Source organism: Trueperella bernardiae (assembly GCF_030246965.1).
GTDB classification, from domain to species: domain Bacteria; phylum Actinomycetota; class Actinomycetes; order Actinomycetales; family Actinomycetaceae; genus Trueperella; species Trueperella bernardiae.
Genome location: NZ_CP127099.1, coordinates 857,334 through 972,676 on the forward strand (window position 1 = coordinate 857,334; position 115,343 = coordinate 972,676).

101 protein-coding genes, 5 tRNA genes and 1 riboswitch (2 of these 107 cut by a window edge) are annotated in these 115,343 nt (G+C 66.5%); of the genes, 71 read left to right on the forward strand and 35 right to left on the reverse strand.

Features of this window, described 5'->3' with window-relative positions; all coding sequences use genetic code 11:
* From treY to QPC17_RS03980, 3 genes are all read right to left on the reverse strand, one after another.
* Positions 1-1,045: the start of a malto-oligosyltrehalose synthase gene (gene treY, locus QPC17_RS03970; RefSeq protein WP_285347496.1), read on the reverse strand. Its footprint begins 1,463 nt before the window's first position; 1,045 of the gene's 2,508 nt are visible here — the first part of the coding sequence; it begins with the start codon at positions 1,043-1,045; its stop codon lies beyond the left edge, outside the window.
* Between the two features lie 68 nt (positions 1,046-1,113).
* The gene (gene glgX, locus QPC17_RS03975) at positions 1,114-3,351 is read right to left on the reverse strand and encodes a glycogen debranching protein GlgX (protein WP_285347497.1); all 2,238 of its coding nucleotides are present in this window, start codon (positions 3,349-3,351) and stop codon (positions 1,114-1,116) included.
* Positions 3,352-3,507: 156 nt separating this feature from the next.
* Positions 3,508-3,582, reverse strand: a tRNA-Val gene (locus tag QPC17_RS03980).
* Between the two features lie 158 nt (positions 3,583-3,740).
* Here QPC17_RS03980 and QPC17_RS03985 point away from each other — a divergent pair.
* The 3 genes from QPC17_RS03985 to QPC17_RS03995 all read left to right on the forward strand — a co-directional run bounded on the left by QPC17_RS03985 (position 3,741) and on the right by QPC17_RS03995 (position 4,004).
* Positions 3,741-3,813, forward strand: a tRNA-Gly gene (locus tag QPC17_RS03985).
* Between the two features lie 35 nt (positions 3,814-3,848).
* Positions 3,849-3,919 (forward strand) — tRNA-Cys (locus QPC17_RS03990).
* Between the two features lie 8 nt (positions 3,920-3,927).
* A tRNA-Val gene (locus QPC17_RS03995) sits at positions 3,928-4,004 on the forward strand.
* A 292-nt stretch (positions 4,005-4,296) separates the two neighbouring features.
* Here the strand turns inward: QPC17_RS03995 and QPC17_RS04000 are convergent.
* Together QPC17_RS04000 and QPC17_RS04005 are read right to left on the reverse strand one after the other, a co-directional pair.
* Positions 4,297-4,473 carry a hypothetical protein gene (locus tag QPC17_RS04000; RefSeq protein ID WP_160326856.1) on the reverse strand — a complete coding sequence of 59 codons (177 nt, stop codon included), beginning with the start codon at positions 4,471-4,473 and terminating at the stop codon, positions 4,297-4,299.
* Positions 4,474-5,724 carry a PspC domain-containing protein gene (locus QPC17_RS04005; RefSeq protein ID WP_070447499.1) on the reverse strand — a complete coding sequence of 417 codons (1,251 nt, stop codon included), beginning with the start codon at positions 5,722-5,724 and terminating at the stop codon, positions 4,474-4,476. It abuts the gene before it with no gap.
* A gap of 134 nt (positions 5,725-5,858) precedes the next feature.
* On the opposite strand from QPC17_RS04005, the gene QPC17_RS04010 reads away from it, so the two are divergent.
* Complete coding sequence (locus QPC17_RS04010; protein ID WP_070445104.1) at positions 5,859-7,022, forward strand: ATP-binding protein; 1,164 nt, start codon at positions 5,859-5,861, stop codon at positions 7,020-7,022.
* Entirely contained in the window at positions 7,019-7,660 is a 642-nt protein-coding gene (locus QPC17_RS04015) for a response regulator (protein WP_062612365.1), read from the forward strand. The genes QPC17_RS04010 and QPC17_RS04015 overlap by 4 nt, the downstream gene beginning before the upstream one ends.
* A gap of 7 nt (positions 7,661-7,667) precedes the next feature.
* On the opposite strand, the gene QPC17_RS04020 is transcribed toward QPC17_RS04015, so the two are convergent.
* Positions 7,668-9,035: an L-serine ammonia-lyase gene (locus QPC17_RS04020; protein ID WP_285347498.1), complete on the reverse strand. Its 1,368-nt coding sequence runs from the start codon at positions 9,033-9,035 to the stop codon at positions 7,668-7,670.
* Positions 9,036-9,154: 119 nt separating this feature from the next.
* Between QPC17_RS04020 and thrS the strand changes: the two genes are divergently transcribed.
* The 15 genes from thrS to QPC17_RS04095 all read left to right on the forward strand — a co-directional run bounded on the left by thrS (position 9,155) and on the right by QPC17_RS04095 (position 24,427).
* A complete protein-coding gene (thrS, locus tag QPC17_RS04025) occupies positions 9,155-11,170 on the forward strand; it encodes a threonine--tRNA ligase (RefSeq protein WP_371258049.1) in 2,016 nt (671 codons plus the stop codon).
* Between the two features lie 9 nt (positions 11,171-11,179).
* Positions 11,180-11,806 carry a phosphatidylinositol phosphate synthase gene (gene pgsA, locus QPC17_RS04030; RefSeq protein WP_068538334.1) on the forward strand — a complete coding sequence of 209 codons (627 nt, stop codon included), beginning with the start codon at positions 11,180-11,182 and terminating at the stop codon, positions 11,804-11,806.
* Positions 11,803-12,762, forward strand: coding sequence for a phosphatidylinositol mannoside acyltransferase (locus QPC17_RS04035; RefSeq protein ID WP_285347499.1), 960 nt, complete (start codon positions 11,803-11,805; stop codon positions 12,760-12,762). Before pgsA ends, QPC17_RS04035 begins: the two co-directional genes overlap by 4 nt.
* Positions 12,759-13,883 (forward strand): glycosyltransferase family 4 protein, encoded by a 1,125-nt coding sequence (locus tag QPC17_RS04040; RefSeq protein WP_068538332.1) that lies wholly within the window; start codon positions 12,759-12,761, stop codon positions 13,881-13,883. The genes QPC17_RS04035 and QPC17_RS04040 overlap by 4 nt, the downstream gene beginning before the upstream one ends.
* Positions 13,880-14,464 carry a hypothetical protein gene (locus QPC17_RS04045; protein WP_068538331.1) on the forward strand — a complete coding sequence of 195 codons (585 nt, stop codon included), beginning with the start codon at positions 13,880-13,882 and terminating at the stop codon, positions 14,462-14,464. The genes QPC17_RS04040 and QPC17_RS04045 overlap by 4 nt, the downstream gene beginning before the upstream one ends.
* 4 nt (positions 14,465-14,468) lie before the next feature.
* Positions 14,469-15,005: an NUDIX hydrolase gene (locus QPC17_RS04050; RefSeq protein ID WP_244899202.1), complete on the forward strand. Its 537-nt coding sequence runs from the start codon at positions 14,469-14,471 to the stop codon at positions 15,003-15,005.
* 52 nt (positions 15,006-15,057) lie between these two features.
* Positions 15,058-15,816 (forward strand): YebC/PmpR family DNA-binding transcriptional regulator, encoded by a 759-nt coding sequence (locus QPC17_RS04055; RefSeq protein ID WP_062612380.1) that lies wholly within the window; start codon positions 15,058-15,060, stop codon positions 15,814-15,816.
* Positions 15,817-15,818: 2 nt separating this feature from the next.
* Positions 15,819-16,427 carry a crossover junction endodeoxyribonuclease RuvC gene (ruvC, locus tag QPC17_RS04060; RefSeq protein ID WP_070445113.1) on the forward strand — a complete coding sequence of 203 codons (609 nt, stop codon included), beginning with the start codon at positions 15,819-15,821 and terminating at the stop codon, positions 16,425-16,427.
* A gap of 79 nt (positions 16,428-16,506) precedes the next feature.
* Positions 16,507-17,097 carry a Holliday junction branch migration protein RuvA gene (gene ruvA, locus QPC17_RS04065; protein ID WP_285347500.1) on the forward strand — a complete coding sequence of 197 codons (591 nt, stop codon included), beginning with the start codon at positions 16,507-16,509 and terminating at the stop codon, positions 17,095-17,097.
* A 2-nt stretch (positions 17,098-17,099) separates the two neighbouring features.
* Positions 17,100-18,110: a Holliday junction branch migration DNA helicase RuvB gene (ruvB, locus tag QPC17_RS04070; RefSeq protein ID WP_070447485.1), complete on the forward strand. Its 1,011-nt coding sequence runs from the start codon at positions 17,100-17,102 to the stop codon at positions 18,108-18,110.
* 99 nt (positions 18,111-18,209) lie between these two features.
* Positions 18,210-18,578 (forward strand): preprotein translocase subunit YajC, encoded by a 369-nt coding sequence (yajC, locus tag QPC17_RS04075; RefSeq protein ID WP_062612392.1) that lies wholly within the window; start codon positions 18,210-18,212, stop codon positions 18,576-18,578.
* 23 nt (positions 18,579-18,601) lie between these two features.
* Positions 18,602-20,434: a protein translocase subunit SecD gene (gene secD / locus QPC17_RS04080; RefSeq protein WP_285347501.1), complete on the forward strand. Its 1,833-nt coding sequence runs from the start codon at positions 18,602-18,604 to the stop codon at positions 20,432-20,434.
* A complete protein-coding gene (secF, locus tag QPC17_RS04085) occupies positions 20,434-21,522 on the forward strand; it encodes a protein translocase subunit SecF (protein WP_062612394.1) in 1,089 nt (362 codons plus the stop codon). The genes secD and secF overlap by 1 nt, the downstream gene beginning before the upstream one ends.
* Positions 21,519-22,073 (forward strand): adenine phosphoribosyltransferase, encoded by a 555-nt coding sequence (locus QPC17_RS04090; RefSeq protein WP_062612397.1) that lies wholly within the window; start codon positions 21,519-21,521, stop codon positions 22,071-22,073. The genes secF and QPC17_RS04090 overlap by 4 nt, the downstream gene beginning before the upstream one ends.
* Positions 22,074-22,129: 56 nt before the next feature.
* Positions 22,130-24,427, forward strand: a complete 2,298-nt coding sequence (locus QPC17_RS04095) for a RelA/SpoT family protein (RefSeq protein WP_068538327.1) — start codon at positions 22,130-22,132, stop codon at positions 24,425-24,427.
* Here QPC17_RS04095 and QPC17_RS04100 read toward each other — a convergent pair.
* Both QPC17_RS04100 and QPC17_RS04105 read right to left on the reverse strand, forming a co-directional pair.
* Positions 24,378-24,887 carry a hypothetical protein gene (locus QPC17_RS04100; RefSeq protein ID WP_062612401.1) on the reverse strand — a complete coding sequence of 170 codons (510 nt, stop codon included), beginning with the start codon at positions 24,885-24,887 and terminating at the stop codon, positions 24,378-24,380. The genes QPC17_RS04095 and QPC17_RS04100 overlap by 50 nt on opposite strands.
* Positions 24,888-24,993: 106 nt before the next feature.
* A complete protein-coding gene (locus QPC17_RS04105; RefSeq protein ID WP_236698631.1) occupies positions 24,994-26,355 on the reverse strand; it encodes a DUF349 domain-containing protein in 1,362 nt (453 codons plus the stop codon).
* Between the two features lie 141 nt (positions 26,356-26,496).
* Here QPC17_RS04105 and QPC17_RS04110 point away from each other — a divergent pair, with 141 nt between their 5' ends.
* From QPC17_RS04110 to QPC17_RS04125, 4 genes are all read left to right on the forward strand, one after another.
* On the forward strand, positions 26,497-27,216 hold the full coding sequence (locus QPC17_RS04110) for an MBL fold metallo-hydrolase (RefSeq protein WP_068538326.1): 720 nt from the start codon (positions 26,497-26,499) through the stop codon (positions 27,214-27,216).
* Positions 27,217-27,286: 70 nt separating this feature from the next.
* Complete coding sequence (hisS, locus tag QPC17_RS04115; protein ID WP_068538325.1) at positions 27,287-28,606, forward strand: histidine--tRNA ligase; 1,320 nt, start codon at positions 27,287-27,289, stop codon at positions 28,604-28,606.
* Positions 28,599-30,335: a dynamin family protein gene (locus QPC17_RS04120; protein ID WP_062612406.1), complete on the forward strand. Its 1,737-nt coding sequence runs from the start codon at positions 28,599-28,601 to the stop codon at positions 30,333-30,335. The genes hisS and QPC17_RS04120 overlap by 8 nt, the downstream gene beginning before the upstream one ends.
* Positions 30,332-31,891: a dynamin family protein gene (locus QPC17_RS04125; RefSeq protein ID WP_062612408.1), complete on the forward strand. Its 1,560-nt coding sequence runs from the start codon at positions 30,332-30,334 to the stop codon at positions 31,889-31,891. The genes QPC17_RS04120 and QPC17_RS04125 overlap by 4 nt, the downstream gene beginning before the upstream one ends.
* Here QPC17_RS04125 and QPC17_RS04130 read toward each other — a convergent pair.
* Positions 31,888-33,618, reverse strand: coding sequence for a DEAD/DEAH box helicase (locus tag QPC17_RS04130; protein ID WP_082661070.1), 1,731 nt, complete (start codon positions 33,616-33,618; stop codon positions 31,888-31,890). The two genes, QPC17_RS04125 and QPC17_RS04130, sit on opposite strands and share 4 nt — an antisense overlap.
* Before the next feature lie 70 nt (positions 33,619-33,688).
* Positions 33,689-35,089, reverse strand: coding sequence for an MFS transporter (locus QPC17_RS04135; protein ID WP_068538323.1), 1,401 nt, complete (start codon positions 35,087-35,089; stop codon positions 33,689-33,691).
* A 157-nt stretch (positions 35,090-35,246) separates the two neighbouring features.
* On the opposite strand from QPC17_RS04135, the gene aspS reads away from it, so the two are divergent.
* From aspS to QPC17_RS04150, 3 genes are read left to right on the forward strand one after another with little or no spacing between them, the layout of a single operon-like run.
* Complete coding sequence (gene aspS, locus QPC17_RS04140) at positions 35,247-37,061, forward strand: aspartate--tRNA ligase (RefSeq protein WP_062612412.1); 1,815 nt, start codon at positions 35,247-35,249, stop codon at positions 37,059-37,061.
* Positions 37,062-37,805: a GNAT family N-acetyltransferase gene (locus tag QPC17_RS04145; RefSeq protein ID WP_062612413.1), complete on the forward strand. Its 744-nt coding sequence runs from the start codon at positions 37,062-37,064 to the stop codon at positions 37,803-37,805.
* On the forward strand, positions 37,802-38,932 hold the full coding sequence (locus QPC17_RS04150; RefSeq protein WP_143601926.1) for a hypothetical protein: 1,131 nt from the start codon (positions 37,802-37,804) through the stop codon (positions 38,930-38,932). The genes QPC17_RS04145 and QPC17_RS04150 overlap by 4 nt, the downstream gene beginning before the upstream one ends.
* Here the strand turns inward: QPC17_RS04150 and QPC17_RS04155 are convergent.
* Positions 38,916-41,405, reverse strand: a complete 2,490-nt coding sequence (locus tag QPC17_RS04155; protein WP_062612417.1) for an MMPL family transporter — start codon at positions 41,403-41,405, stop codon at positions 38,916-38,918. The two genes, QPC17_RS04150 and QPC17_RS04155, sit on opposite strands and share 17 nt — an antisense overlap.
* Before the next feature lie 118 nt (positions 41,406-41,523).
* Here QPC17_RS04155 and QPC17_RS04160 point away from each other — a divergent pair, with 118 nt between their 5' ends.
* The 29 genes from QPC17_RS04160 (at position 41,524) to hisG (ending at position 72,083) form a co-directional block, all read left to right on the forward strand.
* Entirely contained in the window at positions 41,524-42,858 is a 1,335-nt protein-coding gene (locus QPC17_RS04160) for a replication-associated recombination protein A (protein ID WP_285347502.1), read from the forward strand.
* Between the two features lie 122 nt (positions 42,859-42,980).
* Positions 42,981-43,601, forward strand: a complete 621-nt coding sequence (rpsD, locus tag QPC17_RS04165; RefSeq protein ID WP_062612421.1) for a 30S ribosomal protein S4 — start codon at positions 42,981-42,983, stop codon at positions 43,599-43,601.
* Between the two features lie 63 nt (positions 43,602-43,664).
* Positions 43,665-44,024 (forward strand): DUF948 domain-containing protein, encoded by a 360-nt coding sequence (locus tag QPC17_RS04170; protein WP_062612422.1) that lies wholly within the window; start codon positions 43,665-43,667, stop codon positions 44,022-44,024.
* A gap of 57 nt (positions 44,025-44,081) precedes the next feature.
* Positions 44,082-46,748: an alanine--tRNA ligase gene (alaS, locus tag QPC17_RS04175; RefSeq protein WP_285347503.1), complete on the forward strand. Its 2,667-nt coding sequence runs from the start codon at positions 44,082-44,084 to the stop codon at positions 46,746-46,748.
* 3 nt (positions 46,749-46,751) lie between these two features.
* Complete coding sequence (gene ruvX, locus QPC17_RS04180) at positions 46,752-47,210, forward strand: Holliday junction resolvase RuvX (protein ID WP_062612426.1); 459 nt, start codon at positions 46,752-46,754, stop codon at positions 47,208-47,210.
* A gap of 1 nt (position 47,211) precedes the next feature.
* The gene (mltG, locus tag QPC17_RS04185) at positions 47,212-48,363 is read left to right on the forward strand and encodes an endolytic transglycosylase MltG (protein WP_101923461.1); all 1,152 of its coding nucleotides are present in this window, start codon (positions 47,212-47,214) and stop codon (positions 48,361-48,363) included.
* On the forward strand, positions 48,360-49,028 hold the full coding sequence (locus QPC17_RS04190; protein ID WP_068538317.1) for a hypothetical protein: 669 nt from the start codon (positions 48,360-48,362) through the stop codon (positions 49,026-49,028). Before mltG ends, QPC17_RS04190 begins: the two co-directional genes overlap by 4 nt.
* 77 nt (positions 49,029-49,105) lie before the next feature.
* On the forward strand, positions 49,106-49,660 hold the full coding sequence (locus QPC17_RS04195; protein ID WP_062612430.1) for a prepilin peptidase: 555 nt from the start codon (positions 49,106-49,108) through the stop codon (positions 49,658-49,660).
* Between the two features lie 43 nt (positions 49,661-49,703).
* A complete protein-coding gene (aroC, locus tag QPC17_RS04200) occupies positions 49,704-50,915 on the forward strand; it encodes a chorismate synthase (protein ID WP_068538315.1) in 1,212 nt (403 codons plus the stop codon).
* A complete protein-coding gene (gene aroB, locus QPC17_RS04205; RefSeq protein ID WP_062612434.1) occupies positions 50,915-52,465 on the forward strand; it encodes a 3-dehydroquinate synthase in 1,551 nt (516 codons plus the stop codon). The genes aroC and aroB overlap by 1 nt, the downstream gene beginning before the upstream one ends.
* A complete protein-coding gene (locus QPC17_RS04210; RefSeq protein ID WP_101923463.1) occupies positions 52,462-52,992 on the forward strand; it encodes a nucleoside/nucleotide kinase family protein in 531 nt (176 codons plus the stop codon). Before aroB ends, QPC17_RS04210 begins: the two co-directional genes overlap by 4 nt.
* An 81-nt stretch (positions 52,993-53,073) precedes the next feature.
* Positions 53,074-54,966: a heavy metal translocating P-type ATPase gene (locus QPC17_RS04215; RefSeq protein WP_101923464.1), complete on the forward strand. Its 1,893-nt coding sequence runs from the start codon at positions 53,074-53,076 to the stop codon at positions 54,964-54,966.
* A gap of 89 nt (positions 54,967-55,055) precedes the next feature.
* Positions 55,056-55,613, forward strand: coding sequence for an elongation factor P (efp, locus tag QPC17_RS04220; protein ID WP_062612438.1), 558 nt, complete (start codon positions 55,056-55,058; stop codon positions 55,611-55,613).
* Positions 55,613-56,110 (forward strand): transcription antitermination protein NusB, encoded by a 498-nt coding sequence (locus QPC17_RS04225; protein WP_068538311.1) that lies wholly within the window; start codon positions 55,613-55,615, stop codon positions 56,108-56,110. The genes efp and QPC17_RS04225 overlap by 1 nt, the downstream gene beginning before the upstream one ends.
* 55 nt (positions 56,111-56,165) lie before the next feature.
* On the forward strand, positions 56,166-56,555 hold the full coding sequence (locus tag QPC17_RS04230; RefSeq protein WP_062612442.1) for a carbamoyl-phosphate synthase domain-containing protein: 390 nt from the start codon (positions 56,166-56,168) through the stop codon (positions 56,553-56,555).
* Positions 56,555-59,821: a carbamoyl-phosphate synthase large subunit gene (carB, locus tag QPC17_RS04235; RefSeq protein ID WP_285347504.1), complete on the forward strand. Its 3,267-nt coding sequence runs from the start codon at positions 56,555-56,557 to the stop codon at positions 59,819-59,821. The genes QPC17_RS04230 and carB overlap by 1 nt, the downstream gene beginning before the upstream one ends.
* A gap of 173 nt (positions 59,822-59,994) precedes the next feature.
* Positions 59,995-60,306, forward strand: a complete 312-nt coding sequence (gene mihF, locus QPC17_RS04240; protein WP_062612445.1) for an integration host factor, actinobacterial type — start codon at positions 59,995-59,997, stop codon at positions 60,304-60,306.
* Positions 60,307-60,368: 62 nt separating this feature from the next.
* Positions 60,369-60,920, forward strand: a complete 552-nt coding sequence (gmk, locus tag QPC17_RS04245) for a guanylate kinase (protein WP_062612447.1) — start codon at positions 60,369-60,371, stop codon at positions 60,918-60,920.
* A gap of 51 nt (positions 60,921-60,971) precedes the next feature.
* Positions 60,972-61,238, forward strand: coding sequence for a DNA-directed RNA polymerase subunit omega (gene rpoZ, locus QPC17_RS04250; protein WP_062612449.1), 267 nt, complete (start codon positions 60,972-60,974; stop codon positions 61,236-61,238).
* Positions 61,228-62,493 carry a bifunctional phosphopantothenoylcysteine decarboxylase/phosphopantothenate--cysteine ligase CoaBC gene (gene coaBC, locus QPC17_RS04255; protein WP_246783045.1) on the forward strand — a complete coding sequence of 422 codons (1,266 nt, stop codon included), beginning with the start codon at positions 61,228-61,230 and terminating at the stop codon, positions 62,491-62,493. The genes rpoZ and coaBC overlap by 11 nt, the downstream gene beginning before the upstream one ends.
* Positions 62,490-63,674, forward strand: a complete 1,185-nt coding sequence (metK, locus tag QPC17_RS04260; RefSeq protein ID WP_285347505.1) for a methionine adenosyltransferase — start codon at positions 62,490-62,492, stop codon at positions 63,672-63,674. Before coaBC ends, metK begins: the two co-directional genes overlap by 4 nt.
* Positions 63,675-63,704: 30 nt before the next feature.
* The gene (locus tag QPC17_RS04265) at positions 63,705-65,795 is read left to right on the forward strand and encodes a primosomal protein N' family DNA-binding protein (protein ID WP_285347506.1); all 2,091 of its coding nucleotides are present in this window, start codon (positions 63,705-63,707) and stop codon (positions 65,793-65,795) included.
* A gap of 143 nt (positions 65,796-65,938) precedes the next feature.
* Complete coding sequence (fmt, locus tag QPC17_RS04270; protein ID WP_062612455.1) at positions 65,939-66,850, forward strand: methionyl-tRNA formyltransferase; 912 nt, start codon at positions 65,939-65,941, stop codon at positions 66,848-66,850.
* Positions 66,847-68,256, forward strand: coding sequence for a transcription antitermination factor NusB (locus tag QPC17_RS04275; RefSeq protein WP_062612457.1), 1,410 nt, complete (start codon positions 66,847-66,849; stop codon positions 68,254-68,256). Before fmt ends, QPC17_RS04275 begins: the two co-directional genes overlap by 4 nt.
* A gap of 20 nt (positions 68,257-68,276) precedes the next feature.
* Positions 68,277-68,939: a ribulose-phosphate 3-epimerase gene (gene rpe / locus QPC17_RS04280; RefSeq protein ID WP_062612460.1), complete on the forward strand. Its 663-nt coding sequence runs from the start codon at positions 68,277-68,279 to the stop codon at positions 68,937-68,939.
* Between the two features lie 21 nt (positions 68,940-68,960).
* Positions 68,961-69,085: riboswitch (FMN riboswitch) on the forward strand.
* A gap of 67 nt (positions 69,086-69,152) precedes the next feature.
* Positions 69,153-69,923, forward strand: a complete 771-nt coding sequence (locus QPC17_RS04285) for an ABC transporter permease (protein ID WP_062612461.1) — start codon at positions 69,153-69,155, stop codon at positions 69,921-69,923.
* A complete protein-coding gene (locus QPC17_RS04290) occupies positions 69,920-70,933 on the forward strand; it encodes an ABC transporter substrate-binding protein (protein WP_285347507.1) in 1,014 nt (337 codons plus the stop codon). The genes QPC17_RS04285 and QPC17_RS04290 overlap by 4 nt, the downstream gene beginning before the upstream one ends.
* Positions 70,934-70,966: 33 nt before the next feature.
* Positions 70,967-71,230, forward strand: coding sequence for a phosphoribosyl-ATP diphosphatase (locus QPC17_RS04295; RefSeq protein ID WP_062612465.1), 264 nt, complete (start codon positions 70,967-70,969; stop codon positions 71,228-71,230).
* Between the two features lie 7 nt (positions 71,231-71,237).
* Entirely contained in the window at positions 71,238-72,083 is an 846-nt protein-coding gene (gene hisG / locus QPC17_RS04300) for an ATP phosphoribosyltransferase (RefSeq protein WP_068538305.1), read from the forward strand.
* A gap of 17 nt (positions 72,084-72,100) precedes the next feature.
* Here the strand turns inward: hisG and QPC17_RS04305 are convergent, their stop codons facing one another.
* A complete protein-coding gene (locus QPC17_RS04305) occupies positions 72,101-73,198 on the reverse strand; it encodes a DUF3866 family protein (RefSeq protein ID WP_062612469.1) in 1,098 nt (365 codons plus the stop codon).
* 32 nt (positions 73,199-73,230) lie between these two features.
* Here QPC17_RS04305 and QPC17_RS04310 point away from each other — a divergent pair, with 32 nt between their 5' ends.
* The 7 genes from QPC17_RS04310 (at position 73,231) to QPC17_RS04340 (ending at position 81,353) form a co-directional block, all read left to right on the forward strand.
* Positions 73,231-74,139, forward strand: coding sequence for a helix-turn-helix transcriptional regulator (locus QPC17_RS04310; RefSeq protein ID WP_068538304.1), 909 nt, complete (start codon positions 73,231-73,233; stop codon positions 74,137-74,139).
* Positions 74,132-75,091 (forward strand): helix-turn-helix transcriptional regulator, encoded by a 960-nt coding sequence (locus QPC17_RS04315; protein ID WP_062612472.1) that lies wholly within the window; start codon positions 74,132-74,134, stop codon positions 75,089-75,091. The genes QPC17_RS04310 and QPC17_RS04315 overlap by 8 nt, the downstream gene beginning before the upstream one ends.
* On the forward strand, positions 75,070-75,435 hold the full coding sequence (locus QPC17_RS04320; RefSeq protein WP_068538303.1) for a hypothetical protein: 366 nt from the start codon (positions 75,070-75,072) through the stop codon (positions 75,433-75,435). Before QPC17_RS04315 ends, QPC17_RS04320 begins: the two co-directional genes overlap by 22 nt.
* Positions 75,432-76,331 (forward strand): diacylglycerol/lipid kinase family protein, encoded by a 900-nt coding sequence (locus QPC17_RS04325; protein WP_062612476.1) that lies wholly within the window; start codon positions 75,432-75,434, stop codon positions 76,329-76,331. Before QPC17_RS04320 ends, QPC17_RS04325 begins: the two co-directional genes overlap by 4 nt.
* On the forward strand, positions 76,328-78,928 hold the full coding sequence (locus tag QPC17_RS04330) for a DEAD/DEAH box helicase (RefSeq protein WP_285347508.1): 2,601 nt from the start codon (positions 76,328-76,330) through the stop codon (positions 78,926-78,928). The genes QPC17_RS04325 and QPC17_RS04330 overlap by 4 nt, the downstream gene beginning before the upstream one ends.
* A 218-nt stretch (positions 78,929-79,146) precedes the next feature.
* Entirely contained in the window at positions 79,147-80,613 is a 1,467-nt protein-coding gene (gene lnt / locus QPC17_RS04335) for an apolipoprotein N-acyltransferase (RefSeq protein WP_285347509.1), read from the forward strand.
* On the forward strand, positions 80,610-81,353 hold the full coding sequence (locus tag QPC17_RS04340) for a polyprenol monophosphomannose synthase (protein ID WP_285347510.1): 744 nt from the start codon (positions 80,610-80,612) through the stop codon (positions 81,351-81,353). Before lnt ends, QPC17_RS04340 begins: the two co-directional genes overlap by 4 nt.
* A 20-nt stretch (positions 81,354-81,373) precedes the next feature.
* Here QPC17_RS04340 and QPC17_RS04345 read toward each other — a convergent pair whose 3' ends face one another.
* From QPC17_RS04345 to pepN, 5 genes are all read right to left on the reverse strand, one after another.
* On the reverse strand, positions 81,374-81,727 hold the full coding sequence (locus tag QPC17_RS04345) for an RNA polymerase-binding protein RbpA (RefSeq protein WP_062612484.1): 354 nt from the start codon (positions 81,725-81,727) through the stop codon (positions 81,374-81,376).
* Between the two features lie 311 nt (positions 81,728-82,038).
* Positions 82,039-82,551 carry a MerR family transcriptional regulator gene (locus QPC17_RS04350; protein ID WP_062612486.1) on the reverse strand — a complete coding sequence of 171 codons (513 nt, stop codon included), beginning with the start codon at positions 82,549-82,551 and terminating at the stop codon, positions 82,039-82,041.
* A gap of 175 nt (positions 82,552-82,726) precedes the next feature.
* Positions 82,727-83,476: a transcriptional regulator FtsR gene (ftsR, locus tag QPC17_RS04355; RefSeq protein ID WP_068538299.1), complete on the reverse strand. Its 750-nt coding sequence runs from the start codon at positions 83,474-83,476 to the stop codon at positions 82,727-82,729.
* Positions 83,473-83,919, reverse strand: a complete 447-nt coding sequence (locus tag QPC17_RS04360; RefSeq protein WP_062612701.1) for an FHA domain-containing protein — start codon at positions 83,917-83,919, stop codon at positions 83,473-83,475. The genes ftsR and QPC17_RS04360 overlap by 4 nt, the downstream gene beginning before the upstream one ends.
* Before the next feature lie 79 nt (positions 83,920-83,998).
* Positions 83,999-86,512 (reverse strand): aminopeptidase N, encoded by a 2,514-nt coding sequence (gene pepN / locus QPC17_RS04365; protein WP_285347511.1) that lies wholly within the window; start codon positions 86,510-86,512, stop codon positions 83,999-84,001.
* A 70-nt stretch (positions 86,513-86,582) separates the two neighbouring features.
* Here pepN and QPC17_RS04370 point away from each other — a divergent pair, with 70 nt between their 5' ends.
* Positions 86,583-87,344, forward strand: coding sequence for a dimethylarginine dimethylaminohydrolase family protein (locus QPC17_RS04370; RefSeq protein WP_070445170.1), 762 nt, complete (start codon positions 86,583-86,585; stop codon positions 87,342-87,344).
* Positions 87,345-87,432: 88 nt separating this feature from the next.
* Positions 87,433-87,509: transfer RNA gene (locus tag QPC17_RS04375), tRNA-Pro, on the forward strand.
* Positions 87,510-87,759: 250 nt separating this feature from the next.
* Here QPC17_RS04375 and QPC17_RS04380 read toward each other — a convergent pair.
* From QPC17_RS04380 to xerD, 8 genes are all read right to left on the reverse strand, one after another.
* Entirely contained in the window at positions 87,760-88,881 is a 1,122-nt protein-coding gene (locus QPC17_RS04380) for a 6-phosphofructokinase (RefSeq protein ID WP_068538297.1), read from the reverse strand.
* A gap of 76 nt (positions 88,882-88,957) precedes the next feature.
* A complete protein-coding gene (gene der / locus QPC17_RS04385) occupies positions 88,958-90,370 on the reverse strand; it encodes a ribosome biogenesis GTPase Der (RefSeq protein WP_068538513.1) in 1,413 nt (470 codons plus the stop codon).
* A 19-nt stretch (positions 90,371-90,389) separates the two neighbouring features.
* Positions 90,390-92,171, reverse strand: coding sequence for a prephenate dehydrogenase (locus QPC17_RS09575; protein ID WP_068538296.1), 1,782 nt, complete (start codon positions 92,169-92,171; stop codon positions 90,390-90,392).
* Positions 92,168-92,917, reverse strand: coding sequence for a pseudouridine synthase (locus QPC17_RS04400; RefSeq protein ID WP_062612495.1), 750 nt, complete (start codon positions 92,915-92,917; stop codon positions 92,168-92,170). The genes QPC17_RS09575 and QPC17_RS04400 overlap by 4 nt, the downstream gene beginning before the upstream one ends.
* Entirely contained in the window at positions 92,914-93,465 is a 552-nt protein-coding gene (gene scpB, locus QPC17_RS04405; protein WP_062612497.1) for an SMC-Scp complex subunit ScpB, read from the reverse strand. Before scpB ends, QPC17_RS04400 begins: the two co-directional genes overlap by 4 nt.
* A complete protein-coding gene (locus QPC17_RS04410) occupies positions 93,458-94,303 on the reverse strand; it encodes a segregation and condensation protein A (protein WP_062612499.1) in 846 nt (281 codons plus the stop codon). Before QPC17_RS04410 ends, scpB begins: the two co-directional genes overlap by 8 nt.
* Positions 94,303-95,160 (reverse strand): ParA family protein, encoded by an 858-nt coding sequence (locus tag QPC17_RS04415; RefSeq protein ID WP_070445176.1) that lies wholly within the window; start codon positions 95,158-95,160, stop codon positions 94,303-94,305. The genes QPC17_RS04410 and QPC17_RS04415 overlap by 1 nt, the downstream gene beginning before the upstream one ends.
* A gap of 30 nt (positions 95,161-95,190) precedes the next feature.
* Complete coding sequence (gene xerD, locus QPC17_RS04420) at positions 95,191-96,117, reverse strand: site-specific tyrosine recombinase XerD (protein ID WP_083200491.1); 927 nt, start codon at positions 96,115-96,117, stop codon at positions 95,191-95,193.
* Between the two features lie 97 nt (positions 96,118-96,214).
* On the opposite strand from xerD, the gene tkt reads away from it, so the two are divergent.
* The 4 genes from tkt to QPC17_RS04440 all read left to right on the forward strand — a co-directional run bounded on the left by tkt (position 96,215) and on the right by QPC17_RS04440 (position 101,908).
* The gene (gene tkt, locus QPC17_RS04425; RefSeq protein ID WP_068538294.1) at positions 96,215-98,290 is read left to right on the forward strand and encodes a transketolase; all 2,076 of its coding nucleotides are present in this window, start codon (positions 96,215-96,217) and stop codon (positions 98,288-98,290) included.
* A gap of 8 nt (positions 98,291-98,298) precedes the next feature.
* Positions 98,299-99,399 (forward strand): transaldolase, encoded by a 1,101-nt coding sequence (gene tal / locus QPC17_RS04430; RefSeq protein WP_101923474.1) that lies wholly within the window; start codon positions 98,299-98,301, stop codon positions 99,397-99,399.
* A 65-nt stretch (positions 99,400-99,464) separates the two neighbouring features.
* Entirely contained in the window at positions 99,465-100,991 is a 1,527-nt protein-coding gene (zwf, locus tag QPC17_RS04435) for a glucose-6-phosphate dehydrogenase (RefSeq protein ID WP_062612507.1), read from the forward strand.
* A gap of 5 nt (positions 100,992-100,996) precedes the next feature.
* A complete protein-coding gene (locus QPC17_RS04440) occupies positions 100,997-101,908 on the forward strand; it encodes a glucose-6-phosphate dehydrogenase assembly protein OpcA (RefSeq protein WP_068538292.1) in 912 nt (303 codons plus the stop codon).
* 195 nt (positions 101,909-102,103) lie between these two features.
* On the opposite strand, the gene secG is transcribed toward QPC17_RS04440, so the two are convergent.
* The 9 genes from secG to uvrA form a co-directional block, all read right to left on the reverse strand.
* On the reverse strand, positions 102,104-102,349 hold the full coding sequence (gene secG, locus QPC17_RS04445) for a preprotein translocase subunit SecG (protein ID WP_062612511.1): 246 nt from the start codon (positions 102,347-102,349) through the stop codon (positions 102,104-102,106).
* A 112-nt stretch (positions 102,350-102,461) separates the two neighbouring features.
* Positions 102,462-103,238, reverse strand: coding sequence for a triose-phosphate isomerase (tpiA, locus tag QPC17_RS04450; RefSeq protein ID WP_285347512.1), 777 nt, complete (start codon positions 103,236-103,238; stop codon positions 102,462-102,464).
* Entirely contained in the window at positions 103,239-104,432 is a 1,194-nt protein-coding gene (locus QPC17_RS04455) for a phosphoglycerate kinase (protein ID WP_068538290.1), read from the reverse strand.
* Between the two features lie 124 nt (positions 104,433-104,556).
* Complete coding sequence (gene gap, locus QPC17_RS04460) at positions 104,557-105,561, reverse strand: type I glyceraldehyde-3-phosphate dehydrogenase (protein ID WP_062612517.1); 1,005 nt, start codon at positions 105,559-105,561, stop codon at positions 104,557-104,559.
* A gap of 209 nt (positions 105,562-105,770) precedes the next feature.
* Positions 105,771-106,751 (reverse strand): DNA-binding protein WhiA, encoded by a 981-nt coding sequence (whiA, locus tag QPC17_RS04465; RefSeq protein WP_062612519.1) that lies wholly within the window; start codon positions 106,749-106,751, stop codon positions 105,771-105,773.
* A 47-nt stretch (positions 106,752-106,798) separates the two neighbouring features.
* Positions 106,799-107,746, reverse strand: coding sequence for a gluconeogenesis factor YvcK family protein (locus QPC17_RS04470; protein WP_068538289.1), 948 nt, complete (start codon positions 107,744-107,746; stop codon positions 106,799-106,801).
* The gene (rapZ, locus tag QPC17_RS04475; RefSeq protein WP_062612523.1) at positions 107,743-108,696 is read right to left on the reverse strand and encodes an RNase adapter RapZ; all 954 of its coding nucleotides are present in this window, start codon (positions 108,694-108,696) and stop codon (positions 107,743-107,745) included. The genes QPC17_RS04470 and rapZ overlap by 4 nt, the downstream gene beginning before the upstream one ends.
* 19 nt (positions 108,697-108,715) lie before the next feature.
* Positions 108,716-110,698: an excinuclease ABC subunit UvrC gene (uvrC, locus tag QPC17_RS04480; RefSeq protein WP_285347513.1), complete on the reverse strand. Its 1,983-nt coding sequence runs from the start codon at positions 110,696-110,698 to the stop codon at positions 108,716-108,718.
* Positions 110,699-113,563 (reverse strand): excinuclease ABC subunit UvrA, encoded by a 2,865-nt coding sequence (gene uvrA, locus QPC17_RS04485; protein ID WP_062612528.1) that lies wholly within the window; start codon positions 113,561-113,563, stop codon positions 110,699-110,701. It lies immediately after the preceding gene.
* 94 nt (positions 113,564-113,657) lie between these two features.
* On the opposite strand from uvrA, the gene QPC17_RS04490 reads away from it, so the two are divergent.
* Both QPC17_RS04490 and QPC17_RS04495 read left to right on the forward strand, forming a co-directional pair.
* Entirely contained in the window at positions 113,658-113,933 is a 276-nt protein-coding gene (locus QPC17_RS04490; RefSeq protein WP_068538287.1) for a YciI family protein, read from the forward strand.
* The gene (locus tag QPC17_RS04495) at positions 113,917-114,909 is read left to right on the forward strand and encodes a bile acid:sodium symporter family protein (RefSeq protein ID WP_062612535.1); all 993 of its coding nucleotides are present in this window, start codon (positions 113,917-113,919) and stop codon (positions 114,907-114,909) included. The genes QPC17_RS04490 and QPC17_RS04495 overlap by 17 nt, the downstream gene beginning before the upstream one ends.
* Positions 114,910-114,914: 5 nt before the next feature.
* Here QPC17_RS04495 and QPC17_RS04500 read toward each other — a convergent pair whose 3' ends face one another.
* Positions 114,915-115,343: the 3' portion of a TerC family protein gene (locus tag QPC17_RS04500; protein ID WP_082661085.1), read on the reverse strand. 651 nt of this gene lie beyond the right edge of the window; only the last 429 of its 1,080 coding nucleotides appear in the window; its start codon lies off the right edge, out of view; its stop codon occupies positions 114,915-114,917.

Below are 115,343 nucleotides of genomic sequence, written 5' to 3' on the forward strand. Positions count from 1 at the left end.
CTGTGGAGCCCGACATCTCGCCGTACAGCTGGGTGAGGGCCGGAAGGCCCTCCGGGGCGGTGAAAAGGCCTTGCAGGCGCTGCAGCGTGTCGTAGCCCGTGGTGCCGGCCGCCGGCCAATCGGTGGGCAGGGTCTCCTCGCCCTCCAAGATCTTCTCCGCCACCGACCAGGCACCGCCCGAGGCCTCGTGCAAGTTGCGGAAATAGCCGCGGGGGTCCGCCAGCCCGTCGGGGTGGTCGATGCGGAAGGCATCGATCAAGCCCTCCTCGAACAACTCGATGAGCAGCGCGTGGGACTGGCGGAAAACTCCCTCGTCCTCCACGCGGATCGCCGCGAGTGTGTCCACGTCGAAGAAGCGCCGGTAGTTGATCTCTTCGTTCGCCACCCGCCAGTGAGCAAGCCGGTAGTACTGGGCGTCGAGCAACTCCGCGAGCGGCAATGCCTCCGTGCCCCGGCGCACGGGGAACACGTGGTCGTAGTAGCACACCACCTGGGTGGGCCCATCCTCCTCGAAGCCGGGTACCACCATCTTCTCGATCGTGATCTCGCCGGTGGCGAGCACCTTGCCGATCCTGTCACCCAGCACCGGCATGAGTAGCCCGTCCCCCGAATCGGACAGCGAAATGTCAAACCACGCGCGGTAGGGCGAATCCTCCCCATCCCGCAGGGCCGACCACAGCGCCCGGTTGCGATACAGGGGCGTGGGCACCGCCATGTGGTTCGGCACGATGTCGACGATGAGGTGCATGCCAGCGTCGTGAATCGCCCTCGACACGCTCCGGAACGCCTCGATGCCGCCGAGGTCGGCGGAGATACGCTCGTGGTCGACGACGTCGTAGCCGTGCATCGAACCCGGCGCCGCCTGAAGGATGGGGGAGAAGAACACGTCCGTGATCCCGAGGCTGGCAAGGTAGGGCACGATGGCCTCAACCGCGGCGAAATCGAAGTCGGGGCTGACCTGGATGCGGTAGCTCGTCACCGGCTGGTGGCGGCCCTTGGACGGGACATGAGAATGGTGGCGGACGACGACATCTTCAACAGGCATAAAACTCCTTGGTGGCGAAATATTGGGCAAGCCCCCGCAGCGCCGCTGACATCCGGCGGGGGCTCGCATCACTTATGCGGTGCCAACACGTGCTCACGCACGGCGGTATCGGACACGGTTCCCACCGCCGGGCAGGCCTCCGAGCTGGCGGCGTTGAGGGAGGTGCGCAGGTCGCTATCCATGAGCCCGCGCTCGGTGGCATTGTGGCGCACGAGGATCGTGATCGACCTCGCTGTCACAGGGAAGACATCCCCGCCACCCAAGACGGCGCCGAGCGTGGCGTCGTCGTCGGTAGACAAAATCACCGTCCACGTGGTGTCCGTGTCGGTGCCGGGGATCGTGAAGTCCAGATCTTCTTCGGAGGCGTTGTAGGCCAGCAGGAAATCGTCGTCGATCACGCGCTCGCCGCGCGCGTTCGGCTCCGCGATACGCTCGCCGTTCAGGTACACCATGACCGAGCGCGCAAACCACGTGTCCCAGTCCTCGTCCTCCATGAGCTCGCCATTGTTCGCGAACCACATGATGTCCCCGCGCTCCGACTCGCCGCCGCGGCCGGCGTCGCCCATAAAGAAACGACGCCGCCTGAACACCGGGTGGTCGTGGCGCAACCTGATGACCTGTTGTACAAAGGCGTGCATGTCGAGTTGGGCCTCGTCCAGGTCCCAGTTCACCCACGCCAGCTCGTTGTCCTGGCAGTACGTGTTGTTGTTGCCCTCCTGCGTGCGGCACAGCTCATCGCCGTGGGAGATCATCGGCACGCCCTGGGAGGTGAGCAGGGTGGTGAAGAAGTTCTTCATCTGCCGTGTGCGCAGCTTGAGGACCTCCGGGTCGTCCGTGGGGCCCTCGGCTCCCATGTTCCACGACTTATTGTTTGACGAGCCGTCCGCCCCGCCCTCGCCGTTTGCCTCATTGTGCTTCTCGTTATAGGAGACGAGGTCGGCAAGCGTGAAGCCGTCGTGGGCCGTGATGAAGTTGATCGAGGCGAACGGGCGGCGCCCCGAATGTTCGTACAGGTCCGACGAACCCGTCAGGCGCGAGGCGAACTCGGACAGCACGGAGGGCTCCCCGCGCCAAAAATCGCGCATCGTGTCACGATAATCGCCATTCCACTCGGTCCACAGCGGCGGGAACTCGCCCACGTTGTACCCGCCCTCGCCCACGTCCCACGGCTCGGCAATGAGCTTGACCTGGGAGATGATCGGGTCTTGCTGGATAATGTCAAAGAAGGCCGACAGTTTGTCCACCGCGTGCAACTCACGGGCAAGCGTGGAGGCCAAGTCGAAACGGAAGCCGTCCACATGCATGTCCACCACCCAGTAGCGCAGCGAATCCATGATGAGCTGCAACGAGTGCGGGGAGGACATGTTGAGTGAATTGCCCGTGCCCGTGGTGTCGAAGTAGTGGGCCAGGTCGCCGTCGACCAACCGGTAGTAGGCGCGGTTGTCAATGCCGCGGAAGGACAGGGTGGGGCCCATGTGGTTGCCCTCGGCCGTGTGGTTGTAGACCACGTCGAGGATCACCTCGATGTCGGCGTCATGGTAGGCCTTGACCATCGCCTTAAACTCCTCCACCTGCGAGCCCACCTCGCCCGAGGAGGAGTAGGTGTTTTGTGGGGCGAAGAAGCCGATCGTGTTGTATCCCCAGTAGTTGGACAGGCCCTTGTCCTGCAACGAGGTGTCATTGACGAACTGGTGGACCGGCATGAGCTCAACCGCGGTCACCCCCAGCTCCTTGAGGTACTGGACCATCGCCGGGTGAGCCATACCCATGTACGTGCCGCGCAGCTCTTCGGGGATATCCGGGTGGATCGCCGTCATGCCCTTGAGGTGGGCCTCGTAAATCACCGTGTTGTGGTACTCGTGCTTAGGCGGGCGGTCATGGCCCCAGTCGAAGAAGGGGTTGACCACCACCGACAGCATCGTGTGCCCGAGGGAGTCCACCTCGGCACGCTTATCTGGATCATTGAAGTCGTAGGAGAAGTTTGCCTGGTGGTTATCCACTTGGCCCTCGATCGCCTTCGCGTACGGGTCGAGGAGGATCTTCGACGGATCGCAACGGTGGCCGTTTTCCGGCTCGAAGGGGCCGTGGACCCGGAACCCGTAGCGCTGGCCGGGCCGGATGCCGGGCAGGTAGCAGTGCCAGACGTGGGCGTCGACCTCGCGTAGCTCCACGCGCGATTCGCCCCCCGAATCGTCGATGAGGCACAGCTCGATCTTGTCTGCCACGGAGGAGAAGATCGCGAAGTTCGTTCCGGTGCCATCGAAAGTGGCGCCGAGCGGATAGGGTTTTCCAGGCCAAATTTCCATAACATATAGACTCTCACGTCTGGCACTGCTTTGGGTAAAGATGAGGCCAGAGGCGAAAAAGCGCAAGTCGTTCGCGCGATGGTGCAGGTGCGCACGGCTTGACGCCATGGGGTTTTATACAGGGAAGATGCGGCACGTATGGCCGCTGAGGATAGATGGTGGGCGATACTGGGATCGAACCAGTGACCCCTTCCGTGTGAAGGAAGTGCGCTACCGCTGCGCTAATCGCCCTAGGATCAGGTGATCTCTGCTCAAAGACAGTAGCTGACAATCGAGGGTAGAAGCAAACGCAATCGGCGTAGCGCACGTCACGTTATCCGGATTAGACACCGGTCGAAGATTATGGCTATATTAATCAGGCAGTCAGCGAGACGCGATCGAGCTGATATGCGGATGTAGCTCAGCTGGTAGAGCACCACCTTGCCAAGGTGGGGGTCGCGGGTTCGAATCCCGTCATCCGCTCGAAGGCCAAGTAATGTAGGATTACTTAACCACTTGGTGGGTTGGCCGAGAGGCGAGGCAGCGGCCTGCAAAGCCGTATACACGGGTTCGAATCCCGTACCCACCTCTCAATCAGGGCGATTGGCGCAGTTGGTTAGCGCGCTTCCTCGACACGGAAGAGGTCACTGGTTCGAATCCAGTATCGCCCACCACGTCCCCAGCACGCTGGGGATTTTTTCATGCCCGCTGCACGTTGGCGGCGAGGAGCACCTGGCTTTCCCACGGCGTTGTGGCTGGCCCGGCCGTCGTCGTGAGGAAGCCCGGCCGTCGTCGCGGGGCCGCTCGCAAACGCGACACTAAACCGCAAGATGCGGCACTAATTTACCGTGAATTAGTGCCGCATCTTGCGGTTTTGTATAGCATCTGCGCGGAGGAGGGCAGGGCGCAGGTGCGCCCGGCGGGCAGGGCGGGGCGCGGGTGCGCCCGCCGCGGTGCGTGTGGGTGCTAGTCTTCGGCGGGCTCCACTCGCCGGAAGGCGCTCATAGCAAGCAGCGCGGAGACCGTGAAGAGCATGATGACGACGACGATCCGGACGTCAACCACCGCGCCCGCGGCGCGCGCGATGCCGGTCGAGGCGAGGATGAGGGAAAGTGAGCCGAAGATGGCGGTGCTGATACGCATTTAATTTCCTTTCGGGAGTGAGCTGAGATAGAGGGATCCGTAGGAGAAGTTGATGGTGGCCGTAGTGACGGCATCGGGGTTGGTGATGGCGGCGGGGGAGTAGATGCGCACGCTCTCCCCGGCCCCGAGGTGGACGTTGCTCCACCATCTCTCGTCCGGGTTGTCGCCCGTGTCGTAGACGGGTTCGGTCCAGGTTTCGCCGGCGACGTCGACCCGCCAGGGTTCCCAACCGTTGAGGGCGACGTCGGCCACGCCGTAGACGTCTTCGTTGCGGGTGACTTCGATAATGATTGGGTCTGATTCTCTGAAGAGGTAGGGGGCGTCGGCGAGGATGAAGGCGTCGACGTTGTAGTCGCGCAGCTGGCCGGGATCGCTGTTGACCCCGGAGTGGGACACGGACAGCAGTGAGGGCCGCTCGCTCGAGCCGAAGGAGACGAGCTCGAGGTTCGGCGCGGTCACCATGGAGGTGGGCATGATGAGGGCGATCGCGAGCGCGGCCGACGCCGGCAGGGCCAGGAACCAGGCGAGCGCGGTGAGCCAGGTGGCTCGCAGGCCGCGCACTCCGGCGTACATGACGCCGATGGCGACGATACCAAGGCCCACGCTGAGCGTCATGAGGATCGCGGCGACCTTGCCCGGCACGGCGAGCAGGGCGATCGCGCTGCCGATAAAGGCGATGGCGACGACGACCGAGATGGCCTGTCCGCCAAGTGCCGGCTTTTTGGGCTTGGGCTCCTTGAGCGGCCGCACCGGGTGAGCGGGCGCGGGGAATTCTGAGCCCGGCCCGTACGGCGCGGACCCGAACTGGGCGGCATCGTACACGCCACGCGGCGTGCTTCGCCGCCCGTTGCGCCAGAGCACGAAGAGCACAGAGACGAGGATCACCAGTACGCCCATCAACGCCAGGCCGGGGGCCCGGTTGAGCGCGAAGTCGGCCCAGACGGCGACGAATGGCACGAAGACCACCGCGCCCACCAGGATGAGGATGATGGAGGCCGCAAACGCGGAGTCAGGATTGCGCAGCGCGCCTTCGGCCACGATCTCCTCCGTGGCGTAGGAGGGAATGAGGAGCCAGCCGAGCCCATAGAGGAGGAAGCCGATTCCGCCGACGATGGCGAGCGCAACGAAGGCCAGGCGGACCAGCACGGCGGAGATGCCCCAGCGGTGGGCGAGGCCGGCACAGACGCCGCCAGCGAGTGCGTCAGGCGTGCGGCGCAGGGGCCGGGAGCGAAGGGAGTCGTAAAGTTTCATGTCTTCATTCTTCGCTATCGACGGGCCCGAATCGGCCCTGAACACCCCTGAAAGAACCCTGATCCTTCCCCGAAAACCCCTGATTTCGGCCGTTCGTGGTTGGGTTCGGGGCCGCGGGGTGAGACGATCGAGGCATGGAAGACTATGCAGATCTCTTGGCGCCGTGGGCCACCGCGCGCCCGGCCCTTGAGCGGCGGGAGCCCAAGATCCTGGCCGGCGTGTGCCAGGGACTCGCCCAGCACCTTGGCGGGTCGGTGCGCATGTGGCGGTTGGCCTTCCTTCTGCTGTGCTGGACCGTGGTGCCCGTGGTTGTCTACGCGGTGCTCGCGCTCACGCTGTCGCGCGAGGGGGCCGACGTCTCCACGCGCCGGCTCGTCAAGCCGCTCGCGTCCGGCGAGGACTCCCGGCCCACCACCGCCGTGGCACTCGGCGCGATGGGCGTCATCATCCTGCTCGTGATCGTCGGATACTTCCCGGGCGCGCTCGCCGTGCTTCCGCTCGCACTCATCCTCGCCGGCGGCGCGATCGCCTGGTCCGTCCAGGGCCGTTGGGCCAGCCTCGCGCTCGGAGTCGGCCTGCTGGTTGCAACTATGGGCGCGGTCGTCGTCGTGGAGAACGTGGTCGACAGCGCCGACGCCACCACCGCATTCCTTACGGGCTTCGCCGCGCTCGCCGTGGGCGCCTTCGTCCTCTACCCCTCCCAGATGCGCTCGCGCATGCACGCCCGCGAGCAAGACGCCCAGCTCGTCCGGGAGGAAACCCGCGCCGACATCGCTGCCCACCTGCACGACTCCGTCCTCCAGACCCTCGCCCTCATCCGCTCGCGTGCCGACGACGCCGACGCCGTCCGTGTCCTCGCTCGCCAGCAGGAGGCTGAGTTGCGCGACTACCTCTATTCAGACCGGCGTGATGACACGTCGGTAGCCACTGTCCTCACCCGGCGTGCGCGGGAGGTGGAGGCGACGTACGGCGCGCAGGTCGACGTCGTGATTACGGGGGATATGGAGGTGACGGCGCGGACGCAGGCCCTCATCGACGCCGCCGGGGAGGCCCTGACGAACGCGTGCAAGCACGGAGGTAGCCCCATCTCGATGTACGCCGAGCTGGGGGACGGCGGGGATGTGTGGGTGCGCGACCGCGGTGAGGGCTTCGACGTGGGTAGCATTGGTGAGGACCGGCGCGGGGTGCGCCACTCGATCTACGGGCGCATGGAACGCGCGGGCGGGCGCGCGAACATCCGCTCCCCGCTACCGACGGGCGGCACCGAGGTCCACATGAGCGTGGAGGAGGAACAATGAAAGTCATCGTGGTCGACGATCACGCCCTGGTCCGCGCGGGCATCATCGCCCAGATCGACGGGCAGGGCGTTCAGGTGGTAGGCCAGGCGGCGAGCGTGGACGAGGCGATCGATGTGATCCGGGCCGTGGACTGTGACGTCGTCCTGCTCGACGTCCACCTGCCCGGCGGCGCGGGCGGAGGCGGCGCGGAAGTCATCCGGGCTTTCGCCGGCGAAGGCGGCCCGCGCTTCCTTGCCCTTTCGGTGTCGGACGCGGCTGAAGACGTTGTGTCCGTCGTGCGCTCGGGTGCGCGCGGCTACGTCACCAAGTCCATCAACAGGGACGAGCTCATCGAGGCGCTCGAACGGGTGGTAGCCGGCGACGCCGCCTTCTCACCCAAGCTTGCGGGCTTCGTCCTTGACGCCTTCGGCACGTCGCGCAGCGCCGTGGCCGAGCGTGACGAGGAGCTCGACCGGCTCTCGGCGCGCGAGCAGGACGTCATGCGGCTCATCGCCCGCGGCTACACCTACAAGGAGACCGCCTCCGAGCTGTTCATCTCGGTCAAGACCGTGGAGACCCACGTGTCGGCCTGCCTGCGCAAGCTTCAGCTTTCCAACCGCAAGGAACTCTCGCGCTGGGCGGCGGCCCGGGGTATCTAGTCGCCCGTCAGCACTCGATGACGTTGACGCCCACGTGCACTGCGAGCCCGCCGAGTGCCGTCTCCTTATATTTGGCCTGCATGTCCTTGCCCGTCTCGCGCATGGTGGCGATGACGGAGTCGAGGGAGACGAGGTGCGAGCCGTCTCCGCGCAGGGCGGTGCGGGCGGCGGCCACGGCCTTGATTGCGGCGATGGCGTTGCGCTCGATGCAGGGGATTTGCACCAGGCCACCCACCGGGTCGCAGGTGAGACCGAGGTTGTGTTCCATCGCGATCTCGGCGGCGTTTTCCACCTGGCGGGGACTGCCACCGAGCACGGCGGCGAGGCCCGCGGCGGCCATCGAGCACGCCGATCCGACCTCACCCTGGCAGCCGACTTCGGCGCCCGAGATGGAGGCGGTGGTCTTGAAGATCATGCCGATCGCGCCGGCGGTGAGGAGGAAGGTCTCCACCGCATCGGCGTCGAGCCCGATGAAGTCACGGCAGTAGTGCATGACGGCCGGGATGATCCCGGCGGCGCCGTTCGTGGGCGCGGTGACCACACGGCCGCCCCCGGCGTTCTCCTCGTTGACTGCCAGCGCGTAGAGCCCGATCCAATCCATGGCCCGAAGCGGGTCGAGGGCGTCGGATTCGGCGAGGAGGGCGGTGTGGAGCTTCGGGGCGCGGCGCAACACCTGGAGGCCACCGGGGAGCACACCTTCGTGACCGAGCCCGGTGGCAACGCACCCCTGCATGACCTCCCAGATGGCGGCCAGCCCGCTCGCGATCTCCGCCGTGGTGTGCAAAGCGAGTTCGTTGGTGCGCGCAACTTCGGCGATCGACATGCCGGTGCGATCGCAGATGAGGAGCAGCTCGTCGGCCGTGCGGAAGGGGTGGGGGAGGTCGGCGGTGGGGATGATGGCCATGTCGGCGTCCTCCTCGCACACCACGAAGCCGCCGCCCACGGAATAATAGGTGCGCTCAAACACGAGCTCCTCGCCGCTCCATGCGCTCATCGTCATAGCGTTGGGGTGCCCGGGAAGCTCGGTACGGCCGATGAGCTCGATGTCGGTGGCCGGGTCAAAGTCGATGGTTACCTGCCCGTCCGCCGTGGTGAGCGGAAGGCGACGATCGGTGCGGACCTTCCCCACGGCGTCGCCGACCCGCTCAGGCTGCACGCGCGCCGGTTCAAAGCCCATGAGGCCGAGGATGACAGCCTTGTCGGTGCCATGCCCGATCCCGGTGGCGCCCAGCGAGCCGTAGAGCCGCACCCGCACGCGGTGAACCGTGCCGGGCAGGTGGCCGGCAAACATGTGGGCGGCCGTCATCGGCCCCGACGTATGCGAGGACGACGGGCCGATCCCGATCTTGAACAGGTCAAACACGCTTAAGCTCATGGGACGATAGTAACGGTATGCAGGGCTTCACATGAAGGTGAGAAAAGGGCCGCTCACGTGGCGGGGTATGATGGCGACGTGCGTACCTTGTCTGTGCGTACCGGATGAGAGGAGCCAGGGTGCCCAACCTAGTAATTGACGGCGACTCGCTGCAGATCAGCGAGTCCGTGAGCGGCATTGACCACTTCAAGGACAGCAAGGAGATCGTCGCGCTTCGCGTGGACGGCGAGCTGAAGGACCTGGCCACGGACCTGGCCACGTTGCCCGACGGCGCCACTGTCGAAGGAGTCACGATCCACGAGCAGGACGGCCTGAACATCCTGCGCCACTCGGCCACCCACGTGCTCGCCCAGGCGGTCCAGAACAAGTTCCCGTCCGTCAACCTCGGCATCGGCCCGTTCATCACCGACGGCTTCTACTACGACTTTGGCAACATCCCCGCCGTCACCCCCGAGCTCCTCAAAGAGCTGGAGAAGGACATGGCGCGGATCGTGAAGGAGGGCCAGCGTTTCGTGCGTCGCCCGATTTCCGACGACGCCGCCGCGGCCGAGCTCGCCGACCAGCCCTACAAGCTCGAGCTCATCTCCCTCAAGGGCGGCTCCGACGCCGATAACGACCAGGCGGCCGAGGGGGCCTCGGTGGAGGTCGGCGGGGGAGAGCTGACGATGTACGACAACGTCAACCGCCGTGGGGAGACCGTCTGGACCGACCTGTGCCGCGGCCCGCACCTGCCGAACACGAAGCTCATCGGCAACGGGTTTTCCCTCACCCGCTCCTCGGCCGCCTACTGGCGCGGGGACCAGGCCAAAGACTCCCTCCAGCGCATCTACGGTACCGCGTGGCCGAGCAAGGACGAGCTGCTCGCCTACAAGACACGGATCGAGGAGGCGCAAAAGCGCGACCACCGCAAGCTCGGCAACGAGCTCGACCTCTTCTCTTTCCCTGACGAGATCGGCTCCGGCCTGGCAGTCTTCCACCCCAAGGGCGGCATCATCCGCATGGTGATGGAGGAATACTCCCGCAAGCGCCACCTGGAGGCCGGCTACTCCTTCGTTAACACCCCGCACATCACCAAGGGCAACCTCTTCCAGATCTCGGGCCACCTGGATTTCTACCGCGACGGCATGTACCCGCCCATGCACATGGACGAGGTGGTCGACGCCGAGGGCAATGTGGTCAAGGAAGGCCAGGACTACTACCTCAAGCCGATGAACTGCCCGATGCACAACTTGATCTTCCGCTCTCGCGGGCGCTCCTACCGCGAGCTGCCGCTGCGCCTGTTCGAGTTCGGCACGGTCTACCGTAACGAGGCCTCCGGCGTCATCCACGGCCTGACCCGCGCTCGCGGCTTCACCCAGGACGATGCCCACATCTACTGCACCCGGGAGCAGATGAAGGAGGAGCTGACCGCGCTGCTCGACTTCGTGCTGTCGCTACTCAAGGACTACGGCCTGGACGACTTCTACCTCGAGCTGTCTACCAAGGATCCGAAGAAGTACGTAGGTGATGACGAGGTGTGGGAGGAATCCACGCGCGTGCTCGAGGAGGTGGCCACCGCCTCCGGCCTGGAGCTGGTGCCGGATCCGGAGGGCGCCGCCTTCTACGGGCCGAAGATCTCGGTTCAGGCCAAGGACGCACTCGGGCGCACCTGGCAGATGTCCACCATCCAGCTCGACTTCAACCTGCCCGAGCGCTTCGAGCTCGAATACACCGCACCCGACGGCTCGCGCCAGCGCCCGGTGATGATCCACCGCGCGCTCTTCGGCTCGATCGAGCGCTTCTTCGGCGTGCTGACTGAGCACTACGCGGGGGCCTTCCCGGCGTGGCTCGCGCCGGTGCAGGTGCGCTGCGTGCCGGTGGCCGAGGCCTTCGACAACTACCTGTTCGAGGTGGCGGACAAGCTGCGGGCGCGGGGCGTGCGCGTGGAGGTCGACACCTCCGATGACCGCTTCGGCAAGAAGATCCGCAACGCCTCGAAGGACAAGATCCCCTTCACGCTTATCGCTGGTGGCGACGACGCGGCGGCCGGCGCGGTCTCCTTCCGCATGCGCGACGGCTCGCAGGACAACGGCATTGCCGTGGACGAGGCGATCGAGCGCATCTGCGCGGCCATCGACAACCATGAGAACCAGTAGGGAGTAGCCATGCTGTCTCGCAGCGGCCGGCCGCTGGCCAAGGTCATCTTCGGCCCTATCGCCAAGGCCCTGGTCCGGATGGGGGTCACCCCCAACGCCGTCACGATTGTGGGCGGGGTGGCCTCCTCGGCCGCCGCGCTGGTCCTCTTCCCGCTTGGCTACCTGCTGGTGGGTGCGCTTGTGGTGACCATTCTCGTCATCTTCGACAACCTCGATGGTCAGATGGCGCGCATGACGAGCAAGAGTACGAAGTTCGGGGCCTTCCTCGATTCGACCATGGACCGCTTCGCGGACGGGGCGATCTTCGCCGCGCTCGCCATGTGGGGCTACCTCCAAGCCGACGAGCCGACGAAGGCCTGGGTGGTGTCGGGAGCGATCGCGGCCGCCGTCGTCGGCGGAATCGTTCCGTATGCCCGGGCGCGCGCCGAGGGCGTGGGCTATTCGGCGTCGGTGGGGCTGGCCGAGCGGGCCGACCGCCTGGTGTTCGCCCTCATCCTCGTGCTCGCCACCGGGTTTGGAGCCACGCACTGGGTGATGGCGATCGGTCTGTGGGTGCTCGCGGTGCTTGCCCTGTTCACGGTGGGGCAGCGGATCGTCTACGTCTACAAGCAGATGGCACAGGCTGGTGACGCGTGAATATCCTGCGCGTATTTGCGGCCGCCTCGTGGCTGGTGAAGACGCTGCCTGAGCCGGTGGGCCGGGCGATCTTCCGGGCCGTTGGTACAGTCACGGGCGCGTCGAACATGCGCGGGGCCGTCCAGCTGCGGGCGAACCTTGAACGGATTGTGCCCGCGGCCGGCTCGTGGCGGGCGCGGCGGCGCAGCGCGAAGGCCATGCGCTCGTACATGGACTACTACTATGAGATGTTCCGGCTGAGCTCGCTCACCCCCGACCAGATCGACGCACGCGTGAGCTGTGAGAACGTCGAGGCGTTCCGGGAGCACCTGGCGGCGGGGAGGTCCGCGTCGGCGGCGCTGTTGCACACCGGCAACTGGGACCTGGCAGGGGCCTGGGCCACGAAGCACCTCGCGCCGGTGCACTCGATTGCAGAGAAGCTCAATCCGCCCGAACTCGCGGACCAGTTCCTCGATTTCCGCCGCTCGATCGGGTTGACCATCTACCAGACCGGCGGCGGGGCGATTGCGAGCCTCGAGCGCTCGATGCGCGAGGAGTCGGTGATCGTCACGCTCCTGTGCGACCGCGACCTGTCGGCCTCCGGTGTTCAGGTGAATCTGACGGGCAAGCCGGTGCGCGTGGCGGTCGGCTCGGCCCTGCTTGCCCAGCGCACGGGAGAGCCCATGTGGCCGATCACCATCGTCACCGACGATTTCGGCCACGACGCCGAACGGGTGCGCCGCTCCGGGAGCCGCTACGGTATCAAGATCATCTTCGGCGAGCCGATCAGCGCCGGCGTCGGCCCGGAGGCGAGCGCGGAGGAGCGCGAGGCCGACATCTTGCGGATGAACCAGGAGTGGCTGGACCAGGTGGGGCCGTTGCTTGCCAGGCACGTGACGGATTGGCATATGCTTCAAAAGGTATTCGTCGAGGACCTGGACCCCGAGCGGCTGGCCAGGGCGAAGGAAACCACATGAAGATAGGAATTGCCTGCGGGTATTCGTGGGACGTGCACGGGGGCGTGCAATATCACATCCGCGATCTTGCCAAGGAGCTCATCGTGCGCGGACACGAGGTGTCGGTCATTGCACCGGCGGAGAACACGCCTGCGGAGGAGTTCGTGTGCCCCGTCGGCGCGGCGATCCCGGTCCGCTACAACGGCTCGGTGGCCCGCCTCAGCTTCGGGCCGCGGGTGAACCGCGAGGTGCGTAAGTGGCTCAAGCAGGGCGACTTCGACGTGCTCCACGTGCACGAGCCCTTCACCCCGTCGGTATCGATGCTGGCGCTCATGAGCGCCGAGTGTCCGGTGGTCTCCACCTTCCACACGGCGATGGACCACTCGCGCATGCTGACGCTCGCTTCCCCGTTCCTCGTGCCAATCCTGGATAAGATCCAGGCGCGCATCGCGGTGTCAGAGGAGGCCCGGCGCACGGCCGTCCAGCATCTGGGCGGGGACGCCTGGGTGATCCCCAACGGCGTGTTCGTCTCCGACCTGCAGATCGACGGTCCTGACCCGCGCTTCACCGGCACGCCCGAGGCGCCCACGCTGGCCTTCCTTGGCCGGCTGGACGAGCCGCGCAAGGGCCTGCCCGTGGTCGCCGAGGCCTTTGACCAGATCCGCGCGGCGCATCCCGGCGTGCGGATGCTCGTGGCGGGCAAGGGCGATGAGGATGAGGCCCGGCGCATGTTCGGCGCCGACGCGCAGGCCGTGGAATTCTTGGGCCCGGTCTCCGATGAGGACAAGGCGCTCTTGCTCGGCAGCGCGGATGCCTATCTTGCGCCCAACACGGGCGGGGAGTCGTTCGGCATCATCCTAGTGGAGGCGATGAGCGCGGGCGCGTTCGTCGTCGCCTCCGACATCCCGGCCTTCCGCGCGGTGTTATCGGATGGGGAGTTTGGCGTGCACTTCCGCAACGAGGATCCGGGCGACCTGGCACGCGTGGTCAACGGGGCGCTCGCCGATCGGCCGATGCGCGAGCGGGTGGCCACGCTCGCCTCCGAGGCCGCCTGGCGCTACGACTGGGGGACCGTGGCCTCCCACATTCTGTCCGTCTACGAGACAGCGATCCGCACGGCAAGGATCGAGGTGGAGCCGTGATCTGGAAGACCGTCCTCCTCGTGATCCTTGGCCTCCTTATCCTCTCCGTCATCGCGGCGACCCTCTATGCCCGCTCGCTCGACCGCGTCCACAAGAACGTCATGAAGTCGCGCGTGGCCCTCGAGCGCGCGTTGGCCGACCGGGCCCAGGCCGCCCTTCGCGTGGCGCGCTCGGGCGTACTCGACGTGGCAAGCTCGATCGTACTGGCCGACCTCGCCACCGAGGCGATCGAGGCCGCCGCCTACCCGATTGTCGACGACGGCCTGGACGCCATCGACATCGACGACGAGGGGCGCGCGCTCACCGGGCGCGCGGGCGAGGCGCCGGACCGCCTCAGCCTCGAATCGGAGCTCAGCCGTGCACTGCGCCACTCGGTGGACCAGTTGGATTCCGCCCCGCCGGAGCTGGAGGGCCTGGAGCGCGCCCGGATCGCGGTGCAGATGACGCGCCGCTTCCACAACAACCACGTTGCCCAGGCGCGCCGGGTGCGGCGTAACGCCTTCGTGCGCCTGCTCCACCTGCACGGCCGGGCGCCCGAGCCGCAGATGGTCAACCTTGACGACCGGCTCGACCGTGAGTGAGACCGTGAGCGAGTGGCCACTCGACGCCGACGGCTTCCCGCACCGCAGCGCGGGCCGCTGCGTCGTGTTCAACACGCGCGGCCAGATCCTCATGATCCTCGGCCACGACATCGACCGGCCCGACTACCGCTGGTGGTTCACGCCCGGGGGTGGGCTGATGGAAGGTGAGTCGCCGGCTGAGGGCGCGGCGCGCGAGCTCACGGAGGAAACCGGGCTGAGCGTGGAGCCGGGGCGGCTGGAAGGGCCCGTGCTCGACCGTCGTTCGACCTTCCGCTTCTACTACGTCACGCGCAAACAGGACGAGCTCTTTTTCCTCCTGCACGTGAACGAAGCCGAGGAGGCGCGGATCGACTCTCGGGCCGGCGCGCGCCTGACCGAGCAGGAGTTGGAACTATTGGACGACATGCGCTGGTGGGACCTCGATGAGCTCGCCGCGGCGGAGGAGTCCGGGGAGCTTGTTTTCCCCGTCGGGCTCGTCCAGATGGCCCGACGGTGGCGCTCGGGCTGGGACGGCGAGCTCATCCACGCCGTTGAAGAATAGACGCGCGGGCGTTGTACAATGACCTGCGTACGTGAGTCGAAAGGAAGAATACGTGTCAGGACATTCCAAGTGGGCAACCACGAAGCACAAGAAGGCCGCGATCGATGCTAAACGCGGCAAGCTGTTCGCACGCCTCGTGAAGAACATCGAAGTCGCGGCGCGCTCGGGCGGCGGCGACCCCGATGGTAACCCCACCCTGTACGACGCCATTCAAAAGGCCAAGAAGAACTCCGTGCCGGCCGATAACATCAACCGCGCCGTCAAGCGCGGCTCGGGCGAGGGCGGGGACGCCGTCAACTACGAGTCGATCATGTACGAAGGCTACGGCCCCGGCGGTGTGGCGATCCTGCTTGAGTGCCTCACAGATAACCGCAACCGTGCGGCGTCCGACGTGCGCGTGGCGCTGACCCGCAACGGCGGCACGCTGGCCGACCCGGGCTCGGTTGCCTACATGTTCTCCCGCAAGGGTGTTGTTGAGGTGCCGGCCGAGGGCAACGACGAGGACGAGCTGCTCATGGCCGTTCTCGACGCGGGCGCCGAGGAAATCACCAACTACGGGGAAACCTTCGAGATCCTGTCCGAACCGAACGACGTGGTTGAGGTGCGCAAGGCCCTGCAGGGCGCGGGCGTGGACTACAACTCGGCCGAAGTGCAGTTCGTGCCCTCGATGAAGGTGGGCGTGGACCTGGACACGGCGCGCAAGGTCATGAAGCTCATTGACGCGATCGATGACCTCGACGACATCCAGAACGTCTACTCCAACGTCGACATCTCGCCCGAGATCGCGGCGCAGCTGGAGGAAGAGGACTAAGAGTGCGTGTCCTGGGCGTTGATCCCGGCATGACGCGCTGCGGGATCGGCGTGGTCGATGCGCGGGGGAGGCAGGTGACAATCGTCGCTGTCGACGTCGCCCACACCAAGCCCGAAATAGCGCCCCACCAGCGCCTGCTCATGATCTCGAATGCTATCGAGGAGGCAATCCGGCTCTACCGGCCGGAGGTGGTGGCGATCGAGCGGGTCTTCGCCCAGGAGAACGTGCGCTCCGTGACCGGCACGGCCCAGGTGGCAGGGATCGCGATGCTAGCGGCGGCGAAGGCATCGTTGCCGCTCGGAATGCACACCCCGTCGGAGGTTAAGGCCGCCGTGACGGGCAACGGCCGGGCCGAGAAGGCCCAGGTCCAGCTCATGGTCCAGCGGATCCTGCGCCTCGATGCCCCGCCGCGCCCGAAGGACGCCGCGGATGCGCTCGCCGTGGCGATTTGTCATGCCTGGCGTGGAGGAGCCACCCACCCGGACCGCTCCCAGCACGGCGGCGCCGGCATGTTGCCGCGCGTCGAGGGCAAAGACCTCACTCCGGCTCAGCGGATGTGGGCCAACGCCGAACGACTATCGCGTAGGCACGGCGCCGTCGAGCCCAAGTAGCTGACCTGCCACGGCGCCCCTGTCGACACGGCCAATCACGAACGGCTATAATCAAACATATGTTCGAATCGGAGGGTACATGATTGTTTCCTTGCGCGGTCCGGTCCTGCGCGCGTCGGCCACGGAGGCCGTCATCGAGGCAAGCGGCGTCGGTTACGTTTTTTCTGCCACCCCCGACACGCTCGCCCAGCTACGCGTGGGAGAGGAGGCCTTCGTCCATATCGCGATGGTCACCTCGCGCGAGGGGGAGTCGTCCCTTTTCGGTTTTCACGACGACGACGCGCGGGTCACGTTCGACGTGCTGCGGTCCGTCACGGGGATCGGCCCCCGGTCGGCGCTGACGATCCTGGCCACGTTGCCGCCCGATGAGCTTCTCCGCGCGATCGAAAGCAAGGACGAGGCGAGCCTCGTGCGCATTCCGGGGGTGGGGAAGAAGTCAGCCCAGCGGATGGTGCTGGAGCTGGCTGGAAAGCTTGGCCCGGCCGTCGGGGCGGAGCCGGCGGAGTCGGCATCGTCGCATGAGGAAGACGTGATCGCGGCGCTCGTGGGCATGGGCTGGAAGGAGCGCGACGCGGCGGCGGCACTGGCCCAGGCGCTGAAGGTCACGCCCACGGGCACGCTCGCCCAGCTGCTGCGCGCGTCCCTGCAGGTCCTCGGGCAGCGGAGGTAGCGGTGAACGAGTACACGGATCCGGACGCCACCGATATCGAACGTGCCCAAGAGGCGGCACTACGCCCGAAGGTCCTCGAGGAGTTCGTGGGCCAGGAGGTCGTGCGTGACCAGCTCTCGCTCGTGCTCGAGGCGGCCGTGCAGCGCAACAAGTCGGCCGACCACGTGTTGCTCGCCGGGCCGCCGGGCCTGGGCAAGACCACGCTGGCGATGATCATTGCCGCGGAGGTCAACGGCGCGTTGCGGTTGACCTCCGGGCCGGCAATCCAGCACGCAGGTGACCTCGCCGCCGTCCTGTCCTCCCTCAACGAGGGGGACGTGCTCTTTATTGACGAAATCCACCGCCTTGCCCGCACGGCCGAGGAGATGCTGTACCTGGCGATGGAGGATTTCCGTGTAGACGTGATGATTGGCAAGGGGCCGGGCGCCACGTCGATCCCGTTGCCGCTGCCGCCGTTCACGGTGGTCGGAGCCACCACCCGATCGGGCCTGTTGCCGGCCCCGCTACGTGACCGCTTCGGGTTCACCGCGCACCTCGATTTTTACTCCGTGCCCGAGCTCGCCCTCATCGTGGAGCGCAACGCGCGCAAGCTCGCCGTCGAGCTCACTGCGGACGCGGCCCATGAGATCGCCTCGCGCTCGCGCGGCACGCCCCGCATCGCCAATCGGCTGCTGCGCCGGGTGCAGGATTGGGCGCAGGTGCGCGGCAGCGGGGTGCTGGATCTCGACGCGGCGCGCGCCGCCCTCGAGGTGTTCGAGGTGGACAAGAAAGGACTCGACCGGCTGGACCGCGCCGTGCTCGACGTACTGTGCATTCGCTTCCGCGGCCAGCCCGTGGGCCTGTCCACGCTCGCCGTGTCGGTGGGCGAGGAGCCAGAGACCGTGGAGACCGTGGCCGAACCCTACCTGGTGCGCCAGGGTTTCATGATCCGCACCCCGCGCGGGCGGCAGGCCACCTCGCTCGCTTTCCAGCACCTGGGCCTTGCGGCGCCGGAGGAGACGCTGTTTTCGTGACTCGCTCCACGGCGGGAGAACATCGACCGTCTGGGTGAATGCGGGTAGACTTGTACGGTTGTCACAAAGCAACAAACGCTTTGGTCGATTGGAGAAAAGATGCCCGGTATTCCCGTTGAGTTGGTGATCCTCACGGTCGTCATGCTCGGTTTTTTCTGGCTGATGAACCGTGGCGCGAAGAAGGCGCAGAAGGCTCAACTCGCCAAGCGCGAAGAAGCCCTCGTGGTGGGCAATAACGTCATGACGCAGGCCGGCTTTTTCGGCCGTATCGTTGACATTGATGGTGACGCTGTAACCCTCGAATCCCCCTCGGGAGATGAGACGGTGTGGCTGCGCACGGCCATCGTGGCCCAGATGGACATCCCACTCGGCAACAGTGAAGAGGATGAGACGGAGGACGTCGAGGCATTCCTCGACTCCCAGGAGGCCGACCCGGACCTTTCCGACGATTCCAACACCGACAAGTAAAGACGAGGCTCAAAGGAACTAACGTGTCGTCAAGCCACCTGGAGGATCCGACGCCGAAGCCGTGGCGCCGCTTGACCGTCCTCTTTATCCTTGTTCTCGCACTCGTGGGCTCCCTCATCGCAGGGAGCCTGAGTGGCGACAAGACCAGATTCACTCCGGATCTCGCACTCGACCTCGAGGGCGGTACCCAGATTATCCTTACCCCGGTCACAACCGACGGCTCGGAGGTGACTGCCTCCGATATCCGCGAGGCAATCAACGTCATCCGCCAGCGTGTGGACGCCACGGGCGTGGCTGAAGCCGAGATCACGGCCCAGGGCGGTTCGAACATCATCGTCGCTCTGCCGGGCACGCCGTCGAAGGAGACGCTCGACCTGGTGCGCACGTCGGCCGTGCTGCGCATGCGCCCGGTGCTGTCGATCCTGAACCCCGCGCCGATGGATGCCCAGTCGGTCGTCGCCGCGCTGGGGGAGAATGCGGGCGATCTTGACCCGGCCACGATGGACGCGGCCGCGGTCGATGAGGCGATCCGAAAGCTCGCCGACGTCGACGGCGATGGGGAGCTGTCGGCCGAGCCGGCGCAGACGCCGGAAAACGCCTCGGATACGAACTGGATCACCGAGCAGGTGATGTACGACGCGTACACGCTCGATTGCACGGTTCCCGATTCGCGCCCGGCGGAAAAGACGGATAGCCCGGACACCGCGATCGTTGCCTGCGAGCCGGATACGACCACCAAGTACATCCTTGGCCCCTCGGAGCTGGACGGCACGCAGCTTGACAGCGCGTCGTCGTCGCCGGCCACGAACCAGCAGGGCCAGCCCACGGGCGGCTGGGCAGTCAACATGTCCTTCAATTCCGAGGGCGGGAAGATCTTTGGCGATGTCACCACGCGCCTGTCTGAGCTCAAGGAGCCGCGCAATTCGTTCGCGTCCGTACTCGATGGCCGCGTCATTTCCTCGGCCCGCGTGTCCTACCCGATCACGGGCGGCCAGGCGCAGATTACCGGCCGCTTCACGGCGGACGAGGCCGGGGCGCTGGCGAACCAGCTGAAGTTCGGCTCGCTGCCGTTGCAGTTCAACGTCCAGTCCGAGGAACAGATCTCCGCGACCCTTGGCGCCGAGCAGCTGAGCTCGGGCCTCATCGCCGGCCTGGTGGGCCTGGTCCTCATCGTCATCTACATGATCTGGCAGTACCATGCCCTGGGCGTGGTGGCGATTGGCTCGATCCTCACCTCCACGGGCCTGTCCTACCTCATCATCAGCCTGCTGTCGTGGACGATGGGTTATCGCCTGTCGATGGCGGGAGTGCTCGGTATCATCATTTCGATCGGCGTGACGGCGGATTCGTTCATCGTCTATTTCGAGCGCATCCGTGACGAGATCCGTGACGGCCGATCCGTGGCCAGCGCGGTTCAGCACGGCTGGAACCGTGCCCAGCGTACGATCATCATCTCTGACCTGGTCAACCTCACCGCTTCGGTGGTGCTCTTCCTTCTCACGGTTGGTTCGGTGCGCGGCTTCGCCTTCACACTCGGCGTGACCACGGTGCTTGACCTCGTGGTGGTCATGATGTTCACCTACCCGATCATGACCCTGATTTCGCGCACCGCGTTCTTCGGGAAAGGCAAGCGCGGCTCGGGCATGGACACGAAGAAGCTTGAGTCAACTCCGCGCTACCGTGGGCGCACGGTGCCCGAGCGCAAGCAGAACAAGCCCAAGGATGCGATGGTGGCCGCCGACGGCGCCGTCATCCACGACTACGAGATACCCGACGCCCGTTTCACCGGCGAATCGCTTGCCCAGCAGCGAGCTCGCCAGAGGCGAGAGGCGCGCCGGAAGGAAGGAGACCAGTAATGTCGATGTACTCCTTTGGTAACGGCCTGTACACGGGCAAGCGTTCCTACAACATCGTGGGGCAGCGCAAGCTGTGGTTTAGCATCGCGATCGTCGCCGTCCTTCTCTCGCTGGCGTCGTTTGCGATCCGCGAGCCGAACCTCGGTATCGAGTTCCGCGGGGGCTCCCAGTTCACGGTCTCGGGCACGGCCACCCTCGATCACCAGCCGGCGTACGACGTCGTCGGCAAGGTGTCGACGTCGGTGCCGCGCGTGTCCGATGTTGGCCAGGAGGCCATCCGTGTCCAGACTGAGTCGCTGGACGACACGAAAACCCAGGAGGTGCGCGCCGGCCTGGCCGAAGCCTACGACGTGCCGGAAGCGGACGTGACGTCTACGTACATCGGCCCTTCGTGGGGCCAGGACATCCTGGCCCAGGCGATCCGAGCCATGGTGATCTTCATGGTGCTGATCTCGGTGGTCCTCATCATCTACTTCAAGTCTTGGACCATCGCGGTCGGCGCGATCGGCGCGCTCTTGCACGACTTCGTAGTCACGCTCGGGATCTACTGGATCTTAGGCTTCGAAATCGCGCCCGCCACGATCATCGGCTTGCTGACGATCATGGGCTACTCGCTCTACGATACCGTGGTGGTGTTCGACAAGGTGCGTGAGAACACGGCCGAGCTCGAGCACCAGACGCAGATGACGTACGCGGAGGAAGCGAATCTGGCGATCAACCAGACCCTCATCCGTTCGCTCAACACCTCGGTCACCGGCTGGCTGCCTGTCATCTCGGTGCTGATCGTCGGTGTGTGGTGGCTGGGCGCGGAGACGCTGCGCGACCTGGCGCTGGTCATGTTCGTGGGCATGGTGCTCTCGGCCCTGTCCTCGGTGTTCCTGGCGGCTCCGCTGGCGGTGTGGCTGGCTGAGCGTGATCCGAAGATCAAGGCACACACCGCCCGCGTCACTGCGCGGCGCGAGGAGATTGGCGTCGAGAGAACTGACAATGAGAAGGAAAGTGCGGGTACCGTGGTAACCGAGCGTGTTTCCGGCGGCCATAAGGGCCAGCGGTCCCAGCCGAAGCGAAAGAAAAGGAATAAGCGATGAGCACTGAGGCTATCTTCCCTCAAGACTCCGTAGCACTTGTCAAGTCCCACGTGCGCGAGGTGGAGGACTTCCCGGCGCGTGGTGTCCTCTTCCGTGACATCACGCCCCTGATTGCCGACGGCGAAGCGTTCGCCTCCCTCATCAAGATCCTGGCCGATCGTTACCGCGGCAAGTGCGACGCGGTGGCGGGCCTCGAATCGCGTGGCTTCATCCTCGGCGCCCCGCTCGCTCACGAGCTCGGGATCGGCATGCTGACCGTGCGTAAGGCCGGGCGTCTGCCGGGCCCCGTCGTCGGCGTGAATTACGACCTGGAGTATGGGTCGGCTCGCATGGAACTGCAGCCCTTCACGGTGAAGGACGGCATGCGCGTGCTCGTTATCGACGACGTGCTCGCCACCGGTGGCACGGCGGGCGCGGCCTTCCACCTCATCGAGAAGGCGGGCGGCAAGCCTGCTGGCCTGTGCGTGCTGCTCGAGCTGGCTGACCTCGGCGGGCGTGAGTACCTGGCCGAGCGCTACGACTACCCGGTGGAGTCGGTCATCAGCTACTAGGCCTGCGCCCATGTGGGGCTTCGTCATTGCTGATCACGGTGACGTATAATCCCCACATGGATGCAAAGGTCAACGAAGAGGAACCGCGGGTACGCTCGCGGCTTTCCTGGCTCGGGCGCAAGAGCGATACGCCCACCCTGCTCGAGCCACTCATGCGCGCTATCGGCAACCGCAAGCTGGATAAGGCGCGCATTATTCGTGCCTTTGAAACCGCCGAGCGCGCTCACGCTGGCCAGATGCGAAAGTCGGGTGAACCTTACATCACCCACCCGGTGGCAGTGTCCACGATCTTGGCCGAGCTAGGGATGGATGAGGACACGCTGGTGGCCGCGCTCCTGCATGACACGGTGGAGGACACGAGCTACTCGCTCAAGCAGCTCACGCGCGACTTCGGCTGCACGGTGGCGTTGCTGGTGGACGGGGTCACGAAACTCGACAAGGTCGAATACGGCGAGGCCGCCCAGGCGGAGACCGTGCGCAAGATGGTCATCGCGATGGCGAAGGACATCCGCGTGCTGCTTATCAAGCTGGGCGATCGGCTCCACAACGCGCGCACGTGGAAGTATGTGAGCCCGGGCTCGGCGCAGAAGAAGGCGCGTGAGACCTTGGAGATCTACGCCCCGCTTGCCCACCGTCTGGGTATGAACTCGATCAAGTGGGAGCTGGAGGACCGCTCGTTTAAGGAGCTCTACCCGGCTGTCTACTCCGAGATCGAGCGAATGGTCCAGGACCGGGCGCCGGAGCGCGAACGCTACATCTCGCAAATGAAGGCCGAGTTGGAGCGGGAGCTGGGCAAGGCCAAGCTCCGCTGCACGATCTCGGGCCGGCCCAAGCACTACTACTCGATCTATCAGAAGATGATCCTGCGCGGGCGCGATTTCGAGGACATCTACGACCTCATCGGCGTGCGCGTGCTGGTGGAGGAGATCCAGGACTGCTACACGGCCCTCGGCATCGCCAACTCGCTCTACGTCCCCGTCCAGGGGCGCATCAAGGACTACATCGCTTCCCCGAAGTTCAACCTCTACCAGTCGATCCACACCACCGTGATCGGGCCGGGCGGCAAGACGGTGGAGATCCAGATCCGCACGTATGAGATGCACAAGCGCGCCGAGTTCGGTGTCGCCGCTCATTGGCGTTACAAGGAGAACCCGAACGCGGAGAAGGCGGATACGAGCGCGCAGGCGGACACGCAGCTGGAGTGGCTGCGCCAGCTGGTGGATTGGCAGCGCGAGACGGCGGACCCGAAGGAGTTCCTCGACTCGCTGCGCTTCGAGATGTCGGGCAGCCAGGTCTACGTCTTCACCCCGATGGGCGAGGTCATGGAGTTGCCCACGGGTTCGACTCCGGTAGACTTTGCCTACGCCGTCCACACCGAGGTCGGTCACCGCACGGTGGGGGCGAAGGTTAATGACAAGCTGGTCACCCTCGATCACCGGCTCGAATCTGGCGACACGGTAGAGATCATTACCTCTCGCTCAGAGGACTACGGGCCGTCCCAGGACTGGCAGGAGTTCGTGGCCACCCCGCGGGCGCGGTCGAAGATCAAGGCGTGGTTTACGAAGTCGCGCCGCGAGGAGACCGTGGAGCAGGGCAAGGACAAGCTGGCCCGCGCGATCCGCCGCAAGAACGAGCCGGTCCAGCGCCTCATGTCACACGAGACGCTCAAGGCCGTGGCGCAGGACCTGTCCAAGCGAGACGTCACCGAGCTGTATGCCAGCATCGGGGAGGGTACGATCTCTCCGGAGACCGTGGTGCGTCGCCTCATTTCTTCCCAGGGCGGCACCGCCGGCGTGGAGGAGACGATGGCCGAGGCGGTCACTCCCACGCGCATCCAGCACCAGCAGATCGGGTCGGCGTCGTCGGCGGTCATCGTCTCAGATATCGAGGACACGGACGTGCTGGTCAAGCTCGCCAAGTGTTGTATGCCGGTGCCGCCTGACGAGATCGTCGGCTTCATCACGCGCGGCAGTGGCATCTCGGTGCATCGCAAGGACTGCACGAACATGCGTTCGCTCAAGCGTGAGCCGGAGCGTTTCATTGACATCGCGTGGGCCGACGACGCCGACTCGAACGTCTTCCTCGTCCAGGTCCAGATCGAGGCGCTCGACCGCAAGGGCCTGCTGGCGGACGTCACGCGTGCGCTATCAGAGCACGACATCAACATGCTCACCGGCTCGATGAACACCTCCAACGAGCGAGTGGCCCGGCTCAACTTCACCTTCGAGATGGCGGACCCGCGCCACCTGCAGCAGGTGCTGACCGAGCTACGCAAGATCGAGGGCGTGCACGCCGCCTACCGCCTTACGGGCTCGGCGAGAGAGGCTGTCCGAGCTCACGGGGGAGCTGAGTAAGGATCTCGCGCACGCGCGTGATGCCGTGAGTGGAGAGCTGGTAGGCCCGCTGTTCGATGGCCGCCACACTGGTGCCGGCGCGCACGAGCAGGCACAGGAGTTCGACGGAGTCTTCGCGGTTGGCCATGAGGTCGATCGCGGTGCGCTCGAGTGTGGTGACGAACTTGCCGCCCACTTCGGTCAGGTCCGTGCCCGGGATCGACGACGCCGGCACGGCGTCCACCTGCTCTTGGAGCTGGGGCGTGTGCCAGCCGGTGTGGATGAAGAGGGCTGATTCGCGCACGAAGGCCTTGCCCGGCTTGCGCATGGCAAGGAGCTGGGCGCGTGATTCGGGCGTCTTGCACAGGTCGACCCCGACGTAGCCGATGTCGCCGATGTCGATCATGAGGCCGGCGCCGGCGAGGGTGCGCGCCTCGTGGTGCTCGGCGAGTGACTGAGGTTGATAGATGTGGAGCGTCATGGGGTGATTCCATCACGTCGCGCGAGGGACGCTGCGCGTCTTCCCACACCTGTGGACAAAGAAAACGCCGCCGGAAAAACCGGCGGCGCCTTCCACGTCATTCGGCCTAGTCGCCTTGGACCGCGCTCAGCCATGCCTTGCGGGCGGCGAGGGCGTCCTCGTACTCCTTGACCTTCTTCTCATCCCCTGCCTCGCGGGCCTGGGCGATCTGGGTCTCGAGCTCGTCGATGAGGTGCTGGAGCTGTTCAGCCATGCCGGCGGAGCGCTCGTCCTTCTCCGGGTCGGAGTTCTTCCACTGCTCGGATTCGGCGTCGCGGATCTGGGTCTCGATGTCACGCATGCGGCCCTCAGTGCGCTGCATGTCAGCACGCGGCACGCGGCCGATGGCGTCCCAGCGCTCGCCGATCGCGCGGATCTGCGCCTTGGCGTAGTCGATGTCGGTCACCGGCAGGAGCTTCTCGGCCTCGGCCAGTAGCTCGAGCTTGCGGTCGCGGTTGGCGGCGAACTCCTCGTCGATCTCGGCGTTGTAGGCGTTGCGGGCCTCGTAGAAGCGGTTCTGGGCGGCGCTGAAGCGCTCCCACAGCGCGTCGTCTTCACGCTTGTTCATGCGGCCTGCGCGCTTCCACTCGTTCATGAGCTCGCGGAACTGGCCCGAGGTAGGGCCCCAATCGGTGGAGTCCGCGATCGCCTCGGCGCGTGCGATGAGGGCCTCCTTGCGCGCGGTGATCTCCTTACGCTCCGAATCGCGTTGCGAGAAGAACTGGCGGCGGTGGCGGTCAAAGGTGGTGCGTGCCGAGGAGAAGCGCTTCCACAGCTCTTCTTCCGTGGTGCGGTCAATGCGCGGGGAGTGGCGCTGGGCGTACTTCCACTGCTCGAGCAGGTTGGTCAGCTCCGCGCGCGAATTCTTCCAGTGCGTGTTCGCCGGGTCCTGCGCGGCGACCGCCTCGGCCGCCTCGACGATCGCGGTGCGCTCGGCAACGGAGGCCTTCTTCGCCTCTTCGCGCTCGGCCTTGACCTGGGCGCGGCGCTCTTCGGCGGCGCCCTCAAGGCTTTCCACGCGCTTGCGGAGCGCTTCGACGTCGCCGACGACGGCGGGCTCGCGCAGCTGCTCGGTCAGCGCCTTGATGGAAGCTGAAATTTCCTCGGGGGAAATGTTGGCCAGGCGGGCCTCGAGCAGGCTTACCTCGTTTTCCAGGTCGAGGTAGCGGCGCACGTACAGGCCGAGGGCGTCCTTATCGGAGCCATCGATCGTGTACTGGCCGACGATGCGTTCGGCGTCGTTACCGGAGGAGCGCAGCCACACGTTGCCTTCGTCATCCACGCGGCCCCACTTGGCGGCCGCCGCTGCCGCCGCGTCGTCGACCTCGGGAACCGGGGCTGCCACCTGCGGCTTCGGGCGGGGCGCCGGGATCGGCGTTTCCTGCGGTGCCTCGGTTGTGTTCATGGACTCGTTCGTGGACTCGGTCATGAGATTCTCCTCAGTAGACGGGGTTGGCGGTGCCACACCGTTCGCGTATGTCGTGGAACAGTCTACGCGGTTTATAGTCCATTTTTCGCATTCTGGTTATCTTAGATGCGCTCAAAGTTGGCTTAACGGTAGCGTGAAGACATGTACTTCCTTCGTAACAGTGACACGTTCCTTCAGGCCAACACCTACATCCTCGCCGCGCAGTCCTCCGCGCTCGTGGTCGACCCGGGCGCCGGCTCGCACGCCTGGGTGCCCGGCGCGCTCGAGAAGCGCGGGCTGAGCCTGGGTGCCGTTCTGCTCACTCACGGCCACCCGGATCACGTGTGGGACGTGGCGACGGTCGCGGGATCGGCTCCGGTCTACATCCCGGGCCCGGACATGTACCGGATGGACGACCCGGCCGCCTACCTGCCGGTCGATCCGTCCCGCGCCCTGGCCCTTTCGCGCATGGGCGCCCAGCCCTGGGTCAAGCCCGAGGGCCTGCGTGTGCTACCGGCCGAGGCGTTTTCGGGGCCCTTCGAGATCGTGCCGGGAATCTCGATCCGCGCGCTGCCGGCGCCCGGCCACTCCGAGGGCTCCACGGTCTTCCTCCTCGAAGGCAATCCCGCCCCGGACCGCGAGGGCGCGATGATGTCCACCGGCCAGGTCGAGCCGATCATGCTGGCCGGTGACGTGCTGTTCAACGGGGGAGTGGGTCGCACGGACCTGCCGGGCGGTGACGAGCAGAAGATGGCCGCCAGCCTGCGCCTGCTGGTCCAGGTGATCAAGCCCGAGACCGCCGTCTTCCCCGGCCACGGCCCGTCCACCACGATGTTCCACGAGGTGCGCCACAACCCCTACCTGCACGCGGCGATGAGCTAGATTAGCGCTGATTCGGTGTTGGGGCGCGGCTGATTCTTAGTTCGGGGCCGAAAGATGGAAGAATAGGCCCATGGCTAAAATTGCACCTCTGTCTGGTTTTCCCGAATGGCTCCCCTCCGGTCGCATCGTCGAACAGCACATGATCGACGTCCTGCGCTCCACGTTTGAGCTGCACGGGTTCTCCGGCATGGAGACCCGCGCGGTGGAGCCGGTGGAGCGCCTGCTGTCGAAGGGCGAGACGTCGAAGGAGATCTACCTCCTGCGCCGCCTGCAGGATCAGGGCGCGGACTCCGAGCTCGGGTTGCACTTTGACCTCACGGTCCCGCTGTCGCGCTACGTGCTGGAAAACGCCGGGCACCTTGACTTCCCCTTCCGCCGCTACCAGATCCAGAAGGTCTGGCGTGGCGAGCGCCCCCAGGACGGGCGTTTCCGCGAGTTTTTACAGGCCGACGTCGACGTGGTTGGGCAGGACACGCTGGCCTTCCACCACGAAATCGAGCTGCCGCTCGTCATGGTAGACGCCCTGTCCAAGCTCCCGATCCCGCGGGTGAAGATCCTCGCCTCGAACCGCAAGGTCGCCCAGGGCTTCTACCAGGCGATCGGGCTGGAAGACGTGGAGGAGACCCTGCGCATCCTTGACAAACTCGACAAGGTGGGGCCGAAGGTCGTGGCTGAGATGCTGGGCGAGATTGGCGCGAGCGAGGACCAGGCGCGCCTGGCGCTCGAACTCGCGGGCATTCGTGGCGACGACGCCGGCGTGGCCGATCGCGTCCTCGCCCTCGGCTGCCGATCCGAGCTACTGGACGAGGGTCTCGAAGAGCTGGTGGCCTTGCTCGAGGGAGCGAATGACCTGATCCCGGGCTCGGTGAGCGCGGACCTGAAGATCGCCCGCGGCCTGGACTACTACACGGGCTCGGTCTACGAATCGGTGCTCGAGGGGCACGAGGACCTGGGCTCGGTATGCTCGGGTGGCCGCTACGATTCGCTGGTCTCGGACGGCAAGAAGACCTACCCGGGGGTGGGCCTGTCGATCGGCGTCTCGCGCATCCTCGCCCGCGTCATCGGCCGGGAACTGGTCACGCCCACGCGCAAGGTGCCCACCGCCGTGCTCGTGGCGGTCAACGACGAGGGCGAGCGCCGCCACGCCGAAAAGACGGCTCAGCAGCTTCGGGGGCGCGGGGTCGCGGCCGAGGTCTCGCCGAACTCGGCGAAGTTCGGCAAGCAGATTCGCTACGCCGATCGACGCGGCATCCCCTTCGTGTGGTTCTCCACCGACGACGGCGAGCAGGTCAAGGACATCCGCTCCGGCGAGCAGGTGGTTGCTGACGCCGCGCAGTGGGTCCCGCCGGCCAGCGACCTTACTCCCGAGCTTCGGGGGAGCGATGAATGACTTTCCCCAGCTGCCCTCGCGGGTAGCGGCCGAAGTGCGTCCGTTCCGCGAGAGCCTCGACGCACTCGTTTTTCCGTTGGCAATGGCGGGGAGCGAGGATAGCCTGTCGCTGTATGCGGATGCGATCAACCAGCTCGATGACTACGTCATCCCGCGCTACGAGACGCTCGAGGCCCCGCTGCTGGCCGTCTTCGGAGGTTCCACGGGCGCCGGAAAGTCCACCCTCATCAATTCGATGCTGGGTGAAGAGGTGGCACTGGCCTCCGCGATCCGGCCCACGACGCGCCGGCCGCTCCTGTTGCATCACCCCGAAGACGCACACTGGTTTACGGATCAGCGCATCTTCCCCCACCTGGCCCGCGTCATCTCGCACGGCCCCGCGGACCTCGATTCTGCGGGCGAGAAGGGCGACGAGCTCGAGATCCGTGCCACTGACCTGATCCCGCGCGGGATGGCGCTCCTTGATTCGCCGGATATTGACTCGGTGGTGGTGGAAAACCGCCACCTCGCGGCGCAGTTCCTGGCCGCCGCCGACCTGTGGGTTTTCGTCACCACCGCCGCCCGATATGCGGATGCGATCCCGTGGGCGATGCTCGATGAGGCGGCCGAGCGCAACGTCGTCGTCGGTATCGTGCTCAACCGCGTGCCACCGGGGACGGGGGCGCAGGTGCGCCCGGACCTGGACCGGATGCTCGGCGAGCGCGGGCTCGACCACGCGCCGCTTTTCGTCCTGTCCGAACAGAAGCTGCAGGACGGGATGGTTGCCGCCGCCGACGTCGCTCCGATCCGTGGGTGGCTCGAGGGCCTGGCCTCCGATGCGCAGGTGCGGGCCTCGGTGGCGCGTCAGACCCTGACGGGCACGGTGGACAAGCTCCTTCACACCGCCTCTGACATCCTGGCCGGCTACGACGAGCAGCTCGCGGGCGCGGATTCCCTGCGCTGGGACATCAACGCGGCCTTTGACCGCGCGGAGGACGCGCTGCGCCGCCAGGCCTCGGACGGCTCGTTGCTGCGCGGCGAGGTGCTCTCGCGCTGGCAGGACGTGGTGGGCACCGGCGAATGGGCCCGAAAGCTTGAGAAGGGCGTGTCCTCGCTGCGCGACCGCATCACGGGCTTCTTCAAGGCGAGCGTGGATACCTCCACCGTGGAGGAGGCGCTCGAGGACAACGTGCTGGCACTGCTCCTTGCCGAGGCCGACGCTGCTAACGCCCACATCAGGGACGCGTGGCGCGCCGGGATCGCCGGGCCGCTGGTGGAACGCGCGAAGGAGCGCCTACGCGGGGAGGCGGAGCGGCGGGAGGCCGCCGAGCGGCTCGTGCGCGAATGGCAGGCCGCCCTCATCGCGCTCATCCGTAATGAGGGCGAGTCCAAGCGGCTGACGGCCCGGGCGCTCGCCTTCTCAATCAACGCCGTGGGGGTTGCCCTCATCATCGTCGTCTTCGCCTCCACCGGGGGGCTGATCGGCGGGGAGATCGCTGTGGCGGGCGGCACCGCTGTCGTGGCACAGCGCGTGCTCGAAGCTGTTTTCGGCGACGAGGCCGTGCGCCGGATGGCAAAGGAGGCGCGCGAGGACCTGGACGCGCGCGTGCGGGAGTTCCTCGGGGCGGACCGAGCGGCATGGCAGGGTGTCATCGACGAGCTGGGCCTCAGCCGCCAGATCCGCGACGACTACGCGCGCCAGCTTCGGGCTTTAACCGAGGCGAAGATTGCCGACGGGAGGAACCTATGAGCCTGACTGAGTCGATCGGAGACCTCCACGCGGCTGTCGAGATCGCGCAGGCGAAGGTCCCTGGCGCGGTGGGCGAGGCCGCGCTGGTGCTCGACCGCGCAGTTCAACGCCGGTCGTTGACCACCGACGCCACCGTCATCTCGGTTGCCGGCCCCACGGGGGCGGGCAAGTCCTCGCTGGTCAACGCGATCGTGGGGCGCCCGGTGACGCGCGCGAGCGCGATCCGGCCCACCACCGCCCAGCCCGTGGCCGTCACGAATACGCCGGCCGCCGAGATCCTCGACTGGCTCGGCATCACCGAGCGCCACGAAGCCCCGCTTACCGACGCGGGCGCGGCCGTGCTCATCGATCTTCCCGACGTCGATTCCACAAACTTCGATCACCGCGAAGCGGCCCACCGGCTGACCGAGCTGGTCGACGTCGTCGTGTGGGTGCTCGACCCGCAAAAGTACGCCGACGCCGTGGTCCACGAAGACTACCTGGCCGAGCTCGCCGAGCACGCGGCCACAACGATTGTGGTGCTCAACCAGGTCGATAGGCTGGACGAGGCCACGCTCGCCGACGTCCTGGCCGACACTCGCCGCCTCCTGCGCGCCGACGGGCTCGAGGTCCCGGTGCTCCCGGTGTCCGCGACGACGGGCCGGGGCGTGGACGCGCTACGGGCAAGGATTGACGACATCGTGGCCGAGCGCGCGGCGGCGGAGAAAAAGCTCGCGGCGGACATCCGCACCGAGTCGCGCAACATGCTCGGGCGCATTCATGCCGACGGCGGGCGGCCCGCGACAACGGCCGCCGACGTCCCCTTCGAACCTGTTGCCTCGGCGCTCGCCGTGGCGGCGGGCTCGCGCGTGGTGGCGAAGGCATCAGCTGACTCCTACGAGCGGCGGGCGAGGCAGGCCACCGGCTGGCCCGTCACGCGCTGGCTGGCCCGGCGCGGGATCGATCCGCTCAAGCGCCTGCGCCTCGACACGGGCGGGGTCTTGGACGTGGTAGCGTACGTTTCGCCGTCGCAGGCGGCGGTGGCCCGCGGCAAAATCCGCGAATATGTGGAAGCCTCGACAGCACACATGCCCGCCGCGTGGGCACACCAGACCCGCGAGGAGTTGGGCGAGCGCGCCGAGCGGCTCATCGGCGGACTCGACACCGCGCTCTCCGGGGTGGACGTCGAAGCCCGCCGTCGGCCCGCGTGGTGGCTGCTCATGAATCTGTTGCAGTGGCTGGCGCTGGCGGCCGCGATCGCCGGCGGCGTGTGGCTGCTCGGGCTCGCGTTCGCTGATTCGCTCCAGCTGCGCCTCAGCGAGCCGCCCGGGTGGGGGATCTTCCCGCTACCCACGCTCATGCTCGCCGGCGGGCTTCTTGCCGGCTGGCTCCTGGCCGCAATCGGGCGGGTGCTCGCCGGGCACGGAGCTCGCCGCATGCGCCAGCGCGTAGGTGCGCGCATCGACGTCGCCTTCGCAGACAAGGCCCGCGCCGAGCTTGCCGTGCTGGACGAGGAGCGCTCGGCCTACGCCCATCTCCAGGAACTCCTGGGCGGGCTGACGAAGTCGAGCGCCTAGCGGAAGTGGCGCGGCCGGCGCTGAGCGCGGTCCCGGCCGCGCATACCCGGGCCGGAGTCCTTGGAGATGTTGAGGTCACGCCCGGACACGCGCGCCTTGGCGATACGGCGCTGGGTGTCGCGGTCGATCTCGCGGTCGATCTGGACGAGCGAGAACGTGGGGTAGATGTCGATTCGGCCCAGCTGGGATCCGTTGAGGCCGCCCTCGTTCGTGAGCGCACCCACGATCGCGCCGGGGGAGACGCCGTCGCGGCGCCCAACCTCCACGCGGTACATCGTGCCTTCGCCCTCGAAGGTCTTCGGCTTGTTCTTCCGGCCCTCGCGACCCTGGCGTGCCGGGCGCTCTTTGCGATCCTTGCGCCCCTTCCGGTCCTCGCCTTCGAAGCGGGCGGTGAGGCGCTCGGGCTCGTCGTCGGACTGCGGGCCCGGGTCGCGCACTCCGATTGCCAGCAGCGCGGCGATGAGGTCCTCCGGAGAAAGCGGGTGCTCGGCGTCTACCTGCTCGGCACGGAACTCGGCAATGACGTCGCGGTAGACCGACAGGCGGCCCACTTCGTAGCGATCCTTGGCCTCGGCCATGAGCCGGCGGGCGCGCAGACCGGACACCTCGGCCGGGGTGGGCAGCTCTACCTGCTCCATGTGAGCGCCGGTGATGTGCTCGATGCGACGCAGGCGGCTACGCTCCTTGGGCGTGACGAAGGTCAGCGACGTGCCCTCGCGCCCGGCGCGCCCAGTGCGGCCGATGCGGTGGACGTAGGTGTCGACCTCGCGCGGCACGTCGAAGTTGACCACCAACCCGATGCGCTCCACGTCGAGCCCGCGGGCGGCGACGTCGGTGGCTACCAGCACGTCGAGCGTGCCGGTGCGCAGGCGATCGACAAGCTTCTCCCGGTCGCGCTGCTGCACGTCACCGGAGAGGGTTGCGGCTTGCACGCCGCGGGTGGATAGCTCGATGGCGAGTTCCTCGGCAGTGGCGCGGGTGCGGACGAAGACGAGGGCGGCGTCGGCCGGCGTCGTGGCAAGCACGCGGGCAAGAGCGCCGATCTTGTGGCGCGAGGGCACCACCGCATAGGTCTGGTGGATCGTCTCGATCGTGGATGCCGGGGGAGCCACCGTGACCTCCACTGGGTCAGTCATGTGTGTCTCGGCCACGCGGCGGATCGGCGTGGGCATCGTGGCCGAGAACAGCGCCGTGATGCGCTCCTCGGGCAGCCCGGAGGCGATCTTCTCCACGTCCTCGGCAAAGCCCATGCGCAGCATCTCATCGGCCTCGTCGAGAACGAAGTAGCGAACGGAATCGAGCTTGAGCGCGCCCTTGTCAATGAGGTCCATAACGCGCCCCGGCGTGCCGACCACCACCTGCGCTCCGTCCTTCAGCGCGCCGATCTGTGGCACGTAGGACGAGCCGCCATAGACGGCCACGACGTCCAGGCCCGTGGTAGTGGAGGCAAACTTGTCTATCGCGTCGGCGCCTTGCATGGCGAGCTCGCGCGTGGGGGCGAGCACGAGGGCCTGGACCTTGGGTAGGTCAGGATCGACATGGGTGAGCATCGGCAGGGCGAAGGCCGCCGTCTTGCCGGTGCCCGTCTGGGCCACGCCGACGACGTCGCGCCCCTTGAGGAGGGGTGGAATGGCCTCGGCCTGGATCGGGGTGGGCTGGACGTAGCCCATGTCGGAGATGGCGGACAGGATGTGTGCGGGCAGGTTGAGCCCAGAAAATGACGTCATAAGTACCTAAGAGTGCGAAAGCCAGGCCGGATAAAACGCGGCGGCGCGGCGCGAGTGCGCCGCCATCAGTCTAGTGTTCGGAGGTGGTGGCCGACAGCGACGCAGGGGTGACATCTAGCACCCGAGAGCCCACCCACACGCCCACCGCCAAGATCGCGGTCATCGTGCCGATCACCCACACGAAGGCCGCGTGGCCCTGGGGGAGGGTGAGGGCGTAGATGATGCCGCACCAGGCCACGAACAGTGCTGAGCCGAGCGTGTCGGCGATCGACAGGGAGGCCGATGTGCGCCCGTGCCGCTCGGGCGGGGTCAGTGCAAGGGCGTGGACCGTGAGAGCGGGGTAGACCAGCCCAATGCCGAAGCCGGCCACGAGCCAGCCGATGAGGGCCGTAGCTCCGGGCACCGATGCGGATGCGGCCGTGATGGTGGCCGCCGTGCCGAAGGCCTGGACGAGCGTGCCGACGACGGGCGCCGCCGCCCGGTAGCGTTCGTCCGTCACGCGCCCGCTCACCCACGAGCCGATCGCCCAGGTCACCGAGCCGAAGGTCATGATCATGCCGGCCTGGGTTGCGGACCAGCCATGGACCTCCTTAAGCATGAGCGGGAGGAAGACCTCCACCGCGATGTAGGTGCCGTTGATCGCCAGGCGCAGCAGGACGGTGGCGGGCAGGCCGCGCCGAGCACGGAACGTGGCCCGCGGCAGGAGCGGGCGGGCGAGGAACAGCACGAGGGCCGACAGACCGATGACCATCGCGATCGCCTTTGCGTCGAATTCCTCGGCGCTGAGTCCGGAGAGTAGCTGGATGCCGAGGATCACCACGCCGGCCGTGGAGGAGAAAGCCACGGTGCGCTTGTAGCCGGAGACCGGCTGGTGTTCGTGCAGGTCCGGGAACCGGCCGAACTGCTTGAGGATGACCGGCGCGCTGAGGATGAGGAGCACGGGCACGATGCCGAAGACGAGGCGCCAGTTGAGGTGTTCGACAAAGAAGCCGGCCACCAGCGGGCCCACCAGGGAGGGCAAGACCCACGCGGCGGCGAAGGAGGAAAAGATGCGCGGCTGGCGCGCAGGCTCCACATAGTTGCCGACGAAGACGTAGAGCGGAACCACGATGAGGCCTCCGCCCAATCCCTGAATCGCACGCCCGAGCACGATGATTTCCACCGACGGCGCGAGCGTGGCCACGATCAGCCCGCCGGTGAAGAGGGCCAGGCCCGTGTACAGGGAAACTTTCGGTCCCTTCGCGTCACACCACGGCCCGGCGAAGGCGGTGGTGATGAGCTGGGTGGCGAGCGTGACGCCCGAGGCGAGAGCGTAGAGGTTGCGCCCATCAAGGATGTCGACCACGTAGGGCATGGCAGTTGCCACGGCGAGGGCCTCGAAGGCGACCAGGCTGATGAGACTCACTGCGAGGATCACCAGCCACTGCTCAAGGCTCCGACTAATTCGCTGCTTCTTTCGTGCTTGTCTCACACCACGATCGTAAGATCCAATGTTGGAAACGGCACGCCTCGCCAGGTGTGATCTTAGCCCGCTTCGGCGTAGAGTTTTCCACGTGTTCCCCGCCCGTCTCGCGGGAGGACATCACCCGCCCGTCTCGCGGGTGAGACCACAATTGAAAGAGGTATACGTGATTCGTACCCGGATGGCAGGATCCCTGCGAAAAGAAGACATCGGCAGCACCGTCACTCTGGCGGGCTGGATCGATCGGCGTCGTGACCACGGAGGGATCGCCTTCCTTGATCTGCGTGACGCCTCTGGAATCGCCCAGGTCACGGTCCGCGAGGAGGTCGCACACGAGCTGCGCTCCGAGTTCGTGGTCAAGGTGACCGGCACCGTCATGGAGCGCCCCGAGGGCAACGCGAACGCGAACCTCGCCACGGGTGACGTCGAGGTGGAGGCCATCGAGGTCGAGATCCTCAACCCCTCCGCGCCGCTCCCGTTCCAGATCTCGGATCACGCCGAGGACGCGGGCTCTGTTAACGAGGAGACCCGCCTGAAGTTCCGCTACCTCGACCTGCGCCGCTCGTATGAGCAGAAGGCCATCCGTCTGCGCGCGAAGGTCTCCCAGGCTGCCCGCCGCGTGCTGGACGGCCACGACTTCGTGGAGATCGAGACCCCGACCCTGACGCGCTCCACGCCCGAGGGCGCGCGCGACTTCATCGTGCCGGCCCGCCTCGCGCCGGGCTCGTGGTACGCCCTGCCGCAGTCGCCCCAGCTGTTCAAGCAGCTGCTCATGGTGGCCGGCATGGAGCGCTACTACCAGATCGCCCGCTGCTACCGTGACGAAGACTTCCGCGCTGACCGCCAGCCCGAGTTCACCCAGCTCGACGTCGAGATGTCGTTCGTCAACCAGGACGACGTCATCGCGGTGGCTGAGGACGTGCTCAAGGAGATCTGGGCGCTGATTGGCTACGATCTCACGACGCCGATCCCGCGCATGCCGTACAAGGAGGCCATGGAACGCTTCGGTTCTGACAAGCCGGACTTGCGCTTTGGCCAGGAGCTCGTGGACCTCACCGAGTACTTCAAGGACACCCCGTTCCGCGTATTCCAAAACGAATACGTGGGCGCAGTCGTCATGCCCGGTGGCGCCTCCCAGCCGCGCCGCACGTTCGACAAGTGGCAGGAGTGGGCGAAGGCGCGCGGCGCCAAGGGCCTGGCCTACGTCACCATCTCCGAGGACGGGACCCTGGGCGGTCCGGTGTCGAAGAACATTTCCGACGCCGAGCGCGAGGGCCTGGCCGAGGCCACCGGCGCCAAGCCAGGCGATTGCATCTTCTTCGCCGCCGGCAAGCCGGCCGCCTCGCGCGACCTGCTCGGGGCCGCCCGCCTCGAGATCGGCAAGCGCTGCGGCCTCATCGACGACAACGCCTGGGCGTTCGTGTGGGTGGTCGACGCGCCGCTGTTCAAGCCCACCGCCGACGCCGAGGCGGAGGGCGACGTCGCTGTTGGTGGCGGCAAGTGGACGGCGGTCCACCACGCCTTCACCTCGCCCAAGCCCGAGTGGCTCGACTCCTTCGACCAGGACCCGGGCAATGCCCTGGCCTACGCCTACGACATCGTGTGCAATGGCAACGAAATCGGCGGCGGCTCGATCCGTATCCACCGCGCCGACGTCCAGGAGCGCGTGTTCAACGTCATGGGCATCGACGAGGAGACCGCGAACAAGCAGTTCGGCTTCCTGCTCGAAGCCTTCAAGTACGGTGCCCCGCCGCACGGCGGCATCGCCTTCGGCTGGGACCGCATCGTCTCTCTGCTCGTGGGCGCGAAGTCGATTCGCGACGTCATTGCCTTCCCCAAGATCGGCAACGGCTGGGACCCGCTCACGGATGCCCCGGCGCCGATCACCGTGCAGCAGCGCAAGGAGGCCGGTGTGGACGCCAAGCCCAAGGCCAAGAAGGACGCCGACAAGGGCGAGGCCGAGAAGGCCGACGCCGAGTAGATGCTCGGAGCGTCAGCGGCTTTTTGGCGCCTGAACGCTTGGGGCGGGGAGGTCCTCGAACGCGAGGAATCTCCCGGCCTCGGCCTGGTGCTACTTGGCGGGGAGGCCGGCCCCACGCTCATCGCGTACGGTGAGCCCGGGTCGGCCATCCCGGCCCTGACCGACCTCGCAGGCCGCGGGGTTATTCCTGCGCGCACAATGATCAACCGCGAGGTCTACGGCGCGCTCGACGAGCCCCTGCGCGAGCACTTCGGCCCGAACTGGGGGCACGCCTGGGACTTCTTCTGGGCCGACCGCCCCCTCGCGCCGGTGGAGCACTGCGATCGCGTGGAGTTTTGTGCTGCGGGCAGCGCCCAGATGGACGGCGTGCGCGAGGAGATTCGCGCCGCCCTGCTTGCCTCCAACCCGATTTCCGACGCCGTGGGCGAGCTTGACCACCTCGACTGGTTCTTCCTGCGCGCCCCCGATGGCAATATCGCCACCGTCATGGGCGCAGAGAAGGTCGGGGAGGGGATAGGTTTCCACGGGCTTGGCACCGTCCCCGACTACCGGGGTAACGGGTATGGGGGAGCGACGATGGTGGGAGCCGTCAATGCCGCCCTCGAACGCGGTGCGTTCATTCGGTTTGGCGTGTGGGCCTGGAACGAGGGCGCGATGCGGCTCTATACCCGGCTCGGCATCACCCACGACGGTGCGATTATCTCCGGGCGCGCCGAGCCGTTTGAAGAACTGAGGGGCACGTGAGCGCTCGGCTGATGCGCAGCCCCCTCGGGCTCGCGGTGGTCCTCGCGCTTGCCGGCTGCTCGGTCGGCGGCGCGGACGCCCTGTGGTCGATCCCCGTGGGCGGGCTGTACAACGTGCAGTTCGCCGACCTGGGCGACGTCGTCGTCATCCCCCGCGGGCAGGCCATTGAGGGCTACGACACCTCCGGCACGCAGCTGTGGAGCGTGACGCTCGCCGACGAGGCCGAATCGTGCGTTGCTGCCGGCGCGGGCGCGATGTGCGTGGCCGGCACCCAGATCTTCGTAGGCCGCGACGGGCAGGCGGTCGCCCGGCCCGACCTAGCCTTCATCGCCCAGGCGGGGGACAAGGCCTACTACGCGCGCGGCGACGCGGACGGCGTCGTGCTCATCGAGGCCGACGCCGACGCCCCGATCGACCAGCTCGGCGGGGAAGTGCTCGCTCGCTACGAGGGGCGTACTTCTTATTTGCCGGACGGCACGCCTGTCGAGCGCGCCGATTCCTATCCCGAGCCCCTCCAGCGCCTCCTCGACGTGGGCGTGCTCGACGCCGACTCCCCGTGGCTCAACCCCGCTGGAATCGCCTCGATCGCACGACCGCTGGCCGACGGCTTCGTCGTCGTCGAGGCCGGGCAGATCACCGTCAGCGACGTCGAGCCGACCGTGCTCACGCTTTTCGACTTGGACGGCAACGAGACCGCGCGCCTCGAGGCCACGCCCGCGCTGACGATGAACCTCAGCCCGCGGTGGACGCTCGCCACGCTCGAGCAGATCGTGGAGGAGGCCAACGCACTCGATACCTCCCGCGCCTTTGTGTTCGACGACGCCCGAGTGGTCGGTTTCGAGCAGGCCCTTACCGACTCCGTGGCCCCCGGCTACGCCGACGTCGAGGCGCTGATCGTGGGCGGGCAGATGCTCCGCTTCGATGCGATCCGGCCCGAAACCCTCCAGCTCTCCGTGCTCGACTACCCCTACGTGTCCGTGGCGGGCACCGGCTCGGGATCGGTGGTGGCGACATTCGACATCGTTACCGGCGAGCGCGTGATCGAGGCCAGCTGCTGGCAAAACGGCGCCGTCTACTGCGCCACGCCCACGGAGCTGTCCAAGATCGACCTCAGTGGACGATCTTGAACTTCTCGTAGACCTTCTTCAGCGGCGCGGGCGCCCACCAGTTCCACTTGCCGAGTAGCGTCATGGTGGCCGGCACGAGGAGCATGCGCACGAGGGAGGCGTCGATGATGACAATCATTGCCAGCGCCACGCCCACCTGTTTGATCGCCAGCATGTCGCCGAAGATAAAGCCGACAAACACGGCCACGATGATCGCGGCAGCCGAGGTGATGATGCGCCCGGAGCGCTGCAGGCCCATCTCAACCGCCGTGTCGTTGTCGTGACCCGCGTCCCAGTATTCCTTGATACGGGCGATGAGGAAGACCTCGTAATCCATGGCCAGGCCCAGGCCGAAGGCGATGGAGGCGGCGACCACGAAGGTCTCCAGGCCCACCGACTGCGGCAGGCCCAGCAGGCCGTGCTCGAAGACGAAGACCGTGGCGCCCATGCCGGCAAACAGTGAGAGCGTGTTGATGACAAGGGCCTTGATCGGTGCGATGACCGAGCCGGTCATGAGGAAGAGCAAGATGAGCACCGCGATCGCCACGATCGTCACCGCGATGGGCGCGCCGTCCTTGATCGAGTTCGTGAAGTCGAGCTGGAGGGCGGCCGCGCCTCCGACGTACGTGTCGTAGCCGGCGTCGTAGGCGCGCAGCTCCTTGACCGCGTTGGTGACCTCGGGGCCCACCTGGTCGGGAGCGTCCATATGGAACTTGATGAGGGTTTCGCCATCGTTCATCGCTTCGGCGGGGGCCACCCAGTCCACCCCGTCGATCTGCTCGATGCGATCGATAAGGTTGGCGGCGTCGTCCGGGCTCGTGTCGGCGATGACGGTGATGGAGGGGGCGGCGAGGATCTCGTAGTCCTGCATGCCGTCGTAGGCGCGGGCGGCGCTCGTGTGCTCGGGGATATATTCCATGAAGTTCGAGCGCATCGTGAGGTCGCGAACCGGCATCACCATGAGCACGAGGATTGCGGTGACCGTGATGAGGATCGGCCACGGACGGCGGTGGACCCACTTCGCCAGGCGCGAGAAGGTGCCCTCGTCGGAGGCCGTGTCGCCCACCTTCTTCACGATCGTGCGGAAGACGGGCACGCCCGAGAGCCACGAGGGGCGCACGAGCCGGCGGCCGAGCAACGTAATCATGGCTGGCACCATGAGCACGGCCGTGGAGACCGCGAGGATGGTGACGATGATGCCTCCGATCGCGATCATCTTCAGCATAGGCGCCTCCATGACGGCCAGGCCGGAGATCGCGAAGGCGATGGTGAGGGCGGAGAAGGAGACGGTGCGGCCGGCCGTGGCCACCGTGGCGGCGACGGCGTCCGTGACCACTCCCGAGACATCGTCGGGAAGCGCGTGCGGGTCAAGCCCGCGCCGCTCGAGCTGCTCGGTGACCTCCTCGCGGTAGCGGGAGACGATGAGCAGGCCGTAGTCGATCGAGAGGGCCATGCCGATCACGGAGATGATGTTGAGTACGAAAGAATCGACGTTCGTGACGTGGGTCAGCACCCACAGCAACCCCATGCCCGTGGCGATCGAGGTCAGTGCGCCGATGAGTGGCATGCCGGCGGCGATCAGGCCGCCGAAGACGACCACGAGGAGGAAGAGCGCGATCGGCAGGCCCACCGCCTCGCCGGTGATGAGGTCAGACTTGACCACCTCCATGATCGCGCTCTCGAAAACGGCCGAGGAGCTGACGTCGGCGTGCGCGTCCGGGTTGACCTTCTGGATCTCTTTTTCGAAGGTGGCGGTGGCGGCGAGCACGTCGTCGGTGGGGGAGGAATCCTCCGCGGCCTCCACGCTCACCACGAAGCCGCCGTCCTTGCGCAGGGCGTCGGCCGGGTTGTCCTGCTTCGCCATCTCCTCGGCCACGGCCTGCCGCGCACCTTGCTCTATCTGGGCGGTGGCGGTCTCCCTGGCCTGTTGCTCCACCTGGGCGCTCGCCTGCGCGCGGGTCTGGGCGGCCACCTCGTCGGTGGGCGCGCCTGGGTACTGCTGGGAGAACTGGGCCACCGCCCCGTCCACGGCCTGCTGGATCTGCGGCTCGGCCTGGGCAAGGGCCTGCTGAACCGCGCGGTCGATCGTGGCCTGGTTCTGCTCGAGGGCCTGGGCGACGGCGTCGTCGGTGGCCCTCTGGATGCCCTCGGTGAACTGTTCCTCAACCGAGAGGGGGTCGACGACGTCGGTGACACCGGAAATGGAGGTCAGCTGCTCGCGGAAGTCGGCGATCTGCGTGGAGACGTCGGCGGCGTCGACGCCCTGGACCACGATAACGGAGGAATCGGGGGCCGTGTCCGCGTTCGTTTTCTGAATGACGATGTCGGATTCGGTATTCGGCACCATTGACTCCGACGACTGCATCCGCGCGAACAGGTTGCCCTGGCCGAATCCCCACAGCGCCGAGGTGGCGCCGAGGACCAGGAGAAGGACCCAACCGAGGACGAAGAAGTGTGGTCTGCGCGCGATGGCGTGGCCGATCCGATCAAACATAATCTCACCTTCCCATGTGCCTCTATTATGCCAATCTTCGCCCGCGCCAGTCACTCGAGTTCGCCGTCCGCGCTCGGGCGTGCGCAAGTTTGTCGGAGGCGGGAGATATGCTGAAGGAATGGATCTGTTTGACTCCCAATCGATGAGCGAGGACGGTACTCCGGCCGATACCTCCGCGCCGCTTGCCGTGCGCATGCGTCCGCGCACGATCGATGAGGTGGTGGGCCAAAGCCACCTGCTCGGGCCGGGCCAGCCGTTGCGTCGGCTGATCGAACCGGACCGCGGGGGCGCGCCCAGCTCGGTGTTCTTGTGGGGCCCTCCCGGAATCGGCAAGACCACCTTGGCCTACCTCGTGGCGCGCCAGGGCAATCGTCGTTTCGTGGAGATCTCGGCCGTCTCGGCCGGCGTGAAGGAAGTGCGCGCCGTCATCGCCGAGGCGCGCGACCACCTGGTCACCGACGGCACCGACACGGTCCTGTTTGTGGACGAGGTCCACCGCTTTTCCAAGACCCAGCAGGACGCGCTGCTGCCGGCGGTGGAAAACGGCTGGGTGATCCTTATCGGCGCCACCACCGAAAACCCCTCGTTTTCCGTCATCTCCCCGCTGCTCTCGCGTTCACTCCTGCTTACCCTCCACCCGCTTACCGACGCCGACATCGAGACCCTCGTGCGCCGCGCGCTGACCGACGAGCGCGGGTACGGTGGCAAGGTACGGGCTGAGGATGAGGCGGTGGCCGAGATCGTCCGGCTCGCCGGCAACGACGGGCGGCGCTCGCTCACCATCCTCGAGGCCGCCGTGGTGGGGGACCACCTCACGCTTGCCGACGTCGAAGCGGCGGTTGACGTCTACGCCGTGCGTTACGATCGCGGCGGCGACCAGCACTATGATGTGATCTCGGCCTTCATCAAGTCGATCCGCGGATCGGACGTGGACGCGGCCATCCACTACCTGGCGCGCATGCTCGAGGCGGGGGAGGACCCGCGCTTCGTGGCCCGACGCCTCATGATCTCCGCGGCTGAGGACGTGGGGATGGCAGACCCGTCGGCGTTGCAGACGGCCACGGCCGCGGCGCAGTCCGTGGCGCTCGTGGGCATGCCGGAAGCACGCATCATCCTGGCCGAGGCGGTGGTCCACCTCGCCACCGCACCGAAATCCAACCGCGCCTACCTGGCGATCAACAAGGCGATCGCTGACGTGCGGGCGGGCAAGATCGGCGCGGTGCCCGTCCACCTGCGCGACCAGTCGGTCAAGGCCTCGAAGGTTGCGGCGCAGTCCACGGGCCGCAACATCCCCTACGTTTACCCGCACGACGTGCCGGACGGCGTGGCCGCCCAGCAGTACCTGCCCGACGAGCTGGTGGGCACCGTTTACTACGAGCCCCTGAATCGTGGTTACGAGGCCAATATCACGTCCCGGCTGGAGCGGATCCAGGCGATTTTGCGGGGTAAGTAGTGCTACCATGTCACGGTTGCTTCCGTTGAAGTAACACTCCCACGCGGAGTCCATCCTGGGGCCTTAGCCGTTTGTTGTTGGTCCCGTGCATTGCACGCCATGAGTAGACAGGAGAGATATTTATGGCTGGAAACCGTTCCCGTAAGTCGGTGCGTCAGTCGCGCGCCCTTGGTATTGCCCTCACCCCGAAGGCGGAGCGCCTCATGCAGCGCCGCCCGTACCGTCCGGGCGAGCACGGCCGCGGCCGCGTCAAGGAATCCGACTACTCGATTCGTCTGAAGGAGAAGCAGCGCCTGCGCGCACAGTACGGCATCCGCGAGGCCCAGCTTCGTAAGATCTGGGATGAGGCCCGCCGCATGGAGGGCATGGCCGGTGAGAACCTGGTCGAGCTCCTCGAGATGCGCCTCGACGCCCTCGTGCTACGCGCCGGCTTCGCCCGCACGATCGCCCAGGCCCGCCAGGTGGTCGTCCACCGCCACGTCCTCGTGGACGGCAAGCTCGTGGACCGCCCGTCGTTCCGCGTCAAGCCCGGCCAGGTCATCCAGATCAAGCCGCGCTCGCAGGCCTCCCCGCAGTTCATGGTGGCGGCCCAGGGCCAGCATGCCGACGTCCTGCCCGCCGTCCCCGAGTACCTCTCGGTTGACCTGACCAAGCTCCGTGCCGAGCTGGTGCGCCGCCCGAAGCGTGCCGAGGTTCCGGTCACGTGTGACGTGCAGATGGTCGTCGAGCACTACTCGCGATAAGCTATCTGGACAACGCGCCGCGGTCAGCCGTGGCGCGTTGTCATTTCCAGATAAGCTAGCCCCATGGCAGACATTACTCTTGGACAGATCGCCGGCGTGCTGGCGGCCCTCGGTTTCCTCGTACTCGTGTATTTCTCGATTAAGCCGTTGCGCAAGCTGTGCGATGTGCTCGATCGGATGACCGAATCGCTGCGGGAGCTCACTGAGCACACCCTCCCGGCGATTGATGAGGCGGCCCAGACCGTGGCCGAAACCAACCTGCAGGTGAAGAAGCTTGACGCGATCACCGAGGCGGCCGCCCGCACCTCCGAGGACATCTCGGCGATGACCACCTTGGTCACCTCCACCGTTGGCGCGCCCTTCCTCGCCGCGCGCAAGGGGGCGGAGAAGGTGCGCGACGCCTTCGGTCCCAAGAAGCTTTAGATTTTTCTGTTGTTGTAACGCTACCAATGTGCTCACGCGCTTTGAGATGGGAGTTCAATGCGTACTTCTGAGATTCGTCGCCGCTGGCTCGACTACTTCGCCAAGCACGACCACGAGATCGCCGAGTCGGTTCCACTCGTGTCCCCGGATCCGTCCATCCTCTTCACGATCGCCGGCATGGTGCCGTTTATCCCGTACATCGTTGGCACGGAGGAGGCACCCTTCCCGCGCGTGGCCTCGGTCCAGAAGTGCATCCGCACGAATGACATCGACAACGTGGGCCGCACCACCCGCCACGGCACGTTCTTCCAGATGTGCGGCAACTTTTCCTTCGGCGATTACTTTAAGGAAGGCGCGATCGACCTCGCCTTCGGTTTGCTGACCACGCCTGTCGACGACGGCGGCTATGGCCTGGAGAAGGACCGCCTGTGGGTGACGATCTGGGAGGAGGACGAGGTGTCCTACAACCACCTGACGCAGGTGGTGGGCCTCGATCCTAAGCACGTGGTGCGCCTCCCGCGTGAGGAGATCTTCTGGTCCACGGGCCAGCCTGGCCCGGCGGGTGGATGCGCCGAGATCCATTACGACCGCGGCCCGGACTTCGGCCCGGAGGCCGTGGGCGGCAACGTTGACCCGGGCGGCGACCGCTACCTGGAGATCTGGAACCTCGTGTTCGACGAGTTCATGCGCGGTGAGGGCACGGGCAACGACTACCCGCTGCTCGGCAAGCTCGACCAGACCGCGATCGACACGGGCGCGGGCCTGGAGCGCATCGCCTACCTGCTCCAGGGCAAGAAGAACATGTACGAGATCGACGAGGTCTACCCCGTCATCGCCGCCACCGAGGAGCTGACGGGTAAGAAGTACGGCGCGGATGAGGAAGATGACGTGCGGATGCGCATCGTGGCCGACCACGTCCGTTCCGCGCTCATGCTGATCGGCGACGGCGTCCGCCCAGGTAACGACGGGCGCGGCTACGTGCTTCGCCGCCTCATCCGCCGCGCGGTGCGCTCGGTGCGTCTGCTCGGGTTCGAGGGGATGGCGCTGCCCACCCTCCTGCCGGCGTCGATGAACGTGATGAAGGAGTCCTACCCGGAGCTGGAGCGTGACTTCGCGCGCATCTCCCAGATCGCCTACGGTGAGGAGGAGGCCTTCCGCCGCACGCTCGAATCGGGCACCCAGATTTTCAATGAGGCGGTGCGCCAGGCGAAGGCCGACAGCGCTGAGCTTCCGGGCCAGACGGCCTTTACTCTCCACGACACCTACGGCTTCCCGATCGACCTCACGCTCGAGATGGCCCACGAGGCCGGGGTCGAGGTCAACGAGGAGGGCTTCCGCGCCCTCATGCAGGAGCAGAAGGACCGCGCCCGCGCTGACGCGCTGGCGAAGAAGACCGGCCACGTGGACGCCTCGGTTTACCACAAGATCGAGGAGGAGTCCGGGGGTGCAACCCGCTTCCTCGGCTACACGGACTACGCCGCCGAGGCGAAGGTAGTGGCCATTCTCAAGGACGGCCAGCCTGTGCCGTTTGCCGAGGCGCCGGCCCAGGTCGATGTCGTGCTCGACCAGACCCCGTTCTGGGCCGAGCAGGGCGGCCAGCTGGCTGACCACGGCACGATCTCGGTGGCGGGCGGCGGACTGCTCGAAGTGGGCGACGTGCAGATGCCGATCAAGGGCTTGTTCGTCCACCGCGCCAGCCTCACCGAGGGCTCGGTGGCGCTTGACGACGCCGTCTACTGTCAGATCGACGTCGACCGCCGCGAGCAGATCGCCCGCGCTCACACCTCCACGCACATGGTGCACGAGGTGCTGCGCGAGGTGCTCGGCCCGGAGGCCACCCAGGCTGGTTCGGAGAACGCGCCCTCGCGGATGCGTTTCGACTTCCGTCACGGCTCGCAGGTTTCGGCTTCCGACCTGTCGGCGATTGAGGCCGAGGTCAACAGCAAGCTGCAGGACAACCTCGCGGTCACAGACCAGATCATGAGCCTGGATGAGGCCAAGACGCTCGGCGCGATGGCGCTCTTCGGGGAGAAGTACGGCAAGGAGGTCCGGGTCGTCTCGATCGGGGGAGACTGGTCGCGCGAGCTGTGCGCCGGCACCCACGTGGGCGACACGGGCGAGATCGGCCTGGTCTCCATCCTGGGCGAGTCCTCGATCGGTTCGGGCGTGCGCCGCGTGGAGGCGCTGGTAGGTCGCGGGGCCTACGCCGAGGGCGCCAAGGAACGCGCGCTCGTGAGCCAGCTCAGCTCGATGACGCGCGTGCGCCCCGAGGAGTTGCCCGAGCACATCGAGTCGCTCATGGCCAAGCTACGCAAGGCGGAGAAGGACCTGGAGACTCTGCGCACCGAGAAGCTGACCGCCGGCCTCGCCGCGCTCATCGAACAGCGCCGGCAGGCGAATGGTGTCAACGCCGTCATCCACGATTTCGGCACGGACGCCGATCCAAACCAGGTGCGCCAGCTCGCCGCCCAGATCCGCGAGCGCCTGGGCGAGGCGCCCGCCGTCGTCGCGCTGACCTCGGTGTCGAAGGGCCGCCCGTCGGTGGTCATCGCCACGAACCAGGCCGCGCGCGAGCACGGCATCAAGGCCGGCAAGCTCGTGTCGGTTGCCGCGAAGATCCTCGGAGGAGGAGGCGGCGGAAAGGACGACATGGCGCAGGGCGGCGGCCAGGATCCGGCCAAGATCAAGGAAGCGCTCAGCGCCATCTTCGGTCAGATCGGCTAGGCCGTGAGGGTAGGTGTTCGATTCGGGGTCGACGTCGGTGCCGCGCGCATCGGCGTCGCCCGAAGCGACTCGGCGGGCATCCTCGCCACGCCCGTGACCACGCTGCGTAGCGGCAAGGGCGACGTCGACGCGGTGGCGAAGATGGTCCGCGAGGCCGACGCGCTCGAAGTGATCGTGGGCCTGCCGCTCAACATGGACGGTACGGAGGGTGCATCGGCGAAGAAGGCGCGCTCGTGGGCGCGCCGGCTCTCGCGGCGGATCGCGCCGGTGGCGGTGCGGATGCTGGACGAGCGGCTGAGCACGGTGCAGGCGCACCGCCAGTTGCACGAGGCCGGGCGTAAGGAGATCACCCATCGGCGTGTTGTGGATCAGGCGGCAGCGGTTATCATTTTGGAAAACGCGCTGGAACAGGAACGCATGAGCGGTCGTGTACCGGAGCTGGTGCAGACTGCGGAGGAATAACGTGTCACAGCTTTTTGAGAAACTCCCTGATTCGCAGGGTAAGAATAAGGCGGGTTTGCGCGCCACGCAGCGGCGCAAGCGGGGCCTGCGCACGGCCGTGGTCACGTTCGTCGCGGTTGTTCTGCTTGTCATGTCGGCCGTTGTGGCTCTGCCGCACGTGCAGTCGCTGCTATCGCTTGATCGGCCGAGCGCCCAAGACTACGAGGGCGAGGGGAGTGGTGAGGTCATCGTGACCATTCCCGAGGGCTCGACCGGCCGGGATATTGCCGCGATCCTCGTGGAGGCCGACGTCGTCGCCTCCGAGCGCGCGTTTGTAGACGCGTTCCAGGCCGATCGCCGTGCGTCGTCGATCCAGGCTGGCTCGTACCGGATGAAGTCGAAGATGTCGGCGGTGGCGGCGCTTGCCAGCCTGCTCGACCCGGGTTCGCGGGCCGAGCTGAACGTGACGATCCCGGAGGGCTTTACCCTCCAGCAGGTGACGGACCGCCTGGTCAACGTCATGGGCTACGACGCGGCGGAGATCGAGGCCGCGCTGGCCGACCCCGAGGGGCTGGGTCTGACCGCGGAGGCGAACGGCAACGTGGAGGGCTGGCTCTCGCCAGTCACCTACTCGTTCGCCCCGGATACGACGGCGAAGGAAGCGCTGTCCACGATGGTGTCCAAGCGCGTGAGTGAGTTGCGCTCCTCGGGGATCCCGCAGGAGAAGTGGGCGCGTACGATCATCGTGGCCTCGATCGTGGAGCGCGAGGTCAATTGGCCGGACTACTACGCCCAGGTGGCCCGCGTCATCGAGAACCGCTTGAACGATTCGGGCCAGGTGAATGGCAGGCTCCAGATGGATTCGACCGTGCTGTATGGCGTGGGCAAGTCCGGCGGCGTGCCCAGCCGCGAGGACCTTGCGCACGACAACCCGTACAACACCTACCTCCACGCGGGCCTTCCGCCCACCGCGATCTCCAACCCGTCCATCGAGGTCATCGAGGCCTCGGCGAACCCGCCGGCGGGGGATTGGCTCTACTTCGTGACCGTCAACCTGGATACGGGCGAGACGAAGTTCGCCTCCAGCCTCGATGAGCACAACGCCAATGTCGAAGAGCTCCGCCAGTGGGTATCCGATCACCCGGATGCCGCCCAGTCCGAGAGCGACAATTGATCGGGGTAATCGGGCTCGACCCGGCACCGTTTCGGCTTGCCGGTGAGGTGGCCGAGCTCGGCGCCGTCAACCTCGACTTTCCCGGCGCCGGCTTCGCCTTCGAGATCGACGCCGCCCCTGACTTGAGGGAGGAGTGCGACGTCGTGGACGGACTCGCGTCCCGCGTGGGCGCGATCGACACGCTCGCCTTCCAGCCGATGGGCGCCTCCCGGATGGCGGTGGGCTTCGCCGCGCTGCCGGGCGCGCTCGGGCGGACGCTCGATGCCCATCTCGGAGTGCATTCCGGCGGCGGCACGCGCCGGGCAGTCATCGTGGGCTCGGGCGCGGCGGCGGCATGCTCGGTGGCGGCCCTCGTCCAGCACCGCTACCAGGTCCTCATCGCGGCGGATGCCCCTGGAGTGGCAGTGAGCGCCGCGCACAAGATGAACGTCGACGTCGAGCTCGTGCGGCCCGCAGCGCTTGCGGACGAGATCGACCTGCTGGTCCAGACAGTGGCTGAGCGGCCCGAGGTGGCTCCGCGCGTGGTGGTGGACCTGGCCGGTGTGTGGGCGGAAGCAGACTGCCGGGTGATCGGTGCAGCGGAGGTCACAGCGCGCCAGCGACAGGACCAAATCCGGGTGCTGACGGGCAAGAACGTTGAGCAGGCCGAGATCCTCGCCCTGTAATCAAGGGCGGGATACCAGCGGCGCCGGGCCTGTGGAGAACTTCGCGGCTGAAGTGCGCGAATCGCTAGCCTGAGGGCATGCATCCGCTCCTTTACGATTCCATGACGAACCGCCAGGCCGCGCTCGTGGTGGTGGCGAGCGCGCTCGCCTCCGCCTGGACGGCAGGGCTTGCCTGGGCCTGGCAGGGGCAGTGGTGGCTGCCGGCCGTCTGCGCCGCGCTGTTCTACCCGCCGCTGGCCATCAACGCTGTGATCGACGCCCGTCACCACGTGTTGCTGAAGAACTGGACGCACCTGGCGGGCGCGATCGCCGTCCTAGCCTTCGTGGCGGCGGGAGCGCCGTGGCGGGGCCTGGCGGTCGGCGCGGCGGTGGCGGTGCCGATGTTCGCGGTGTCGGTCTTTTCGCGCGGGCGGCTCATGGGCATGGGGGACGCGCGGCTCATCGTGGCGCTCAGCCTGTTCAATTCGATCTGGAACCCGCTCGGCGCCTTGTACATGATCTGCGCCAGCTTCGTTCTGCACGTGCTCTACGTGCTCGCCCGCTCGCTGTTTGCTCGCGTGACGCTGCGCTCCCGCCACGCGCTCGGACCTTGGCTCGTGGCTGGGTCCTTCCTTACGTTTGCCATCGCGTGAGCGCCCCGGGCACCGGGCGGCGCAAGATGGCACAATAGGGGGCATGATTCGGTGGAGTACGGCAGGTGAGTCCCATGGCCCGGCACTGGTGGCCCTCTTCGAGGGTATGCCGGCGGGCGTGCGCGTGACCAGTGAGGACATCAAGCACGCGCTGTGGCGGCGACGGCTCGGCTACGGGCGTGGCAGCAGGCAGAAATTCGAGCAGGATGAGCTGACGATCCTGTCCGGGATCCGCCACGGCGAGGCGCTTGGCTCGCCCATCGCGCTTGAGATCGGCAACTCGGAGTGGCTCAAGTGGTCCACGGTGATGAGCGCCGACCCGGTCCCGCCTGAGGCCCTCCTTATCGACGCCGGTACGGGCGACGAACGGGAGGTCTCCCGGAACAAGCCGCTCACCCGGCCGCGCCCGGGGCACGCTGACCTCGTGGGGATGAACAAGTACGGCTTCGACTCGGCACGCCCCGTTCTCGAGCGGGCCTCGGCCCGCGAGACGGCGGCCCGGGTGGCGCTCGGCGAGCTGGCAAAGCAGCTGCTGCGCCAGGCGGCGGGCGTTGAGATCGTCTCTCATGTGGTGGAGGTCGGCTCCGTGCGCGGTTCGGACCTCACGCTCCCCACGCCGGAGGATACCGCCACGCTCGACGAGTGCGACGTGCGCCAGCTGGATCCCGAACTGGCCGCCGCCTTCCGTGCCGAGGTGGACGCGGCGAAGAAGGACGCGGACACGCTGGGCGGCGTCGTCGAAGTGGTGGGCTGGGGCGTGCCTCAAGGGCTGGGCACGCACGTGCGCGGGCAGGATCGCCTGGACGCGCGGCTGGCCGGCGCGCTCATGTCGATCCAGGCGGTGAAGGGCGTGGAGATCGGCGACGGCTTTGAGACGGCCCGCCGGCGCGGGTCGGCCGCGCATGACGAGATTGTCCGCGAGGCCGGGCACCTGGCGCGGCTGACAAACCGGGCCGGCGGCATTGAGGGCGGCATGTCGAACGGCGAGCCGATCGTGGCCCGCGTGGCCTACAAGCCGATCTCGACAGTGCCGCGCGCGCTGCGCACGATCGACACCGCCACGGGCGAGGTGGCCACGGCCCTCCACCAGCGCTCCGACACCACGGCCGTGGTGCCCGGGGCCGTGATTGCGGAGGCGATGGTGGCGCTCGTGCTCGCCGAGGCGCTCGTGGAGAAGTTCGGCGGGGACTCGCTGGCCGAGATCCGGCGCAACCTGGATTCGTGGTGGACCTCGATCGACGAGGTTCGAAGGTAATGGGACCTCGCGCGATCTTCATCGGGATGCCCGGGGCGGGCAAGTCGACTGTAGGCAGGCGGGTCGCCGCCGCGCTCGGCCTCGAATTTCGCGATTCGGACGAGCTCATCGCCGAGCGCACCGGTCGCTCCGTGCCCTCGATCTTTGAGTCCGAGGGGGAGGCCGCGTTCCGCGAGATCGAGGCCGACGCGATTGAGTGGGCCAGCCACGAGTTCGAGGGCATCCTCGCGCTCGGCGGCGGGGCCGTGCTCCACGAGCGTACGCGCCGCTTGCTGGCCGACCAGCACGTCGTCCTCATCGAGGCCACCGACGAGGAGCTGACCCGGCGGGTGAGCCGTTCGCGGACCGTGCGCCCGCTGCTGCGCAAGGATCCGGCGGGCCAGATCAAGAACCTGCGCCGCCATCGCTCGACGCTCTACCATAGCGTCGCCAATTACGTTGTTTTGTCTGACGCGCGCCCGGTGGCCCGCGTCGTTGATGAGGTGGTGAATTACTTGGAGGCTCCCCACAGGCGCATTGCCGTTGCGGGTCAGGACTACGAGGTGGTGATCGGGCACGCGCTCGCCTCGGACGTGGTCAAGCTTGCGACCACGAAGTCGCGGGCGCTGGTCGTTTACGGCGAGGACGTGTCGCGGTATGCCGAGCCGATCATCACCGAGCTGACGATCTCCGACATCCCGTCCTCGGCTTTCATCATTCCGCGAGGCGAGGAGGCGAAGACGGCCGAGGTCCTCGAGCGCGGCTGGCACGCCGCCGGGGATGCCCACCTTGGGCGCGACGGCGTGGTCATCGCGGTGGGCGGGGGAGCGACCACCGACCTGGGAGGCTTCCTCGCCGCCACGTGGCTGCGGGGCGTGGCCGTCATCCAGGTGCCCACCACGCTGCTGGGCATGGTGGACGCCGCCGTGGGCGGCAAGACGGGTATCAACTCCGCCCACGGCAAGAACCTGGTGGGCGCGTTCCACCCGCCGCTCGGCGTCTTTTGCGATGTTGATACGCTCGCCACGCTCGACGCCGGTGAACTGCGCGCTGGCATGGGTGAGGTGGCCAAGTGTGGCATGATCGCCGACACCGAGATCCTCAGCATTATTGAGGCCGGCGACGCCGAGGCGAAGCTTTTCGAGCTCATCGCCCGCAGTGTCCAGGTCAAGGCCGACATCGTCTCGGACGACCTGCGCGAGTCCGGCCAGCGCGAGTTCCTTAATTACGGCCACACGCTGGCCCACGCGATCGAGGCCTCCTCCGATTACCGGGTGCGTCACGGCGAGGCGGTGGCAATCGGTTGCGTGTTTGCCGCAGCCCTTGCCGAGGCCGCCGGGGTGGGGCCCGCGGGCCTGGCCGAGCATCACCGCAAGATCCTCGCCGCACTCAAGTTGCCCACCACGTACGCGGGCGCGAGCCGCGAGGAGTTGCTCGCGATAATGTCCTCGGACAAGAAGGTGCGCGGCGGCCAGCTCCGCTTCGTCGTCCTGCGCGAACTTGGCGTGCCCGAGATCCTCACCCCCACGCCCGAGCAGCTGGACGTCGCCTTTGCGGAGGTGGGCCTGTGAGTGCGATCTTCCTCATCGGTGCCCCGGGCACGGGCAAGTCCGCCGTCGTGGGCGAGCTCGCCAAGCTCGGCTTCACGGCCGCCGACGTCGACGCCGCGGTCGCGGCCGCGCACGGCTACTCGCTCGAGGACTTCTACGTACTGCTCGCCCCGGAGCAGCGCAAGGTGCTCGTTGCCGAGGCGCTGTCCGACTTCCTTGACGACGTCGACTCCGACCCGGCCGGCCGCTGGGCGCTGGCTATCCCCTCGGACGCGCTGGGGGACTCGCTGGATGACCCCGAGCACGTGCCTGTCCGCGAGCGCCTGCGTGTGGGCACGGTGGTCAAGCTGACGGCCGACCTGTCCACGCTCGTCACTCGCAACGGGCTCATCGGCCAGCGCTCGGCCACTCTGGTCATGCCGCGCAAGGAGTTCCGGCTTATGCTGGGCGCTCGGGACGAGGTCTACGATGCCGTCGCGGACCGCATGTATGATACAACACGGCGAGATGTGGCCGAGCTGGCGAAGGAGCTCGTGGGGCTCGTTTAGCAGGGCTTCGTTTAGGTTTACCTACACTAGGGCCGCCTTACCTTCGTTGTTACTGGAGTCGTTCCAGAATACGATAGGGGTATGGCCAAGAAGTTTGTCTCCCAGTATCCGCTCGTGGCAGTTATCGCCGTGGTCGCGGCTGTCGGCGTTGTGCTCACCGCGATGGGCAACGAGCCTGCCGCCAAGGTGATCGTCTCCGCGGTGGCGCTCCTCATCGCCGCTCTGCAGTTCAAGGGCATGATCGACACCCTGAGGGAGCACAGCTTTGGCATCGACATCCTCGCGGTCACGGCGATCGTCTCCACCGTGGCGGTGGGCGAGTACTGGGCCGCGCTCGTCGTGTGCCTCATGCTCACCGGCGGCGAGGCGCTCGAGGACTATGCCGAGGGCCGGGCGAGCGCGGAGCTGACGGCCCTGCTCGAAGGCGCGCCGACCGTGGCCTACCGCAAGGCGGACGGCGGGATCGAACAGATCGACGTCGATGAGGTGGCGGTGGGCGACGAGCTGGTGGTCCGCCCGCACGAGGCGGTGCCGGTGGACGCCGTGCTCCTGTCGGAGTCGGCGCTGCTGGATGAGAGTCAGCTGACGGGCGAGTCCATGCCGGTCAGACGCCGCGCGGGTGACACGCTGCTCGCGGGCTCGATGAACGACGCAGACGCGATCGAGGTCCGGGCCCGAGCTGTCGCGGCCGATTCCCAGTACCAGCGCATCGTCTCGCTCGTTACCGAGGCGCGCGAGTCCAAGGCGCCGTTCGTGCGGCTGGCCGACCGAGTGGCCCTTCCCTTCACCATCATCGCCTTCATCATCGCGGGGGCTGCGTGGGCGGCCACGGGCGACCCGATGCGTTTTGCCCAGGTGCTCGTGGTGGCCACCCCGTGCCCGCTCATCATTGCGGCGCCGGTGGCCTTCATGGCCGGCATGTCACGCGCGGCCCGCGGCGGCATGATCATCAAGAACGCCGGCACGATCGAGCAGATTGCCAAGGTCTCCTCTGTCGCCTTCGACAAGACCGGCACACTGACCAAGGGTGAGCCGGAGATCACGAACGTGGTGAGCGAGGATCCAGAACGCATGCTCCGCCTCGCCGCGAGCGCCGAGTTCTACTCCTCCCACCCGCTCGCGCAGGCGATCGTGGCGGCCGCGGATGACGTGGCCGAGCCCGAGCAGGCGCGCGATGTCCCCGCCCAGGGCGTCATTGCCCAGGTCGAGGGGCGCCAGGTCAAGGTGGGCAAGTACGGTTTCGTCATGGACACCGACGCGTCCGCGCCGGTCGAGGTCCGCCCCGGATTTACGGCGATCTTCGTCTCCGTCGACGGCGGCCTGGCCGGTCACGTCGAGCTGTCCGACCCGATCCGACCCGAGACTCCGGGCGCGCTCGAGGCGATCGGCGCCGTGGGCGTGCAGCGCACGGTCATGCTGACCGGGGACGCGGAGGACACAGCCCGGCGCGTAGCGGGCGAGCTCGCCATCGACGACGTACGGGCCGGCCTCCTGCCCGAAGACAAGGTCCGCGCGGTGACCGAAATGGGCCCCAAGCCCGTGCTCATGGTGGGCGACGGCGTCAACGACGCCCCCGTGCTCGCGGCGGCGGACGTGGGCGTGGCGATGGGCGCGCGCGGATCGGCGGCCGCGGTGGAGAGCGCCGACGTCGTCATCATGCTCGACGACCTCTCGCGGCTCGCCCGCCTCCTCCTGGTTGGTAAGCGCACGATGCGGGTGGCCTGGCAGGCCATCGCGATTGGTGTGGCCTTCTCCGTGGTCCTCATGCTTATCGGCGCCACCGGTGTCATGCCCGCCTTCGTGGGCGCCTGGATGCAGGAGCTCGTGGACCTGGCCTGCATCCTGTGGGCACTGCTGGCCGCGCGCCCGTCGCGGGCGGAACGCAAGCTAAACGGGTGCGAGTCGGCGGGCGTCGTCGTCGAGAAAAAACGGGAGGCCGCTCACGGCGCCAGACGGCCCGCCCCGGTAGCATAGCGCGCAATGCCACACGATACGGGTGCGGAAATGCGGGGCATGCACGCTAAACTTGTGTCGAGATACGGCCAAACAAAGATTGGATAAACGTGGCAACGACGAACGACCTCAAGAATGGCATGGTCCTGAAGATCGACAACCAGCTGTGGCAGGTGGTGGAGTTCCAGCACGTCAAGCCGGGCAAGGGCCCCGCCTTCGTGCGCACCAAGCTACGCAACGTCCTGTCGGGTAAGAATGTCGACAAGACGATGAACGCCGGGGTCAAGGTCGAAACGGCCACGGTTGACCGCCGCGACATGCAATACCTGTACAACGACGGGGAAGACTTCATCTTCATGGATCTCGAGACCTACGAGCAGCTGCCCGTGTCGGCGGCCGTGGTGGGGGACGCCAAGAACTACATGCTCGAGAACCAGAACGTCATCATCGCGATGCACGACGGCCAGGTCCTCTTCATCGAGCTGCCCTCCTCGGTGGTCCTCGAGATCACGTTCACCGAGCCGGGCCTGCAGGGCGACCGCTCGAACGCGGGCACCAAGCCGGCCACCCTCGAGACGGGCTACGAGATCCAGGTGCCGCTCTTCATCGAGCAGGGCACCAAGGTCAAGGTTGATACCCGCACCGGCGAGTACCTGAACCGCGCCTAATGGACAACAACTCTCGCCCCAATCCCAAGCGGAAGGGTAGGTCCCTTCAGCGGCAGATGGCACTCGACGTGCTGTTTGAGTCCGATCTTCGCGGCACGGACCTGCGCGCGCTCCTCGAGGAGCGCCGGGTCGTGTCCACCCACATGGTCCCCATCGGGGACTACGGGGTCACGATCGTCTCCACGTACGCCGATAACGCCGCCGACGTCGATTCGATGATCGAGGCGGCATCACCGAAGTGGTCGATCGAGCGCATGTCGATCGTGGATCGCTGTCTGCTCCGCGTGGGGGCCACCGAGCTCATGTTCTTAGGGGTGGACCTGCCCGTGGTGGCCTCCGAGGTCAAGTCTCTGGCCCGGGACATCTCCACGGATCGGGCGGTCCCGTTCCTCATGGGCGTGATCAATAGGATTGGCGAGATCCGCGCCGGTGAAACCGCCGGCTTGAATGACGACATCGAACAGTTGCCGGTCACGGGACATCATCCCGAACCGTAAAGGCGTTAGGACGCCGGTCATGTGGCCGGCGTCCTTTTTTATGAATGGAGGATGCATGAGCACGGCGAGGATCATCTTCGAAGATGGGACGGAGGCGCGCGGACTGGCCTACGGCGCGCGTGGGACGGTGAGTGGGCGCGTGGTCGTCTGTTCCTCGGCCACGGGCTACGAGCAGGCACTGCGTGACAGTGCGGGAGCGATCGTGCTGGTCACCACCCCGCACGTGGGCAACACGGGCCTGACGGGGGAGGGGCCGCTCACGGCGGCCGGACTCATCGCGCGAGATCCCGTCCCGCGCTCGTCGTCCGCCTTCGCGGTGGCCGAGCTGGAGGAGCGGCTGCGCGCGGACGGCGTCGTCGGCATCCGTGAGGTCGACACCCGGGCCATCATGCGCCGCGTCCGCGGCGGCACCACCACGCTCACCATCGTTTCAGAGGAGAACTAATGCCACGTCGCACCGACATCGAATCGATCCTCGTCATCGGCTCGGGCCCGATCGTCATCGGCCAGGCCTGCGAGTTTGACTACTCGGGCACGCAGGCCTGCCGCGTGCTTAAGGACGAGGGCTACCGGGTGGTGCTAGTCAACTCCAACCCGGCCACCATCATGACCGACCCGGACATGGCGGATGCCACCTACGTCGAGCCGATCACGCCCGATGTGGTGGCCCAGATCATCGCCAAGGAACGTCCCGATGCCGTGCTCGCCACCCTCGGCGGGCAGACAGCGCTCAACACCGCGATGGTGCTGGCTGACGACGGCACGTTTGCCAAGTACGGCGTGGAGTTCCTGGGCGCAGACGCGGACGCGATCCGCAAGGGCGAGGACCGCCAGGCCTTCAAGGACGTGGTGGAAGCCTGCGGCGGGGAGAGCGCCCGGTCCTATATCGCCCACACCCTCGAGGAGTGCCACGAGGCGGCCGAGAAGCTGGGCTACCCGCTCGTCGTCCGGCCGTCCTTCACCATGGGCGGGCTCGGGTCTGGCTTGGCCCACAACCAGACCGAGCTCGACCGGATCGTGGGCGGCGGCCTGCGCTATTCAGCCACCGCCGAGGTGCTGCTTGAGGAGTCGATCCTGGGCTGGAAGGAGATCGAGCTCGAGGTTATCCGCGATGCCAACGACGTGGCGATTCTCGTGTGCTCGATCGAGAACTTCGACCCGGTGGGTGTTCACACCGGCGACTCGATCACCATGGCCCCGGCGCTCACGTTGACCGACGCCGAGTACCAGGCGGTGCGCGAACTCGGCATGTCGATCATCCGCGAGGTGGGCCTGGCGGCCGGAGGCTGTAACATCCAGGTGGCGATCGAGCCGGACACCGGGCGCATGGTGATCATTGAGATGAATCCGCGCGTCTCGCGCTCCTCGGCGCTGGCCTCCAAGGCAACTGGCGTGCCGATCGCGAAGATCACCACGAAGCTTGCGGTGGGCTATACGCTTGATGAGATCACGAACGACATGACCGGCGAACCGCTCTCGGCTGGCGACCCGGCGGTGGACTACGTGGTGGCCAAGGTGCCGCGCTTCGCATTCGAAAAATTCCCGGCGGCGGACGACACACTGACCACCACGATGAAGTCGGTGGGCGAGGCGATGGCGCTCGGGCGAAACTTCACTGAGGCGCTGCAAAAGGCGATGCGCTCGATCGACAAGAAGGGCGCCGTCTTCCACTGGGAGGGCGAGGTAGACGTGCCCGCGCTCCTTGAGGCGATTAAGCGCCCCACCCAGGACCGCATCATCCAGATCCAACAGGCGCTGCGCGGCGGGGCGAGCGTGGAGCAGATCAACGAGGCCACGGCGATCGACCCGCTCTTCCTCGACCAGATCGTGCTCATCAACGACGTCGCCCGCGAGATCACGCAGGCCGAGGCCCTCACCGCCGATGTCCTGACGAAGGCCAAGCGGCACGGTTTTTCTGACCAGCAGATCGGGGCGATCCGCGGGATCTCAGAGGCGACCGTTCGCGAAGTGCGCTGGGCCTACAACCTTCACCCGGTGTACAAGATGGTGGACACGTGCGCGGGCACGGCCGAGGCGTCGACCCCGTACATGTACTCCACTTACGAGCAGGAGTGCGAGGTCATGCCGCGCGAGAGGCCGGCCGTTATGATCCTGGGCTCGGGGCCGAACCGGATCGGCCAGGGCCTGGAGTTCGACTACTCGTGCGTGCAGGCTACGTTTGCGCTCAAAGATTACGAGACGATCATCGTCAACTGCAACCCGGAGACCGTCTCCACCGACTACGACATCTCCGATCGCCTCTACTTCGAGCCGCTCACCCTGGAGGATGTGCTCGAGGCCTACCACGCAGAGCTCAAGGCAGGCCCCATCGCCGGCGTCATCGTGCAGCTCGGTGGGCAGACCCCGCTGTCGCTGGCGCAGGACCTCAAAGCCGCGGGCCTACCGATCGTCGGCACCACGCCCGACGCGATCGACATGGCCGAGGACCGCAAGCTGTTCGGCACGGTGCTCGAATCGGGTGGCCTGCAGGCACCCGGGTACGGCACGGCGATGTCGGACCAGCAGGCGGTGGAGGTCGCCGAGGCGGTGGGCTTCCCGGTGCTCGTGCGCCCCTCCTACGTGCTGGGCGGGCGCGGCATGCAGATCGTGTACTCACGCGAGGAACTGGACGAATACCTGGCCAGGCACGAGTCGGAGAAGACCGACGCTTCGCGCGCGTCCTCCCCGCTCCTTATCGACCGCTTCCTCGACGACGCCACCGAGATCGACGTCGACGCCCTCTATGACGGCGACGAGCTTTTCCTCGGCGGGATCATGCAGCACATCGAGGAGGCCGGCATCCACTCCGGAGACTCGGCCTGCGTGCTGCCCACCCTCACCCTGTCCCAGGCGATGATTGACCGGATCTTCGCGGCCACGGAGGCGATTGCCCGCGGGGTCGGCGTGGTGGGCCTGGTCAACATTCAGTTTGCCATCCAGTCCGGGGTGCTCTACGTCATCGAGGCCAACCCGCGCGCCTCGCGCACGGTTCCCTTCGTCTCGAAGGCCACCGGCGTAGCGCTTGCGCCCGCGGCAACCCGTGTCATGATGGGCGAGAAAATCGCCGACCTCAAGACCGAGGGTGCGCTTCCCGACGTCGACGCCCGCGTTCTCGACCTGGTCAGCCCGATCTCGGTCAAGGAGGCCGTGCTGCCGTTCAAGCGCTTCATGACGAAGGAGGGCACGGTGGTCGACACGGTGCTCGGGCCCGAGATGCGCTCGACGGGCGAGGTCATGGGCATCGCCTCGACCTTCCCGGCGGCCTTCGCCAAGTCCCAGAGCGCGGCCTACGGCGGGCTTCCCACCGAGGGCGGGGTGTTCGTGTCGGTGTCGAACAGGGACAAGGCCACGATGATCTTCCCCGTCCTCCAGTTGGTGGACATGGGCTTTACGATCTACGCCACCAAGGGCACGTCCCACGTTCTCGACCGCTATGGGATCCCCACCAAGCCGGTGGCCAAGCTGTCGGAGGCGGGCGAGGTCAACGTCGTCGACCTCATTACCTCCGGCGCCATCGACATGGTGGTTAACACCCCCAACACGCAGGGGGCGCGTGCGGACGGCTATTCCATCCGTGCGGCGACCACGGCGGCGAACCTGCCGATCATGACCACGATCTCAGAATTCTCCGCGGCCGTGCAGGCGATCAAGAACATGCGCAGCCAGAATCTCGGGATCATGTCCTTGCAGGAACACCATGCGTCCAAATAGCGGACCCCACACGTGGCCGACATGTCCGATTTCCAACATATGGGCGGATGCGTGACGCGCTGACCTGCGGGAACGCAATTGTTATGAAACAGCTATGAAAAATACTGGAAAATCCGCCCAATTTAGCGCCGTGAACGCTATATTGGCGGTAAACCAGCACACAGGGAGGCATCATGGCGTTACCACATCTCACGGCGGAAGAGCGTCAGGCGGCTCTTGAGAAGGCGGCTGTTGCGCGCAAGAGGCGCGCGGAAATCAAGGCGCAGCTCAAGAGCGGTGAGCGGAAGCTGTCCGAGGTACTTGAGCTCGCCAAGGAGGACGCCGTGCTTGCCAAGCTCAAGGTGACGTCCTTGCTGCAGTCGCTTCCTGGGGTGGGCCCGGCTAAGTGTGAGGCCGTGATGGAGGACGCGAAGATTTCGCCGTCACGCCGCCTGGGTGGCCTTGGCAAGCACCAGGCTCACCACCTGGTTGAACTCTTCGGCTAAGCGCCGCATGAAGCGCCCCGGGCTACTTGGGCCGCCGGGGCGCTTTCTGGCACCATAGGTATATGCAGGCATTCGTTCTTACTGGTCCCACCGCTGTTGGAAAAGGCACCGTGATCGCCGAGCTGCGCAAGGAGATGCCGGATCTGTGGTTTTCGATTTCGGCCACCACGCGCGCTCCGCGCCCTGGCGAGGTTGACGGCGTCAACTATTTCTTCGTTACCCACGAGGAGTTTGACCGCCTCGTGGCCGAAGGGCAGATGCTCGAGTGGGCGGTGGTCCACGGGCTGAACAAGTACGGCACACCACGAGGGCCGGTCGATGAGGCACTCGCGCAGGGACGCACGGTCCTCCTTGAGGTCGATCTGGCGGGCGCCCGGCAGATCCGTGAATCAATGCCGGAGGCCGCCCAGATTTTCCTGGCCCCGCCGTCGTGGGAGGAGCTCGAGGCGCGGCTGCGTGGCCGTGGCACGGAGAGCGCGGAGGAACAGCGTCGTCGGCTCGAGACGGCGAAGGTCGAGCTGGCCGCGGAGGGCGAGTTCGATGAGGTAGTCGTCAACATAACAGTGGCACAGGCCACCGAGGACATACTTAAGATTATGGCGGAAGGCCGCTAGAATATAAGGCCGATGCCTTGTTTCAAGGCGCCAATTCGTGGAGAGGCAAACATGTTCGGAACCACCCCCCATCCCGAGGGCATCACGTCGCCGGCGATTGACGACCTGCTGGAGAAGGTTGATTCGAAGTACACGCTGGTGGTCTACAGCGCCGCGCGTGCTCGCCAGATCAACTCCTACCGTCAGGAGATGAAGTCGGGCGATCAGAACATCACCAACATCGGCCCGCTCGTTCCCGCTCTTCCTGAAGACAAGCCGCTGTCGGTGGCGTTACAGGAAATCGATCAGGATAAGCTCTCGCTGACCGTTGAGAACTAACGCCTCGGGAGCCTCCCTGCTGGGAGGCTCTTTTGTATCCGCCCCGCGCGTGCTGATCGGGGTGTGCGGCGGCATTGCCGCGTACAAGGTCGCTGTTGTGGTGCGGCGCCTGCGGGAGGCCGGTGTCGACGTCGTCGTTGTGCCCACGCCCGCGTCCCTCGATTTCGTGGGGGTCACCACCTGGGAGGCCCTGTCTGGCAATCCGGTTCATGTCTATACACCCGAGGGTGCGGAGCGCGTGGTGCACGTGGCCACCGGCCAGCAGGCGGACCTGGTGCTCATCGCGCCCGGCACCGCGAACACGATGGCGAAGATCGCGGCCGGCATCGCCGATAATCTGCTCAATGCCTCCGTGCTCGTAGCCACCTGCCCGGTGATGATCGCCCCGGCGATGCACACCGAGATGTGGAACAACGCGGCCACCCAGGCGAACGTTAAGACGCTCGCCGAGCGCGGGGTGGAGTTCATCGGCCCGGCGTCCGGCCGCCTCACCGGCGCTGATTCGGGCGTGGGGCGCATGGTCGAGCCCGAGGAGATTGCGGGCGCCGTCCTCACACGCCTCGGCCTGAACGACTGTCGTGGCGCAGGCGAGCTGGAGGGCACCTCGCTTGTCATTTCCGCTGGCGGGACCCGCGAGCCGATCGATCCGGTGCGCTTCATCGGCAACCACTCCACGGGCCGGATGGGAATCGAGCTGGCGAACCAGGCCGCACGGCGCGGGGCCTCCGTGTCGCTGGTGGCCGCCAACATCGAGTCCGCGATGCTGGCGCAGGTCGATTCGCGCGTCGTCATCGTGCCCGTGAGCAGTGCGCTCGAGCTGTCCGAGGCGATGGAAGCCCGCGCGGATGCCGACGTCCTCATCATGGCCGCAGCCGTGGCTGATTATCGTGTCGCCGAACGTAGCGCGACCAAGATTAAGCATGGGGACTCACTCGAGCTGAGCCTCATTGCTAATCCCGATATTCTTGCGGGCCTTGTCCGCAACCGCCGCCCGAACCAGATCATCGTAGGCTTTGCCGCGGAGACGGGTGACGACACCAACGATTACCTGGAGTTCGGCCGCCAAAAAGCGCGCAAGAAGGGCGCCGACCTCCTCGTCATCAACCGTGTGGGAGAGCGCGCCGGTTTTGGCGACGTCGACACGGCCGTGACTATCGTTGACGCCAGCGGAGCAACCGTTGGCGAAGCTGCCGGCACCAAGCGAGAGGTGGCCGCAGCGATCATGTCCACCATCCCCTCAAGGAAGAATCTGTGACGAAGCTCTTTTCATCTGAATCTGTGACCGAAGGCCACCCGGATAAGGTTTGCGACCGCATCTCTGACACCATCCTCGACGCCCTGATTGCCAATGATCCCTCGGCGCGCGCGGCCGTGGAGACCGTGGTGACCACGGGACTGGTCGCGGTCGTTGGCGAGGTGACGACCAACGGTTACGTCGACATCCCGGCGCTCGTGCGCAACGCGATCCGCGACATCGGCTACACCTCCTCCGAGATTGGGTTTGACGCCGATTCGTGCGGCGTGCTCGTCTCCATTGACCAGCAGTCGGCGGACATCGCCGGCGGCGTGGATGCCTCGCTCGAGGCGCGTACGGACGCGGGCGCGGACCCGCTCGATCAGCAGGGCGCCGGCGACCAGGGCCTCATGTTCGGCTACGCAACGAATGAGACCGAGTCCTTCATGCCGCTGCCGATCCACCTGTCCCACCGCCTGGCCCAGCGCCTGACGGAGGTGCGCAAGCGCGGCATCGTGCCGGGCCTGCGCCCGGACGGCAAGACCCAGGTGACGGTCGATTACGACGGCGATCGCCCGGTTCGCGTCCGCACGGTGGTCGTCTCCACCCAGCATGATGCGGACGTGAGCCAGGAGTGGCTCTCGCGCGCGATCCAGGAGCACGTGGTGCTACCTGTGCTCGAGGCCGAGGCGGGCGTGGACACCTCCGAGGTGGAGGTGCTGGTTAACCCGTCGGGCCGCTTCGTTATCGGCGGCCCGCAGGGAGACGCGGGCGTGACGGGCCGCAAGATCATCGTTGACACCTATGGCGGCATGGCCCGCCACGGCGGTGGCGCTTTCTCGGGTAAGGACCCGTCGAAGGTGGATCGTTCGGCGGCCTACGCGGCGCGCTGGGTGGCGAAGAACGTGGTGGCGGCCGAGCTTGCCGACCGCTGCGAGGTGCAGATCGCCTACGCGATCGGCCGGGCCCGCCCGGTCTCGGTGCGCATCGATACGTTTGGCACAAACCACGTGGAGGAGAAGGCGATCGAGAAGGCGGTGTCGGCCGTGTTCGACCTGCGCCCGGCCGCGATCATTCGCGACCTCGATCTGCTGCGCCCGATCTATGCCGCCACCTCGGCCTACGGCCACTTCGGGCGAAACAACCCCGATTTCACGTGGGAGCGCACCGATCGTGTCGAGGAGCTGCGAGCAGCGATCTAAATTGTCGGAGGCTCATGATTCAATGAATTCATGACGAACGACGAGCTGTTTGGCCTCCCAGATTTTGGGCATCAGGAAGAGTTGCTCTCCCTGAGCCCTGTGGCACGCCGCGTCGGCGGGGTGGATCGCCCCGTAGCGCGCGTGCTACTCGACATGCCCCAGCCGCACATGGACCACCTCTTCGATTACGAGATCCCGGAGAAGATGGCGGCCGTGGAAGAAGGCGCTCGCGTGGTGGTCAATGTGGGCCAGCGCAAGGTGGACGGGTTCGTTGTCGGGCGTAGCGAGGTGACACAGGTGGCCTCGCTACGCCCGCTTGCCCGTGTGGTTTCCCCGATGCGGGTTCTCACCCCGGAGGTGCTCGAGCTCGCTCGGGCGGTCGCCGCCCGGCAGGCGGCGCCGGTGGCGGACTGCCTGCGCCTGGCCATCCCGCAGCGCCACGCCCGTGCCGAACGGGAGTTTTTCGACGACCCGCCGTCGTTCGGGGCACCGAAGGTGCTCGATGACGCGCCGTGGTCGGCCTACATCGGCGGGCCGGAGTTCGCCACCGAGGTGCGAGCCGGATCTCACCCCAGTGCGGCGGTGCAGATGCGGGCCCGGGATCGGGTCCACCACCTTCTGCCGTTCCTCTTGAGCGCCGTGCGGGAGGCGGGAGAGTCGGTGCTCATCGTGGTGCCCACCCCCACGATTGCGCGCCAGCTTGCGGCGGATGTGGAGCGGTTGGTGGGGGAGACGCCCGCGCTCATGCTGTCTCAGGACGAGCACGCCACGCGATACCGCACGTTCCTGGCGGTGCTCACGGGCCGGGCCAGGATCGTGGTGGGCACGCGCGCGGCGGCGTGGGCGCCGCTGGAGAAGCTGGGCATGGTGGTGGTCGTGGACGATCACCACTCGGCGCTACGCGAAAGGCGCAGTCCCTACGTCCATGCCCGCGAGGTGCTGGCCCTTCGCGCCAAGCTCAGCGGTGCGTCCTTCGTGTCCTTCAACTTCGGCCCGTCCCCGGAGCTGGCCGCGATGGTGCAGCGAGGGCAGGTGAGGTGGATAACCCCGGCTCTGAGCGAACACCGGGGCGGGGTGCCGCAGATCATGGCGGCGCAGGATTTCCGCACCGAGGGAATTGACCTGGCCCGGATGCCTTCGTCGGTCTTCGCGGTCACGCGCGAGGGGCTGACGCGTGGGCCGGTGCTCTTCCTCGTGCCGGAGGCAGGTTACGTGCCGGTCACGGCGTGCAACAGGTGCCGGGAGCTTGCCACCTGCCCGGTGTGCGGGGGATGGCTGGCGATCAGTCATCCGGGCGCGCCCCTGCAGTGTTCGCGCTGCTCGCAGGTGGTGCGCCAGTTCCGGTGCGCCTCGTGCGGGGGCGGGCAGGTGCGCGCCGCGCGGATCGGATCGCAGCGCACGGCCCAAGAAGTCGGGCGGGCGTTCCGGGGCACCCCGGTCCACGTGGCGGGGGTTGGCCAGTCGGCCGGGCTTGACGGGTCGGCGCGCATCGTCGTCTCCACTCCCGGCGTGGTGCCGGACGTGGAGGGCGGGTATGCGGCCGCCGTCGTGCTTGACTCGGGCTACCTGTTACGCTCCAACCGCCTGGACGCGGAAGTCCATTTCCTGCGCACAATCGCCCACGCCGCCGCCCACACCCGGGCACGCAGTGAGGGCGGGAAGATGCTCGTGGTGGGGGACGTGCCCACGCCCCTGGTGGGAGCCCTTCACACGTGGGACATGGCGGGCTGGGCCGAGGGCGTGCTCAGTGAGCGCGGGCCGATCGCTCTGCCGCCCACGTCGTGCTGGGTGGAGGTGCGAGGGGATCACGCGGGTCTGCGTGACTTCCTCGGGCTGCTGCGTGCCGTGTCGGCGCAGGCGGAGGGCTCGCCTAGTTCCGGCGCGCCCAGGTCTGGTGGTGCGGACCTACCGGTGGATGCGCTGCTTGGCGGCGGCGCGCACGACGTCGTGCCCGGGATCGCGGTGCTTGGCCCGCAGGTGGCGGGCGATGGCCTGGTGGCCTACCTGCGCTTTCCCGAATCGGAACGCGCGGAGAAGACAGCGGCCGTGTATGCGGCCGTGCGGGAGGCCTCGGCGCGGCGGGTGGCGGGCGTGCGGGTGCGAGTGGACCCCGAACTGTAGGCCGGTGCTGGACAGGCGAGCCGGGGCGAACTGTGGAGGCGACGCCGAACAGGTGGGCCGGGGGCTGGACCGTGAGGGCAGGGCCGAACTGGCAGGGCAGCGCTGAACTGTGAGGGCACGGCCAAAGCCCGTAAGATGGACGGGTGCGTATTATCTTTGCTGGAACCCCCGATACCTCGGTTCCCTCCCTTGAACGGCTGAACGAGGACCATGAGGTCCTCGCCGTGCTCACCCGCGCCCCGGCGCCGGTGGGCCGCAAGCGCGTGCTGACGAAGTCGGCCGTGCATGACCGCGCCGAGGAGCTGGGTCTGTCCGTCCTCACCCCGGCCACGCTCAAGGACGCCCAGGTGCAGGCGCAGATCGCGGAGCTGGACCCACAGGCCGTGGCCGTCGTCGCCTACGGCCTGCTCGTGCCTCAGGAGCTACTGGACGTGCCCGAGCACGGCTGGCTCAACCTTCACTTCTCGCTGCTGCCGCGCTGGCGGGGCGCGGCGCCCGTGCAGTACGCGATCGCGCACGGGGACCGCGTGACGGGGACGGCCGTGTTCCAGATCGAGGCCGGGCTGGATACCGGGCCGGTGTACGACGTGCGCGAGCACGCGATTGCCGATTCGGACACCGCCGAATCGCTGCTGGCCGTGCTCGCCGAATCGGGTGCGCGGCAGCTGTCCGAGGTCTTCACCGCCCTCGACTCCGGCGTCGCGAGTGCCAGCCCGCAGGAGGGCGAGGCGACGCTCGCGCCGCGGCTCACGTCGAAGGATGCCCGGATTGACTGGTCGGCGCCCGCGGAGGCGGTCTCCGCCCGCACCCGCGGATGGTGGCCGGCGCCCGGCGCGTGGTCGGAGATGGCCGGCACGCGCGTCAAGCTCGGCCCGGCGGCGGTGACCGACGTCGAGGGCCTGCGCCCCGGCCAGATCGGTACCGACGGGCTGGTCGGCACGGGTACGACGGCCGTGCGGCTGTCCCGCGTGGGGCCCGCGGGCAAGGCGTGGATGGAGGCCGCAGACTGGATTCGCGGTTTGCACGGGGAGTCGAGTTTTGAGGTGGCACGATGAGTGAACGTCCTGCGGGATGGCGGCCCGGCCGCCGGCAGAGCGACGCGGCCCGCACTGCCGTGTTCGAGGTCCTGATCGACGTGGAGACGAACGGGGCGTATGCCAACATCGCCCTGCCCAAAGCGATTCGGGCCGCGCGGCTGAACAAGCAGGACGCGGCCTTTGCCACCAACCTGTGCTACGGCACGCTACGTCTGCAGGGGCGGTGGGACGCGATTCTCGCCCACTGCATGGACCGCGAGCCCGAACCCGCCGTCAAGGTGTTGGCGCGCATGGGTGTCCACCAGCTCTTCGCCCTGCGCACCCCGCCCCACGCCGCGATTAACGAAACGGTCATGCTGGCCCGCCACCACGTGGGCACGGGCGCATCGGGCTTCGTCAACGCCGTGCTGCGCCGGGCGGGCGAACGCACGCTCAAAGAGTGGCAGGACCAGCTCAAGGCCGACCACGGCAAGGTCTCCTCGGTGGGCTTCCTCGCCGACTGGTTCTCTCACCCGCGATGGATCGTGCGCGCGCTGTCCGATGCGCTTGCGGCTCACGGCCGCCCAAAGCGCGACCTCATCTCGGTGCTCAAGGCTGACAACGAGCCGGCGGGAGTGGCCCTCGTGGCCCGCGACATCTCCATCAACGCCCTGCGCTCGGACATCGGGCGTGGCCACATGAGCTCCCAGCCAGGCCACCTCGTGGACTCGGCGCTCATCCTCGAAGGCGGCGACCCCGGGCGGGTCTTTGCCGTGCGTGACGGGATCGCCGGCGTGCAGGATGAGGGCTCGCAGCTCGTGACCCGCACGTTCGCCGCGGCCCCGGTCGACGGCGAGGACGCCGCGTGGCTCGACATGTGCGCCGGACCGGGCGGGAAGACGGCCACGCTCGTGGCGCTAAACCCGTCCGTTACCGTCTTCGCCAACGAGCTCCACGAGCACCGGCTCGACCTCGTCGCCGAGAACGTAGCCCCCTGGGCCAACCGGGTTCAGCTCCGGCTGGGGGATGGCACCGACATCGGCACCGAGCAGCCTGGCCAGTTTGATCGGGTCCTCATCGACGCCCCCTGCACGGGCATCGGCGCTCTCAGGCGTCGTCCGGAGGCCCGCTGGGCGAAGGAGGCGGGCGACGCGCTTGACCTCGTGCGCCTGCAGCTGTCCCTCCTCGAGTCTGGTTGGGAGGCCGTGCGACCGGGCGGCGTCGTCGGCTACTCCACGTGCTCGCCGTACCTGCCCGAGACCACCGGGGTGGTCGAAACCTTCCTGGCCGGCCGCGACGACGTCGAGGTGCTCGACACCCGCGAGCTCGCCTCTGCTCAGGCGAAGTTCCCGATCGTGGGGGAGGGCCCCTACCTTCAGCTGTGGCCTGACCTGCACGCCTCAGACGCCATGTTTCTTGCACTCTTGCGCAAGCGGGCACACTAGGCGCCGGCTAGAATTGGCCTATGAGAATCTCCCCTTCCATCCTCAATTGCGATTTTTCTGACCTGCGCGGCGAGCTGGCCAAGATCAGCAACGCCGACTGGGCGCACGTGGACATCATGGACAACCACTTCGTGCCGAACTTGACGATGGGCGTGCCAATCGTGGAGTCGATCGTGGGGGTGACGCCGATTCCGGTGGACACCCACCTCATGATCGAAGATCCGGACCGCTGGGCGCCCGCGTTTGCGGAGGCCGGGGCGAAGTCGGTGACCTTCCACGCGGAGGCGGCGGCCGCCCCGCTGCGCCTGGCACGTGAGTTGCGGGCGATGGGCGCGCGCGCGGGCCTAGGCCTTAAGCCCGCCACGCCGATCGAGCCCTACCTTGACATCCTCGATGAGTTCGACATGATCCTCATCATGACTGTCGAACCCGGATTTGGTGGCCAGTCTTTCATCGAGTCGATGATGCCGAAGGTGGCCCGCACCCGCGAGGCGGTCAACAAGTCGGGCCTAGACGTGTGGATTCAGGTGGACGGCGGTATCTCGCGCAAGACGATCGAGATCGCGGCCGAGGCCGGTGCGGACACCTTCGTGGCAGGTTCGGCAGTCTACAAGTCGGAGGACGCCTACGCCGAGGTCGAGGCCCTGCGCGAGTTGGCGATGCGTCACACACATTCGCATTAAAGCGCCTATACTGGGCACATGCACATGCTCCGGGGTCAGTGAAAATCTGAACCGGCGGTGAAAGTCCGCGACCCGGCCAGTTTGGGCCGGTTGATGGGGTGGAATTCCCCAACCGACGGTAATAGTCCGGATGGGAGGAGCAATGAGGCGGCGCATGCCGCCTGCACGCGTACGCGCGTGCGTCCTTCCCGGCGCGTGCATGGGAAGGGACGAATGAAGCGGATGACATGGGCGGCGCCGATCACGGTCGGCGTCGTCGCGTTGCTTGTCTGGATCGCCGTGACCGAAACGGGCGTGGTCGGGCAGTGGATCCTGCCGAGCCCGCGTAAGGTCGGGGCGCGACTCGTCAGTGGGCTCGAGCAGGGCTACCTGGTGGATGCCACGGTCCAGACTCTGTATGAGGCACTGCTTGGGTGCTTTTTCGCGGCGCTGATCGGCATCCCGCTTGGCTTTGCTATCGCCCACTGGCGGACGTTGGCGGCCTCGGTTCAACCCTATTTGGCGGCCTCTCAGGCGATTCCTGCGGTGGCCATCGCTCCCATGCTCGTGATCTGGGTGGGTTACGGAACGGCTCCCATTGTTGTGCTGTGTACGATCATGGTCGTCTTCCCCATCGTCATTAACACCACGGTGGGGGTGCGAAGTATCGATCCGGACATCATCGGGGCCGCGCGCCTCGATGGGGCCGGATCGTTTCGCTTGGTGGGGATGATCCAGCTTCCCCTGGCGGCGCCGAATATCCTGGCTGGTCTGCGCAACGGCTTCACCCTGTCGATCACGGGTGCGGTTGTTGGGGAGATGGTCATCGGCGGGCGCGACGGGCTGGGCATCGTCCTTGTCGGGGCGCAGGCGCTCAACGATATCTCGGGGATGTTCGCCGCGATTGTCATCTTGGCCGCGTGCGCGATCGTGATCTACGTTCTTTTACTCATCGCAGAGTCCAGGGCCAACTGGGCCGTGGAAGGAAGACAAGGTAGAAAATGAAGAAGGTACTTGCGCTGTTTGCACTCCTGGCGCTGACGGCGTGCTCGGGCCAGCCGGTCAACGGCCCCACAGCCGCCACGGCGGACAGCCAGGCCACGCAGGAGCAGGCCGATCCGGCCGCGCTGACGATCGGGCTGACCTACATCCCCGACGTCCAGTTCGCCCCCGTCTACGTGGCGCTCGAGAAGGGCTATTTCACCGACGAGGGCCTGGATGTCACCATCCGCCATCACGGCGCGCAGGAGTCCCTGCTTGGCGCGTTGCAGTCGGGCGAGGAGGACGTGGTTTTCGCCGGAGGCGACGAGATGATGCAGGCGCGAAGCACCGGGGTCGACGTCGTGAACTGGGCGACCATGTACCAGCGCTACCCGGTGGTCCTCATCGCAAAGACCGATTCGGGGATCACATCGCCCGCGGACCTCGCGGGCAAGTCGGTGGGCCTGCCCGGCCCCTACGGGGAAAACTACTTCGGGCTACTTGCCATGCAGAAGGCGTACGGTCTAGACGACATGCAGGTGGACTATATCGGCTACACGCAGGCGGCGGCACTGAGCTCGGGCCAGGTGGATGCCATCATCGGTTTTACGAATAACGACGCCGTCTCCATGCGTCACGCCGGCATCGACGTGGTCGAGATGCCGCTGGTGGAGGGTGACCTGCCGCTGGTTGGGGTGGGACTCGGGTCGATCAACGTAGAGCCGGAGACGATGGCGAAGGTGCTGGCCGCGATGGAGCGAGCCACTGCGGACGCGGCGGCCGACATCGAGGGCACGCTCGACATCGTCACGGGCTACGTGCCAACGCTGGCGGAGCCGGACCAGCGTGAGCTGGCCGGCAAGGTGCTGGAGGCGACCCTCAAGCTCTACACCGGCGGGGAGTCATTCGGCGCGCAGGACGAGCAGGCGTGGGAGGCGATGTCGGCATTCCTCGAGGACAACGGCCTGCTCGAGCAGCCCGTGCCTGCTACCGAGGCCTACACGCTCGACGTTCTTAAGGCACGGACGAACTGAGCTGACTGGCCTGGGCGCGGCTACAATGGAGGCGTGAAAACGTTTGAAGAGCTCTTTGAGGAACTGTCAACGAAGGCCATCGAGCGCCCTGAGGGCTCGGGGTCGGTGAAGGAACTGGACGCCGGGATTCATTTCATCGGCAAGAAGATCATCGAGGAGGCCGGCGAGGTCTGGATCGCGGCCGAGTACCAGTCGGATGAAGAGCTGGCCGAGGAGGCCTCCCAGCTGCTCTACCATCTCCAGCTCATGCTCATTGCCCGTGGCCTGACCTTGGCCGACGTCTACCGTTACCTCTAGGAGAGTCATGCTTCGCATTGCCGTGCCCAACAAGGGTTCCCTGTCCGAGCCGGCCTCGCGCATGCTTGCCGAGGCCGGCTACCGTCAGCGCCGCGAGTCGCGAGAGCTCGTGCTCGTGGATGAGGACAACGACGTCGAGTTCTTCTACATCCGCCCACGCGACGTGGCGGTGTACGTAGGAGCCGGCACCGTCGACGTCGGCATCACGGGCCGCGACCTGCTGGTCGATTCGCAGGCGAACGCGATCGAGCACCGCGGGCTGGGTTTCGCGCGCGCCACGTTCCGCTTCGCCGCTCCCGGCGGGGAGCACATAACGATCGCGGATCTGGCCGGCAAGCGAATCGCCACGTCCTACGATTCGCTGGTGAGCAGTTACCTGGCCGATCGCGGCATCGAGGCCTCCGTGGTCCACTTGGACGGCGCGGTGGAGAGCTCGGTACGGCTCGGTATTGCGGACGCGATCGCGGACGTGGTCGAGACCGGCTCCACCCTGCGCGCGGCCGGTATGAGCGTGTTCGGCGATCCGCTGTTGCGCTCGGAGGCGATCCTTATCCGAAACGCCGACCAGGAGGTCGGTCACGACTTGGAGATTCTCGACGGGCGGCTCGAGGGCGTCATCATGGCGCGCAACTACGTCCTCATGGACTACGACATTCAGCGCGACCGCCTCGAGCGCGCCGTCATGCTCACGCCCGGCTACCAGTCGCCGACGGTCTCGCCGCTTCACGACGAGGACTGGGTGGCCGTGCGCGCGATGGTGGAGCGCAAGAAGATGAACGCGGTCATGGACGATCTTCACGACGTCGGGGCGCGCGGTATCCTCGTCACCCCGATTTTGACCTCGCGCATTTAGCGCCAGGTGCCTCGTTCTCACTCCCCGGTAGCTGCGCTGCCGGGGAGTAGTCGTGTAGCGTATTCGCCCGCAGCTGCTGCTGCGAGGAAGGACAGTCGGTCTTCTTCGTACGTGCGGCCCATGGTCCGCAGGGGAGCGGGCGGGGTGCGAAGCGCGGCATCGAGGTGCTCGGCGGGGTAGGGCACGAGCTCGAGGTGATCGCGCTTGAGAGCCGCTACCTGGGACGCAAGTCGGGCGGCGACGTCGTCGGGAAGAGTGACCGTGGGGACGACGACGGCGCAGGGCACGTGCACCACGTTGGTGAGCACGGTCAGCGAGTGGTGGGAGATGCCGATGTGACGCTCGCGCGGGTCGGCCTGGGAGGCGCGCAGGGCGGCGACCGGGCGGCCGCCGAGCACGTGGGCGGCGTTGAGCGCCTCGCCGATCGAGGTGCCGGAGAAACCCCAGCGGGTGTCGGTGCCGAGGTTGCCCGGGCCCTGGGTCACAACGGCGACGTCGGCCTGCCAGACGAGGCGGGCGGCGAGGAGGGCGGTGTGGATGTTGACGGCTTCGAGCTCGCCGCCGTAGGCCTGGCCGGCCGAGATCGTGCCAAGGATGTGGCCGGCCTCGCGCAGGGCATGGGCGGTCTGGGAGAACCAGGCGGGCAGGGCGCCGCCGTCGGTCATGACGTAGGCAATTCGCGCGTCGGGCCGGCCCGCGTGGATGCCGGCAATGATGGCAGGAAGGGCGGAGTGGAGGTCTGCGGCGATGACGGGCATGCCGTCGATTGAGTCGGCCTCGCGAAGTAACGCGTGGTAGGGCGATTCTTGCTCGTCCACGCCCAGCACCATGTACTGCATCGGCGTGTAGCGCGCCTTGACCACGTGGCCGGGCCCCGAGGGTGCCACGGGTAGGCGGCCGGGGACGGCGATAATCATGACGAAGCCGCCGGTGCCAAGCCCGCGGTCGTGGGCGGCGGTGGCCACGAGCACCTCGTCTCCCACCTGCGGATCGCCGACCTGCGGGAGGTAGGCCAAGGCCCGCACAAGCCTGCCGCCGGGTAGCCGTGCGTCAAACTCGGCGGCCTCACCCCACCTCTTGCGCTCTGCCACAATCGTTGCGTGCTGCCAGTTCATGCCTGCCACTTTAGTCGAGTAACCTAGTGGGTATGAAGAATGAGCGGACTGCGACCGAACGGCGATTCTCGCTGCTGGTCGCCCTTCGCCGGAGACAGCCGACGGCGCGCCAACTCCTCTCCAGCCCCGCCTACCGCGATCTCGATGCGGCCCACGCCCAGCGCTACCTGGAGCGCGACTTGCAAGACCTGCGCGCATCCGGGTACCGGATCGACGTCGACGCCGATAACCGCTACATTTTGGTGGATCAGAACATCCTTGTGGACGGCACGGACGTGGAGATGAGCCTGCTGCGCTCGTTGCTCGGTTCGCGGGATGCCTCAGTGATGCTGGCCTCGGCGAAGTCGGCCGTGACCAAGCTGCTGTCCTGGGGAGAGACGGACACGGAGGACTTCTGGCTCGCTGCTCGCCTTCCGCATGGCGACTGCGCGTTGACGATCGCGCCGGCGATTCAGCGCCAGTGCCGCATCGCCTTCGAGTACCGTCCCACTTCGAGCCAGGTACCCACCCGCCGCGTGGTGGAGCCAATGCGCCTCGAGATCCACCTCGATGCCTTTTACCTGCGCGGCTACCAGGTCTCCAGCGAGTCGGGTAGCGGCAGCGGGATGCGCCTGTTTAAGCTCGACAGGATCGCCGGCAAGGTTGAGGTGCTGGATGAGCCGATTACCCACGACGCCGTCGACGCTTTCCTCACCACGTTTACGCCTGTCGACGCCGTCGTCCACACCATGCGCGAGCTGCCGCTTGCGTCCCAGGCGGTTCAGGTACGCGAGCTAGACGGCGGTTACGAGCTCACGCTCGAGGGCGTTGATCGCGCCCAGCTGTATGAGGAGCTCTTCTTCTACGGGCTCGACGCGCGGCTGGTCGGCCCGCCTGATCTCACGGCTGACTTCGAAGGCCGCGTGGCCCACCTGGCACGGCTCGGAGGTGGTGATGACTGACCTGTCGCTTTCGCGCAAGCTCGCGATCCTCACCTACCTCAGCCGCGGCCCCAAGACTCTCCAGCAGCTGGCCACGCACTTCCACACCTCGACCGACCGGATGTCGCGTGAGCTGCACGAGCTGTTCGTGTTCGAGATCGAGGACCGGGGCTACTATGAGAACCCGGTCGACATCGACTTTTCCGAGGAAGGCGCCGACGGCGAGGTCCGCCTCATTGACGACACGACCGGCATGGCGCCCTCGCTCTCACTGGCCGAGGTGCTCGTCATCGTGGCCCTCATCGACGACCTGGTGGCCGCCGTCGACGCTGATACCCGGCTCAACCTCCTGCGCCTGCGGGAGCGCATCGCAGTGGCGCTGGGGGAGCGGGGGTATGCCTCGGCGCTGTGGCCAGCCCCGGCGGTCAACGCGCGGAAGGTCACCGACGTGCTGACGGCGGCGATGCGGGAGACGAAGATGGTCCAGCTCGCCTACCTCAAGGCGGGCCCGGACCTGCGCGTGGTGGAGGAAAGCGTGAGGGTTGTCCCCGCCTTGATCTCCACCGGCTCGCGCCCACGGCTCGTAGCCGGCAAGAACGGCGAGCTACGCACGTACCGCCTGGACCGCATCGCGGCGGTGGACGTGCTCGAGGAGTCGTTCAAGATCTCCGAGCGTGAAGCGCTCGTGGCGGCCTTCGACGATGAGGCGGCGTTTACTGGCGAGCAGGTGACGATCCGGTGCACGTCCGCGGGCCGCTGGGTCACCGAAACCCTGCCCGTGGATTCGTTCCACGAGGTCGATGGCGGCCTGGAGATCGTGCTGACGGTTCGCTCGCTCGCCTGGCTTCGCGCCCTGCTCGTGCGGATGGGGGACGCGGTGATCGGCGTCGAACCGGAGCGGGTTGCCCGCGAGATCGCCGCGCAGGCGCGGCGCTACCTGGAGGATGGCTTATGTGGTTCTGGATCCTGCTGATTGGCCTGACCGCCCTGGCGGTCTACCTCGGATATACATTGCGGGATGTGTGTCGGTCGGCCAAGCGGCTCGGCACCCAGTTCGGCGAACTGTCGCGGGTGGCCGACGCCATGACGGCTCCCGAGCGTGAGCGCCCGCCGCTCGGAGACCTGTATGCGGACCCGGAGCGTGTGCGCGAGGCGCGCGAACAGCGCCGTCGGATCCGGGCGGAGCGGACAGAACTGCGGCGTTGTAACCTGGCAGCCGCGCGCGAGCGCTGGGACGAGCTGGACGAAACCTCCTTCGACTCGATCGGGCCCGAGGCCCGGGAGCGCGCCCGCCAGCGGGTCAAGGGGCACGCATGAAGGTGGCACTTGCTCTGAATCCGAGCTCGGGCAAGGGCCGCTCGGAGGGCTACCGGGCGGTTTTGCGTGAGGTGCTGGAGAAGTACCCGGTGGAGATGGTGTGGCTGCCGGCCGGCACGCGCGAGGAGAGTTTCGCCGCGATGCGTGAGGCGATCGACGAGGTGGATGCGCTCATCATCGTCGGTGGGGACGGCTTCATCCACAACGCCGTGAACGCGGTGGGGGATTCGGGCGTGGCGCTGGGGATCGTGGCCGCCGGATCGGGCAATGACATCGCCCGCGAGTTCGGTCTGCCCATCCACTCGGTCCACGACTCGGTCCACCAGATCGCCTCCTGCCTGCTAACGGGCCGGCACCGGGACGTCGACGTCATGGAGATTTCCTGGGAGGGCGGCAGCGAGCGGGCGCTCGCCATCGTCTCGGTGGGCATCGACGCCGACGTCAACGTGCGCACGAACCACATGTCCTGGCCGAAAGGGAACACACGCTATTTGCGTGCCCTGCCCGGCGCGATCGGTAGCTACCGGCCCTTCGGCGTGCGGCTGACCATGGACGGGCACACGTCCGAGGGGCAGATGACGCTGCTGTCGATCGCGAATACGCGCTACTTCGGGGGCGGCTTTTGCATCTCTCCGGGTGCACTGCCTGACGACGGCCTGCTCGACGTCGTCGTCACCCGTGGTTTGCGTGCGCCTGAGATCGCCGGGCTGCTCGGTCGGCTCGTGGTCTACCGGCACCTGGCCGATCCGCGCGTCCACCTGTACCGTACCACGGAGGTCCGGGTGGAGCAGGGCCCGGGCGGCACGCTGCCCATGCTCATGGCCGACGGCGAGGAGATCTGCCGGGCGCCCGCCACGATCCGCCTCCTGCCCAAGGCGTTGAGGCTGGTCATATGATCTTAGAGAACTTCGTGGACCGCTACCGGACGCGTGGCATCGTCCTTGACGACTTCCAGTTGGATGCGATCGAGGCGCTCGAGTCCCGGGACGTACTGGTCAGCGCTCCGACGGGCGCGGGCAAGACCGTGGTGGCCGAGTACGCGGTGGAACTCGCGCTGGCCCGCTCGAAGCGCTGCATCTACACCGCGCCGATCAAGGCCCTGTCCAACCAGAAGTACCGCGACCTGGCGGGCGAGATCGGCGAAGACTACGTCGGCCTGCTCACCGGCGATCAGACAATCAACCGCGACGCCCCGATCCTGGTGGTCACCACCGAGGTGCTACGTAACATGCTCTTCCAGCGCGATGAGATCGTGGCCGACATCGGCTACGTGGTGCTGGACGAGGTGCATTATCTCAGCGACGAGTTCCGCGGCCCGGTCTGGGAGGAGATCATCCTCCAGTTGCCCGCCCACGCCCGCCTCGTCTCCCTTTCTGCCACGATTTCGAACGTGGAGGAGTTCGCTAGCTGGCTACGCTCGGTGCGCGGGGTCACGGAGGTGGTGGTCTCCCGGGAGCGCCCGGTGCCGCTCGTGCAGCACGTGGCGATTTCGCGCCGGCTCGAGCCTCTGTTCGCGGGTGGGGAGATCAACCAGCGCCTCGTTCAGGCCGACGCCTCGCTTTCTTCCGGCCGACGACGCCGCCCCACCAGCTTCGCCCGCCGTAAGCGGGTGCTGAACCAGCTCCAGGACGCTGACCTACTGCCCGCGATCGAGTTCATCTTCTCTCGCAAGGGTTGCGACCGCGCGGTGGGGGACCTCCTCGATTCGGGGACCACCCTCAATTCGGCTATGCAGCAACGCGAGGTGCGGGCGCGGTTGCGCGAGCTGCGCGCGGACCTCAGCGAGGAAGACCAGCGCGCGGTCCGCTTTGGGTTTTGGGCCAAGGCGATGACGCGGGGCTTTTGCGCTCACCACGCCGGCATGTTCCCGGCCCTCAAGGAGCTGGCGGAGGACCTCATGGAGGATGGCCTGCTCAAGCTCGTCTACGCCACGGGCACGCTCGCTCTCGGCATCGACATGCCGGTGCGCACGGTGGTCCTCGAGGAACTCCAGCGTTGGAACGGTGCCGACTTCGTGCCCCTCACCGCTACCGAATACACCCAGCTCATCGGGCGAGCCGGCCGGCGCGGGAAGGACAAGGTGGGCCACGCCGTCGTCATGCACACCGACGAGCTCGACATCCAGGAGCTCGCCGACCTCGGCTCGGGGCGCGTGGAGCCGCTCCAGTCGGCGTTCTTTCCCTCCTATAACTCGGTGGTCAATCTCCTCGCTTTTCATCCGTACGAGGACGCGCGGGCGATTATGGGCACCTCGTTCGCGCAATACCAGCGCAACGCTGAGCTGGGCGAGGTGCGCGGCCGGATTGCGCGCGTTCGCGCCCGGCTCGAGGAGGTCGAGGCCGAGCTCGCGGGGGAATGCCGGGACGGGAGCCTGCCCGACTACCTGCGCCTGCGGCGCACGGCCAAGCGCGCTAGCAAGGCCGAGCGCAAGCGCGCCAAACGCGAGTACCGCAAGCACATCGCGGATTCGTGGGACGTGGCCGCCACCGGCCGGCTGTACGCCTTCGCGCGCGGCGGGGAGCTGGACTACGGTGTAGTGCTGTCGGTGGGGCCGAAGTTGCGGCTCGTGGACCTCAACGGCGACATGGCGTGGCTGCGTGAGGAGGAGCTGTCCTCCGAGCTGCGCGACCTGGGCACGATTCCCATGCCCTTCGGACTGTCCCCGAGGAAGGTCGAGGTCAGGACCGATATTGCGGACGCGATGTGGGAGGCCGTTGGGGAGCGGATTGAGCTGGGCACCGACCGGGATCTCACCGGCTCGTGGGACCGCTTCGCCGTCACTTCCTCCGACGAGCTTGACGCCCACCCCGTCCACCACTGCCCGGACCTGACCGAGCACATTCGCACGGGCAGCGAGTTCACCTCGCTGCTGGACAACCTCGAGCAGCTCGAGGCGGACTCGGAGGCCTACGACGATTCGGTGGCCAAGGAGTTCGACGCCACCGCCGGCGTGCTCGCCCGGCTCGGCTACCTCCAGCCCGGGGCCGAGGGGCTCCGCACCGGGATGGTCAAGCTCGCGACCGGCGCTGCCATGCTGCGCGGGATCCACAACGAGGCCGACCTCCTCATTGTCCAGAGCCTTGCCGAGGCCGCTTTCGCCGAGCTCACGCCGGAGGAGTTCGCAGGCGCGTGTTCGGCCTTCCTGTGCGACCGACGGCTCGGGACCGATCGACCCACAGGCGGGGCGCTGCGCGCATCCTGGCAAGCGATCGAGCGTAACGTTGAGTTCCTGCACCGCGTGGAGGAGAGCTTCGGCATCGTCCGCACCCCGGAGCCGTTCTCGGGCGGCATCGACGCCTTCGCCGCGTGGGCCAGCAGGGCCGACCTGGAGTCTGTGCTCGCCATGGGCAACCTGGTGGTGGGGGACTTCATCTCCGCCAACCGGCGCCTCATTGACTTGCTCGGTCAGATCGAGCAGGTCGCGCCCGCGGAGGATCTGCGCGACCTGGCGGGCCAGGCGGTCAGGCTCATACGCCGCTGGCAGTGGCTCTAGCGGAGCTTCGAGCCGGGGCCACCGCCATCGTCGAGCGTAGTGAGCGAGCTCATGGCGGGTGAGCGGGCGATTCGGCAAACCGAGTTGCCGGCCGGCTCGAGCCGCCCTACCCTGTAAGGAGCAGGAAGGTGTCAGTGCAGGCCCTGTTCGATAGAAAACGATCCCCGATCGGTCCGAGGAACAGCGGCCTGCACTTTATTATGTCGTAAGATCTGAACGTGATCGGAATCCTTTTCGCAGTTCTTGGCGGCGTGGCACTGTGGTTTGCCACCTCCTCCGGGCTGTGGATCCTGGGATTCTTCTCGATCTCGCTGCTGTGGCTGGCCGTCCGGGGCAGAGGAGTGGCCGTCGGGTTTGGCCTTGGCTGGTTGTGGGGCATCGCCTTCTTCCTGCCGCTTGTCCGGTGGGCGGCCGTCTCCACTGGGCTTGTTGCGGCGCAGGTTGCGCTCGCCGCGGTCGAGGGCCTGTACCTCGGCGTCGTGGGGGCAATGTGGGCGCTGCTGGCGAAAGAGGAGAGGCTTGCACGACCCTGGTTGCGCGCCCTGGCGGCGGCCGCCGTTTTCCTCGCGGTCGAACAGATCCGGGGAATGTGGCCCTACGGCGGCCTGCCATGGGGAACCCTCGCCTTCACGTTCACGAACTCGCCGCTGGTCAACTACGCCCCCTATGGCTCCACGGCGCTGGTGGGGGCGGTCGCCGTCGTCGTCGGTGTGATTGCTGCGATGTTGCTGCGAATGAGCTACCTCCAGGCCGCGACCTCGGCGGTGGTGGTGCTCGCGCTCGTCATCGCACCGGTGGTCTTCCCGGTGGGGGCGCGCTCGTCGGGGAGCCTCAACGTGGCCGTGGTCCAGGGCAACGTGCCGCCTGCTGGCACGGATAACCGGGCGCTAGTGGTGACCGAGAATCACGTGCGCGCCACGCGCGAGCTGGTCGAATCCGCCGAAACGACGCCCGACCTGATCCTGTGGCCCGAATCTTCTTCCGACCGCGACATCCGTGCCGACGACGCGGCGGGTAGCCTCGTCTTTGACATGGTGGCCGACCTCGGCATCCCGCTCGTCATGGGTACGCAGGAGTATGTGGAGGGCGGGCGCTACAACGACGTTTTGGTCATTTCCCCGGACGGGATCGTGGGCCGCTACTCGAAGCAGCACCCCGTCCCGTTCGGCGAATACATCCCGCACCGCGAGCTTATCCGTAGTTTTACGGACGTCGTGGACCAGGTCGTCACCGACATGCTTGCGGGCACGGGGGAGGCGCGCGTGAATGTGCCCTCGCTTGGCGTGAAGGTGGCGGTGCCGATCTGCTTCGAGGTGGCCTACACGGAGATCGTGGCGGAGGCCGTGCGGGGGAGTCATTTGCTCGTCATTCCTACGAACAACGCCTCCTTCGGCACGAGCGAGCTGTCCGCCCAGCAGTTCGCGATGACCACCTTCCGCGCGGTGGAGACCGGGCGCACGGCGATCCAGGTATCGACGTCGGGCATCACGGGCGTGGCGGACCCGCGCGGTGTGGTCTATGAGACGGACCTGTTCACGCGGGACGCGCGGGTGGTCAAGGTGGCGCTGCACGAGCAGACGACGTTCGCTACTCGCACGGCCGAGCAGCGCGCGATCCTCGTCTTCGTGCTCGGCGCGTTGGGCGCTATCCTAGCGATAGGAATGTCGAGGCAAGGACGGTCATGAAGGTAGTCATCTGTATCCCCACCTACAACGAGCGCGAGTCGCTTCCGGGCCTCCTGGATCGCACGCGCGCGGCGGTTCCGGAGGCGGACATCCTCGTCATCGACGACAGCTCGCCGGACGGCACGGGCGCCTACGCCGACGAGCGGGCGAAGGCCGACCCGCAGATCCACGTCATGCATCGCACGGCCAAGGAGGGCCTGGGCAGGGCCTACCTGGCCGGTTTTGAGTGGGCGATCGAGCACGGGTACAGCCACGTGTGCGAGATGGACGCCGACGGCTCACACAGGCCCGAACAGCTACCCGACCTCCTTGCGCGAGCCGACAAATCGGACAAGCCCGAGCTGGTGATCGGCTCGAGGTGGACCGACGGTGGGGAAGTGGTGAACTGGCCCAAGCATCGGGAAGTGCTCTCCCGGGCCGGAAATCTCTACATCAAGATGTGGCTCAACCTGCCGGCAAAGGATGCCACCGCCGGGTTCCGTGTCTATCGCGCCGACGCCCTCAAGCGGCTCGACTTTGCGGCCGTGGAGTCCAGGGGGTACTTCTTCCAGGTGGACATGACATTGAAGATGGCCGACGTCGGCGCGCGCATCGCGGAGGTGCCGATCTCGTTCGTCGAGCGCGAGGCCGGCACGTCGAAGATGAGCGGCAACATCATCCAGGAAGCTTTCCTGCGCGCCACGAAGCTCGGCATGGAGCGACGCGGCGCGCAGCTGAAGGCACTTCGGCGCAGGCTCTAAGCAGACCGAGCGCTAGCGGATTAGTGCAGGCGCTTGTACAGCTTGCCCTGACGAAGAAGCTCCAGGCGCTCGTCGAGCAACACCTGCAGTTCCTCAACCGAGCGGCGCTCGAGGAGCATGTCCCAGTGGGTGCGCTGCGGCTTGGCCGGCTTCTCGTCATCCTCGCCGTCAGCTCCGCCGATGAGCTCGGCGCGCTTGCCACACTTGCATTCCCACACGGCGGGCGCCTCGGCGTCCTCGGCGAAGGTGACGGTGAAAGTATGCCCGTCCTCGCAACGGTAGCTTTCTTCGCGGCGCGCCACGAAGGCGACTCCGGCGTCGGACTCGAGCGAGTGTGCGCCGATCTTCATGCCGCGCAGTGAACGTTCTGCCATGTGTCTCTCCTTCGTTTACGTCTATTCTAATGCCGACGTGCGGCCGCCCATTCCGGGCTGGCGGAAGGGGCGAGATAGCGCGGAAAGCGGCGGTTCGAGATCTGTCGCAAATCCTAGCGCCAATCCGATAATGTACATTATGTCAAAATAGCGGAGAGAAGCTCATAAAGCGTGCGGTTCTGCTTTTCTGATGTTCGCGACCCTACTCGGGGCCACTCTCCCGCGCTGAAGCTCTGGCCAGCTTTGATCGGAACGGCTTTCGCGGAAACTCCGGCTGGCGCACCGACGCCCCTGGTTGAGGTTCTCGCTTCTTAGATCGCGTTACGCTTGGCGGCACGACGTGCGGCGAGCTCGTCAATCGGCTCGTCCTGCGCGCGCTCGGTGGGAAGCTCGGACAGCTCGCCCTCAACTTCGCGCCACACCTTGCCCACGGCGATGCCGAACACGCCCTGGCCGCCCTGGATGAGGTCGATGACCTCGTCGTTCGACGTGCACAGGTAAACGGACGCACCGTCGCTCATGAGCGTCACAGCCGAAAGATCCTCCACCCCGTACTCGGTGAGCTGGGCAATCGCCACGCGGATCTGCTGGAGGGACACGCCCGTATCGAGCAGGCGCTTAACCACCTTGAGCACCAGGACGTCACGAAAGGCATACAGGCGCTGGGAGCCAGAACCCTTCGCCGACCGGATCGAGGGCGAGACCAGGCCAATGCGATCCCAGTAGTCGAGCTGACGGTAGGTGATGCCCAGCGCGCGGCACACGGCCGGCCCGCGGTAGCCGGTCTCCGTGTCAAGATCCGGCAACTGGCCCCCAAAGAGCATTCCCTGTGCGAGCTGCGGGTGTGCGCCATGTGCGGTTGCGTCACTCACGTCAGCCTCCTTCGAATTGTTACTCCTAGCGTAAACCGGAAGTGGGGCGATCTCAACGAAGCTGGTTGAAACACGCACGGCGTGTCTTTGTGCCGTGTCTCAAGTTCAACTTGAAGGTTTGCTCCCCCTACCTCAGCTGGACGTCGATGTTCTCCGTCAACAGCGCCCGGTACAGATTCGTCAGCATCGTGGCCAGTTCCGCCGACTCGTTAACCACCCGCTCCTTGGCCAGCGGCGTGTTGCGCGCCCGCTCGGTTGCAAGATGGCTGGCCACGTTGGCGGCGTGGGCGTGGGCGGAATTCTTCACCTGGCGAAGGCTGCGCAGGTCCATCCCAGCCTCCCCCAGCATCTTCGAATACCGCACGATGTCCACGGCGTGCGCTGTGAGCCGGCCGCGGGCGTCGGGAATGATCATGCCGGCATCCACCAGCTGTTCGATTTCGGACAGCGCCGTGCCGGTCAGGGCTGCGAGCTCCTCCTTGCGGATGCGGATGCCCGGTGTGGGGCGCACGTCCGGCTCAGAACTCAGCGCACGCAGCTTGCCCGGGTGCTCCTGGGTGGCCCTCCCGGAGTCGAGTTGGGCGAGCATCTCCTTGATCTGCGGCAACGGCACGTAGCGGTCGCGCTGCTCGACCAGGATGAAGCGCAGGCGCTCCACGTCGGCAAGCGAAAAAATGCGCTGATTGGAGTCCGTGCGGTACGGGTCAATCAGCCCCTGCGACTCGAAGTAGCGGATCTTCGAGGCCGCGAGAAACGGGAACTCCTGGCGCAGGTGCGAGGTGACCTCACCGATCTTCAGCGTGGGTTCGTGCGACAGATCGTGTGGCCAGGAGCTGGGAAGAGACTCCTCCCCCGCGCGCCGTGGCAGGGGGTTCATTCTGCCTGCCGGGACGCGTAGAAGGTCAGCTGGAACTTGCCGATGCGCACCTCGTCGCCGTCGTTCAGCTTGGCCTCCTCCACCTGCTGGAGGTTGACGTACGTACCGTTGAGCGAGCCGATGTCGCGCACGTAGAAATCGCGCCCGTTACGCAGGAAGAAGGCGTGCTTACGCGACACCGTGACGTCATCAAGGAAGATGTCCGACTTCGGGTGACGCCCCACCGTGGTCGAGTCCGCATTGAGCAGGAAGCGGGCCCCGGCGTTTGCGCCGGTTTGCGCGATGAGCAGAGCGGAGGTGGGCGGCAGCGCGTTGATCGTGGCAGAATCCTCCGGGTCGAGCCCCCGCACCACGGGTGCAGCCTCCACGGCGTCGTTGATCGCCGTAAAACGCGACGTCGACGTGGGGTCAATCCCCTGCGGGTTTACCTCGAAATCTGCCATCACTTCCCCTTCCATTATTCACTCAACTTTATCTCACCGGTGCAGGCGTGTCATGGCTGGTCGGCAACTGGGCACTAGCTCACGCCGCCTGCGCGCGTAGCATCCGCAGGTGCTCGTCGCGGCAGTCGAGGATGACCTTGCGCAGCGCCCCGGGCGCCTCCGGGTTGGCCTCCAGCCACGCGCCTGCCGCCACGACGTCCGGGTGCTCCTCCGGGCTCGCCGCCTCGCCCAGGTCACCCATCGGGTAAAGGCCATAGATGACGCGCTCGGCGATCTCCTGCGAGCGCGAGGACCAGATCTCAGTCAGCTGAGCGAAGTAATCCCCGATTGCGACCGCCTTCTCCTCGGCGCGTAACGGCTGGCCCAGGCCGTCAATGAGGGCCTGGACGTGGTCGTTCGACAGCCCGCCGGCCAACACCTTGGCCAGCGTCTCCGCAGCGGCCCCCGGCATCGACGCACACGCACACATATGTTCCACGACGTCAGCCGCCGTGCCAGTGTTCTCAAGCTCGGCATCCAGCTCGTCCCGGCTTGCGTTCCCGGTGGCTGCCCGAGCGGTGAGGTACATCCAGCGCAGGTCCTGATCCGTGGTCTGCTCGAGCAGGCTCACGAGGGCGTCGTCCCGGCTCGGCAGTGACTGCCCGGCTCGTGCCGCGGCGCGGGACCAGATGAGTCGGGTGTCGTCGTCGCCGGAAATACTGGCCACGGCGTCGTCGAAGAAGCGCTCGAGCTCGGCCTCGCGCGCCTCCGCCGTCGTGTAGGAGCGCAGGGCGGCAATAGAGTTGAGCGTGCGCGCGGCGAGCAGGCTCGAGCTGGTGCCCTCGGCCGAGCGGGCGGTGAAGCGGGCGTAATCGGCGGCGGGGAGTAGGCCATCGCGGACCATCTCCCACAGCGCGGAGCTGACCACCGACTGGGCGAGCGGCTCGTCGAGCTCGTGGGCGAGCGCGGAGGCGAGTGAGCGCTCGTCGAAGGAAATCTTGATGTAGGAAAGGGCAGAGTCGTTGGGCAGGATGAGGTCCGCGTCCGGACCGATCTCATCCCAGGCCACGGTCACCTGGTCAGTGAGCTCGACGTCAGTGGCGCCCGTGCGGGCCAGCCGGTCGCCGTCGAGCCTCCAGCCGGACACGCGCAGGTGATGCGGGCGGGTGATCGGCGCGCCGTTAGGATCGGTGCCAACCTGGCGAAGCGTGACGCCGCCGGGCCCACGCTCGATCGTCACCGAGGACACCCTGGCGGTCTCCAGCCACTGCCTCGCCCACGCGCGCACGTCCTTGCCCGACGCCGCCTCGAGCGCCTCGAGCAGGTCGGCGAGGGTTGCGTTAGCAAAAGCCTTGTCCTTGAACAGCTGGGCGGCGCCGGCGAAGAACTCCTTCTCCCCCACCCACGCCACGAGCTGGCGCAGCACGGCCGCGCCCTTGGCGTAGGTGATGCCGTCAAAGGCCTGGTCGGCGGCCTCGAGGTCCACGATGTCAGCCACGATCGGGTGCGTGGTCGGGTACTGGTCGTTGCGCAGTGCCCAGGACACGCGCGCCCCGGCGAAATTCTCCCACGCCTCCGTGTACTGGGTGGCCGCCACCATACTCCAGGCACCCATGAACTCGGCGAAGGACTCCTTCAGCCACAGGTCGTCCCACCACACGGGCGTGACCAGGTCTCCAAACCACATGTGGCTCATCTCGTGCAAGATCGTGTTGGCGCGGCCGGCGCGCTGAGATCGGGTGGACTGGCCGCGGTAGATGTAGGCGTCCTCGGAGAAGGTGACGCATCCCGGGTTTTCCATCGCGCCCAGGTTGTATTCGGGCACGAAGACCGAATCGTACTTGCCCCACGGGTAGGGGAAGTTGAAGACCTTCGGCAGCAAGGCCAGGCCCTGCTTGGTCACGGTTGAGATGTCCTCCAGGTCGAAGTGTTCCTTGAGTGAGTCGCGGCAGTAAAAGCCGAGCGTGATCTTCTGCCCATCTACCTTTGCGACGTCAGTGAAGGCGTGGTAGGGGCCACCGATGAACGCCGTGAGGTAGGTCGACATACGCTTTGTGGTGGCAAACTGCGTGCGGCTCGTGGCCTCGCCCCGGCTGTTCGTGCCCGCATCGGCGCTTTTCGTGGCCTCGCCGTTCGAGAGCACCACCCACGTGGCAGGCGCCGTGATCGAAATCGTGAACGTGGCCTTGAGGTCGGGCTGTTCAAAGTTCGGGAAGACGCGGCGAGCGTCAGCGGGCTCGAACTGGGTGTACAGGTAGGTCTGGCCGTCCACAGGGTCACGGAAGCGGTGCAGCCCCTCCCCCGTGGTCGAATACGTGCCGCGGCCTGCAACCTCCACCACGTGCCGTCCCTGCGGAATCTCCACGGACACGCGCGCGCCATCGAACGTAAACGGCACCGCGGCGTCGTCGATACTGACGCTGGAGACCTCGACGCCAATGAAGTCGAGGAAAGTTGAGGCGCTCTCCCCCGCCGTCAGCTCGATGCGGGAGACCACGCCGAACGTGGCGGTGTCGGCGGTTGCCTCGGAGACGTCGAGGTCGATGGTGTAGCCGTCCAAGCTCAACAGCTCGGCGCGGCGGCGGGCTTCTTCACGCTTCAGATTCTCAGTCACTGCTCAATTCTCACCCCTGCACATGGTACTGACAAGTCCGCGCGGCGCGCTGACCGGCTAGTCTAGGGCTATGAACCTTGACTATGTGCTTGTACGCCGTCCCTCTCCCCTCATGGCGCGTGGCCAGCTGACCCACCTTCAGCCCACGGCGATGAGTTACGAACTCGCGCTCAAACAGTGGCAGGACTACTGCGAGGTGCTCTCCCGCTACACCGACGTGGTGGAGGTAGAGCCGACGCCCGAGCTGCCGGACTCAATCTTCGTGGAGGACACCGTCTTCACCTACGGTAACGTGGCCGTACGCACGAACATGCACCCCACGCGCGTCGCCGAACAGGACAGCCTGGTCGCCGTGCTCGAGGGGCGCGGATTCAACGTCGTCGACCTGCCGGCCGAGGCCCGACTCGAGGGCGGCGACGTGCTGAAGTTCGGCGGCAAGGTGTGGGTGGGCCTGTCCACGCGCACAAACGACGCCGGGCTGGCGGCCCTGCGGGAGATCCTCGTGCCCCAGGGTGTGGAGGTCGTGGGCGTGCCGGTCGAGCACGCGCTGCACCTGAAGTCGTGCCTGACCGCGCTGCCGGACGGCACCTTCATCTCTCACAAGGGCTACGCGCCGCCCGCCGAGTACTTCCCCGGGCTGCGCTACGTTCCCGAGTTCCTCGGCACGCAGGTGGTGCTGCTCGGCGGGGACAGCCTGCTGATCTCAGCCTCCGCACCAAAGACCGCCGACTACCTGCGCGGGCTCGGCTACGACGTGGTTGAGTGCGAACTGACCGAGATTGAGAAGATGGAAGGATCGTGCACCTGCCTGTCCGTGCGAATCCGGCAGTAGTCAGGCACTGTGGTGAGCCGCACCACCTCGGCCCAGATTTGGTAAAATGGCTGAGCTTTCGGCTAAGATCTATACGTCCAACGCGACACGGGCTATAGCGCAGTTTGGTAGCGCACTTGACTGGGGGTCAAGGGGTCGTGGGTTCAAATCCCGCTAGCCCGACCAGTAGCCCCGGCGCACAGCGCCGGGGCTTTTGTTTTCCCAGGGGGCGGGGCCGAAACCCGATATTTGCGGCACAATTTCGACTTCATTTGCACATATATTCAGACCTGGCTCAGATCGTCCCGCAGATTCTGGCCTACCATGACGTATGTGTGAACAACAGTTAGGTGGCAGCTCGCCGTCGCGAGCTGCCACCTACACGATCCAGTGAATGAAAATTCGGCGTGGCCATCTGGCCTGTCGGCGACTTGGCCTAGTCACCCATCGCCGTGCCGACCTCCCGGGCCGCTTCGATCCACTCGTGATCAGTGGGGACGTACTTGACCTTGCCGGCCACCGACTCGAGGTCCACCAACTCGGTGCCGTGCCCACGGTCGGCCACCATCACGTTAAAGTGACCCTCGGCGACCGCAGCCGCGCCCGCCACACCGAGGCGGGTGCCGAGCAGGCGATCCGCTCCGTTCGGGGTGCCACCGCGCTGGACGTGGCCGAGGATCGTCACACGCGCCTCCAGGCCCGTCAGCGCCTCGAGCTCCTGGGCGAGTGCGAGTGAGGTGCCTCGGTGCGAGCTCTCGATCGCCTTCACCGACTGCTTCGCGATCGCCTTCGCCTCCGGCGTGGAAGCATCCTTGACGAGGGCACGCGCGTACTCGAGCTGCCTGGCCTCCTCGATCGGCATGGCGCCCTCAGCGACGGCGACCACCGAGAAGCTCAGACCGTTCGCCCGGCGTCGTTCGATCTTCGCGGCGATCGCCTCCACCGAGTACGGGATTTCTGGAATAAGGATGACGTCGGCGCCGCCGGCGATACCCGCGCCGAGCGCGAGCCAGCCCGCGCGGTGGCCCATGAGTTCCACCACGATGATGCGGTGATGCGAGTGAGCCGTGGAATGTAGGCGGTCAATCGCCTCGGTGGCGATCTCGAGCGCCGTGGAGAAGCCGAAGGAAGAATCCGTGTAAAGGATGTCGTTGTCGATCGTCTTCGGCAGGTGAATGACGTTGAGCCCGGCCTCGGCAAGCCGGTGAGCGTTCTTCGCCGTTCCACCGCCGCCGAGGCAGACGAGCGCGTCGAGCCCGGCGGCGTCGTAGTTGTTCACGATGGTAGGGATCATGTCCTTGCGCTCGCCGTCGACCATCATGCGGTGGACCTTGTCACGCGAGGTGCCAAGGATCGTGCCGCCCGTGGTGAGGATGCCCGAGAGCTCCTTGGCCTCAAGCTCCACGTAGCGGTTCTCCGCGAGCCCGCGCATGCCATCGCGGAAACCGACGAGATCCCAGCCGTAGTTGCTGATCGCGGCCTTGCCAAAGCCTCGGATCGCCGCGTTCAAACCGGGCGCGTCGCCGCCCGCGGTCAAGATTCCAATTCTCTTAGTCATACCTCAATTATGGCCCATGGCCGCACAACATGTGGGCGATCAGTCCGCGTGAGCGGGCGCCCACACCCGCGCCAGGCTACTTCCGCTGGCGCCGCTCGCGCACCCGCACCGAAATCTCCACGGGCGAACCGAGGAAATCGAAGGTCTCGCGCAGGCGGCGTTCGATGAAGCGCCGGTAGCCATGGTCGAGGAATCCCGTGGTGAAGAGCACGAAGCGTGGCGGCTGGGCCGCCACCTGGGTGGCGAACAGGATGCGCGGTTGGCGTCCGCCCCGGACGGGGTGCGGGTTCGCGGCCACCAGCTCCCCGAGCGTCGAATTAAGCTTGGAGGTGGTAACGCGCTTGTCCCACGAATCGAGCGCCTTCACCATCGCGCGTGTCAGCCGGTTCGTATGCCAGCCCGTCTTGGCGGAGATGTTGATGCGCTCCACCCACGGCATCTGCACAAGCTCGCGCTCGATGTCGCGGTCAAGCTGGGCCCGCCGGTCGTCGTCCACCAGGTCCCACTTGTTGCACACGAGCACCATGGCGCGCCCGGCGTCGATCACCTGCTGCATGATGCGCACATCCTGCTCGGTCAGCTCCTGCGAGGCGTCGATAAGCATGAGCGCGAGTTCGGCCTTGTCGATCGCGCGCTGCGTGCGGAGCGAAGCGTAGTAGTCGGCCCCGGACTGCATGTGCACACGACGCCGAATGCCCGCGGTGTCCACGAAGGTCCAGGTACGTCCGTCGAGCTCCACGATCTCGTCCACAGGGTCGCGCGTGGTGCCCGCCAGGTCGTCGACCACCACGCGGTTCTCCCCCGCCAGCTGGTTGAGCAGGGAGGACTTGCCGACGTTCGGCTTGCCCACCAGTGCCACGCGGCGCGGCCCCTTGCCCGGCCGCTCCCGGCGCACGCCCGACACCTTCGGCAGGACGCGCATCGCCTCGTCCAGCAGCTCCCCCGATCCGCGCCCGTGCAGGGCCGAGACCGGGAACGGCTCCCCCAGCCCGAGCGACCACAGGTAGGCCACGTCCGCCTCTTGCGCGGGCGAATCGACCTTGTTTGCGGCGAGCACGGTGGGCTTGCCGGAGCGGCGGATGAGTTCGACGATCCGCTCGTCGTCGTCGGTCACTCCCACGTTCGCGTCGACGACCAGCATGACGGCATCGGCCTCCCGGATCGCGATCTCGGACTGGTCGGCCACCGAGCGGTCGATGCCGGTCACGTCGATCTCCCACCCGCCGGTGTCGACCACCGTAAAGGCGCGCCCGTTCCATTCGGCGTCGTAGTACACCCGGTCGCGCGTCACCCCGGGGGTGTCTTGCACGACAGCGACCCTGCGGCCCACCACACGGTTGACCAGGGTTGACTTGCCCACGTTCGGTCGGCCGACGATGGCGAGCACCGGGTTCGTCGGCGCGGGCTCGGCTGGCGCCAGCTGCGGGTCGAGGTCGAGCAGCGTGGCGTCGTCTTCCTCGAGTTGGTAGTCCTCTAGGGTGGAGCGCATGAGCTCGTAGTGGACGTCCTCAGTCACGGTAACCCTCCGGGATCAGTGCGATGACGGCGGCCACGACCTCGTCAATGCCCAGGGCTGACGAATCGATGGTGGTCACCCCGTCCTCGGCCACGGTGAAGTTGATGACCGTGGAGTCGTCGCGGTCGCGGCGCAACACCTCGTCACGCGTGGCGGCGATGGCGGCCTGGTCCGCGGCCCCAAGGTTTTCCTTGGCACGACGAGCGAGGCGCGCCTCCTCCGACGCCGTCAGCAACACCCGCACGGGTGCGTCCGCGGCCACGACGGTGGTGATGTCGCGCCCCTCGGCCACGATCCCCCGGCCCTGCGAATGGCCGGACGCCGTGGTCTCCTCGGCGATGATCGCCTGCTGCATGCGCACCATCTCGGCTCGTACGCCGAGGTTGACCGCCAGCTTCGAGACCACCTTCGCCACCTCCGAGGTGCGGATAGCGGCTGTGATGTCATGATCGGCACACATGAAGCGCTGGTTGTCTGGGTCCAGGTCAATCGACAGCGGCATAGACTGGGTGGCGGCGAGCACGGAGTCGGCGTCGTCGAGGTCGATCCCCTCGTGCATGGCCCACCATGTGGCCGCGCGGTACATCGCGCCCGTGTCGAGGTAGGACAGCCCGAGTTCGCGGGCCACGCGCTTGGCCACCGTGGACTTGCCCGAGCCCGATGGCCCGTCGATGGCGATTACCAACGGCTTGGGGCTTTCACTTCTCACCACTTGCCATCCCTTCTGTTCCAGGCCGCGCTCCAGGGGTAGACCCTGATGCGGGTTGACCTTGACGATGACCCGGCCCACCTGTTGGCGTGCCGAGTGCTCCATCTCCAGGTCCTCAATGTTAATTCCGAGTTCGCCGATCTCCGCAAACAGCCGTCCGAGCATGCCCGGCTGATCCGGGATGAGGACGATGACCTCGGCGTAGGACGTGCGTGCCCCGCCGTGCTTGCCTGGGATACGGGCGACGCCCTTGTTGCCGTCAGCGATCACGGAGGAGATGCGGTCCAGCCCCGATTCGCGGTCGAGTGTGACAACCAGCGCGCCCAGCCGGGCCGAAATGCCGCGCAACACATTGGCGATCTCGGTGCGGTTGCCGTTGATGATCGAGGTCCACAACAGCGGGTCCGATTCGGCGATGCGTGTGACGTCACGCAGGCCCTGCCCGGCCAAATCGAGGGCTTCGGCGGGCGCGTCGCGCAGGGCCGCGGCCACGAGCGAACTCATGAGCTGGGGCATGTGGGACACGAGCGCAACCGCGTGGTCGTGTTCGGCGGCGCTGAGCATCGACACGGAAGCGCCCATGTCCACCGCGAGCGTGCGGATGGTGCCCACCGCCGCCTGCGACGTGCGCTCGTTCGGGGTGAGCACCCACGGGCGGCCTACAAACAGGTCGGCGTCCGCGGCGATCGCCCCCGAGCGCTCCTTGCCCGCCATCGGGTGCGAGCCCACCCAGCGCTCAAATCCGGGGTGCCGCTCCAGCGCCGCGGCGATCTTGTCCTTCACCGACGCCACGTCCGTCACCACCGCGTCCGGGAAGCGTTCCAGCGCGCTCGCCACGGCCCCGGCTGTCACGTCCGGCGGAATGGCGACGACGACGATCGACGGCGCGGACACCGGCTCCAGTGTGCCGGCCCCCAGGTCGCGCGCGAGGGCGGCGGCCACCGGCGAGGCGTCCTCGATGTGAACCTCCACCCCGGCCCGCCGCAGGCGTAGCGCGATCGACGTGCCGAGCAGGCCGGTGCCGATCACCAGCACCGGCGAGGCAGTCAGGACCGTGTCGTTCACAGATCCACCATGCTCATGAGCGCGCCGAGCTCGGTGCCGGCCACCTGGCGCACCTGGCCCGGCTTGAGACGCCCGATGGTGATGTTGGCGAACTGCGTGCGCACCAGGTCAATCACCGGGAAGCCCACCTCGTCCATGATCCGGCGCACGATGTGGTTGCGCCCCGAGTGCAGGGTCAGCTCCACGATCGAGTGCTTCTTGCCCGCCTCCCGCAACACAAAACGGTCAACCTTGACCGGGCCGTCGTCCAGGGTGATCCCCTTCTCCAGCACCTTGGTCAGGCCGCGCGGCACCGTGCCCTCCACGCGGGCCACGTACGTCTTCGGCACCTCGTAGGAGGGATGGGTGAGGCGGTGGGCGAGCTCGCCGTCGTTGGTCAAAAGAATGATGCCCTCCGTGTCGGCGTCGAGGCGCCCCACGTGGTAGAGCCGCTCGGTGCGGTCTTCAATGTAGTCTGCAAGCGTGGACCGGCCCTGGTCGTCGCTCATTGTGGATACGACGCCGCGCTCCTTGTAGCACACGAGCGTCACCTTTGTCTCGTCCAGCTGCACACGGTTGCCGTCCACGTGAATGATCGCATCGGGGCGCACGCGGATGCCGAGCTGCTGGACGACGTAACCGTTAACCGTCACCCTGCCCTGGGTGATGAGCTCTTCGCAGGCGCGGCGCGACCCGATGCCGGCGTGTGCAAGCACCTTTTGCAGGCGCTCACCGCTGGAGTCGTGCAGGTCCTGTGTGCGCGTCATCGTAGCTCCTTTTCGACCTCGTCGAGGTCGGCGTCGTCGGGAAGGTAGGGTGCCAAGGGGGCGAGGTCGTCGAGCGAGTTCATGCCCATCTTCTCAAGAAAAAGCGCGGTGGTAGAATACAGGCTCGCGCCCGTTGCCGCCGTGGTTCCCACCTGCTCGACCAGCCCCCTGGTGACCAAAGTTCGAACAACAGAGTCTACCTCAACACCACGGATTGAAGCGATTTGTGCCCGCGTACACGGCTGGCGGTAGGCGATGACGGCCAGCGTCTCAAGTGCCTGGGCCGACAATCGGGAGGACTGGCCCGAGGTGACGAAACCGGCCACGATCTCGCTGTAGCGCGGGTGGGAGTAGAAGCGCCACCCGCCACCCGCCTCGCGCAGCTCGAATCCGCGCTGGTCATCGGCGTATTGGCGGACCATGGCGTGCAGGAGGGCCTCGGTCTCAGCCTCGGGCAGGTCGATCGCGGCGGCCAGGTTCGCCACCGGCACCGGCTCGGGCGCCACCATCAAAATCGCCTCGAGGGCCCCGCGCTGAAGGTCACTCATCGCTTTCCTCACTCTCCTTCTTCCACGACGCCGTTGACCCGCTTACGTCCGCAGCCGGGCCGGGCGTCGTCGTTCCCGCCTGCACCGGCGTGGCCGTACGCGTGACGAAGAGCGTGGCCAACGGGCCGTCCTGCTCGACGTCGACCTCCCCGCCGCGCAGCATCTCAAGCACCGCGAGGAAGCGTGAGACGACGGTTGCCACCGAATGCGCCTGCCGGCACAGCTCGGTAAACGACACCCGGTCCCCCACAACCAGGGTCTGGCGCAGGTAGTCCACCTGGGTCTCCACCGGAACGAGCGGGTCGTGCAGGTGGTCGAACGTGACCTCGTCGGGCGTGCGCGTGAAGACCCGCGCCGCGAGCAACGCCAGGTCCTCCACCCCGATCCGCAACTCGACCTCGGGCAGAAGACTGCGCAAGCCCTCCTCCATCGGCACGTCGCGCCCGTGGGCAAGCGACTGTACGGCGAGGGTGGCGGCCATGTGCGCGGCCACGTCCTTGTACGCCTTGTATTGGAGGAGCTTGGCAAAGAGCAGGTCCCGGGCGCTGAGAATCTCCAGGTCCTCATCCTCCTCGACCTCCTCCTGCGGCAGCAACCGCGCCGCTTTCATGTCCAGCAAAGTGGCCGCGACCACCACGAACTGGGACATCTGCGACAGGTCGGCATCCTGGGCGCGCACGAACGCCAAGAACTCGTCCGTGACCTCGGCAAGCGCCACCTCGGTCACGTCGAGCTTCTTACGCGAAATCAGCGACAGGAGGACCTCAAAGGGCCCCGAAAAGATGTCGAGATCGACTGCGAATCCATCGGAGCTGAAGAGATCCTCGCCCGCGCTCACTAGGGGGCGCCGCCGCGGGAAATCAGTTCGCGGGCAAGGCAGCGGTATGCCTGGGCGCCCTTCGACTTCGGGTCGTAGCTGGTGATCGGCTCGGCCGCCACCGTGGCATCGGGGAAGCGGACCGTGCGCGGGATCTGGGTCTCGAACACCCGGTCCCCGAACTGCTGGCGGATCGTGGAGATAACCTCGCGGGCGTGCAGCGTGCGGGTGTCGACCATGGTGAGCAGCACGCCGTCGATCGACAGCTGCGGGTTGAGCCGGTCTTGCACGCGCTCGATCTGGTCGATAAGAAGCGCCACGCCGCGCATGGCGAAGAACTCCGCCTCCAGCGGGATCATCACGCCGTGAGCGGCCGTCAGCGCGTTGATAGTGAGCAGGCCGAGGGAAGGCTGGCAGTCGACAATAATAATGTCGTAGTCATTGACCACCGGGCGCAACACGCGAAGGAGCGACTGCTCGCGCGCCACCTCGTTAATGAGCTGAATCTCAGCCGCCGACAGCTCGATGTTCGAAGGCACGATGTCGAGGTTTTCGGTAGAGGTGTGGTGAATAATCCGCGTGATATCAGGCTTGGCGGAGAGCATCTCGTCGTACAAGGTCCGCTCCAGGCTCATCGCGTTGATGCCCACGCCCGCCGATGCCGCCCCCTGCGGGTCGAAGTCCACGATCAGCACCTTGCGCCCATATTCGGCCAGTGCCGCGGCGAGGTTGATCGAGGTGGTCGTCTTGCCCACGCCGCCCTTCTGGTTGCACATGGCGATAATGCGGGCAGGGCCGTGGGAATCCAGATCGCCGGGTAGCGGGAAGTCGCGGTCCGGATCTAGTTCGTCGAGGAGATCAGTCTGTACAGGAGTCACGGCACTAATCTACCTGATGTCGGTAACTTCTTAAGCCTGTAAGGCGCGAGGGTGGGAACTGGCATACGTCTCACGCATGGTCTGCGTGGTGACCTTCGTGTAGATCTGCGTGGTGGTCACCGACGAATGCCCCAGCATCTCCTGTACGATCCGCACGTCCGCCCCGCCCTGGAGCAGGTGCGTGGCAAACGAGTGGCGGAAGGTGTGCGGGGAGACACCCTCGATCCCTGCGCGCTCGGCTATCGCTTGGATCGCCGTCCAGGCCAGCTGCCGGGTCAGCGGCTTTCCGCGGGTGTTGAGGAATAACGACGCCGTCCCACTCCCCTTCGCGGCCAGCGCGGGCCTGCCCCGCACCAGGTAGGCCTGAAGCGCATCGATCGCGTACTGGCCGAGCGGGAGGATGCGCTCCTTTCGGCCCTTGCCGAACAGGCGTATTGTGGCCGAATCGAGGTCAATGTCGTCGGCGGTGAGCCCCACCGCCTCCGTGATGCGCGCGCCCGTGCCGTAGAGGATTTCGACCAGGGCGCGATCGCGCAGGGCGAGCGGACCGTCCCAAAACGACGCGGCCTCGATGAGGGCGCCCATCTGCTCGACCGTGATCGCCTTGGGCAGGCGTTGACCGATCTTCGGCGGGCGCAGATCGACGGTGGGGTCGGTGGACGTGCGGTCCTCGAGGTAAAGAAAGTGGTGCAGGCGCCGGATCGCCGTCACCATGCGGGCTACCGAGGAGGTGGCGAAGACCGTGCCCGCTGCGCCGCCGCGCAGGTAGTCGACGAAGCTGGCCGCGTCGTCGTCGGACACGCCGGCAAAGCTAGTGACGCCGCGCGAGCGGAGGTGGTCCACATAGTGCGCGATATCTCGCCGATAGGCTGCCAGGGTGTTTGCCGAGAGCGAGCGCTCCACGCCTAAATGGGCGAGGAATTGGGCGATATCGCGCGCAAAAGGGTCGTCATGCACTTTAGCGCGTTTGTCCACGTCTTACGCTCCCTTTGTGAGATGACCGCGTAGACTTTACTATAACCGCTCATCCGTACCCTAAACGAAGGAGTTTTTCATGACGTTCGAATGGAGCGACCTCGATCAGAAGGCCGTTGACACCGGCCGCGTGCTGGCTGCCGACGCCGTCCAGAATGTTGGCAACGGCCACCCGGGTACGGCCATGTCGCTGGCGCCCGCGGCCTACCTGCTCTTCCAGAAGGTCATGAAGAATGACCCGGCAGATGATTCCTGGCTCGGCCGCGATCGTTTCGTCCTGTCCGCCGGCCACTCCTCGCTCACCCAGTACGTACAGCTCTTCCTGGCCGGTTACGGACTGGAGATGGAGGACCTCGAGGCACTGCGCACCGAAGGCTCCCTCACCCCCGGTCACCCCGAATACGGCCACACCAAGGGCGTGGAGATCACCACTGGCCCGCTTGGCCAGGGTCTGGCCTCCGCGGTCGGCATGGCGATGGCCTCCCGCCGCGCGCACGGCCTGTTTGACCCGAAATCGCCGGCCGGAGAATCGGTGTTCGACCACTTCGTTTACGTCATTGCCGGCGATGGCTGCCTGCAGGAGGGCGTGACCTCCGAGGCGTCATCTGTTGCGGGCACCCAGAACCTGGGCAACCTTATCGTCATTTATGATGACAACCGCATCTCGATTGAGGACGACACGTCGATCGCTTTTTCGGAGGACGTGCTCGGGCGCTACGAGGCCTACGGCTGGCACACCCAGCACGTGAGCTGGCTGGGTGAGGGCGAGTACCGCGAGGACGTGGAAGCGCTCTACGAGGCGATCGAAGAGGCCAAGAAGGTCACCGACAAGCCCTCGATCATCAAGCTGTCCACCATCATTGCCTGGCCTGCCCCCACCAAGCAGGGCACCGGCGCCTCGCACGGCTCGGCCCTTGGTGAAGAGGAGATTCGCCAGACCAAGGAGATCCTGGGCCTTGACCCGGATAAGACCTTCTTCATCGATCCCGAGGTGCTCGAGCACACCCGCGCCCAGGCCAAGGCCAGAGCTGCGGAGGCTCGCGCCGCGTGGGAGCCGAAGTTCGAGCAGTGGGCCAAGGACAACCCGGAGGGCAAGAAGCTGCTTGACCGCGTGCTCGCCCGCGAACTACCCAAGGGCTACGCGGACGCCTTCCCCACCTTCGAGGCGGGCAAGGCCGTGGCCACCCGTGCGGCCTCCGGCGTGGTGCTCAACGCGATCAAGGACACGCTACCCGAACTGTGGGGCGGCTCCGCTGATCTTGCGGGGTCGAACAACACGATCATGAAGGGCGAGCCGTCCTTCTTCCCCGAGGAGCGCTCCTCGGCGATGTTCCCGGGCAACAAGTACGGGCGTAACCTGCACTTCGGCATCCGCGAGCACGGCATGGGCTCGATCGTCAACGGCATCGCGCTCGATGGCCTGACCCGCCCGTATGGCGCCACCTTCTTCGTATTCGCCGATTACATGCGCCCGGCCGTACGTCTGGCCGCGCTCATGAAGACCCCCTCGACGTTCGTGTGGACCCACGACTCGGTGGGTGTGGGCGAGGACGGCCCCACCCACCAGCCGATCGAGCACCTGTGGGCCTACCGTGCAATCCCGGGCCTCGACATCGTGCGCCCGGCGGACGCGAACGAGACGTCCTACGCCTGGCGTGGAATCCTCGAGCGCTCCGACCGCCCGGCGGGCCTCATCCTCTCCCGCCAGAACCTGCCGGTTCCCGCGCGCGGCGAGGGCGAACTGGCCTCGGCCGAGGGCGTGCTCAAGGGCGGTTACGTGCTGGCGGATGCCGAGAAGGTCGACGTCGTTATCATCGCCACCGGCTCGGAGGTCTCCGTGGCTCTCGAGGCTCGCGAGGAGCTGGCCAAGGAGGGCATCGGAGCGCGCGTCGTCTCGATGCCGTGTCTGGAGTGGTTCGCCGAGCAGCCGGAGGACTACCGCGAGTCGGTCCTGCCCTCGGACGTTAAGGCGCGCGTGTCTGTCGAGGCGGGTTCCACGCTCGGCTGGCGCGCTTACGTGGGTGACGCTGGCCACATGGTCGGCATCGACCACTTCGGCGAGTCCGCTTCGGGTGACCTGCTGATGAAGAAGTACGGCATGACCGCGGAGAACGTGGTCAAGGCCGCCAAAGAATCCATCGCCGCTGCCAAGTAGGAGGCAACGTGTCTAATCTTGCAAAGCTGTCCGAGCTGGGCGTGTCCATCTGGCTCGACGACCTGTCCCGCTCCAGGCTCGATTCGGGCAACCTCGAGGACCTCATCCGCAACTACAACGTTGTGGGCGTGACCACCAACCCGTCCATCTTCCAGGCGGCGATCTCCGGGTCGGACGCCTACCGGGAGGACGTGGCGCGGCTCGCGGAGGCGGGTAAGACCGCCGAGGAGATCATCACCGAGCTCACCACCGACGACGTGCGGCGGGCGTGCGACCTGTTCGCCCCCACGTTCGAGGCGAGCAGGGGCTATGACGGGCGCGTCTCGATCGAGGTCGACCCCCGCCTGGCCCACAACCCCAACCCCACGTTCGCCCAGGCCAAGGAGTTGTGGGCGAAGGTTGACCGCCCGAACGTCATGATTAAGATCCCGGCAACGAAGGCGGGCCTGCCCGCGATTCGCGACGCGATCGCCGAGGGGCTGTCGGTCAATGTCACGCTCATCTTCTCAGTCGAGCGTTACGAGGAGGTTATCGAGGCGTACTTGAGCGGTCTCGAGGCAGCCCGCGCCGCGGGCAAGGACCTGTCGACCATCCATTCCGTCGCCTCCTTCTTCGTCTCCCGCGTGGATACGGAAATCGATGCGCGCCTGGAGAAAATCGGCGGCCAGTCTTCGCTCGACATGCGCGGCAAGGCAGGAATCGCGAACGCGCGCAACGCGTATGCGGCCTTCCTCAAGCACTTCGAGTCGGAGCGCTTCCGCGACCTGGAGGACGAGGGCGCCAACTTGCAGCGGCCGCTGTGGGCGTCGACTGGCGTGAAGAACCCCGACTACTCCCCCACCATGTACGTGGACCAGCTCGCAACCACCCACGTGGTTAACACCATGCCGGAGGCGACCCTGTGGGCCACGAAGGATGGCGCGCAGCTCGACGCCGACACGGTGCGTCCGAACTTGGACGCGGCGTCGAACACGATGAAGCATTTGACCCTCCTTGGCATCGACGTCCCCGGCGTCGCCGCCAAGCTCGAGGAGGAAGGCGTGGAGAAGTTCGAGACCGCGTGGGAGGAACTCATCGACACGGTCACCGACGCGATGAACGCGAACTAGGGGTAAAGTAAGGAAGGCAGGGTTGCCCGCTCGGGCGACCCTGCCTCACTTTATGGAGGTGCTACATGCACGAGTGGACGAACCCGCTCCTGTCCGACGGCGACACCCGGCTCCTACGGGTGGCCAGCCCGTGCGGATTGGTGCTTTTCGGCATTACGGGCGACCTGTCAAAGAACAAGATTCTGCCCGCCATCTACGACCTGTCGCATCGTGACCTGCTACCGGCGTCGTTCACGCTGGTGGGGGTGGCGCGCCCGAAGGCCTCCATCCCAGACCTCGCCACCTGGGTGGAGGATGCGATCCGCGCGGGCACGAAGACGGGGATTGACGAGACGGCGCTGCGTCAGCTCATGGCCGGTTTCCGGGTGGTGCAGGGCGATTATGATTCGCCGGAAACCTTCGCCACGCTTAAGTCCGAGCTCGAGGCGGCGAACGTGGAGCGTGGCACGGGCGGCAACTATGCTTTCTACCTCGCCATTCCCCCGGCGCTGTTCCCCCAAGTCCTCACCGAGCTTAAGGACGCCGGGCTGGCCAGCCAGGAGGAGGGGTGGCGGCGCGTCGTCGTCGAAAAGCCCTTTGGTAGCGATCTGGCGAGCGCCCAGGAGCTGGATCGGATCGTCACCGGCGTTTTTGACGAGTCTTCGATTTTCCGCATCGACCACTACCTGGGTAAGGAGACGGTGCAAAACATCCTCGCCCTGCGCTTTGCCAACGAGCTGTTCGAGCCGATCTGGAACAACGCTCACGTGGACCACGTCCAGATCACCATGGCTGAGGACATCGGGATCGGATCGCGCGCGGGTTATTACGACGGCGTGGGCGCGGCTCGCGATGTCATCCAAAACCACCTCCTCCAACTGCTGGCGCTGGTGGCGATGGAGGAGCCAACGTCGTTCGAGGCGGACGCCCTACGCCGCGAGAAGGAGAAGGTCCTCAAGGCCACCCACCTCATTGGCGGCCCTGACACGTCCTCGGTGTTCGCCCAGTACGCCTCGGGCTGGCAGGGCGGGGAGCGCGTGCGCTCCTACCTCGAAGAAGACGGGGTGGCTGCCAACTCGCGCACCGACACCTACGCAGCCCTCCGGCTCGGGATCGACACGCGCCGCTGGGCCGGCGTGCCCTTCTACCTGCGGGCCGGCAAACGGCTCGGCCGGCGCGTGACCGAGGTGGCGCTCGAGTTCCGCCGCCCGCCCTTCCTGCCGTTCACCAAGGAGCAGATGGCGGGTATGGGCGCGAACACGCTGGTCATCCGCATCCAGCCCGACGAGGGCGTCACCTTCCGCTTCGCCTCCAAAGTGCCGGGCGCCCAAATGCTGCTGCGCGACGTGACGATGGACTTCGGCTACGGCCACGCCTTCACCGAGTACGCCCCCGAGGCCTACGAGCGCCTCATCCTCGACGTCCTGCTCGGCGACCCGCCGCTCTTCCCCCGCCAGACCGAGGTAGAGCTCGGCTGGAAGCTCGTGGACGAGGTCACCGGCTACTGGGATGCCACGGATCGCCCCATCGAAACGTACGAGCCCGGATCGTGGGGGCCGCTCGGCTCGGACGCGATGCTCGGCCAGGACGGTAACGCCTGGCGCAGGCCCTAGGAGGAATGATGAAGAAGATTTCACACACCACGTCGGCCCGCCTGGCCCGCCGCCTCAACGAGCTGCGCGGCGAGGGCACGTACGCGCTTGGCAAGGTCTTGAACCTCATCGCGGTGGTCGTCGACGACGACGGCGTCCGCGCGGTTGTCGACTCCGCCCTCGCTGTGGCCGAGGCCCACCCACTGCGCATCATCGTCGTCCTGCCCGATGCCACCGACGACGGCGATGCCCGCCTCGACGCCGAGATCCTCGGCAACGAGGACGTGGGCCCGGCGGAAGTGGTCATCCTTCGCCCCTTCAACGGTGCGGGCACTAGCAGGGTGTCGCTCGTGACCCCGCTCCTGCTCCCCGACGCGCCCGTCTTCACCTGGTGGGTGCAGGAGGCGCCCACCTGCCCCACGGATAGGACCCTGGGTCAGATCGCGTCCCGGCGTATCACGAACGCGAATGCGGCGGACAACCCGCTCGGGGCGCTCAAGGAGCTGGCCGCCAAGCGCGAGGCCGGGGACACTGACATCAACTGGGCGGGCATCACCATCTGGCGTTCCCAGCTGGCCGCGCTCCTCAACGAAGGCCCCCACGAGGACGTGGAGCACGCCGAGGTCGGGGGCAACACGGGCCGGGTGGGTTCGCACATGCTCGCGGCCTGGCTGCGCCTGCGCCTGGGCGTGCCCGTCGAGCTCACGCACACGGATACGCCCGGTATCGAGTACGCGATCCTCCACCGGCCCTCGGGCCCGCTGTCGATCAGCCGGCCTAGCGACGGCGACATCGCCGTGCTTGGCCGCCCTGGCAGGTCCGACCTCCAGATCTCCATGCCCATGCGCTCCCTGCAGTCCCAGCTGATCGAAGAGTTGCGCACCGTGGGTGAGGATTCGGAGTTCGCGGTGGTGCTCGCGGCGATCGCCGAGGACTAGAGGCCAGCATCCGTCCGGGTGCTGGCCGTCCGGGTGCTGGGAGGGATTTGAATGTACTGGACGTTTTCGGGGCGATCTCCTCATATACGAAGATCGCCCCGGATTCGTCCAAAGTATTTTAATCGCCGGCTCACCTCTGACTCGCGGCACGAAAAACGCGCCCGGAAAAGGGCGCGTTCTTGAGCTTTCCTCGGTCTAGCCCTGGAACTTCGTGATGAGGCCAATCAGCACGATCGACGTCACCCACACCAGCGCCACACCCACCGTGATGCGGTTCAGGTTGCGCTCAGCCACGCCCGAGGAACGCATCGAGGTGGAGATGCCACCGCCGAACACGTCAGACACACCGCCGCCACGGCCCTTGTGCAACAGAATCGAGCCGATAAGGAGGAGGCTCGAAAGCACGAGCACAATGATGCAAAGAATAAGGAGAACGTTCACGATATTCTCTTTCGGTCGGGACCGGCGCCTGGCGCCACATACCGTACCAGTGTATAGCACGGGAGGGGAACAGCGTGAATGCCGCTCCCCTCCCGGGTGTGAGACCTATCGCTTAGGCGAGGAAGGTCACGATCTTCGCGAACTCCGTGGCATCAAGCGAAGCGCCGCCCACGAGCGCGCCGTCCACATCCGGCTGAGCCATGATGTCCTTGACGTTGGAAGACTTCACCGAGCCGCCGTACTGGATACGAACGGCCTGCGCCGTGGCGTCGTCGTAAAGTTCGCCCACCTTGACGCGGATCGCGCCGCAGACTTCCTGGGCGTCCTCCGGGGTGGCGACCTCACCGGTGCCAATGGCCCAAATGGGCTCGTAGGCGATGACCGACTTGGCCACCTCCTCAGCGGTGAGACCCGCGAGCATCTCCTCGATCTGGCCGAGCACAAAGTCGACCTGGTTGGCGGCCTTGCGCACGTCCAGCGCCTCGCCGCAACACATGATCGGGGTCATGCCCGCATCCAGGACCTTCTTGGCCTTCTTGCCCACGAGCTCGGAGGTCTCACCGTGGTACTCGCGGCGCTCCGAGTGGCCAACCACCACGTAGGTGCAGCCGAGCTTGGTGAGCATGCCGGTGGAGATTTCGCCGGTGAAGGCGCCCTTGTCGTGGATCGACACGTCCTGCGCGCCGTACCCGATCTCAAACTCCTCCGACTCGACGAGGGTCTGCACCGAGCGAATGTCGGTGAAGGGGACGATCACGGCCGCCTCGGTGGTGGCGTAATCGTGCTTGAGATCCTTGAGGGTGAGGGCAAGCTTCTGAACCAGGGAGATCGCCTCGAGGTGATCGAGGTTCATCTTCCAGTTGCCTGCCATAAGCGGGGTGCGGGTCATTTAGTCCTCCAAAACTGCAATGCCGGGAAGCTCCTTGCCCTCGAGGTACTCGAGGGAGGCGCCGCCGCCGGTGGAAATGTGATTGAACTTGGCCTCGTCGAAGCCGAGGGTGCGAACCGCGGCCGCGGAATCGCCACCGCCGACGATCGTGAAGCCCTCAGCCTTCTCCATCGCCTCGGCGATGGCCTTCGTGCCGTTGGCGAACGCCGGGAACTCGAACACGCCCATGGGTCCGTTCCACACGATCGTCTTCGAATCGGCGATCGCGGCGGCATAGCCCTCACGGGTCTTCGGGCCGATGTCCAGGCCCATCTCGTCAGCCGGCATCTCGCCGGTGTCGTAGATGGAGGCCGGGGCGTCAGCGTTGAACTCCGGAGCGGTCACGTTATCAACCGGGACGAGGATCTCGACGCCGGCCTCACGAGCCTTCTTCAGGTACTCGCCAGCCTTCTCCACGAAGTCCTCCTCGAGGAGGGAGGTGCCCACCTCGTTGCCCTTCGCCTTGAGGAAGGTGTAGGCCATGCCGCCGCCGATGAGCAGACGATCGGCCTTGTCGAGCAGGTTGTCGATCACGCCGAGCTTATCCGAAACCTTCGAGCCGCCCAGGATCACCGTGTAGGGGCGAGCCGGGTCCTTCGTGGCCTTCGACAGGGAGTCGATCTCCTTGAAGACGAGCTCGCCGGCAGCGCTCGGCAGCTTCTTCGCGATGTCGTAAACCGAGGCCTGCTTGCGGTGAACAACGCCGAAGCCGTCGGACACGAAGGCGTCAGCCAGCGCCGCGTACTCGGAGGCAAGCTCCTCGCGCTCCGCATCCACCTTCGAGGTCTCGCGAGCATCGAAGCGGACGTTCTCCAGCAGGACGACGTCGCCGTTTGCCATATCGGCGGTCAGCGCCTTCGCGGACTCGCCAACCGTGTCCTCAGCCAGCTTCACGTCCTTGCCCAGCAGCTCCGACAGGCGGGCGGCCACGGGCGCCAGCGAGAAGTCGGGGTTGACCTCGCCCTTCGGGCGGCCCAGGTGCGCCGAGACAATGACCTTGGCGCCCGCGTCAATGAGGCGGGTGAGGGTGGGCAGGGCGGCGCGAATACGGCCGTCGTCCGTGATGTTCTTTTCCTTGTCCAGCGGGACGTTAAAGTCCGAGCGGACAAAAACCTTCTTGCCGGCGAGATCGCCGAGCGAATCGATGGTCCTCATGAATTCTCCTTTTCTGATCGGGCGCGCGCGAGCACTAAGACGCGCGGGCGCCCGGAGGAAGACATTTTCTGTAAAAGTGCCCGCACATGTCGCGCATGTGCGGGCACTCTACTTGGCGACGCGCTTAGAGCGACTTGCCGACAAGAACGGCGAGGTCAACGAGACGGTTCGAGTAACCCCACTCGTTGTCGTACCAAGAAACAACCTTGACCTGGTTGCCGATGACCTTGGTCAGGCCGGCATCGAAGATCGAGGAGTGAGGATCGGTCTCGATGTCCTTCGAGACGATCGGATCCTCGGTGTACTTCAGGATGCCCTTGAGCTCGCCCTCAGCAGCCTTCTTGATGGCGGCGTTGATCTCCTCAACGGTGAGCTCGCGCTCGGCCTCGAAGGTGAGATCGGTAGCGGAGCCGGTCGGAACCGGGACGCGCAGAGCGTAGCCGTCGAACTTGCCCTTGAGCTCGGGCAGGACCAGGGCAACAGCCTTGGCAGCACCGGTGGAGGTGGGGATGATCGACAGGGCAGCGGCGCGGGCGCGGCGCAGATCCTTGTGCGGGCCATCCATGAGGTTCTGGTCAGCCGTGTAGGCGTGAACCGTGGTCATGAGGCCCTTGACAATACCGAACTCTTCGTTCAGAACCTTTGCCATCGGAGCGAGGCAGTTGGTGGTGCAGGAAGCGTTGGAGATGATGTTGTGCTTGGCGGGATCGTAATCGCCGTGGTTCACGCCCATGACGATCGTGATGTCCTCGTTCTTCGCCGGGGCGGAGATGAGGACCTTCTTGGCGCCAGCCTCAAGGTGCTTCTTGGCGTCATCCGCGTTGGTGAAACGGCCGGTCGACTCAATGACGATGTCAACACCGAGCTCGCCCCACGGGAGGTTCGCCGGATCGCGCTCCTCGAAAGCCTTAATGACGCGGTCGCCAACCTTGATCTCTTCGTCCGTGTAGGTGACCTCCTCTTCAAGGGCACCGAGGATCGAATCGTACTTCAGCAGGTGAGCGAGGGTCTTGTTATCGGTCAGATCGTTGACCGCAACGATCTCGATGTCCGCACCCTGCGCAAGAGCTGCACGCGTGAAATTACGGCCGATACGGCCAAATCCGTTGATTCCAACCTTAATGGTCACTCTTGTCCTCCTTGTGTGGACGCACCACACGTTGTGAATGGATTAGCGGGAAGTTCCCGCAACGATCGCTGGACGCGCGTCTCGCGTGGCCGCTCACGTTTCGTAAAGATTCTACAACGAATCGCGCAAGGCCCGCAGGGACCTAAGCCGTTTCTTCACACATAGCTGACAAGCTCGACGCGCCCTGCCCGCGTGTGAAAAGGACGCCGCTACAGCCGATGCTGGACGTCGGAGACGGCATCCATCGTGTCAGGGATTCCGAGCTCGGCCGCCCGCTTGTCGGCCATCGTGTTGAGCCGGCGCAGGCGCCCGGCCACCGCGTCCTTCGTAGCCGGCGGGTTGAGCCGCCCACCCAGCATGTTGAGCGAATCCTCCGGGTACTGCATGCGGAACTTGCCCACCTCGCGCAGGTTGTCGGGCACCTCCTCCCCCAGGATTTCGAAGGCACGCTTGACACGGATGACAGCGACGACGGCCGCGTCGGCCGACCTGCGCATGTTCGCATCGTCAAAGTTGGCCAGACGGTTGGCCTGGCCATGGACCTCGCGCTCGGTACGCAGATCCTCCCACAGCAACACCCCGTCGTTTGATCCCATGCGACTGAGCATGTCCGAGATCGCATCCCCCTCGCGGATGTCCACCCGGTAGGCGCCGCGGGCCTCGCGCGCCCGGTAGGGGCTCTCCAAACGACGGGCGAGCCCGCCGATCCCGTAAGCAGCCTCCAGGGAGGGGCAGGTCAGCTCAAGCGCCGCATTCCGGCCAGGCTCCATGAGGGACCCGCGCGCGAGGAACGCCCCGCGCCAGGCAGCCGCCGCGTCGGCCTTTGACCCACCCACGATCTGCGCCGGCAGCCCGCGCACAGGCCGTCCCAGCGTGTCGAGCAATCCGAGCCTGCGCGCGATTCGCTCGCCGTTCTTCGTAATCCGCACGACGTACGTGTTGCCCGCCCGCCCGGAGTTCTTCACCACCACGAGGTCCGCATCAACGGAGAACACCGCCTTGATGAGCTCGCACATGTGCCGGGCCGCGCCCGGGTGATCGAGCTCAGCCTGGAGCGTGACCACGCCGTCGTTAATCTGGAGCCCGCCGGCAAATCGGAACATCACCGAAACCTCGGCGGTCATCGACGACGCCGTCCGCGGAAACACCGCGGACAGTTCGTCCTTCAAGGTGACGGTCAACGGCGGCATGATTCCTCCCAAGATGTGTGCGGGACATCCATTATACGTAAAGGCTTTTACCAGCGCGGACTTGAGCCGAGCAACTCGCGCAGGGCCGAGGCGAGGAAAAGCACGTCGTGGCGCGCGGGATCACTGCGATCCGCGAGCGGCCGGGCCAGGATCTCCGCCCCGCACTCCTCCGCCTCCCGCGACAGCTTGCCCCAGTGAGTACCGGGGCCGTCGTCGATAACAATCCGGTCAAGCGCCAGGCTCGGGGCGTGCTCGTGGAAGGAGCGCACGTGATCGGCGGGTGAGAGCGTACGCGTCTCGTCGTCGGGAACAAGGTTGATGAGCAGTGCACGTTTGGCCGGGGTGGCCGCCAGCGCCTCGTACAGCTCCGGTACGAGCAAGTGCGGGATGACGGAGGTGAACCAGGAGCCGGGGCCGAAAATCACCCAGTCGGCGTCGTGAATCGCCGCGATCGCCTCGGGCACCGCGGGCGGGTTTTCCGGGATGAGGCGCACCTGCTTGATCTCCGCCTTGCACGTGGCCACCCCCACCTGGCCAAAGATCGTGTGCGGACCGGAATCGTCGCACACGTCTGCCTCAATGCGCAGCGGCGTGGACGACATCGGCAACACCGTACCCGCGGCATCGAGCAGCCGCCCCACAAGATCCAGCCCCTTGACCTGGTCCCCCAGCAGATCCCACACGCCCGTGATGAGGAGGTTGCCGAGCGAATGGCCGTTGAGCGGGCCCTCGGAGGTGAACCGGTACTGCATGACGTCACGCCAGGTCAGCGCCCACTCGCCGTCGTCGCACAGGGCCGACAGCGCCATGCGCAAATCGCCGGGTGGGAGGATGTCGAACTCTTCGCGCAGCCGGCCGGAGCTGCCGCCGTCGTCGGCCACGGTCACGATCGCCGTGATGTTGCGCGTGAGCAGGCGCAACGCGCTGAGCGTGGCGAACAGGCCGTGTCCCCCGCCCAGCGCTACCACCTTCGCGCCGCGCGCCCCGCTGGTCATTCGCGCCCCAAGTCTCGATGGAAAACCCGCACGGAATGCCCCCGCGCGCGCATGAGCTCGGCCAGCCGCTCCGTCATCGCCACCGAGCGGTGCTTACCGCCCGTGCACCCGATCGCGATCGTCACATACGGCTTGAGCTCGTGCTTGTAGCCCTCGAGGATCGGATCGATGAGGTTGGCGTATCCTCCGATGAACTCCTCCGCGCCATCGATGCTGAGCACGAAGTTGGACACAGGCTCGTCCTTGCCCGTCAGGTGCCGTAGCTCGGAGACCCAATACGGGTTGGGCAGGAAGCGCACGTCCGCCACGTGGTCGGCGTCCATCGGCAGGCCGTACTTGAAGCCGAAGGACATGATCGTCAGGTGCGGATCGTCCTCCCCGGCCTCCTGCATGTTCTGTCGGATCTTGCGCGCCAAGTCATGGACCGTGAGCGACGAGGTATCAATCAACATGTCGGCGCGCGTGCGCAACTGGGCGAGCACCTCGCGCTCGAGGCGAATCCCGTCAAGCAGGCGCCCGTCCCCCTGCAGCGGGTGCGGCCGGCGCACGGACTCGTACCGGCGCACCAGAACCTCGTCCGAGGCGTCAAGGAACATGATCCGGTAATCCTGCCTGCGCTCCTGCAGCTGATCGAGCACCTCCACCAACTCCCGGAAGTACTCACGCGAACGCACATCAACGACCGCGGCCAGCCGGCGCACCGCCTGCCCGTCCACCGGCGAGATGAGACCCGCCAGCGCGCTCAGCAGGCGCGGGGGCAGGTTGTCGACGACGTACCAACCGATATCCTCAAGCGTGGCAGCCGCGCGCGACCGGCCCGCCCCGGACATGCCCGTGATAATGAGGATTTCGGGGATATCCGCGGCAGGAAGGCTCACCTCGCGGTCAAGCTCGGGTACCAGGCGCGGGATCTTGCCCGTGTCATTAATGTCATCGTGGGAGATCGTCATAACACTATCGTGCCAGTTTTCACTCCGACTTTCCTGAAAAGTGAGCGACGATCGCGGCGGCCATCGCCGGCCCAATACCCGGCACGGCCTGCAGGTCCTCCGCACTTGCCGCCTTGATCCGAGCCACGGACTTCAACTGCTTGAGCAACGCCGCCTGCTTCACCGGCCCCAGACCCGGGATCTCATCCATGGCCGAGCGCGTCATCGACGCCGAGCGCCGCTTGCGATGGAACGTAATGGCGAAACGGTGTGACTCATCGCGCAGGTGCTGGAGCAGCCGCAGCGCCGGGGACGTACGCGACAGGATAATGGGGAACTCCTCCCCCGGCACCCAGATCTCCTCCAGGCGCTTAGCCAGCCCGATCACGGTCACGTCCGCGTCCAGCTCGTCAACCACCCGCTGGGCGGCGTTCACCTGCGGCAGGCCGCCGTCGACGACGATGAGGTCCGGCCGGTACGCAAAGCGCGGCTTGGGCTCGGGGGACACGACTTCGTTGGCCTCGGCTTCGGGTGCGTCAAGCTCCCCGGGCGCACCCGGCTCCGGCGCGGGCGCTACGAGCCGCTTGAGGCGGCGGCGCAACACTTCATCCATCGCCGCCGTATCATCACGCGCCCCCAGCCCGTCCTCGCCGCGCACCACGAAATGCCGGTAGTCGGCCTTCTTCGCCAGCCCGTCCTCAAACACGACCATCGAGCCGACCTGGTGCGTGCCCTGCGTGTGCGAGATGTCGTAGCCCTCGATACGTAGCGGCGCGCGGGGCAGGTCAAGCCCCACACGCAACTCCTCGAGCGCCTGGGAGCGCTCCGTGATGTCGCCCGCCCGGGCCAACTTGTGACGCTGGAGCGCCTGCGCCGCATTCGTCTTCACCGTCTCCATCAGCTGCGCCTTCGGCCCGCGCTGCGGGGTCTTGATCGCCACCTTCGCCCCGCGCAGCTCGGTCAGCCACGAGGCGATCGTGGCGGCGTCGTCGGGCATGGTGGGCACCCAGATCTCGCGCGGGAGGGCCGATGCGGCCGTGTGGTCGACGTCGTCCACAGACCTGGCGCGCGACTTCGCCTTCCCGCCCGTGTGCTCGCCGTACACCTGCACCAGCAGGTGGTTCACCAGGCCCTCGGCGCCCTCGTCCTCGATCGCGGAGATCCAGCCGCGCTGGCCGCGAATCCGCCCGCCGCGCACGTAAAACACCTGCACCGAGGCCTCCAGCTCGTCAAACACGAGCCCAAAGACATCGGCGTCCACGTCCGCATCCAGCACCACGGTGTTGCGCTCGGCCACCACCTCGAGTGCCCGCACGTCGTCGCGCAACCGGGCCGCGCGCTCGAAGTCAAGATCGGCGGAGGCCGCCGCCATCTCCTTCTTCTTCTGCGAGATGAGGTCCTCCCCCGTGCCGTCAAGGAAGCGCACCATCTGCCGCGCGATGTCCCGGTGCTCGTCGCCGCTCACCCGCCCCACGCACGGGGCCGAACACTTGCCGATGTAGCCCAGCAGGCACGGGCGTCCCGAGCGCTCTGCCCCGCGAAACACGCCCGCCGAACACGAACGGATCGGGAACACGCGCAAGAGCTGGTCGAGCGAATCGCGCACCGCCCACACCTTCGTATACGGCCCGTAGTAGCGGTTCCCACGCCGGTGAGCGTTACGGGTGACCATCACCCGCGGGAACTCCTCGCTCATCGTGATCGCCAGGTACGGGTAGGACTTGTCGTCGCGGTACATGACGTTGAAGCGCGGCGTGAACTCCTTGATCCACGAATACTCCAGCGTCAGCGCCTCGATCTCGGAGGCGACCACCACCCACTGCACCCGCACCGCCGTGAACACCATCTGGCGCGTGCGCGGGTGGAGCAACGCCGGATCCTGGAAGTAGTTCTGCAGGCGCTGGCGCAGGTTCTTGGCCTTGCCCACGTAGATGACCCGTTCGTCATCGTCGATAAAACGATAGACGCCCGGGTCCCTGGGAATATCGCCCGTCTTCGGGCGATAGCTTTCCGGATTGGCCATCTACAAGGTTCCCGCCTTATCCAAGATCGGCTTGAGGTAGTGGCCCGTGTGCGAGTCGGCCACCATGGCCACCTGTTCCGGCGTGCCCTCGGCGACGACGAGCCCGCCGCCCTTGCCGCCCTCCGGCCCCAGGTCGATCACCCAGTCGGCCGACTTGATGACGTCAAGGTTGTGTTCGATGACGATGATCGTATTGCCCTTATCCGCCAGCTCTTGCAGCACGCCGAGCAGCTTGCGCACGTCCTCAAAGTGCAAGCCGGTGGTCGGCTCGTCGAGCATGTAGACCGTGCGGCCCGTGGAGCGCCGGTGGAGTTCGGAGGCAAGCTTGACCCGCTGGGCCTCGCCTCCCGAGAGCGTGGTGGCCGGCTGGCCGAGCTTGATGTAGCCCAGACCCACGTTCTCCAGCACTTCGAGGTACTTGGTGATGCGGGTGACCGAGCCGAAGAACTCGCGCGCCTGCGAGATGGTCATGTCGAGCACCTCGGCCACGTTCTTGCCCTTGTAGTGCACCTCCAGGGTCTCGCGGTTGTAGCGCGTGCCGTGGCACACCTCGCACGGCACGTACACGTCAGGCAGGAAGTTCATCTCGATCTTCAGCGTGCCGTCCCCGGAGCAGGACTCGCAGCGCCCGCCCTTGACGTTGAAGGAGAAGCGCCCGGGCCCGTACCCGCGCACCTTCGCCTCCTCCGTCTCGGCAAACAGCTTGCGGATCGGGTCCCACATGCCGGTGTACGTGGCCGGGTTCGAGCGCGGGGTGCGCCCGATCGGCGACTGGTCCACGTGAACCACCTTGTCCAACTCCGCCAGGCCCTTGACCTTGCCGTGCTTGCCGGGCAACGTCTGGGCGCGGTTAAGCTTGTTGGCCAGCACCCGGTACAAGATCGTGTTAACGAGTGAGGACTTGCCCGATCCGGACACGCCCGTCACTGCCGTCATGACGCCGATCGGGAACTTCACGTCGATACCGCGCAGGTTGTTCTCCCGCGCGCCCGTCACCTCGATCTGCTTGGTCTTGTACACGCGACGCCGGCTCGTGGGCACCGCGATCTCCCGCGCGCCCTTGAGGTAGGCGCCCGTCAGCGACTCCTCGCAGTCCACGATTCCAGCCGGCTCGCCCGAATAGACGATGTGGCCGCCGTGCTCGCCGGCGCGCGGGCCGATGTCCACCACCCAGTCCGCCGCCCGGATCGTGTCCTCATCATGTTCGACGACGACGAGCGTGTTACCCAGATCCCGCAGGCGTAGCAGGGCGGAGAGCAGCTTCTCATTGTCGCGCTGGTGCAGGCCGATCGACGGCTCGTCGAGTACATAGAGCACGCCCACCAACCCCGCGCCGATTTGGGTGGCCAGGCGGATACGCTGGGCCTCACCACCTGAGAGCGATCCCGCGGAGCGTGACATCGTGAGGTAGTCCAGGCCCACGTTGACCAGGAAGGTGAGCCGGGCCAGGATCTCCTTAAGGACGGCGTCGGCGATCTTGCGCTCGCGCTGCCCGAGCTCGATGTGCGACAGGTAGTCGAGCGCGTCCACGATCGACAGCTCGGTCAGCTCAAAGATGTTGAGCTCCCCCACCCGCACCGCGAGCACCTCGGGGCGAAGGCGCGCTCCCCCGCACACCTCGCACGTGACCTCGCGCATGAAGCCCTCGTACCGTTCGCGCGACCACTCCGAGCTGGTCTCATCGTGCTTGCGTTTGACGAAGTGCAACACGCCCTCGAAGCCCGTGGAGTAAACCTTCTCCCGGCCCCAGCGGTTGCGGTAGGTCATCTTGACCTTGTAATCCAGACCGTGCAAGATCGCGTCCCGCGCCTCGCCCGACAGGTCCTTCCACCGCGTGTTGAGGTCGAATCCGAGCTGCTCGCCCAGGCCCTCGAGCTGGCGCATATGGTAGTCGCGAGCCGGGCCGGACGCCGTCGTGGTCCACGGAATGATCGCACCCTCTTCCAGCGTCATGTCCTCATCCGCAATCACCAGGTCTTCCGAAACCTGCACAGTGTAGCCGATGCCATCGCACGCCGGGCACGAGCCGTAGGGGGCGTTGAAGGAGAACGTGCGCGGCTCGATCTCCTCGATCTCCAGCACGTGGTCATTCGGGCAGGAGCGGTACTCGGAGAACTTCCGCTCGCGCTCCGGATCGTCCGCATCCCGGTCCACGAACTCGACGATGAGCCGCCCGTCGGCCAGCCGCAGCGCGGTCTCCACCGAGTCATTGAGGCGCGAACGCATGCCCTCGCGAATCGCGAGCCGGTCCACCACCACGTCGATGTTGTGCTTCTTCGTCTTGGCCAGCGTGGGCGGATCGGTGAGCCGCACCTGCTGTCCATCCACCCGCGCGCGCGAATACCCGTCCGCGCTCAGCGTGCGGAACACGTCCGCGTGCTCACCCTTGCGGCCGCGAATGACCGGCGCGAGGATCTGGAAGCGCGTGCCCTCATCCAACTGCAGCAGGCGATCGACGATCTTCTCCGCGCTCTGCGCCTCAATCTTCTCCCCGCACACCGGACAATACTGTGTGCCCGCGCGCGCGTACAGCAGACGCAGGTAGTCGTAGACCTCCGTAATCGTGCCCACCGTGGAGCGCGGGTTGCGGTTGGTGGATTTTTGGTCGATCGACACCGCGGGCGACAGGCCCTCAATGAAATCCACATCCGGCTTGTCCATCTGCCCGAGGAACTGGCGTGCGTACGCCGACAGCGACTCGACATAGCGGCGCTGGCCCTCGGCAAAAATCGTGTCGAACGCCAGGGAGGACTTCCCCGAGCCGGACAGGCCCGTGAACACCACCATCTTGTCGCGTGGAATCTCCAACGAGACGTTCTTCAGGTTGTGTTCGCGGGCGCCTTGAATGCGAATGTCGTCATGCACGACCTCAGTCTAAACAATGCCTCCGACACAATCGAACGCTTGTTTGACGTTTTTGCCACAGCCCGCCCCTTGACCACTCCACTAGAATGAGCGCATGGCAATTTACGCGATTCGATACACCTACGTCAGCGATACCGAGGCGCTCGCCGCCGTGCGCCCCAAGCACCGCGAGTTCCTCAAGTCCCTTTTCGACGACGGCGTGCTCCTCGCCTCCGGCCCCCTCGAGGGCAACCGTGCGCTCATCATTGTGGAGGCCGACGACGCCGTCGCCGCACTCGCGCTCGTCGATGGGGACCCGTTCAACCAGGCTTCCCTCATCACCGACCGCGAAGCCCTCGAGTGGACCCAAGTTTATGGCCCTTGGGCTTAAGCGTTTCCTTCGTCCTGACTTCCTCCTGACGGGCATCATCACCGCCCTCATTTTGGGCCTGGTGGTGCCCGTCCCGGAACGCCACATCTCCTGGCTCTCGGAGCTGGCCGATATCGGTGTGGGCATGGTCTTCCTTGTCTACGGCATGCGCCTGCGCACCAGCGAGGTCATCGAGGGCATGCGCAACATCAAGTTGCAGGTGTCCGTGCTCGTGGCCACCTACGTTATCTTCCCGCTCGTTGGTCTGGCCATGTATTACACGCTGGGCGGGATCATCGGGGCGTCCTTCGCCACGGGCCTGCTCTACCTCAGCCTGTTGCCCTCGACCGTACAGTCCTCGGTGACCTTCGTGTCGATCGCGCGCGGTGACATCGGGGCGGCAGTGTGTTCCGCGACCGTGTCCAACATCCTGGGCATGTTCCTCTCCCCGCTCCTCGTATTGCTCTTCATGAACCTCGAGGACGCCCACACCGGCGGCATCGAATCCGTGCTCCTCAAGCTTCTGCTGCCGTTCATCATTGGCCAGCTACTCCAGCCGCGCCTGGGCGACTGGATGCGCGCCCACCGCAACATCACCAAGTACACGGACAACTGCGCCATCATCCTCGTGGTCTTCGTGGCGGTGCTCAAGGCCACGGCCGACAACGCCTGGAGCTCGGTCACGCTCGGCGGCTTCATCGTGCTCTTTATCGTCCTCAGCGCCATGCTCGCCATCATGCTGGCAGTGACCTGGTACGGCGGCAAGCCCCTGCACTTCAAGCGCCCCCAGCGCATCGTGCTACTGATGTGCGGCTCGAAGAAGTCGCTCGCCACCGGCCTTCCCATGGCCAAGGCGCTCTTCGACCCGGCAATCGTTGGTGCCGTGGTCGTGCCCGTCATCATCTTCCACCAGATCCAGCTGATGGTGTGTGCGATGATCGCGCGCCGGCTCGGCGACCAGGCGGAGGCGGAGGAAGCCGCGGCGTCGTCGTCGTGAAGCGCTTAGCCCTCGGCGCGCTCGGCCTGCTCGGGCTCGCCAATACTCGGCTTGCGGCGCTCACGCGGCTCGATGCTAGCCGCCTTGACCGCCGGGGTCTCCTGGCCCGCGTACTTGCGCGAGCCGATCAGGGAGGCGACCACGGTGATAAGGATCGTCCCCAGGATCACGCCCACCGACACGCCGATCGTAGGCTCGGGGATCGCGGTCAGAATGTCGTAGCCATGAAACGCGTGCACGAGTAGCTTGAGTGCAATGAAGCCAAGGATGACAGCCAGGCCGTAGTGGAGGTAAATGAGGCGTTCAAGCAGCCCGTCCACCAGGAAGAACAGCTGGCGCAACCCGAGCAGGGCGAACGCATTCGCCGAGAAGACGATGAACGGCTCGCGGGTGAGGCCGAAAATTGCGGGGATCGAATCGAGCGCGAACATGAG

Coding starts and splice junctions, on each gene's coding strand:
- secF (WP_062612394.1), top strand. CDS start 20,434: ATGTCGATGTACTCCTTTGGTAACGGCCTGTACACGGGCAAGCGTTCC.
- QPC17_RS04310 (WP_068538304.1), top strand. CDS start 73,231: ATGAAGAATGAGCGGACTGCGACCGAACGGCGATTCTCGCTGCTGGTC.
- QPC17_RS04350 (WP_062612486.1), bottom strand. CDS start 82,551: ATGCTCTTTGGGGGCCAGTTGCCGGATCTTGACACGGAGACCGGCTAC.
- QPC17_RS04095 (WP_068538327.1), top strand. CDS start 22,130: ATGGATGCAAAGGTCAACGAAGAGGAACCGCGGGTACGCTCGCGGCTT.
- QPC17_RS04105 (WP_236698631.1), bottom strand. CDS start 26,355: ATGACCGAGTCCACGAACGAGTCCATGAACACAACCGAGGCACCGCAG.
- QPC17_RS04400 (WP_062612495.1), bottom strand. CDS start 92,917: ATGACGCGCACACAGGACCTGCACGACTCCAGCGGTGAGCGCCTGCAA.
- QPC17_RS04010 (WP_070445104.1), top strand. CDS start 5,859: ATGGAAGACTATGCAGATCTCTTGGCGCCGTGGGCCACCGCGCGCCCG.
- hisG (WP_068538305.1), top strand. CDS start 71,238: ATGCTTCGCATTGCCGTGCCCAACAAGGGTTCCCTGTCCGAGCCGGCC.
- tkt (WP_068538294.1), top strand. CDS start 96,215: ATGACGTTCGAATGGAGCGACCTCGATCAGAAGGCCGTTGACACCGGC.
- QPC17_RS04145 (WP_062612413.1), top strand. CDS start 37,062: ATGCTCGGAGCGTCAGCGGCTTTTTGGCGCCTGAACGCTTGGGGCGGG.
- QPC17_RS04360 (WP_062612701.1), bottom strand. CDS start 83,919: ATGGCAGATTTCGAGGTAAACCCGCAGGGGATTGACCCCACGTCGACG.
- der (WP_068538513.1), bottom strand. CDS start 90,370: ATGCGCTCCACCCTAGAGGACTACCAACTCGAGGAAGACGACGCCACG.
- QPC17_RS04195 (WP_062612430.1), top strand. CDS start 49,106: ATGCATCCGCTCCTTTACGATTCCATGACGAACCGCCAGGCCGCGCTC.
- zwf (WP_062612507.1), top strand. CDS start 99,465: ATGCACGAGTGGACGAACCCGCTCCTGTCCGACGGCGACACCCGGCTC.
- rapZ (WP_062612523.1), bottom strand. CDS start 108,696: ATGACGATCTCCCACGATGACATTAATGACACGGGCAAGATCCCGCGC.
- QPC17_RS04100 (WP_062612401.1), bottom strand. CDS start 24,887: ATGACGCTCCACATCTATCAACCTCAGTCACTCGCCGAGCACCACGAG.
- QPC17_RS04305 (WP_062612469.1), bottom strand. CDS start 73,198: ATGAACTGGCAGCACGCAACGATTGTGGCAGAGCGCAAGAGGTGGGGT.
- gmk (WP_062612447.1), top strand. CDS start 60,369: ATGCAGGCATTCGTTCTTACTGGTCCCACCGCTGTTGGAAAAGGCACC.
- QPC17_RS04330 (WP_285347508.1), top strand. CDS start 76,328: ATGATCTTAGAGAACTTCGTGGACCGCTACCGGACGCGTGGCATCGTC.
- QPC17_RS04170 (WP_062612422.1), top strand. CDS start 43,665: ATGGCAGACATTACTCTTGGACAGATCGCCGGCGTGCTGGCGGCCCTC.
- QPC17_RS04275 (WP_062612457.1), top strand. CDS start 66,847: ATGAGTGAACGTCCTGCGGGATGGCGGCCCGGCCGCCGGCAGAGCGAC.
- QPC17_RS04125 (WP_062612408.1), top strand. CDS start 30,332: ATGAGCCTGACTGAGTCGATCGGAGACCTCCACGCGGCTGTCGAGATC.
- QPC17_RS04495 (WP_062612535.1), top strand. CDS start 113,917: ATGGCCCTTGGGCTTAAGCGTTTCCTTCGTCCTGACTTCCTCCTGACG.
- QPC17_RS04320 (WP_068538303.1), top strand. CDS start 75,070: ATGTGGTTCTGGATCCTGCTGATTGGCCTGACCGCCCTGGCGGTCTAC.
- QPC17_RS04325 (WP_062612476.1), top strand. CDS start 75,432: ATGAAGGTGGCACTTGCTCTGAATCCGAGCTCGGGCAAGGGCCGCTCG.
- QPC17_RS04160 (WP_285347502.1), top strand. CDS start 41,524: ATGGATCTGTTTGACTCCCAATCGATGAGCGAGGACGGTACTCCGGCC.
- mihF (WP_062612445.1), top strand. CDS start 59,995: ATGGCGTTACCACATCTCACGGCGGAAGAGCGTCAGGCGGCTCTTGAG.
- rpsD (WP_062612421.1), top strand. CDS start 42,981: ATGGCTGGAAACCGTTCCCGTAAGTCGGTGCGTCAGTCGCGCGCCCTT.
- pgsA (WP_068538334.1), top strand. CDS start 11,180: ATGCTGTCTCGCAGCGGCCGGCCGCTGGCCAAGGTCATCTTCGGCCCT.
- QPC17_RS04265 (WP_285347506.1), top strand. CDS start 63,705: ATGACGAACGACGAGCTGTTTGGCCTCCCAGATTTTGGGCATCAGGAA.
- QPC17_RS04120 (WP_062612406.1), top strand. CDS start 28,599: ATGAATGACTTTCCCCAGCTGCCCTCGCGGGTAGCGGCCGAAGTGCGT.
- QPC17_RS04130 (WP_082661070.1), bottom strand. CDS start 33,618: ATGACGTCATTTTCTGGGCTCAACCTGCCCGCACACATCCTGTCCGCC.
- aroB (WP_062612434.1), top strand. CDS start 50,915: ATGGGACCTCGCGCGATCTTCATCGGGATGCCCGGGGCGGGCAAGTCG.
- alaS (WP_285347503.1), top strand. CDS start 44,082: ATGCGTACTTCTGAGATTCGTCGCCGCTGGCTCGACTACTTCGCCAAG.
- QPC17_RS04040 (WP_068538332.1), top strand. CDS start 12,759: ATGAAGATAGGAATTGCCTGCGGGTATTCGTGGGACGTGCACGGGGGC.
- rpoZ (WP_062612449.1), top strand. CDS start 60,972: ATGTTCGGAACCACCCCCCATCCCGAGGGCATCACGTCGCCGGCGATT.
- QPC17_RS04015 (WP_062612365.1), top strand. CDS start 7,019: ATGAAAGTCATCGTGGTCGACGATCACGCCCTGGTCCGCGCGGGCATC.
- QPC17_RS04345 (WP_062612484.1), bottom strand. CDS start 81,727: ATGGCAGAACGTTCACTGCGCGGCATGAAGATCGGCGCACACTCGCTC.
- ruvA (WP_285347500.1), top strand. CDS start 16,507: ATGATTGTTTCCTTGCGCGGTCCGGTCCTGCGCGCGTCGGCCACGGAG.
- QPC17_RS04370 (WP_070445170.1), top strand. CDS start 86,583: ATGAACCTTGACTATGTGCTTGTACGCCGTCCCTCTCCCCTCATGGCG.
- rpe (WP_062612460.1), top strand. CDS start 68,277: ATGAGAATCTCCCCTTCCATCCTCAATTGCGATTTTTCTGACCTGCGC.
- aroC (WP_068538315.1), top strand. CDS start 49,704: ATGATTCGGTGGAGTACGGCAGGTGAGTCCCATGGCCCGGCACTGGTG.
- glgX (WP_285347497.1), bottom strand. CDS start 3,351: ATGGAAATTTGGCCTGGAAAACCCTATCCGCTCGGCGCCACTTTCGAT.
- scpB (WP_062612497.1), bottom strand. CDS start 93,465: ATGAGTGACCTTCAGCGCGGGGCCCTCGAGGCGATTTTGATGGTGGCG.
- yajC (WP_062612392.1), top strand. CDS start 18,210: ATGCCCGGTATTCCCGTTGAGTTGGTGATCCTCACGGTCGTCATGCTC.
- QPC17_RS04230 (WP_062612442.1), top strand. CDS start 56,166: ATGAGCACGGCGAGGATCATCTTCGAAGATGGGACGGAGGCGCGCGGA.
- hisS (WP_068538325.1), top strand. CDS start 27,287: ATGGCTAAAATTGCACCTCTGTCTGGTTTTCCCGAATGGCTCCCCTCC.
- QPC17_RS04005 (WP_070447499.1), bottom strand. CDS start 5,724: ATGAAACTTTACGACTCCCTTCGCTCCCGGCCCCTGCGCCGCACGCCT.
- tpiA (WP_285347512.1), bottom strand. CDS start 103,238: ATGACCCGCACCCCGCTTATGGCAGGCAACTGGAAGATGAACCTCGAT.
- QPC17_RS04225 (WP_068538311.1), top strand. CDS start 55,613: ATGGACAACAACTCTCGCCCCAATCCCAAGCGGAAGGGTAGGTCCCTT.
- QPC17_RS04490 (WP_068538287.1), top strand. CDS start 113,658: ATGGCAATTTACGCGATTCGATACACCTACGTCAGCGATACCGAGGCG.
- QPC17_RS04340 (WP_285347510.1), top strand. CDS start 80,610: ATGAAGGTAGTCATCTGTATCCCCACCTACAACGAGCGCGAGTCGCTT.
- uvrC (WP_285347513.1), bottom strand. CDS start 110,698: ATGGCCAATCCGGAAAGCTATCGCCCGAAGACGGGCGATATTCCCAGG.
- QPC17_RS04440 (WP_068538292.1), top strand. CDS start 100,997: ATGATGAAGAAGATTTCACACACCACGTCGGCCCGCCTGGCCCGCCGC.
- QPC17_RS04090 (WP_062612397.1), top strand. CDS start 21,519: ATGAGCACTGAGGCTATCTTCCCTCAAGACTCCGTAGCACTTGTCAAG.
- ftsR (WP_068538299.1), bottom strand. CDS start 83,476: ATGAACCCCCTGCCACGGCGCGCGGGGGAGGAGTCTCTTCCCAGCTCC.
- whiA (WP_062612519.1), bottom strand. CDS start 106,751: ATGCCGCCGTTGACCGTCACCTTGAAGGACGAACTGTCCGCGGTGTTT.
- QPC17_RS04380 (WP_068538297.1), bottom strand. CDS start 88,881: ATGACTAAGAGAATTGGAATCTTGACCGCGGGCGGCGACGCGCCCGGT.
- carB (WP_285347504.1), top strand. CDS start 56,555: ATGCCACGTCGCACCGACATCGAATCGATCCTCGTCATCGGCTCGGGC.
- QPC17_RS04155 (WP_062612417.1), bottom strand. CDS start 41,405: ATGTTTGATCGGATCGGCCACGCCATCGCGCGCAGACCACACTTCTTC.
- QPC17_RS04470 (WP_068538289.1), bottom strand. CDS start 107,746: ATGACCAGCGGGGCGCGCGGCGCGAAGGTGGTAGCGCTGGGCGGGGGA.
- QPC17_RS04000 (WP_160326856.1), bottom strand. CDS start 4,473: ATGCGTATCAGCACCGCCATCTTCGGCTCACTTTCCCTCATCCTCGCC.
- QPC17_RS04290 (WP_285347507.1), top strand. CDS start 69,920: ATGAAGAAGGTACTTGCGCTGTTTGCACTCCTGGCGCTGACGGCGTGC.
- QPC17_RS04455 (WP_068538290.1), bottom strand. CDS start 104,432: ATGAGGACCATCGATTCGCTCGGCGATCTCGCCGGCAAGAAGGTTTTT.
- QPC17_RS04215 (WP_101923464.1), top strand. CDS start 53,074: ATGGCCAAGAAGTTTGTCTCCCAGTATCCGCTCGTGGCAGTTATCGCC.
- QPC17_RS04110 (WP_068538326.1), top strand. CDS start 26,497: ATGTACTTCCTTCGTAACAGTGACACGTTCCTTCAGGCCAACACCTAC.
- QPC17_RS04315 (WP_062612472.1), top strand. CDS start 74,132: ATGACTGACCTGTCGCTTTCGCGCAAGCTCGCGATCCTCACCTACCTC.
- QPC17_RS04285 (WP_062612461.1), top strand. CDS start 69,153: ATGAAGCGGATGACATGGGCGGCGCCGATCACGGTCGGCGTCGTCGCG.
- QPC17_RS04020 (WP_285347498.1), bottom strand. CDS start 9,035: ATGAGCTTAAGCGTGTTTGACCTGTTCAAGATCGGGATCGGCCCGTCG.